The following is a 112,074-nucleotide window of genomic DNA, read 5'->3' as shown; positions in this document are numbered from 1 at the left end:
CGCGGACATCCACCTGACCGAAGGCTACGTGGAGGCCCGGGCGAAGCAGCTCAAGGGCGGCATGGTGAACTTCGACGTCATCACCGTCACCGGCACGGAGAACGTGATGATGGCGGCGGTGCTCGCCAAGGGCCGCACGGTGATGGAGAACTGCGCGCGCGAGCCGGAGGTGGAGGAGCTGGCGCGCGTGCTCAACAAGATGGGCGCGAAGGTGGAGGGGGCGGGCACGTCCGTCATCACCATCGAGGGCGTGGACGCTCTCAACCCGGTGGAGCACGCCATCCTCCCGGACCGCATCGAGGCGGGCACGCTGCTGGTGGCCGCGGCCATCAGCGGGGGCAACGTCCTGGTGAAGCACGCACGGCCCGAGCACCTGGACGCGGTCCTGGACAAGCTGAGGGAGGCCGGCTGCACCCTCACGGTGGAGGACGGCGGCATCCGCTGCAAGGCACCCAGGACGCTCAAGTCGGTGAACATCACCACCACGGAGCACCCGGGCTTCCCCACGGACATGCAGGCGCAGCTGATGGCGCTGATGACGGTGAGCCACGGCACGTCCGTCATCTCCGAGAACATCTTCGAGAACCGCTTCATGCACGTGCCGGAGCTGCACCGGCTGGGCGCGGACATCACCATCCAGGGGCACACGGCGGTGGTGAAGGGCGTGAAGGCGCTCAGCGGGGCGCCCGTGATGGCCACCGACCTGCGCGCCAGCGCGTCGCTCATCCTGGCTGGCCTGCGGGCCGACGGCCACACCGAGGTCAGCCGCGTCTACCACCTGGACCGCGGGTACGAGCGGCTGGAGCGCAAGCTGCGGGGCCTGGGAGCGGACATCCGCCGCGTGAAGGAGCGCGCCTGAGCGCCCGCCTGAGCCCAGGGGGCCGGTAGACGGCGCGTTGCCAACAGAAGCAGCGGCACGGGTTGCATCCCAATTTTTGTGCGACCTATCATTCTCCATTCACCGGGGAGCACCCAGTGCTCCCCCCTTCAGGAGAACGAGCCGCCCCATGAATTGCCCCGGTTGCAACGCCGAAATGACTGATCTCGAAGGGGATCACGAGACGTTGCGGGAATGTAGAGAGTGTGGCGGTTTGTGGGTCAACGTCGCGGATCTGAACCGGATCCTCCTCCACAACAATCTTCCCGGCCTGGAGGGACAGGGCGGCAAGATGGACGCCGACGCCCTGACGGGCCAGTGCCCCGACTGCCAGGTGGACCTCGTCCGCTACGTTGGCGGGGACCGGCATCACCCCCTGCAGTTCGACACCTGCGAGTCGTGCGGGGGCATCTTCCTGGAGTCGGAGTTCGCTGACGCGACCGACACCGCCGCGGCGGAGAAGAAGATCATCGAGTTCTTCCGCGCCTTCAGCGGCAAGCAGAAGGCCAAGGCCGCCATCTAGGCCACGGCCCGGGCCCTCACGTCGGCCCGGGCGCCTTCACGGTTGGCTGCGGAAGCTGCTCCCCCACTCCTCGGGGAGCGTCCCGTCCAGCGACAGCGCGGCGGCCGCCTTCGGCCCCTCGCCGGCCGGGGTGCGCTCGAAGCGGGCGGACACCTTGCCCTTCTTGGGGATGTCCAGCGTCACCCGGTTGCCGGACACGGTGTAGGTGCCGCTGACGACGGTGGTGGGCTCGGGCGTCTCCAGGGGCTCCAGGGAGAAGCGCCAGGTGCCGTCCACGAAGAAGGAGAGGAAGCGCTCCGGCGCGCCCTCGTGGCCGCCGAACCACGTGCCCACGAGCGGGGCCACGCGCGCGTCGTACTTGTAGCGGGTGGCGAGCGCGGGCCCGTTGAGGGGCTTGCCGCCCGAGTAGAGGACGACGTCCGTGAGGCACACCGGGGCGTCCTCCTTGGTGCCAGGGAAGCGGTCGGCCACCTCCAGGACGAAGCGCGCGCCGAAGAGCGGCTGGGACAGGGGCACGGCCTGCAGGCCGCGCTTGTCCTGCACGGTGACGCTGCGGGACGCGTCCACGCTGGTGAGGGTGAACTTGCGCACGCGGCCGTTGGCCTTGAAGGCGTCGCGGGACGTGCCGTCGCCCGTGTAGACGCGCACCTCGTCCAGGGTGACGGGCTCCTTGAAGCCGATGAAGACGTGGGCGGGCTTCTCCCCTTCCGCGCACCAGGCGGTGGTGTCCCGGCCGTCCAGCAGGTTGAGGGGCACGTAGTGGTCCGGGCGCGCCTCCTTCTCCGCCCAGGCCTCCGCCTGGGCATAGCCGGGCGCGGCGGGCACGGCGGCGAGGACGGACGGGGACACGAGCAGCAGGGAGGCCAGGGACAGGCGTCGCATGGGGCGCATCTTGGATCGTCCCTACCCCGAGGCTCCAGTCCGGGTGTGTCCCTTCCGTCACGGCCGGACAGGGCGTTCTCCAGGCGACGTCCGGAGGGCGCGGATGAAAGCGGCCCGCCGGGGGTTGGGGGTGCTTGACACCCGGACACGCCCAGGCCGACAAGGCGGACCGACCGAGGAGGAAGACGTGATGCGACGTTGGGGCTGGGTCTGTGTCTTGGGGCTGCTGGGGGTGGCCGCGTGCAAGAAGGACGTGCCGGCGGAAGCGCCGGACGCGGGCGCGGTGGAGACGGGCCCCTCCGCCCTCACGGAGAAGGAGCCCAACGAGCGGCCCGACCAGGCGCTGGCCATCACGCGCGACAGCGTGGTGACGGGAGGGCTGGCGGCGGAGCCCAACAAGCTGGATGAAGACTGGTACCGGCTGGCCCCCGGCACCCCGCGCATCGCGGACGTGACGGTGACGGGCCTGCCCGGCGGGGACGTGAAGCTGGACGTCTATGACCAGGACCGCAACCGGCTGGTGGGGGTCAACAGCGAGGGCGAGGGCAAGGGCGAGCGCCTTCCGAACCTCTACGTCGAGCAGGAGCGCTGGCTGGTGGTGTCGCCCGCGCGCAAGGGCATGGGCGGGGCGTACACGCTGGAGGTGAAGTACCGCCAGCCCAACGACGGCGAGGAGCGCGAGCCCAACGACCGCGCCGTGGACGCCGCCGCGCTGCCGCTGGGGCAGACGGTGACGGCGTTCCTGGGGCACTCGGGGGATGAGGACTGGTACCGGGTGGAGCTGGCCGGTCCCGGCACGCCCGAGGAGGTGCCAGCGGCCCAGGACAGCGGCGCGCCCGCTCCGGGCACGGCGCCCGCGGCCCCGGGTTCAACGCCCGCGGCCGTTCCGCCGCCGTCCGTGCCGGACGAGACGCCGGTCATCGACGACAACGGGGCGCCCTCCCCCACTCCGGAGGGCACGTTCGGGGGTGGAGAGCCGCCCGCGCATCCGCCGGAGAACGCGATGCCCACGGCGCCCGGGGAGCTGGGCGGGGCGGTGGCGGCCCAGGCGGTGGACGCGGGTCCGCCGCCCGAGCCCGAGGTGCCTTCGGTGGCGCTGAAGATCGAGCTGTCCGCCGTGGAGGGCGTGCGGCCGGAGGTGTCCGTGCTGTCCGCCGCGGAGGCGCCGCTGTTCACGCTGCAGGGCAAGGAGGGCGAGCCGCTCGCCCTGCGCAACATCGGCGTGAGGGCCACGGACCGGGTGGTCTACGTGGTGGTGAAGGGCGGCTGGACGGGGACGGGCAAGGCGCAGCGGCGCACCTACAACGCGCAGGTGCCGTACACGCTGACGGTGTCCCAGGAGGAGGCGGGGGCGCACGCGGAGCTGGAGCCCAACGACGAGCTGCTCAAGGCCACGCCGCTGACGGGCGCGGGCTATCGCGAGGGCTTCCTGTCGCCGAAGTCGGACGTGGACAACTACGTGCTGACGGCGCGCGAGCCGGTGCTGGCGAAGGTGGAGCTGTCGGGCGTGGAGCGGTTGGACCTGACGCTGTCGATGGTGGAGCCGCCGCAGGGAGACGGGCTGAAGGAGACAGTGCTGCTCAAGGCCAACGACGGGGCGCTGAAGGAGCCGGAGCGGCTCAACAACGTCGCGTGCAGCGGCACCTGCTACTTCCGGGTGGAGGGGTCGTTCCGCAAGGTGAACGGCAAGTTCGTGAAGGACTTCGAGAACGCGGACCAGCCCTACCGCATCAGCGTGACGACGGTGCCGGACGACGGCAGCCAGGAGCGCGAGCCCAACAACACGTCCGACCGCGCGCAGGACCTGACCCTGGGCAAGGCGGTGCGAGGCACGGTGTACCCGGCGAAGGACGTGGACTACTACCGGGTGGACCTGTCCGACCGGCCGGTGCGCACGGCCATCACCGCGACGCTGCTGGGCATCCTGAAGGTGGACGTGGGGCTGTACCTGCACCGGCTGCAGCCGGACGGGAAGCTGACGCTGGTGCAGACGTCCGACCGCGCGAAGGGTGACCAGCCGGAGACCATCCGCTACAGCGCCGAGCCCGGCGTCTACGTCTTCGAAGTCCGCGACGCGAAGAACCGCGAAGCGAACTTTCAGGACTCCTACCAGCTGACAGTCGAGGAGGGGGAGTAGCCGACTTCTGATTGACAAGGCAGGGCCCCGCCCCTACTTTGGGCCCTGCTTCGCACGTCGCACGCGGTGGTAGCTCAGTTGGTAGAGCACGAGCTTCCCAAGCTCGGGGTCGAGGGTTCGAATCCCTTCCGCCGCTCTGAAGAGACACAGGCCGCTGGTTCCTTCCCGGAACCAGCGGCCTTCGTGTTTCCGGGGCCCTGCGATTCTGGAAGACTCTCCGGGTCAAGCGAGAGGAGCCCCATGCGTGAGGCAGAAGCGTGGTCCCGCCGTGGCACACGTCGTCGCATCGCCCGCCCTCGTCCGTGGGCCGGGCTGCTCCTGACGCTGGTGCTGGCCGGGGTGCTCCTCCCCCTCCCCCGCGCGGAGGCCTTCCCCATCGCGCCGTGGACGCTCTGGGAGCTGACGGAGACGGCGGAGCTCGTGGTGTGGGCGGACGTGGAGAAGGTCATGGACCTGCTTCCGCCGAAGTCGCCCGAGGAGAAGCGGGAGCGCGACCGGTGGGATGACAGTGAGGTCGCGTACCTGCGCGTTCGCGAGGTGTGGCGCGGGCAGGCGCGCCCGGACGAGCAGCTCAAGGTGTACTTCAACGGAAGCTACCTCTGCCCGGCACCTCCCCATTACGAGCCCGGCCAGGCGGTCATTGCGTTCCTCAAGCGAGAAGGTGGGCTCTGGCGGACCGTCGCGCTGTCGTACGGGACGCGCTACCCGGAGAGCGATGACGAACTCGCGGCCTACCGGCGAGCGGTGACCCGCTTCCGGGTGACGCAGGAGCAAGCCATCGTGGCGCGAGCCGCGGGCCGCGGGGAGGCAGGAGTGCAGGCAGCGCTCACGGACTGGCAGGTGCTCGCGGCCGAGCATCCCGCGACACGGTGGGATGGCTTGTACGGCTTGGTGCCCGCGTCCGATGCGGACCTCTGGTTCTACGACCCCAGGAGCCATGCCCCACCGCACCTGTTCCCCGCGCATCGGGAGCAACTGGCCCGCGCGTTCGTGACCGCGCCGTCCCTGGACCGCACGTCGGTCATGATGCTGACGGTGCTCCACGGTCACATCAGCGCAGACGTGGATGACACGGCGGCACGTGTCCTGGAGACCGTCCTCGCCGAGGAGCGCCCACCGTATTGGGCCCTCAGCGCGTTCGACCTGCTGCGCGAGCGCTACGGAGAAAAGCCCGAGGCCCGGTCCGAGCAGACCCAGGATCCGCTGCTGCGCGCCCATGGCGATGCGACGGACGCCCTGCCCCTGCTCCAGCAATGGCAGCACTTCAAACAGCGCCACCACCTGGCGCCGGAGCGACTGCCCTTGCCCGCGGGGCCCGGAGTCCCTGGCACCGGTGCGAACACCACGCTCTGAGTTCTCAGACCGCGCGGCTACTTCGCGATCCACTTCGCGAAGCGCTGGTCGAGGAGCGGAGCCGCCTTGTCGACGGCGTCCCAGGTGTCGTCATCGAGCTTCGGCGCGTCATGGCCGAACGCTCCCGCGCGCTTTCCGAACGTCTTCTTGAGGTCGGTGGTGATCCACAGCCCGTTCATGTTGTGGAACCACCGATACGCCATCAGACGGAGGCCCGGCGCATCGCGCAGATGGTCGTCCCAGAGGCCGCGCGGAAGCGCCTGCTTCACGAACTCCGAGCCCTTCGCCTTGCGTGCCACGACCGCCTCGAGCAACGCGCGGTGCGCCGGGAAGCGCGAGCCGTCGAGCAGTCCCCGCGTCGCGGCATAGCCGATGAAGAGTCCGGTCGTGAGGTCGGGATGCCGCTCGAGCTCGCCTGCGCCCTTCACGGCGAGGGTGACGGAGAGCGACTCGTCGAACTCCAGCTCGAGCCAGACCTGCCCCGCGGTATCGAGCGCGAACTCCCACCAGGTGACGGTGAGCGCGTCCTCGTCCATGAAGCTGGCGCGGCGGCCGGAGGGCGGGCCGAGCAGCTTTGCGATCTCCGCCTCCGTCTTCACCTTCCACGGGACGCCGAGGACGTCCTCGCCCGTCTTCGACCTCACCCACGCGGAGGCGACGTAGGGGATGAACGTCTTCGCGGTCTTCGGGATGGGCGGGAAGGCGTCGTTCAGGATGTCGTGGGAGAAGACGATTTCGACGCCGTGCTTCGCTGCCTCGACGTTCACCGAATCAGTGTTCTCACTCGTGGACGCGGGCACCTTCTTGCCCAGCGCTTCGGTCACGTAGGCAATGACGTCGGGGTCGTCCGCGCGCCGCCCGAGGACCGACGCCAGCCGCTGCGTCTTCGGGCCGAGCTTCTTCATCACCTCGGTCGGCTTGAACGTGTGGACCGCCGCGAGTTGCGTGGACGCGGGCACGGCGTCCCCGTCCAGCCAGGCCGCGAAGTCGAAGTCCTTCGCCTTCGGAGCCTTGACCTTCTTCGCCTTCAGCCACGCGGCCAGCGCCTTCCGCTCGGAGGCCCCCTCTTCGTCGTCGAGGTCGTCGAGTTCCGTCTCGCCCTTGGACCACAGCATCAGGAACTCCTCGAGGCTGTTCGCGACCGTGCGCGCCTCGCCCTCCGAACCGAGCAACGCCACCGCCCACGGAGCGCCGGCCCCGGGGTTCACGAGCGCGAGCAGCGAACCATCCGGGAGATGGAGGAACGCGAAGGCGTCACGGCGAAGCCGCTCCGCCTCCTCGGGGAGCCACTCCTTCGGAATGGGCTCGGCTTCGAGCGCATCGAACCAGCCCAGCGTTCCATGGGACTGCTTGCCAACCCAGGCGCCGACCTCCGCGAGCAGCGGCGGAATCGCATGACCCTTGGGCGCCTTGGAGAGCTTGACCGTGTAGTTCGCCATTCAAGCCAGCTTTGGTCGCGGACCCGAGGCTGTAAAGGCACAAGCGGAGGTCTTGACTGAACGAAATTTCAGCATCACCCTGGTCCGGTGAAGGCCCGTCCTGTCGACAATCCGCCCAACCCCTGGGCGAGCACCGCGGTGGAGTACCTGGACGAGATTCCCCCCGCGCGCCTGGAAGTCTGGGAGGACCACAGCCGCTCCATCATCGCGAGCAACGACAGCCCCGACGTGTGCTTCTCCTGGAGCGTCAACCCGTACCGGGGCTGCCTCCACGCCTGCGCCTACTGCTACGCGCGCCCCACGCACCAGTACCTGGACTTCGGCGCTGGCACCGACTTCGAGACCCGCCTCGTCGTCAAACCCAACGCCCCGGAGCTCTTGCGCGAGGCCTTCGACCGTCCGTCGTGGAAGGGCGAGACGGTCGTCTTCAGCGGCGTCACCGACTGCTACCAGCCGCTGGAAGCCTCGCTTCGGCTCACCCGCCAGTGCCTGGAGGTCTGCGCCGAGTACCGCAACCCCGTGGGCATCGTCACCAAGGGTGTGCTGATTGAACGCGACCTGGACGTGCTCCAGCGGCTCGCGGCCGAGACGCGGCTCTTCGTCAGCATCAGCCTCCCCTTCCACAACGAGGAGCTGGCGCGCGCCATGGAGCCGCTCGTCGCCACGCCGAAGCGGCGCCTGGCCACCATCCGCAAGCTCACGGAGGCCGGCATCGACGTGGCCGTGTCCGTGGCCCCCATCATCCCCGGCCTCAACGACGAGGACATCGCGCGGGTGCTCGCCTCCGCTCGCGAGGCCGGCGCCACGCGCGCGCACTACACGCTCCTGCGGCTGCCCGGCCCCGTGCAAGCCGTGTTCGAGGAGCGCCTGCGCGCGAAGCTGCCCCTGAGAGCGGAGCGGGTGCTGCACCGCATCCGAGAGACGCGCGGCGGGGAGCTCACCGACAGCCGCTTCAAGCACCGCATGCGCGGCGAAGGGCTCTACGCGCAGACCATCCACCAGCTCTTCGCGACGGCGGCGCGTAAGGTGGGCATGCGCGCCTCCTCCGTCACGGAGGCCGCGCCGGACACCTTCCGGCGCCCCGCGCGGCCCTCCAACTCCCCCCAGCTGTCGCTCTTCTAGGCAGCGACGCGGGAGGGCCCTATTTGCGGATGATCTGTAGCAGCGACAGCAGGATGACGGCGCCCACCGTGGCCACCAGCAGCGAGTACAGGTTGAAGCCCGTCACGCCGCTGCCGCCGAAGAAGCTGAACACCCAGCCGCCCACCATCGCGCCGACGATGCCGGCGACGATGTTGGCGAACATCCCCATCCGGGCGTTGGTGCCCTTGATGATGCTGGCCAGCCAGCCCGCGATACCGCCCAACACCAGCCACGAGCAGATTCCCATGACGTCCTCCTCCAGGTAGTGCCCGAAGGCCTACCAGACCTCACAGCGGTTCGCAGCCGGGGCCACCATCTTCGCCCCCGCGGGGCAGGAGAAGGCCTGCTGGAACTGCGGCAGGTTCACGTCCGGCCCCATCACGCGCAGGAACGCCGGCGAGTGCGAATCCGTCAGCGCCCGCTGCCGCGCAGCCTCATTACGAATCTTCGAGCACCACGATTGCGCGTGCGCGAGGAAGAACTGCTGCCCCGGGGTGAACCGGTACGAATTCGCCTTCGCCGCCTGGTCCGGGTGCTTCGCCAGGTACGCCTCCATGGCCGCGTACGCCAGCTTGAGCCCGCCCAGGTCCGCGACGTTCTCCCCCAGGGTGAGCTTGCCGTTCACCTTCACGTCGTCCACGGCCGTGTACTGGTCGTACTGGTTCTTCACGCACGACACGCGCTCGCGGAAGGCCTTGTCCGACGCCGGGGTCCACCACGTGCGCAGGTTGCCGTCCGCGTCGAACTGGCGGCCCTCGTCGTCGAAGCCGTGGGTGATTTCGTGGCCCACCACCATGCCCATGGCGCCGAAGTTCACCGCCGCGGACGCGTCCCGCCCGAAGAACGGCGGCTGGAGGATGCCCGCCGGGAAGACGATCTCGTTGGTGGCCGCGTTGTAGTAGGCGTTCACCGTGGGCGGCGACATGAACCACTCCTGCCGGTCCACCGGCTGGCCCACCTTGCGCAACTGGCGCGCCTGCTCGAACGCGTCCGCCGCCAGCAGGTTGTCCAGGAACGAGTCGCGCTTCACGGTCAGCCCGTCGTAGCTGCGCCACTGGTCCGGGTAGCCGATCTTGTTGGTGATCTTCTTCACCTTCACCAGCGCCTGGGCCTTCGTCTGCGCGTCCATCCAGGAGAGCGTGTCCAGGTTGCGCTCGAAGGACTGCTCAATCTGCTGGACCATGTCCAGCGTGGTGGCCTTGCCGTCCGCGCCGAAGGTGCGCGCGATGAAGGGCTTGGCCAGCGCGTGCGGCAGCGCGTCGTCGGTGGCCTCCACGCACTTCTTCCAGCGCGCCAGGTCCGCCTTCGCGCCGGTGAGCACCGTGGACTCGAAGCGGAAGAACTCGTCGCGCAGTGCCTTGGGCAGCGCGTTCTGCGAGTGCTTCACCAGGTGGTAGGAGAGGTACGGCCCCATGTCGGAGGGCCGCTGCTGACGCACCAGCCCGGACACCTCCGAGAAGAACTTCGGCTGCGTCACGTTGAGCGCTTCACCGGCGGGCAGCCCCACCTCCGCGAAGTACGTGTCCCACTGGAAGGCGGGGGCCAGCTGCTTCAGGCCCTGGCGCTCCAGGCGGTGGTAGACCTTCTCCGGCTCGCGCGTCTCGTCCTTGGGCAGCCGCGCGTTGGCCAGGCGCGTCTCGATGGCGACGATGCCCGTGGCCTTGCGGCTGGCGACGAAGGGCGCGTCCCCCAAGAGCTCGAACACCTTCTGCACGTGCGCCTGGTAGGCGGCGCGCGCCTCGCGCATCTTCACGTCCGGCTTGAGGTAGTAGTCGCGGTCCGGCAGGCCCAGGCCGCCCGCGTCCACCACGGCGATGACCTGCGTGGCGTCCTTCTGGTCCTGATCCGACGTCACCCGGAACAGCGCGTTCACGTTGCGCGCGTGCAGCCACGCCACCGCCTGCGCCACCGCCTGCGGGCTCTTCAGGCCGTTGAGCTTCGCCAGGTAGGTGCGCAGCGTGGGCAGCGACTGCTCCAGCTTCGCCTCGTCCATGCAGGCGCCGTAGTAGTCCCCCAGCTTCTTCTCCTCCGGGGTGCCCTCGCCCTGCCCCTCCGCGGCCTTGGTGAGGATGTCGCGCAGCACGGTCTGGTTGCGCTCGGCCACCGTCTCGAAGCCGCGGCTCCAGCGCGCGCGCTCGGCGGGGATCTCCGTGGTCTTCAGCCAGCCGCCACAGGCGTAGGCGTAGAAGTCGTCACAGGGGTTCGCGGAAGGGTCCATCACCGCAGCGTCCAGGCCCGGGGGCATGGGGCGCTCGGCCATGGGCACGTTGGAGGCCTCCGGCGCGGGGGCGGGCGTGGACGGTGCGGCGGTGGCCACGGGGGCCGGGGTGGAGGCCTGGGACGGCTCGGGGGTGGGCTCCGCCGTCTTGCAGGCGGCGCCAAGGACACAGGTGGCGGCGAACAGGGCCAGTCGCTTCACAGCGTTCTCCAGCACGGACAGGGGTGGGATGCGATTCGGCGCGCATCAACGCCGGATGCGACAGGGCATTCCAGCGTCAACTCACCGGCGTGTGACAGGGGCGCCGCGCGCTGTCCACCATTGAAGCAATGGCGTCCTCCCGAAACAGCGACGCCCCGGGGAGCGCCCCTCCGTGTGAAGAAGGGACACGCCCGGGGCGCGCGTGAAGGCTTACAGCGGAGGCGGTGCGTCAGTCTTCCTTGCCGAGCATCCCGTCCTTGAGGCCGTCGTCCACGGGGTCCTTGCCCAGCCACACGGAGAAGAGCGCGTCCGCGAAGTCCTTGCCCTCCACGTCAATGGACTTGCCGTCGCTCGTGTGCACGTTGGTGCCCTTGCCGGGGACGTAGGTGAGGATGAGTTCCTGGCCCTCCTTCACCTCCGCGGGGATGGCGTTCTTGAAGGCGTTCAACCGGTCCTGGAGCTTGGGCAGGTTCGCGCCGGCGTTCTTCTTGAAGCCGTTCTCGATGGCCTCGGTGATCTGCTCCTTCTTGAGGTCGCGCTTCATGAACATGCGCACGCGCTTGATCTCATCCGCGTTGAGCAGCGCGGTGGCGTCCTGCGTGGGGGTCTCCACGTAGAGGCCCACCGTGTAGACCTTGAAGATGGCCTTCTTGCGCAGGCCGACGCCGTTGAGCTTCAGCTCCTTGCCGTTGACGGTGGCGGTGTCGGGGTACTTCACGCCGGCGATGTCCTTGGCCATGACAGGCGCGGCGAGGGTCAGCGACAGCAGCACGGCGGTCAGCGTCTTCTTCATGGAAAAACCCTCCGGGTGGTTTCTGCGCGATGTTGGACGCAAGCCTAGCCGTGCGTCTTCACGAAATGATCCATGAAGGACGTCAGCGTCTTGACGTCCTGCGGCGAAACCGCGTTGTACATCGACACGCGGATGCCGCCCGCCGTGCGGTGGCCCTTGAGCCCCACCATGTGGGCCTTCTTCGCCTCCGCGACAAAGGCCGCATCCAGCTCCTCTGTGGGGAGGTGGAAGACGACGTTCATCACTGAACGGGACTCGCGCTCCACCGGGGCCCGGTAGAAGCCCGCGTTGCGGTCGATGGCGCCGTACAGCGTGTCCGCCTTCTCGCGGTTGCGCTGCTCCAGCGCGGGGAGGCCGCCCAGCCCCTTGGCCCACTGGAGCACGTTGCGCACCAGGTAGATGGCCAGCGTGGGGGGCGTGTTGTAGAGCGAGTTGTTCTCCGCGTGCGTCGCGTAGCGGAAGTACTTGGGGATGTCCTTGCGCCCCTTCGCGATGAAGTCCTTCGCGGCGATGATGAGCGTGACGCCGGAGGGGCCCAGGTTCTTCTGCGCGCCCGCGTAGATGAGCGCGAAGCGGCTCACGTCCGTGGGCTTCCAGAGGAAGTCCGAGCTCATGTCCGCCACCAGCGGCACGCGGCCCACGTCCGGGAAGGTGTGCCATTGCGAGCCGAAGATGGTGTTGTTGCTCGTCAGGTGCACATAGGCGGCCTGGGGGTCGAGCTGGAGCTCTCCCTGCTTGGGCACGCGCAGGTAGCGCTTGTCCGGCAGCACGGTGGTGGCCGCGACGCGCGGCGAGCCGAAGTACTTCGCCTCGTCGAAGGCCTTCTCGCTCCAGACCCCGGTCATCAGGTAGTCGGCGGAGGCGCCCTGGGTGAGGAAGTTCATGGGCACCTGCGCGAACTGCTGGGACGCGCCGCCGGTGAGGAACAGCACCTGGTGCGTGGCGGGGATGCCCAGCAGCTCCGTCAGGAGCGCGACGGCCTCGTCGTGGACGCCCTCGTAGTCCTTGCCCCGGTGGCTGTGCTCCATGACGGACATGCCCGTGCCATGGAAGTCGAGCAGCTCATCCCGGGCCTGCTCGAGGGCCGGCAGGGGCAGACCGGCGGGGCCGGCGTTGAAGTTGATGACGCGCATGACGGGGACCTCACGGTGGGAAACGACGTCCCCCCATTCTTCCCCCCGACCGGCCCCTGGAGGCCAGCGCGAAGCGTCATGACCGCCTGCCTCCTGACGGAAGTCACTCCGCCGGGCGCAGCACCAGCCCGTCCCTCGCGAAGCGCACCACCTGCGCGTGGACGTCCGGGGCCGCCATGCCGGTGGCCTGGGCGACGGCCTCTTCGGACAGGCCCTCCACCGCCATCTTGAGCACCAGCAGCGCGGGCGGCGTGGCCTCCATGTAGAAGGTCACCAGCCGCTCCGGGTGGCGCCAGAGCAGCGCCAGCTCCTCCCCTTCCAGGGGAGCGCCGTCCGCGCCCCGGGCCCGCACGAACGCGCAGAGCTGGTAGGGCTGCTCCAGCACCGCGAGCGTGGGGTTGGGCGTCAGCCGCTCCACCGGCTCCGGGATGACCTCCTCGGAGGCGAACACCGCGAAGTCCGCCCACTCGAAGCGCGCCAGCGGGGGCAGGAACGGGGGCAGGCCCTTCGCGGCGGCGGCGTCCGCGACGAAGGGCGCGAAGCCCTCGCCCAGGCGGTTGAGCTCGTAGTGCCGCGCGGGGCGCGTGCGGGTGTAGCCCTCCACCAGCGCGTCCCACGCCTCCGGCGTCACCGCCTTGCGCGTCAGCGGGAAGAGCTTCTCCAGCGTGGAGCGCACGTGGCCGCGCACGAACTGGCCATAGAGGGCCATGCGCTCCGGATCCACGTCCCAGCCGGGGTGCGACGCGGACAGCTTGAGCAGGCCCTCCGCGCCCGGCGGGCCCGCGAGGTACGCATCCATGCTGTCGAAGAAGTGGCGCAGCGACTGTTTCATCGCGCACCCTCCGCGAGCACGCCGCGCGCCAGGTCCGCCTCGTCCAGCACGGCGTCCAGGGACGGGATGGCCTGGTCCCATTCAATCAGCGTGGACACGGGGCCGGTGCGCTCCAGGGTGTAGCGGTACAGCGCCCACACGTCGTCGCAGACGCGGTCGCCGTGCGTGTCGATGAGGACGGTCTCCCCCACGTCGTGGCCGGCCAGGTGCACCTGCACCACGCGCTCCAGGGGCAGCGCGTCCACGAAGGCGCGCGGGTCGTAGCCGTGGTTCCTCGCGTTGACCCAGACGTTGTTCACGTCCAGCAGCAGGCCGCAGTCCGCGGCCTCCACCACCTGGCGCAGGAAGTCCGCCTCCCCCAGCGTGCCGCCCGGCATGGCGGCGTAGTAGCTGGGGTTCTCCAGGAGGAAGGGGCGCTCCACGCGAGACATCACCTCGCGCACGCGCGGCACCACGTGCTCCACCGCGGCCTCCGTGAACGGCAGCGGCAACAGGTCATGCAGGTGCACGCCGCCCAGGCGCGAGTAGCACAGGTGGTCTGAGAAGAACGGCGCGTCCAGGCGCTTCACCAGCGCGGCCAGGCGGGTGACGTAGTCGTCATCCAGCGCGTCCGGCCCGCCGATGTTGAGCCCCACCCCGTGCGGCAGCAGCGTCCAGCGCTCGCGGCACGCGTCCAGGGCGCGCTGGGAGCGGCCGCCCAGCGTGAGGAAGTTCTCCGGGATGATCTCCACCCAGTCCAGCGCGCGCGGCGTGCGCGGCAAGGCTTCGTAGAAGTCTCGGCGCAGCCCGATGCCCGCCCCCAGCGGCTTCAACCCATGGCGGTCTGCATAGCGGGGGGACGGCATGCGGCGCTCCTTCGGGGAACGGAACTGCGGAGGCGAGGGTGGAAACAACACGGGCGGCAGGAAGAACCCTTCCCGCCGCCCGCGAGCCTGGGAGGAGACCTGACACGCAGGCCCTCTCCCGGGGAACGACTACTTCTTGCCGCTGCAGGAGCCGGAGCCGCAGGAGCCGGCGCCACAGCTGCCCTCGGCGCCCTTCTCCGGGGTCGCGGCGGGGGCGGCGGCGGGCTTGTTGCTGCAGCTGCCCTCGGCGCCCTTCGCGTCGGTCGCCTTCGCGTTGCTGCAGTTGGCCTCGGCGGCCTTCTCCGACGACGCGGAGTGCATGGTGCCCTCGGAGGCCTTGTTGGACGCACAGCCGGTGGCCAGCGCGCTGAGGGACAGGGTGCCGACGACCGCCGCAAGAGCCTTGACGTTCATGTGTTGCTTCCTTTCGTACCGCGTGGGGGTGTGACTACGGGGAACAGAGGACTACGGCTTGAACTGCGTGGAGCCCCAGGCGTCGACGGTGACGTCGGCCCGCTCGCCCACCTTCAGCACCAGCGCCTCGGTGCGCTTGATGCCGTAGGCCTCCAGGGGAATCTGGAACTTCGCGCGCACGCGCAACAGCTCGCCGGCGGCGCGGTTCTTCGTCTCGGCCGTCTCCTGGAGGTACGTGGCCGTCACCTCCACGGGCTCCTCGCGCGTGACGCCGTGAATCGTGAAGGTGCCCTTCGTCTTCAGCACCACGGGCTTCGCGTTGGCGAGCGGCGCGGGCAGGGCCACGTCCTTGAACTCGAAGACGATGTCCGGGAACTTCGCCGCGTCCAGCCAGCGGTCGTTCTGCAGGTGGCCGTCGCGCGTCTCGTTGCCCGTCTTGATGGAGCTGACCGGCACCTGGAACCGGCCGCTGGCCTTCTGCCCCTTCACCTCCACGCGGCCCGTCACCTTGTTGGACAGGCCGTTGATGACCTCCAGCGGCGCGTCCAGCACGAACATCACCGTGTCGCGGCTGTTCGGATCATTGAAGACGAAGCGCTTGTCGGAAGGCGCCGGCTCGGCGGCGGACGCGGACAGCGACAGGACGGCGGCGAGCATCAGGACGCTGCGGAACATGGCGGACCTCATCTACGGAAGCCGCGAACCTCGCGGATGCATGCGATACGCGACATCCGGAAGCCGGTTACAGCCCCTTCACTTTTCCGGGTGTTCACCCCGCGTCATCCGGAGTCCGCCCACCGTCCATGGCCTCACGCAACCCACTGTCCGGCGCAGCATGGAGCTTGACGCCACCCGGGTCAATTCGGACGCCCAGCGTTTCCAAGAGGGGCCCCAGCTCCGAGAACGCGGGCACCGGCAGGTGACGGGCGAGCAGCGCATCGAAGAGGGGCTGACCGGCGACCGTGTCCACGGCGGCACCGAAGCTCTCCAGCGACGACGTGGGCCCGCGCGTGGCGAGCAGCTCCAGCACGTCCTCCAGGCGGGCGCGGCCGTGCGTCACGCGCCGCAGCTCCACGTCCAGGTGGAGCGCGAAGAAGGCCCCGGACCAGTAGAGGCCCTGGAAGTTGTGCTCCTGCGCCACGACCTCCTTCATGGTGCGTGAGCCCGCGGCGGCCTGGCCGCGCGCGAAGCCCTTCGTCAGCTCCTGCCAGGCCTGCCGGGCCGTCTGGCGTCCGGAGCGGGCGCGGGCGAGCTCCGTGTAGTAGGTGGCCAGGCCCTCGGTGAGCCACGCCACCCGGGGCAGCAGCGTCGGGTGCGTGAGGTGCAGCATCTCGTGGATGGCGACCCAGTCCCTGGCGAAGGACGCGGCGGTGGCGTCCTGGCCCACGAGGATGGAGATGCTGGGCGGCGAGCTCCACTGGACCATGCCGAAGACCCCGGGCGTGTCCTCGCCGGGCACGGGCACGATGCGCACGGTGACGCGCGGGTACGGGAAGCGCTTGCGCACGGTGACCACCTCGCGTCCGGCCTGTTCGAGCCACGCGCAGATTTCCGCGTCGGAGAGGTGCGTGAAGCGGCCCAGCAGCGCGACCTCCAGCACGGAGGCGCCGACGTGCGCCTCGCAGCGCCTGCCGCCGAAGGCATGGAAGCCCGCGTCGATGAGGTCCTCGCCGCGCAGGTGGTAGACGCCGCTGGCGTCGGGCTTCCAGGGAAGGAGGGGCTCCGTGCCGGACACGGTGAGGTCCACGCGCAGGCCAGGCGTCACGCTGCTGGGGGTCAGCAGGTAGGCCTTGCCGGCCACGTGCCACGCGTCCCCTTCGCCCATGCCGCCGAACAGGTGCCGGCCACCCTGCTGAACCGAGGCGGCCAGCGGGTAGCGGTAGCGGAGGACACGCGCCCCCTCCGGCACCTGCAGCACTCCGTTGCTGGGGAAGAGTTCGAACCGGGTGCCGGCCTCGTCCACCGCCGTCAGCGACTCCACGCGCCCTGGCTGCCGGAAGAGGAATTCGCGCGGAAATTTCCGCGGCAGGAAGACCTCCACGTCCAGGCGCGGCGTGGGGTCATGCGTGTACGCGATGTTGTAGCGCAGGGGCGCGGCGTCCTTCCTGGGAGGCGCGAGAGGCACGGTGGCACATGCGCTCAGCGTGAGTGCGAGGCAGAGGAGCCATGCGCGCGCCACCCGCGTCTTCATTGCGTCCACCCTTGCCCCCACGGTTCGTCATCCGCGTGAAGGACTCCACGGCGAACCCCGTTCGTCCAGTCCGGAGTGTCGACGCACGCGGACGACTGCTCAGTGGGGCTTCTTCCGTGCGGAGCGGGCCCGGGGCACGCGGGGTGCCGCCGCCCCCTCGTCCACGGGAGCCCCCGCGAGCAGCAGCGCGCGCGCCGCGTCGAGGATCTCTCCCGCCAGCGGCTGGGACGCGGTGGCCCGCGCGAGCGTCATCGCGCCGAAGCACAGCGCCACCGTCGCCAGCATCTGCTGCCGGGGCGTCGCGCCCTCGCGCGCGGGGAGCTGCGCCTGGGCCTCGCCCACCAGGTCCTCCAGTCCCTGTCCGAACGCGGCCTGCACCTCCGGCGTCGCGCGCGTCAGGTCCGACAGGAGCGACGGCATCATGCAGGCCGTATCCCCCGTGGCCCGGTTGTACTGGTCCAGGTAGCGCCGCGCGAAGCGCTCCAGGAACTCCGGGCCTCGCGACGTCCGCAGCCCCGAGAGCCAGCGCGTCCTGTTCGCCGTCATGAAGGCGCGCAGCGACTCCGCGAGCAGCGCCTCCTTGGAGGCGAAGTGGGCGTAGAAGCCGCCCACCGTCAGGCCCGCGGCCCGCATCACCCGCTCCACGCTCGCACCGCTGAAGCCCTCCGCGCGGAACAGCTTCTCCGCCGCCGCGAGGATGCGCGCGTGCGTGGCCTGCTTGTGCTCAGCGGTGTAGCGCATGGCGCCTACTCCTTGCCGCCCGAGCCCGGCGGCCGGAACACCATGCACGTCGTGGTGCCGTGCGCGTAGAGGGTGCCCTTCTCATCCACCAACCGCCCCTGCGCCGTCGCCACGCGGCCGCCCAGGTGGATGACCTCGCCCCTGCACAACAGCTGCCCCGTGTCGTGCGCGATGCCCTTCACGTAGTTCACGTGCAGCTCCAGCGTCGTGTAGCCCGCGCCCACCGGCAGCATCGTGTGGATGGCGCACCCCATCGCGGAGTCCATCAGCGTCGCGGCCAGGCCGCCGTGCACCATGCCGATGGGGTTGTAGTGGTGCTCGCCCGGCTTCACCGCGAACACCACCCGGCCCTCCTCCACCTCCACCGGAGAGAAGCCCATCAGCTCCGCGATGGGCGGCCCCGGCAGCTCCCCGCGCTGGATGGCGCGCAGGTACTCCAGGCCCGACAGCGTCTTCGCCGCGGAGGCGCCCTCTCGGGGGTCCCTCCACGTCACCGTCCGCGTGCGCGGGTTCACGGGCTGCTCGCTCATCAGGACTCCCTCGGGCTTGAACTCATGGAAGGATGGTCATAATACCATCCCGTTCAATCAATGGGGTCAAGGAGTTCGCGATGGGACAGCGGCGCGTCGTCGTGACGGGAATGGGGCTCATCAGCCCGTGTGGCATCGGCGTGGAGCCAAGCTGGGACGCGCTGGTGAACGGCAGGAGCGGCGTGGGGCCCATCACCCTGTTCGACGCCAGCGGCCTGGACTGCCGCTTCGCCGGTGAGGTGAAGGGCTTCAACCCGGAGGCCTACATCGAGCGGCGCGAGGTGCGGCGCATGGACCGCTTCGCGCAGTTCGCGGTGGCCGCGTCGGACATGGCCATCGAGGACGCGGGGCTGGTCATCACGCCGGAGAACGCGGACCGCGTGGCGGTCATCGTCGGCTCCGGCATCGGCGGCATCAGCAGCCTGGAGGAGACCCACCGCAAGGCGCTGGAGAAGGGGCCGGACCGCATCAGCTCCTTCTTCATCCTCCAGATGATCATCAACATGGCGCCCGGCTACATCTCCATGCGCCACGGCATCAAGGGCCCGTCCTGGTCCACCAACTCCGCGTGCTCCACCAGCGCGCACGCCATCGGCGAAGCACTGCGCGGGCTCCAGCGCGGCGAGTTCGACGTGGCGGTGGCGGGCGGCGCGGAGGCCCCCATCTCCATGCTGGGCGTGGGCGGCTTCGCCGCGATGAAGGCCCTGTCCACCCGCAACGACGCGCCCCATGCGGCGAGCCGCCCGTTCGACAAGGACCGCGACGGCTTCGTGCTCGCCGAAGGCGCGGGCATCCTCATCCTGGAGGAGTACGAGCACGCGCGCGCCCGGGGGGCCCGCATCCTCGCGGAGCTCACGGGCTATGGCGCCAGCTCCGACGCCTACCACGTCACCTCACCCGCGCCCGCCCACGAGGGCGCCCAGCGCGCGATGCGGGCCGCGCTCAAGGACGCGCGACTGGCCCCCGCGGACATCGGCTACCTCAACGCCCACGGCACCTCGACGGACATCGGCGACCTCCTGGAGATGGAGGGGATCGCCCACGTGTTCGGTGACGCGGCGAAGACGCTCGCCATCTCCTCGACCAAGTCGATGACGGGCCACATGAACGGCGCGGCCGGCGCGGCCGAGGCCGTCATCAGCATCCTCGCCCTCACCCGCGGCGTGCTGCCCCCCACCATCAACCTGGAGCACCAGGACCCGCGCATCCCGCTGGACTGCGTGCCCAACACCGCCCGCGAGACGCGCGTGGACGCCGTGATGAGCAACTCCTTCGGCTTCGGCGGCACCAACGTCGCCCTCGTCTTCCAGCGGGCCCCGGAGGCGCGTTGATCCTTTGTAAATATTGTGGCCCCCGTTTACTGACTTTTCCCCAGTCCTGTCGCGCCGCGTCAGTCAAGGGTTGACAACGCGGTGTCCGGGCGCCGCCGCCGCACACCGGGACCACCTGAAAGCGGCGTGATTACATGGGATTACGTCCCGCTACGGCCAGGGTGGGGGCAGTCAACCCTTCGCGCGTCGCCTGCGGGACAGCGTTGCGGCGAACCGAAAACGTTGATTGCAAATCGGTAAATCGGTTTGCAGAGTGGATCCAGAGACCCGGTGCTGGAGCGCGCCTTGTGACGCGGCCCGCCGGGGGTTGGAGCCATGAACAACGACAACGCGCTGAACGCGAACGTGGGGCTGAAGCTTCGAGGCCTCCGCTTGCAACGCAACATCAAGCAGGCGGACGCCGCCAAGGACCTGGGCGTTTCGCCCGCGTACCTGAACCTCATCGAGAAGGGCAAGCGCGTGATGCCCTTCCCCCTGCTGTGGAAGGCGCTGCGTTACTTCGAGCAGGACCCCGAGCAGTTCATGTCCACGCTGGGCGAGGGCCGCGTGGACGAGGCCCTGGCGAAGCTGCTCGACGAACCGCTCCTCAAGAGCCTGGACATCGACTCGGAGTCGCTCCAGTCGCTGTCCGCGGAGCCGAAGCTGGCCGGCACCGTCGCCGCGCTGTTCAACCTCTACAAGAACACGCGCACGCAGCTGGAGAACGTGCTCGCGCAGCTCAACGTGGAGGAGCGAACGCGCACGCAGGGCTCCACCTCCGGGATGGGCAACACGCCGGGCGTGCGCTTCGACTACTCGCCCTTCGACGAGGTCAGCGACTTCCTGGAGAAGCACCGCAACTACTTCCCGGAGCTGGAGGAGCAGGCGGAAGGGCTGCGGCGCGACTTCCGCCTGGAGCAGCAGCTCACCAGCAGCCAGCTCATCCGCATGCTGGAGGAGCGCTTCGACTTCAAGGTGCAGATTGAGCGCGCGGCCAGCGGCTCCTCCGTGGTGCGCCGGCTGGACCTGGACGCGCGCACGCTGACGCTGTCGCCGGACCTCACGGAGCAGCCGCTGAAGTTCCAGGTGGCCGCGTCCATTGGCCTCATGGTGATGGACCGCGAGAAGCTGGTGGAGCGCATCCTGGGAGCGGGCCGCATGCGCCACGGGGAGACGGAGCGCCTCATCAAGGTGAACCTGGCGAACTACTTCGCCGGCGCGCTGATGCTGCCCTACGGCGAGTTCTTCAAGGAGGTGCAGCGCACGCGCTACGACGTGGAGCTGCTCTCCAACGTCTTCGGCACCACCTACGAGACGGTGGCCCACCGCATCTGCAACCTGTCCGACCCCAAGCGCCAGGGCCTGCCCTTCCACTTCCTGCGCGCGGACATCGCCGGGAACATCTCCAAGCGCTACAGCGGCACCGGCATCCGCTTCGCCTCCGGCGGCGGCTCCTGCGCGAAGTGGGCGGTGCACCTGGCGTTCCTCAACCCGTCTCAAATCACGCGCCAGTACTCCATCATGCCGGACGGCACGACGTACTTCTGCTTCGCGAAGGTGCAGCTGCAGCCCATTGAGGGCTCCATCGTGAAGGGCACGGCGTACTCCATCGGCCTGGGCACGCACGCGGAGAACGCGAAGTACCTGGCGTACGGCCTGCCCACCAACGACCTGCGCAAGGACGCCATCCCCAGCGGCATCTCCTGCCGCTTCTGCGAGCGCACGGACTGCAACCAGCGCGCGGCGGCCAGCTACCGCTTCGCGTTCGCCTTCGACGAGTACACGAAGAAGGACTGCTTCTTCTCCCCGCTCCTGGTCCACGAGAAGGAGAAGGCCGAGCGCAACGGGCACCCCGAGCCCGATGGCAACGGCGCTGAAGGGGGCGAGAAGCACGATTCGCTGGACAGGGGCGCCCGGCGCCGCAAGGTTCACGAGAACTGACATGCACCCGTCCGACAACGAACGCGCCCACATCACCGACGCCATCCAGAAGCAGCAGAACGCGCTCGCCCCGCTGCGCATCACCGGCTCACCCTCGGAGGTGGGCCAGGGGCTGGTCGCGCTGGCGGAGCTGTACGGGATGCTGGAGGACCACGCGGCGAGCCGCGAGCACTACGAGGAGGCCTACGGCTTCTTCAAGACCGCGGGCAACAAGCCCGGCCAGGCGCAGGCCCTCTTCGGCCTGGGCGTGGTGAAGGCCCACTTCGAGGACCACAAGGGCGCCATCGAGCACATGGCCACCGCCGCCCTGCTCTTCAACGAGGCGCGCGACCGCGAGGGCGAGGCGCTCACCCGCGCCTGCATCGGCGAGTCCCTGCGCGCCATGGGCGAGGTCGACGGCGCCGAGGAGAAGTACCAGGAGGCGCTCATCCTCTACCGCCAGACGCGCAACACGGAGCGCATGGCGCGGCTGCTGCTGGACATCGGCGACCTGCGCATGGCCAAGGGCGAGTACGAGCCCGCGCGCAAGCGCTTCCTGGAGGCCGTGCCGCTCCTGGAGCAGGGCGAGGACCCGGACGCGCTCGCGCTGGGGCACCTGCTCCTGGGCGAGGCGGAGGGCCTGCTGGGCCACCACGACAACGCGCGGCCGCACCTGCTGCGCGCGGTGGACGTGTACGGGGAGCTGCACGACCACGTCTACGAGGCCCGCGCGCGCTGGGACCTGGGGCTGTCCTGCTACTACCTCCAGGACTACGCCGCGGCCCGCGAGCAGTTCGAGGCGGTGCTGCCCATGTACGAGGACCTCCGGCAGCACGACGAGGTGGCGAAGGTGAAGAACGTGCTCGCGCACTTCGCCGCGCGCGGCGTGTAGCCCCGCGCGCGGCCTTCTCCGCGTCCGGCTTCGCGTCAGGCCTGGAAGCCCGCGCCCACCGCCAGCGCGAGCAACCCGATGACGCCCGCGGCGATGGCGGCGTAACGCCACTCGCCGCGCAGGCCCAGCACGGTGCCCGCCATCGCCAGCCGCGCCACCGGCGTCACCAGCAGCATGGACGCCGCGCCCTTGCGCAGCAGGTCGATGGCCACGTGCACGGACTCGTCGCGCGGCAGCAGCTCCAGCGCGAGCGACGCGACGAACATGCACCCGCTGGTGATGGCTCCGGTGCGCAGCACGCGGGCGATCCACCGCTCTCCGGCGGCGAGCCTCCTGGCCCCCCGGCGCTCGCGTGGGAGCGCCTCCGGCTGGGTGATGGGTTCCTGCTGGAGCTCCCGGGGGAACTCCGCGTCCAGCGCCACCGACCTCGCCCGTGCATTGCGCGTGGGCGGCCCCACGTCCTGCATCATCACCGACGGGTGGACACCGGGTATTTCAGGCTCTGCTTCACTCATTTCCATACGCTCGGCCACAACCCCTCCCCTCCCTTCCACAACATCTGTCCGGCCACGATGAACAGGACGGCCGCGAAGAGCTTCTTGAGCACCGCGGTCGGCGTCTTCAGCATCAGCTTGCTGCCCACGGAGGCTCCGGCCAGCACCCCTACGACCAACGGCGCCACGAGCCCCAGATTCAATTGGCCGCGCCAGGCGTAGGCCGCGACGCTCGCCGCGCCGGTGACGCCCACCATCAGGTTGCTGGTGGCGCTGGCGACCTTGAAGGGCACGCGCATGCCGTAGGTCATCAGCGGCACCTTCAGCGGGCCGCCGCCCACGCCCAGCAGCGCGGACAGGCCGCCCGCCACGAAGGAGCCGGAGATGCCCAGCGGGTAGTTGCCGGGGACGTAGTTGGCCGCCGTCGCGGGCTCCTGGCGCGGGGTGCGCAGGAGCATCATCTGGAGCGACACGAAGAGCGTGAAGAGGCCGAACACCACGGCCACCATCGCCTCCGCGACGAAGGCGGCGACGAGCCCCCCGACGATGGCGCCCAGCACCGTGGCGAGCTCCAGCGTGAGCCCCAGCCGCAGGTCACTCAGTTTGTTCTCCACGTAGCTGGCGGCGGCGGCGCAGGAGTTGGCCACCACGCACATCAGGCTCGCGGGGACGGCCTGCTCCAGCGGGATTCCGAATCCCAACACCAGCGCGGGCACCAGGACGATGCCGCCCCCGATGCCCAGGAGCGCCCCCAGACCACCCGCCAACACACCCGCCGCCATGAGGAGGAAGACCGTCATTCCCTATCGAGGATAGGAGGCACTCCCCGCTTCGGATAGCGCCACATCCCCGAGGGCAACCTGCTCGATCGGTTGGATGCCCTGCACGCGAACACGGCACCGGGACGCGGGCCGTGTGGATCCGTTCACTACGCGGCGGTGGCGCCCAGCGTGCCCTCTGGAAACTCCTCCATGAAGCGCGCGCGCGTGCGCGGCGTGTAGGTGCCGCGCGCCATGTAGCCGTGCAGCTTCTTGATCAGCCCGCGCGTCACCTCCAGCGCGGCGTCCAGCTCCACCGCGAAGTCAAAGTGATCATTGCGGTACAGCTCCTGGAAGGAGAGCTGCGAGTACGCCGGGAGCGCCCTCATGCGGCCGAGCGGGCTGGAGAGGAAGAGGCCGGAGACGTAGAGGCCGCGCACCCACCCGTCCAGCTGCGCCTTGGTGGGGGCCTGCCCCACGCGGTCCTGCGACGCCAGCCGGACCAGCTCGTAGATGCCCCGGCCGATGCCGCGCAGCGGGATGCCGGAGCTCTTCACCACCTGGAACTTCTCGCGGATGCGAGAGGTGCCCACGCCGTCCGTGCCGTCCTGTTCGCGCAGGAAGAAGAGCGTCTGGGCCCACTCCACCTGACGCCGTGCGTCCCAGGCCCGCTCGCCCTTGCGGCGGTGGCGCAACACCAGTGCGTCCACCAGCGGGTGGAGGCGCCGGTCCAGGCTCAGGTGGGTGAAGTAGCCGGCCAGGATGGCCAGGCCGGCCTCGGTGCCCACCAGGGCCCCGGAGGCCACGAGCTCCGCCATCTTCAGGCCCAGGCCCACCGGGGAGCGCTCGTGGTACAGCCGCGCGAAGGGGGGCCAGCCGGTCTCCGGCTGCATCAGCACGCCCAGGCCCCCGCGCACGCCCTCGCACAGGGGCAAATCCGGCAGCGCCGCGCCGAAGCGCGCGTAGGGCAGGTCCTCGGTCAGCGCTCGCACCCAGTCGGCGGGGAGCCCGTCCGGATGGGCTGCCAACCGTTCGATGGCCGTCAGATGAAGCAACAGGGTGGGCATTGGGACTGCACAGCTATCCAGCGCGCCGGGCCATTGCAATGCCCGAGTGGCAACCAGCGCTTTGCGAGCAACACGGCACGCGTCTACAGTCGCGCCCCTCGGATCACCCCCTTCCTCTCCAGGAGTCCAAGTCGCCATGCAATTCAGTCTCGTCTCCGGTGAAGCCGCGCCGGTGAGCGGTGAGCTGCTCGTCATCCCCCTCTTCGAGGGCGAGCTGGGTGATTCCGCCCCCGCGCCGCTGGCCGCCGCGGACTCGGCCCTGGAGGGCAAGCTTCGCGCCGCCGCCACCCAGGAGGGCTTCAAGGGGAAGGCGGACCAGTCCTTCCTGATGCACACCCTGGGGAAGCTGGGCTCCGACCGCGTCCTCTTGCTGGGCCTGGGCAACCGCGCGCGCTTCCAGCCGGAGGTGCTGCGGCTGGCCGCGGGCCGCGCGGCGAAGACGGCGCAGCGGTTGAAGTCCCCCGCCATCGGCTTCCGCGTGCCCGCCACGGACGACGCGGCGATGGCCGTGCGCGCGGTGGTGGAGGGCCTGGAGCTGGGCGTCTACCGCTTCGACAAGTACAAGTCCGCCGCGCGCGAGGACAAGGGCAGCCCCAAGCTCACCCGCGCCACGCTGTCCCTGCCGCAGGGCACGGAGAAGTCGCGCGCGCTGGACGACGCGCTGCACCTGGGCCTGAAGCTGGCGGAGGCCGTCAACTGGGCGCGCGACCTGGTCAACGAGCCCCCCAACGTCGTGACGCCCATCAAGCTCGCGCAGGCCGCGCAGCAGGCCGCCAAGGAGGGCGGGCTCACCGCGGAGATTGGCGGGCGCAAGGAGATTGAGCGCCTGAACATGGGCATGTTCCTGGGCGTCACCGCCGGCAGCGTGCAGGAGCCCCGCCTCATCCACCTGGTCTACACGCCGAAGAACGCGAAGGACGCGAAGCGCCCCCCGCTGGCGCTGGTGGGCAAGGCCATCACGTTCGACTCGGGCGGCCTGTCGCTCAAGCCCACCGAGGGCATGGTGGAGATGAAGACGGACATGGCCGGCTCCGCCGCGGTGCTGGCCGCGATGAAGGTCATCGGCTCCGTGGTGAAGCCGCCCTTCCCCGTGCACGCCTTCATCGGCGCGTGCGAGAACATGCCCTCCGGCACCGCGTACAAGCCGGGTGACATCCTCACGGCGCGCTCCGGCAAGACGGTGGAGATCACCAACACGGACGCGGAAGGCCGCCTGGTGCTGGGCGACATGCTCACCTGGGCCTGCGAGCACGAGCCGTCCGCCATCATCGACCTGGCGACGCTCACGGGCGCGTGCATGGTGGCGCTGGGCAACTACATCGTGGGCGCCTTCGGCGACGACGACGACACGGTGAACAGCGTGCTCACCGCCGCGCGCGCCGCGGGCGAGGAGATGTGGCGCCTGCCGGTCAGCGACCTGCAGAAGGACGCGCTGCGCTCCGAGGTCGCGGACATGAAGAACTCCGGCGAGCGCTGGGGCGGCGCCATCAACGCGGCCCTCTTCCTCAAGGAGTTCGTGGGCAACACGCCCTGGGTGCACCTGGATATCGCCGGTCCGTCCAACAGCCCCAAGGAGCGCGGCTACCTCAACAAGGGCGGCACGGGCGTCGGCGCGCGCACGCTGGTGGAGCTGGTGCGCCGCCGGGCCACGGAGGTCGCCTCGCAGCCGGAGCCCGTGAAGGCGGAGGCTCCCGCGAAGGCGCCCAAGGCCGCCAAGGCCCCGAAGGCCGCCAAGGGCAAGCCGGCCCGCGCGTAGTCCCCCCGGAGTCTCCGAGCCTCGGGGCCTCATGGCCCACGCGTGAGCCGCGTGGGCCTCTACGGAGTCCGGGGCGTGGCGCGCACCGCCACGCTCGGCTCCGGGAGCGGACGGACGCCGGCCATCAGGGCGTCCACGCTCTCCGTGATGTCGGCGGAGGCCTCCGTGGGCCAGGTGGCCAGCATCATCAGCACGCGGCCGGAGTTGCCCTCGCGCACGGCCACCTTGCCGCGCACGCCCTCCCCCACCTGGAAGTCGAAGCCCACGGCGTTGTCCGACAGCGCGATGGGCTGCGGATCCGTGGTGGTGAAGCCCGGCTGCTGGCGCAGCCCCTGCGTCAGCCGCTCCGCGAACTGGACGGGCGTGGCCACGCCGGGCGCCACCTGCAGCACCACCTGGGCCCCCGTCACACGGTGGCGCAGGATGACGGGGATCGCCAGCCCCTCCGGGGTGCGCTCGTTCGTCTCGTCCAGCTGCCACTCCGCCGTGGGCCGGACGATTTCGAAGCCCAGGTCCTCGTCCACGTAGCGCCGCGTGGTGGACGCGACGGCGGACTCGTCCGAGGCCCTGCCCGAACCGCCCGTGCCGGGCTCCGCCTTCGTCACGGCCGTCCGGGACGCGCCACACGCCGTGCTCAGCAGAAGCACTCCCCACCCCAACATCCGCATCGCGCCCATGTCGCTCGTCCCCCGCCAGCCACCAGCCGTGGCGAGGAACGTGGCCACCCACCCCGGGGCACGCCAGGGGCACATGGGGGCGGTGTACGCTGTCCGACGGAGGAAACTTCCCGCCCGGGGCCCGGGCTACGTCAGGCCGCCCTGGAGGGTCCGGTAGGTGTTGGCCAGTCGCTCCGCCACGTCCGCCGGCAGCACGTTGCGCGCGGAGAACAGCGCGTAGGACACGAACGCGTCCAGCGCCTCCAGCGCCATGGCCCGCCCCACCGCCTCGCCGCCGCTGGTGGACACGTTGGCGCGCAGCCGGGCCACGTCCACGCGCCCGTCCGGCCCCAGCGTGACGCCCTGGTAGGCGTTCTCCAGCCCCGGGGGCGGCGACTCCACGAAGCCGCGCAAGAGGTCCACGTCGCGGCCCGCCTCGCGCAGCGCGCGGTGCACCAGCGACAGCAGGAGGTTGTAGCGCTCCTCCGCGGACAAGAGCTCCCAGGCCATGCCCTCCACCGCGGGGCCCGGGGCCACGGGCGCCTCCGCGGCCCGGACGGCCAGGTGGCCGCCGCGCACCGCCTCCTCCACGCCGCTGTAGAAGGCGTACTGGCTGCCCGCGTAGGCGGCCTTCAGCGCGCCCAGCGTCGTGCCCTCGCCCAGCTTGGCGAACAGGGCCTCCTCGCCGGGCAGCGCGCCCTGGGGGCCGGGCGTCACGCGCATGTCGTCCGGGAAGCGGCGGCGCAGCCGGCCCGTCTCCTCCGCGCGCTTGATTCCGGTGAGCACCAGGTCGCGCGTGCGCTCCGGCAGCTTCACCGCGTCCACCGCCGGGGCCTTCGCCTCCAGGAAGAGGAAGCTGCCCTCCACCATCTCGAAGAGGTTGAGCACCACCTCGCGCACCACGAACGTCATGGCGCTGTAGAGGCTGGCCTCGGACACGAGCCCCTGCGACGTGAGCACCTGGCCAATCCGGCGCGCGGGCGTCACCTGCGCGAGCGCCTGGGTGAGCTTCGTTTCCGTCAACAGGCCCAGCCGCACCATCACCGCGCCCAGCCGCTCCCAGCGCTCGCTGGAGGTGGCGAACACCACCTGCCCGTCGCGGAAGGCCACCGTGCGGCGCACGCTGGCGTGCTGCACGACGAGCTGGCCGGTGCGGATGCCCGAGAGGATCTGGGCGAAGACCTCCTCGACCGAGAGCGTCCCCAGGCTGCCGGCGAAGAAGCCGGACGCGCCCTGGGACTCCGGGAGGAGCACCAGCCCCTCCGGCGCCAGGAAGTGCGCCGAAAGGGGCCGGGTGGGAGAGACGACGGCGGCGAGCGGCCGCTCCAGCTCGAGCGAAGCCGCCTCACCGCTCACGCGGGGCGTGGCCCTGGGTTTGGACGCCACCGCAGCCCTCCCTCACTGCGCTTACGGGACTACTTCGCGCCCTTGAGCTCCGCGTCGATGACGCTCTTGAACTCGTCGAAGGGCTGCGCGCCCGACAGCATGATGCCGTTGATGAAGAACGCCGGCGTGCCGCTGACGCCCACCTTGGAGCCGTCCGCCTGGTCCGCCTTCACCGTCGCGGCCTTCTCGCCGGAGTCGAGGCAGGCGTTGAACTTGGCGGTGTCCAGCTTCAGCTCGCCCGCGTACTTCTTCAGGTCATCCACGCCCAGCGCCTGCTGGCTGGCGAAGAGCTTGTCGTGCATCTCCCAGAACTTGCCCTGGTCGTTGGCGCACAGCGAGGCCTCGGCGGCCTTCTGCGCCTGCTTGTGGAAGTCCAGGGGGAACTGACGGAACACCAGGCGCACCTTGTCGCCGTAGGTCTTCGTCACCTGGTCCACCGTGCCGATGGCGCGGCTGCAGAACGGGCACTGGAAGTCGCTGAACTCCACGATGGTGACGGGCGCGCCCTCAGGACCCTTGGACGGGCCGGTGGCGGCCACCTGCTTGCGCTCCGCGGGCGGGCGCGGGGGCTCGGGCAGCTCGTACTTCACGTTGGCGCCCTGACGGAGCGAGTCGAAGAACTTCTGGGCCTGCTCCTGCTTCTGCTGGCCGGACAGGAAGTCCACGATCTGCGGCTTCATCTGCTCGTAGGTCGCGCCCGGGGGCAGCTGGCCCTTGGCGCCCTCGAACACTTCCTTGATCTTCTCTTCCGGAGGCGCGGGGATCTTGTCGTCGATCTCCGCCTTGAGCAGCTGGTCCTCGGTGATGCCGCGCTTCGTCGCCTCGGCCTTCACCAAGCGCTCGGTGACGAGCCCTTCCAGGCCGCGCTTGCGCAGCTGGAACTTCTGCTTGTCCAGGTTCGCCAGCGGCTCCTTGATGCGCTCGTTGAGCTCACCGAAGGTGACCTTCTCGTTGTTGCCGAAGGTGGCCACCACGGTATCCGGCGACGGCTCCGCGGCATTGGCGGCCTGGGCCTGCGCGGCGGGCGCCTGGGCATTGGCCGGCGCCTTCTCCTTGTTGCAGCCGGCGGTGAGGGATGCCGCGAGGAGGGCGGCCAGGGCGATGCGAGTAGAGCGCATGGACATAGGCCGCCGACTTAATAGAGGTCCTCGGGGCTGGCAAGGAATTGCCAGCCCGGCGTTCAGGCGACCAGGGGCTCCAGCTCCAACGCGCCCGCGAGGCTTCCACGGCCCGACTCACGGCCCTCCACGTCCCGGCGGCGCGCGGTGACGATGTCGAAGCTGGAGGGGTCCGCCAGCACCTTGCGCACCAGCTTGTGGTTGAGCGCGTGCCCCGTCTTGAACGCCGTCATGTGGCCAATCACGGGCCGGCCGAACAGCGACACGTCGCCGATGGCGTCCAAAATCTTGTGGCGCACGAACTCGTCCGGGAAGCGCAGCCCGTCCGGGTTGAGGATGGCGGCCTCGTCCACGACGACGGCGTTCTCCAGCGAGCCGCCGCGCGCCAGGCCCAGCGTCTTCAGCTTCTCCACGTCGCGCAGGAAGCCGAACGTGCGGGCGCGGGAGATTTCGCGCGAGAAGCCCCGGTCGTTCACGTCCACGTCGAAGGACTGGCCCTGGATGACGGGGTGCTCGAAGTCGATGGTGCAGCTGATGCGGAAGCGCCGCGCGGGGGTGAGCGAGGCCTGCTTGTCGCCGTCCTGCACCACCACGCTCTTCTTGATGACCAGGTACTCGCGAGGCGCGTCCAGCTCGTGCGACCCGGCCTCCATGATGGCGTGGGTGAAGGGCGCCGCGCTGCCGTCCATGATGGGCACTTCCGGCCCGTCCAGCTCCGCGCGCACGTTGTCGATGCCCAGCGCGGCGAGCGCGGACATCAGGTGCTCCACCGTGCCCACCTTCACGCCGTCGCGGCCCAGGGAAGTGGCCAGCGACGTGTCCACCACGTACTCCGCCAGCGCGGGGATGCTCACCGGGCGCGCCAGGTCCGTGCGGACGAAGACGATGCCATGCCCCGCGGGCGCGGGCTTCAGGGTCAGCGTCACGGGCAACCCGGAGTGGAGCCCCACGCCGCGGCAGATGGCCGGCTGGGAGAGGGTGCGCTGGAAGTCGGTGAACTGGAGCATGTCGGTGTCGCCTCTGGGGACTGCTTCTTGCTGACGCACGCGGGGTACGGCCCCGTCAGGCCGTTCCACCGCGGTCTGACGCGGTGCACATAGGAGCAATCAACATGCCACGGGGTCGTGACACAAGGATTGCGGTGACGGGTTCCCCTGCCCTTCCCAACCCCCTGGAACTGCTGGAGTTCCAGGGCCCGGGACGGGGTACGGCCTGGACCGGGGCGCGGACACCCCTCTTGGGAAACCCACCACTGCTCCTCCCACCGTGACAGCGATGTCCGGAATCCATCCTTCGGACTCCGGCACCCCCGGACGGTTTCGAGCCAACCGGGAGTGCGTGTCACCCACGCGACAGGGGCGCGTCTCTATCGCAGGCGAGTGCCCGGAAGCAAACGCAGTCCCTGGACTCACGGGGAGTCCGGGGCTTGACGGAATCCCTGTCCGGGAGGGTGGGTCAGCGTCCGCCAGGCGACAGGAAGCGATCTCTCAGGGCTTCCGCGTCCGGCCGGTCGAAGCCGCGGCCCTGGAGGAGGGAGCGGCGGCTGACGGCGTGGAAGGTGGTCTCCAGCGTCTGGGAGAAGCGGCGGAGGTCCTCCGCCAGGCGGCTGCGGATGCCGGGGCCCTCCGGGGGCCAGGGCAGCTCCACCAGCAGCGAGGTGAAGCGGTCGAAGGCGTCGTAGTCCGCGTAGCGCAACAACTGGTAGCCGCCGTCGTGGAAGTAGTCGAGGAACGACTTGAGGGCCTCCAGCACGCGCTCGGCGGACACCACGTCGTCGGAGCGCAGGTGGCTTTCGGCGGCGCGGCAGAGCTGGGCGTAGACCCACAGGTCCTTGCGCAGTCGCAGCGCTGCGTCCTGGGCGCTGGTGAGGTGGGCGAAGGCCTCCTCCCCCAGCGCGCCGTTGGGGGCCAGCGCGTCCAACAGCGCGACGATCTGCTGGCGCAGCAGCGTGGTGAAGGCCTCCGCGGCGCGCAGGGGGGCGGCGGGGTCGCGGTCCAGGTCCACCAGCACTTCCCGGGCGATGCGGTCCGTCTCGCGGGCCAGGTCGCGCGCGGCGCGCAGCGTGGCGGCCTGGAGGGGCCTGGTGCCCGCCTTGGGGGACAGCTCCGTGTGCAGGTAGCTGGCGACGGCGGACACCTCGCCGCGCACCAGGGACAGGAGCACGCGCACGCGCCGGGGCACGGGCGGCTGGGACTCCGGGTCCACGTGCGTCAGGTAGTGCAGCACGCGGAAGAGGCCCAGGAACGCGGTGGTGAAGAGGGGCCGCGTGTCCGCGGGCAGCGTGCCCAGGACGTCCAGCAGGCGCACGGAGCGCAGCCGGTCGTACTCGACGCGGAACTCCAGCGGGCGGAAGGGGCGGAAGTAGCGGTTGAGGACAATTTCCCGCAGCGTCAGCTTGCCCACGTCCTGGAACAGCGACAGGCCGATGAGCGGCAGCTGGAGCAGGTTGTCGAGCAGGTTCTTCAGCGCGTCGAAGGCCTCGCGCACGACGAAGAGGCTCTCCGGCGGGGTCTCCTGGTCCAGCTCCTCTTCAATCAACAGCCGGCGCACGCGGTCGTCCGCGAGCTGGGTCTCCACGTACTTGCGGAAGACCATCTTCGGGTCGCTGTCCGGGTCCTGCAGGTGCCGGGCGACGCGCACCGCGCGCTCCATGGCGTCGCGCACGTCCACCAGCTCCTCGTGGAAGTCGCGCGTGACCAGCGGACGGGCGCGGGCGTCCACCACGGAGTTGTGGAGGTTCAGGTAGCGCTCCACGGCGCGCAGCCACATCTCGAACTCGAAGAGCAGCTCCTCGCGGCCCTCCACCGGAACGCCGCGCAGCCAGCGCTCCCGCTCCGCGAGGAAGCCCGCGCGCGTGGCCTGCGAGGCGCGCATCAGGTCGCCGTAGTAGTCGCGGGAACCGGGGAGGACCGTGGGCACGGCGGGCGCGGAGGCTTGGCTCATGGCGGAGGAGGTGGGGCTAGAAGAGGGTCCCCTGTGGGGTGGGGGGCGGCGTCTTCTTGAAGTACTGGTAGGTGCGCAGCGTGGCGGTGCGGCCGCGGGGCGTGCGCATGAGGAAGCCCTCCTGCATGAGGAAGGGTTCGTAGACGTCCTCGAGGGTGTCGCGCTGCTCGCCCACGCTCGCGGCGATGGTCTCCACGCCCACCGGGCCGCCGCCGAACTTCTCCAGGATGGTCAGCAGGATCTTCCGGTCCATCGCGTCCAGGCCGCTGGCGTCCACGCCCAGGCGGCTCAGCGAGTCGTGCGCCAGGTCGTAGGTGATGCGGCCGTTGCCCTCCACCTGGGCGAAGTCGCGCAGCCGGCGCAGCAGGCGGTTCGCGATGCGGGGCGTGCCGCGCGAGCGGGTGGAGATTTCACGGCTGGCGGCGCGGTCCATGGGCACGCCGAGGATGCGCGCGGAGCGGTCGAGGATCTGCTCCAGGAACTTCGGCTCGTAGTACTCCAGGCGCTCCTGAATCTGGAAGCGGTCGCGCAGGGGGGACGTGAGCAGGCCCGTGCGCGTGGTGGCGCCCACCAGGGTGAAGGGCGGCAGATCGATCTTCATCGCGCGGGCGGCGGGCCCGGTGTCGATGGTGATGTCCAGCCGGAAGTCCTCCATCGCCGGGTAGAGGTATTCCTCCACGGCGGCGTTGAGGCGGTGGATTTCGTCGATGAAGAGGATGTCCCGCTCGTTGAGGTTGGTGAGCAGGCCCGCCAGGTCGCCCTTGCGCTCCAGCGCGGGGCCGCTGGTGACGTGGATGCCCACGCCCAGCTCGTTCGCGATGAGGTGCGCGAGCGACGTCTTGCCCAGGCCGGGGGGACCGGAGAACAGACAGTGGTCCAGCGCGTCACCCCGGCTCTTGGCCGCGGCCACGTACACCTTGAGCTTCTCGACGACCGCCCCCTGCCCCACGTACTCGTCGAAGGTGCGCGGGCGCAGGGAGGCCTCCAGCCGGATGTCTTCCGGCTGAACATCTCCCGAGAGGGTGTCGTCGGACTTCCTCGCCATCGCCATTGCGACCCTATACAGCGAAGGGGCCACATGTCGCTGCCCTTCTGGCGGCGCTAGACTCGGAGTGGCACGCCGACCGGCCAGCCAGGGGGCCTGTCCCCCTGCCCGAAGGGAGTCGCGTCATGATTTCCGCTTCCGCCCCGTTCCGTCCCCTGCCCCTGTTGCCCGAGGCCCGCGCCGAGCGTTCGCCCGGTCCCCGGTTGCAGAAGCTGCGCCGCGCCGCGCTGGAGGCCCGCGAGGCCTTCGTCCGGGAGGGCCCGGTGGCGGCGGTGGCCACCCGCGACCTCATCACGTTCCCCTACCCCACCCTGTTCGCCTTCAGTGGCGCGGCGCTTTCCCCGGCGCCGTACGTGATGATGACCAACCGCATGCAGGTGGTGCAGTTCGCGGAAGGAGGCACCGGCCAGCGGCGCACCCTGCTCTTCAACCCCACCGACTACGAGCGGGGCCACGCGGCGCCCTTCTACCGCGCGCTGCGCGAGCGCTACGGCGCGTTCCTCTCCGACAAGGTGATGTCCACCCGCCACGGCACGGTGCAGGGCCACCTGGAGCAACTGGGGCTGACGCCGTCGGACGTGGACTACCTGGCCTTCGACCACCTGCACATCCAGGACCTGCGCGGCTGGCTGGGCGGTGAGGGGAAGCCGGGCGTCTTCCCCCGGGCGAAGCTGCTGGTGCAGCGCGCCGAGTGGACCATGGTGAAGCACCTGCACCCCATGCAGCACGTGTGGTTCGTGCCCGGCGGCACGGACGTCCCCGAGGAGCGCGTGGTGCTGCTGGACGGGGACACGTGGCTGGGCCAGGGCGCGGCGCTGCTCAGCACGCCCGGCCACACGCAGGGGAACATGTCCCTGGCGGTGGCCACCGCGAATGAAGTCTTCGTGGTGAGCGAGAACGGCGTGAGCACGGAGAGCTTCACGCCGCTGTTGTCGCGCATCCCCGGCGTGCGCCGCTTCGCGGAGCAGATGGGCTGGGAGGTGGTGCTCAACGGCAACACGCGCGAGGACTCGCTGGAGCAGTACGCGTCCATGGTGGTGGAGAAGCTCTTCGCCGGCCCGTCCGCGTATGACGCGTCGTTCGTGAACTTCCACCCGTCGTCGCTGCTCACCGCGCACCTGCTGGCCCCGGGCCTGGGCCCCACCGTGGTGCTGCCCGCGCCGAACACGGGCGGGCTGCACCCCACGCCCGCCATGCGGCGCGCGGCCTGAGCGGCTACGGACGGCCGCAGCGGGCCGCGGGGAGGAACGGCAGCGCCCAGGGCTCCTCGCCCTGGATCGGATCCGTGGCCAGGAAGAAGACGTGGCTGCCCGCGCGCACGAACCCGCGCGGATTCGCGCTGAGCCCCGCGGGCGCGATGTCGCGCATCGGGTCCACGTGGCCCGGGGCGCCGTTGGAGTACCAGGCCTCGCGGCCCCGGCCGGCCGTCGTCGCGGAGAAGAAGAGCCACCCGTCCGCCTGCGCGAAGGCCATGGGGGTGCTGCCCACGGGGCCCGGCTCCAGGTCCTGCACGAGCACCGTGCCCTGCGCCGTGCCGTCCGTGCTCCACAGCTCGCGGCCGTGCACGCCGTCCTCCGCCGCGAAGTACAGCCGCCCGCCCATCACCGTCAGGCCGGAGGGCTGCGAGCCCAGGGGCCCCGGCCGCACGTCCTTCACCAGGCGGGTGCCCTTGCGCGTGCCGTCGCTCTTCCACAGCTCGCCGCCGTGGAGCAGGTCGCCGGGCTCGCCGAAGAAGCCCTCCGCGCCGGCCATGAAGTACACGCTGGTGCCCAGCGGCGTGAGCTCCGACGGGTAGTCCCCCGGGACGTGCACCAGCGGGAACGTGGTGAGGGGCTGGCCCCGCGTCACCCAGAGGTCCGCCTCGCCCAGGCCCGGGTCCACGAGGAAGAAGAGGCGATCGCTCCCCGCGGGCGTCAGCGCGAAGAGCACCGTCCAGGCCGGGCCCCGGAAGAGCACCCGCGAGGCGCCGGTGCGCGCTTCATGCACCCACAGCGTCACCGAGTCGTCGCCGTACGCCACCAGCGCCAGCCTCCCGTTCCACTCCGTCAGGTCGTCCAGGAACAGCGAGTTCGGCCCGGGCGCGAACTCCTGCGTGAGCTGCGTGCCCTTCGCCGTGCCGTCGGTGCTCCACAGCTCGCGGCCGTGCACGCCGTCATCCGCGGTGAAGTACAGCCGCGCGCCCACCACCGTCAGCCCGTCCGGCGCGCTGCCCTGCGCCCCGGGCCGCAGGTCCGCCACCAGCACCGTGCCCGCTTCCGTGCCGTCCGTGCTCCACAGCTCCGGCCCGTTCACCCCGTCGTCCGCGACGAAGAACAGCCGCCCGCCCATCCGCGTGAGGAAGCGCGGCGTGCTGCCATACGCCCCGGGCCGCAGGTCCTTCACCCGGCGCGAGTCCGTGCTGCTCCCGTCCGTCACCCACAGCTCGTTGCCAGCCACGCCGTCATCCGCGCCGTAGAAGACGCGCCCGTCCACCTCCACCAGCTTCTCCGGCGCCGAGCCCTCCGCGCCGGGGCGCAGGTCCCCCACGGGCCGCGCCGACGGGCCACACGGCTGCGCCCCTCCGGAAGCCGCCGCGTCCACCCCCTCCTCCATCGCCGCCGCCGCCTCGCCCCACGCCGCCCCAGCCTCGCCGTCCGCCGCGCCACAGCCCACCCCGATGACGCCGGAGAGCAGCAGCACGAGGACCGGAACACCACGCCACGCCGCCATCGCACATGCCTCCTCGGGGCGGCGCGGTCCTGTCCGGACCGCCGCACCAGTGCTGGAAATTGATGTTTGCAGCGGAATGGGCCAGCTCATGGCCGGCCAGGATGGCTCAAGGGTGTCGAACGGTGAGCGCCGTGGATCGCCAGATGACGTCGGACAAACGGAGGAGCCGTTCGTGGGGAGACGTCAGCGGATTCCTACGGGAAAAAGACTTGCGCGTATTTTCCGAGGATTTCCAAGCCCCTGGAGCACCGCGTCTTGCCCCATGGGGCGGGCGCGGTGTCCGGAAGTCAGGGGCTGGAGCGCAGGGACTTGAGGGCTTCGCGGAAGAGGGCCTGGAAGGTGGCGTCCGGGCCCAGCCGCTCGATGACGACGTCCGCGGCCTTCTCCGCCTGGGGCTGCTTGTAGCCCAGGTTGAGCAGCGCGGAGACGAGGTCGGCCTTGTTGCCGGAGGTGACGGGCGCGCGGGGCGTGGTGCCGCGCGCGATGCCCTCCGAGTGCAGGTTGCGCACCTTCTCCTTGAGCTCCAGCACGAGCCGCTCCGCGGTCTTCTTGCCCACGCCGTGGATCTTCGCGAGCCGGGCCGTCTCCCCGCGCGACAGCGCCGCGATGAGCTCGCCCACCTCCATGCCGGACATCACGCCCAGGGCCATGCGCGGGCCGACGCGGGACACGGTGTTGAGCAGCTGGAAGAGCTCCTCCTCCTGGGGGGAGAGGAAGCCGAAGAGCTCGAAGGCGTCCTCGCGCACCACGGTGCGGATGCGCAGGTCCACCGGCTGGCCGTCCGCGGGCAGCTTGCCCAGGGAGACCATGGAGAGGTTCACGCGGTAGCCCACGCCGTTCACGTCGATGACGGCGTCCTCGGGGCCCTTCTCCAACACGTTTCCACGCAGCCGGGCGATCATCGACGGGCCTCCGGGCGCTGGTAGGCGGACGACAGGCGGTCCGCGAGCACCGACGCGGCCCCCTTGCGCTTGCCGTTGCCGGGCGCGCTGGCGCGGGGCATGCCCACGCGGAACTGGTTCAAGTGGCACAGCGCGACGGCGAGCGCGTCGCTGGCATCCGCGCGCTCCAGCGTCGCTTCGTCCACGCCGAGCAGCGTGCGCACCATGCGCGCCACCGCGTCCTTGTTGCCCGCGCCGCTGGCGCCCACGGACTTCTTCACGCTCGCGGGGGCGTACTCGTGCACGGTCAGGCCCGCCTGCGCCGCGGCCAGCAGCGCCACGCCGCGCGCGTGGCCCAGCACCAGGGCGCTGCGGGCGTTGCGGAAGGTGAAGAGGCCTTCCACGGCCACGGCCTCCGGCTGGTAGCGCTGGAGCGCGGCGCTCAAGGCGGCGTGCAGATCCTTCAGGCGCTCGGCGAGGGGCGCGGACTCCACCACCTTGATGACGCCATGGCCCAGGTGCACCAGGCGGCCCTTCTTCTCCTCCACCACCCCGAAGCCCATGAAGCGGCTGCCAGGGTCCACGCCGAGCACGCGCACCGGCCGTTCCTTTCCCACGCGCCCCTCAGGGGCTCACGTGGACAGCGACTCCATCAGGGACTCGTCGATTTCGAAGTTGGCGTGCACGTGCTGCACGTCGTCGTTGTCGTCGAGCGCGTCCATCAGCTTCAACAGCCGCTTCGCGTTGTCGCCTTCCACCTTCACGGTGTTCTGCGGCACGAAGGTCCACTTCTGTTCGCCCAGGGGCAGGCCCGCGGCCTCCAGCTTCGCGCCCACCGCGTGCAGGTCCGCCGGGGCGGTGCGCACCTCGAAGCCGTCCGGCCCCTGGTCCACGACGTCCTCCGCGCCCGCGTCCAGGGCCTGCTCCATCACCTGGTCCTCGGTGGGGCCGGGCTTCACGGTGATGACGCCCTTCTTGTGGAACATCCAGCCCACGGCGCCTTCCGCGCCCATGTTGCCGCCGTAGTTGCCCAGGAGGTTGCGCACGTCGCTGGCGGAGCGGTTCCGGTTGTCGGTGAGGCACTCGATGATGAGCGCGACGCCGCCGGGGCCGTAGCCCTCGTACGTCACCTCTTCGTAGGACTCGCCGGCCAGCTCGCCCGTGCCCTTCTTGATGGCGCGTTCGATGGTGTCGCGAGGGATGTTGGACTCGCGCGCCTGGGCCACGGCCACGCGCAGGCGGGCGTTGCTGGCCGGGTCACCACCGCCCAGCCGCGCGGCGACGGTCATCTCCTTGATGGCCTTGGAGTAGAGCTTGCCCTTGGCCACGCCCAGGACGGCGTTGCGGCGCTTGAGTTTCGACCATCGGTTGTGACCGGACATGGCGGCGGCTTCGGCGAGGGGTGGACGGGCGTTCAGCCCGTGGCGCTCCCGGCCTTGTGCCCCGAGCAGGCCGCCCGAGTCAAACCCCTACGACGCGTCCGGCTCCGTGTCAGGCGCCAGGACGGGCTCGAACAGGCGGGGCGGTCCCGCGCACTCCCGGGCGCGCTCGCGCTCCTCCACCAGGATGGCGGGCACCAGCACGCCCAGCATGAACAGCCGGGTGGCGGCCTCGTAGGCCAGCGCCTCCGGGAAGCGGCACTCCAGCAGCATCGCGCGCACGGTGCGCCGGCCGTCGAAGAGGCGCACCACCTGCTCCACGTCCTCGGGGAGCGAGGGCAGCTCCTGCGCCAGCCGGCTGAAGTCCACCGTGAGCCGCGCCGCCAGGGGCAGGCCCCGGACGCGCAGCTGTTCGAAGCGCTCCAGGCCGGGCACCACCTGGTCGCACAGGAACGGGCGGTCCAGGGTGAGAGTGCCCCGGTGCAGCTCCGGGCCGAACGTCACCGTGTACGCGCCCGCGCCGAAGCACAGCAGGCGCCGGAACGCGAGGCTGCCGCGCTCGCCGTGGAAGCTGGCGTCCACCACCAGGCCGTGGCGGAAGACGAAGGCGCCGGTGTCCTCGGCCAGCACCACCCGTCCGGAGCGCACGCCGGACAGGAGCGCGCGCACCAGCCCCACCAGGGGCAGCGTCGCGGTGTGCGCGTCGTAGACGTCCTCCTCGCCGCGCCGTCCCGTCTTGAGCCGGGCGAGCACCGCGACGTCGCGCGCGTCCACCGGCTCCACCAGGTACTCATCCGCGCCCACGCCCGCGGCCAGGTCGCGGTGGAACTCCTCCGGTTGCCGCGCCACCAGCAGCACCGGCAGGTGCGCGGACCTCGCGTCCGCCCGGAGCACGCCGCAGAGGCTGAAGCCGTCGCCGTCCGGCAGGTCCGCGTCGATGATGACCAGCCGGGGCAGCGTCAGCGACGGACCGGACCGCACCGGGTCCGCTTCCCGCTCCGGGTCCGGCCGCGACACCCCCGCCTCCACGCCCAGCAGGGCCAGCGCCGCGCGAGCCCCCTCCACCTGCACGGGCTCGAAGCCCTCCGCGATGAGCGCCTCCGTCACCGCCGGCCGCGCCGTCTCGCCCACCAGCAACACCGAGCCCGACCCCTCACCCGGCAGGGCGAGTGTGTCGCGACCTCCCAGCGGCGTGGAGGTTCCAGGGGGAGGTGCGACGTGCAGGTAGGCAACCATGGATTCCCCATTCTTCCAGGGAACCCGAGCGAATGCACAACCCCCCTCCAAGTCCCTGGATTCGTTGGGTTTTGGCCAGGCCGTATCCCACGCTAGGGTGCGCGCCCATGACGCGCCTCGGACCGCTGCTTGCCCTCCTCGTCGTGCCCGCCCTGGCCCTGGCCCAGGACGCCGAAGTCTCCTTCTCGCAGGAGGACCCGCTGGGCTCCGTGGTGGCGCCGGTGATGCTGCCCGCGGGGGCGACGGCGCTCTATGGCTACACGGGCGCGCCGGAAGTGGGGCTGGGCTTCCGGCAGGGGCTGGGCGCGCTGGAGGTGGAGGCGCGGGCGCGCTTCGACTGGTTCAAGCTGGGCGCGTCGTTGGAGCTCGTGGGCCGCAAGGAGGTGGTGCGGCGCGGGTCGTTCGGGCTGGCGCCGACGCTGGGCGTGGGCCTGGTGCTCAACTCCGGCTCCACGTACATGGACGACGACAACTTCTCCGGCGTGCTGGTGCGCATCCTGCCGGGGCTGGTGGCGGGCTACCGGGTGGCGGACACCGTGGAGCTGCTGGGGCTGGTGGACCTGCCCATCGACCTGGGGCTCACCGGCGACAAGCAGCGGCGCTTCCAGGCGCTGGGGGGCCTGGGCGTGGAGGTGTACCTGGGCGGCAACCTGTCGCTGCTCGCGGCGGGACAGGTGGGCGTGGAGACCTTCCAGGAGCGCACGGGCGCGGGCCACACGCGGCTGGGCCTCACCGGGCGCGTGGGCCTGGGCACGCGGCTGTTCTAGAAGTCCCTAGAAGTCCGGCGGAGGGCTCTGGCGCGGCGTGCCCATCAGCTCCAGCGTGCGCAGCGCGACGCGGATGAGCGTCTGGGCGCACGGCTCGCAGCCTCCGCCGCAGCAGTGCGGCCAGCGCCCTTCTGGGTTGCGCAGGAGCGGGCGCACGCTGGACTGGTAGTAGCTGGGGAGCTGGTGCTCCGCGCTCGCGCGCGAGAGCGCGTCTTCGAGGGCCAGGGGCGAGGGGGCGGGAACGTCGGACACGCGCCCGTTCATACCAGCCACCGGGGGCCTTGTCAGAGCAGAGAGGTCTGCGCCGGGGCCTCGGGCGCGGCGCCGTCCGCGGGCTGGCAGTGCGCGCACCAGTGCGTGTTGCGGCCCCCGATTCTCAGGTGCGACACGGGCGTGGCGCAGCGGGGACAGGGCGCTCCCGTCTTGCCGAAGATGTTGCGCCGGTGCTTCGCCTGCCCCTGCACGCCGAACAGGTCGCGCTGCGTGCCGCGCAGCCGCAGCCCCTCCTCCAGCACGTCGCGGATGCCCCGGTGCAGCCGCACGATTTCGGAGGGGGACAGCGACGACGCCAGCCGCCGGGGGTCGATGCCCGCCGCCCACATGCTCTCGTCCGCGTCGCGGTTGCCCAGGCCCGCGAGCACGCGCTGGTTCAGGAGCACCGTCTTGAGCGCGCTGCGCCTGCGCCGGAGCAGCTTCGCCAGCATCTCCGCCGTGAAGGCCTCGTCGAGCGCCTCCGGCCCCAGCTCCTCCAGCTTGAGCTGCGTGGCCAGCATCGCCGTGGGCCCCAGCGCCACGCGCGCATAGCCCAGCGTGTCGGTGAGCTGGAGTTCCTCGTTGCCCTCCAGCGTGAGGACCACGAGCGTCGCGGGAGGCCGCTCGCTGCCGGAGGGCCGCAGCTGCAACTCCCCCCACAGCATGAAGTGCAGCGCGAGCGTCTGTCCGTCATCCAGCGTCAGCAGCATGAACTTCGCGCGCCGCTCCGCGTTGAGCACCTTGCGGCCCCGGAGGTTCTGGATGAAGTCCGGCGGCGAGGCGAAGCGCACCGCCGCGGGCACCAGTACCTCCGCGTCCACGAAGCGGCGGCCCACGACGGCCTGCTTCAGGTCCCGGACGATGATCTCCACTTCAGGAACTTCGGCCACGCGCAGCCTCCCCCACGGGTCACAACGTAGGAAGGATGCGAGGTAACGCCACGGGTTGCCTCCCGCTGGCGGAGGTACCTCGTCCGTCCGCCGGGCATCCGGGCGGACGAGGCACCGTCCGTGCCCTGCCCCGTCTCAGGCGCGCACGGTCACTTCGTGCACGTCGTGCTCCACCTCGTGCACGTCCATCTTCACGTCCAGGAAGTGCGCCATCGTGTCGCGCTGCGTGAGCGCGTGGCTGTCCAGCGCCAGCGTGCGGAAGCTCCCGCCCTTCGCCAGGGCACACAGCAGGAGGAGCTGATCACACAGGTGCTCGCCCACGGGCACACCGGCGTCCAGGTAGCGCTTCACCTTCGCGGCCACCTCCTCGCCCACGACCTCCGCGCGCTTGCCGCGCTCACCGAAGCCGGTGAAGACCTCCGTCACGTGCTCGCTCTCCACCTCGACGCGCAGCACGTTGCCCGGGCCGAAGGCGCGCTTGAGCTCCTCCGGCCGCTGCTGATCCGGCCGCAGCTTCAGCACGGCGGCCACGGTCTCCAACTCGCGCTTCGCCACGTCGAAGGGGATGGCCGCCACCTGGGCCACGGCCTCCGTGCGCAGCACCCGGCCGCGCTCCATCAACTGGAGCGGCTGGAGCTTCGCGGGATGGATGTCCACGCGGAAGCGGCCACCGCCGGCCGGGTAGAAGCCGGGCCGCTCCAGCGTCACGTCCACGCGCGGACCCATGCGGCGCAACAGCGGCAGGTACGCCTTCTCCAGGAAGTCGAACGGCGGCGCCGCCGGGTTGTGCGTCCCTCCCTCCAGCATCAGCGTGGAGACCCCTTCCGCGTGCAGCAGCGCGGGCAACACCGTCTGGAACACCAGCGTCGCGCTGCCCGCCGTGCCCACCGCGAAGTGGTAGTTGCCCGCCGTCAGCGCGCGCGGGTGGAAGGACAGCTGCCTGGAGCCCAGCTCCGCGCCCGTCACCTCCGCGGCGCCCACGGCCTCCGCGGCCTTGAGCGCGGTGAGGTGCTGGCGCAGCAGGCCCGGCTTGGCGCGGCCCGCGCGCACGTTGACCATCTCGAACGGCGTGCCCGTCACCAGCGACAGCGCCAGCGCGGTGCGCAGCACCTGGCCGCCCCCCTCCCCCTGTGAACCATCGATGCGAACCATGTGCGTGGTGCTCCTTTGCGCGCTCGCGGACGGATGCAGCATCCCATCCCTGATGACAAAAAATAGCGGCGCCCGCTCCCCCACCTTAACGGCCGCTCGCGCGGACCTCTTCGGGGGAACGGGCGCCTCGGTGGCTTCATCCCGGCATGTGCACCTCCGCGGGGCGGCGGGTGGGTTGTGCTTCGGCTATCCCTTCACGCACACCACCTGCTTGAGCGTGTGGACGACCTCCACCAGGTCCGCCTGCGCGGCCATCACGGCGTCGATGGGCTTGTACGCGGCCGGCGTCTCGTCAATCACGTCCACGTCCTTGCGGCACTCCACGCCCTCGGTCGCCTTCGCGTGGTCCTCCAGCGTGAAGCGCTTCTTCGCCGCTTCCCGCGACATCACGCGGCCCGCGCCGTGGCTGCACGAGTGGAACGCATCCTCGTTTCCCTTCCCGCGGACGATGTAGGAACGGGCCCCCATGCTGCCGGGGATGATTCCCATGTCGCCCTCGCGCGCCCGCACCGCGCCCTTGCGGGTCACGAAGCAGTTCTTTCCGAAGTGGTGCTCGCGCGAGATGTAGTTGTGGTGGCAGTTCACCGCGGACTCGGACAGCTCGAACGGGGGCAGCTCACCGCTCGCCTTCAGGGCCTCCACCGCCGAGTGCAGCATGAGCTCGCGGTTCATCGCCGCGAAGTCCTGCGCCCAGCTCACCGCGAACACGTAGTCATCGAAGTGCTCCGTCCCCTCCGGCAGGTACGCCAGGTCCGCGTCCGGAAGGCGGACGAAGAAGCGCTGCATGTCCTCCTTCGCCAGCTCGATGAAGTGGCTTCCGATGCGGTTACCCACCCCGCGCGACCCCGAGTGCAGCATCAGCCACACACCGTCCGCCTCATCGACGCACAGCTCGATGAAGTGGTTACCCGTTCCCAGCGTTCCCAGGTGCGCCAGCTCCGGCCCACGGCCGATGCGCGGGTGCTTCGCGACGATGCGCGCGTACCCTTCCGCCAGGCGGGCCCAGGCAGCGGTATGCGTCACGGGCGAGTCCTTCCACGCGCCACGGTCATTCCGGCCGCCGTTGTCCGTACGGCCGTGCGGCACCGCCGCCTCGATGGCCGAGCGCACCCCGCGCAGCGAGTCCGGCAGCTGCCCGGCGCGCAGCGTCGTGCGCACGGCGATCATCCCGCATCCGATGTCCACGCCCACCGCCGCCGGCACCACCGCGCCCACCGTGGGCACCACGCTCCCGACCGTCGCGCCGTAACCGCGGTGCACGTCCGGCATCACCGCGACCCACTTGTGGATAAAGGGCAGGCCGCGGAGGTTGCGGAGCTGCTTCTTCGCCTCGTCCTCGAACGGCACCCCCACCGTCCACGCCTTGATGGGGCGGCCCGCTTCGTCCGACAGCACTTCGTAGTTCGTGTTCACGCGGTCCATGGCTCTGCACCTTTCGGTCGTTCGACTCGGGCGCTGTGTCCCGGTCACGTGGGGGAGCTAGAGCAGCCGGCGTGCCAACACCGTTTCCGAGGGAAGCCCACCAGGCAGGCTGGAAATCCATATCCCATGGGATAAATATCTATCCTGATGGCTCAAAAGGCGAAGACGCGGCGCACGGTCGTCATCGGGATGCTGGGGACGACGCTGGACACGGGGATGGGGTCGCAGCGCTGGACGCGGTGGCGGCCCACGGTGTCGCTGTGTCAGCAGGAGGACCTGCTGGTGCACCGGCTGGAGCTGCTGCACCCGCCCCAGGCGACGTCGCTGGCGGCGGTCATCCAGGCGGACATCGCGCAGGTGTCACCGGAGACGCAGGTGCGGCTGACGTCGCTGCCCATCCGGGACCCGTGGAACCTGGAGGAGACGTATGGCGCGCTGCTGGACCACGTGCGTGCGCAGTCCTTCCACCCGGAGGAAGAGGACTACCTGGTGCACATCACCACGGGCACGCACATCGCGCAGATCTGCATGTTCCTCCTGGTGGAGAGCCGGCTGATTCCGGGCCGGCTGGTGCAGACGTCCCCGGGCAAGGGGAAGGAACACGGGGCGGTGGGCACGCACGCCATCATCGACCTGGACCTGTCGAACTACGACACGCTGGCGGCGCGCTTCCGGCGGCAGCAGCGCGAGGGCCTGTCGTTCCTCAAGTCCGGCATCGACACGCACAACGCCGCGTTCAACCGGCTCATCGAGCGGATTGAACAGGTGGCGGTGCAATCCCGCGCGCCGCTGCTGCTGACGGGGCCCACGGGCGCGGGCAAGTCACAGCTCGCCAAGCGCATCTACGCGCTGAAGAAGGCGCGCAACCAGGTGGCGGGGCCGTTCGTGGACTTGAACTGCGCCACGCTGCGCGGCGACGGAGCCATGTCCACGCTCTTTGGCCACGTGAAGGGCGCGTTCACGGGCGCGGTGGGTGACCGGCCCGGACTGATGCGGCAAGCGAACGGCGGCGTGCTGTTCCTGGACGAGATTGGCGAGCTGGGTGCGGACGAGCAGGCCATGTTGCTGCGCGCGCTGGAGGACAAGCGGTTCCTGCCCGTGGGCGCGGACAAGGAGGCGGAGAGCGACTTCCAGCTCATCGCGGGGACGAACCGCGACCTCCAACTGGACGTGGAGAGGGGACGGTTCCGCGAGGACCTGCTCGCGCGCATCAACCTGTGGACCTTCCGGCTGCCCGCGCTGCGCGAGCGTCCAGAGGACATCGCGCCCAACCTGCAATACGAGCTGGATCAGGCCTCACAGGCGCTGGGCACCCGGGTGACGATGAGCAAGGAGGCCCAGGAGTACTTCCTGCGCTTCGCCACGTCCCCGGAGGCCCGGTGGAGCGGCAACTTCCGAGACCTCAACGCGGCGGTGCTGCGCATGTCCACGCTGGCCGCGGGCGGACGGATGACCCGCGAGGTGGTGGACGAGGAGCTGGAGCGGCTGCGCGCGCAGTGGCGGCCGGCGGGCACGGCGGCGACGTCCGGGAGCGAGGACGTGCTGGCGGAGGTGATGGGCCCGGCGCGCGCGGCGGAGCTGGATCGGTTCGACCGGGTGCAGCTCGCGGATGTGGTCTCTGTGTGCCGCTCCGCGCGCTCGTTGTCGGACGCGGGCCGGACGCTGTTCGCGCAGTCGCGTGCGCAGAAGAAGAGCGTCAATGACGCGGACCGGCTCCGGAAGTACCTGGCCCGCTTCGGGCTGGCCTGGTCCGACGTGAGTGGCCGTGACGCGGAGTGACGCGGTCCCCCGTGGCCCCAGTGGATGAGAAGGCGAGAACCCCGCGATGGCGCCCCCGTCGGCGGCGCACCCGATGAACTGGTCCGACTGTCGGACCAGTTGGGAGGGCGTCGGCCGGGAGAGGTGCGGCTTGGTGGCTGGGGCCTGGGGTCGGTGCGGCCTCAGCGGAAGGCGTCCGCCACGGACCGGCATTGCGGCGTAACCCGCGCCTCGTCGGGCACCCGGACCGTCCCATCCGTGGGAGAGGACGGGACGGGCGCATTCGCTCCACTCAGCCACGCGGGTGGCACGGTGCATTCGACGGTGAGCGGCCCTTCGAACGTCGCGCGCACGCGTCCGTCCTTTGCTCGCACTTCGCCCCTCGCCTGTGTTCCGGTGACGGTCAGCTCCAGGGTGCCTTCGTCCATCGCCATCGAGGACCCATTGGCCTGCTGGGAGTCCACCACCGCGAGGCCCGGGCCCAACGCCGTCTGCGGGAGGATCCGCGCGGTGGCGTGTTTCGACTTCACGAACTTCTCATCCACCGCCATGCGGAAGCGCCAGGTCCCTCCGTCCTCCGACTGCGCGCTCAGCGCGACGCGCATCAGCGTCACCGGCGGCCCGCCAGGGAAGTCGGCGATGAACCGCACGGCCGGGGCCGAGTAGGTACCTTTGTCCGTGCGCACCGTGGCCGCGCCGCGCGGCTGGGGACGCTCGGAGCCTTCGGAGGACGCCGACGCCGCGGGAGCGCCCTTGAGCGCTCCTCGCGACACCATCGGCTCCTCCTTCGGCTTCGCGCAGGCGCCCAGGAGCAGCGCTGCCACCAGGGCGCCGTACCGCATGTTCAGCAGCCCACCCGTAGGGTCATCGCGCTGACGGTGGTGTTGTCGTTCTCACGCAGCTCGGACACCACGCCCTCTGGATCCATGTCCAGGTAGACGTAGTACGTGTTGAACGGCAGCGATGCCGGTACCGTGAATCCCAGCGAGTAGGTGCCCTCCGAGAACGCCCCCAGCGCGTGGTTGTACGTGGCCACCACGGTGGTGGACTCGCTGTAGCCATTGGGCGGCGCCGTCGGGCTCAAGCGCACGCGCAGCGTGTAGGACGACACGGCCGCGTTGCCCATGTTGCCCACGTAGAACTTCACGCTCTGCGCCGTGCCTCGGCACACCGTCACGGTGCCCGAGGGATCCAGCGTCTGCGCCACGTCCCTCACCACGCCCATCGACGACGGCAGCAGGTTGGGCTTCGTCTGCGAATAGCCGTACAGCGTGTTCATGCCCTGCGCGTTCGTGGGCCACAGCGTGGAGGACTCGTAGCCGCCCGTCACCAGGTGCGGCGGCGAGGTGCGCAGGATGCTGTGCCCTCCCTCGTGCTTGAAGCCGAAGAAGTGCCCCGCCTCGTGCACGAACGTGCTGCGGCCCGACGTGCCGAAGGCGCTCCCGGTGCGCGGCGTGAAGTCCAGGTCGCTGGCGATGCAGACGTCCGCCTCGTCGATGCCGTTGCTCCCGATGAAGCACAGCCCCACCGTGGAGTACGTCACGCCGTTGTTCCCGTCGATGGCCGCCCGGTCGCACAGGCCGATCTCGTTCTGCCCGTCGCTGTGATCCAACGAGCAGTCCGTCGCCGCGTTCACGTTGAAGCCACTGACGAGATGGGACAGGTCGTCCCACTGCCGCAAGCCGTTCCAGTACGCCGTGTTGACGTTGCCGGAGTCCGGGATGCTGCACCGGTTCCGGTACACGACCGGCCCGCTGTACCACTTCACCGGCGTCCCGTTGCACGTGTCCCAGGCGGCGGCGCCCGCCTCCGTGCCGCCCAGCACCAGCGCCGCGACGGCGCCCACGAATGTCGTTGTCTTCATGGCGGACCTCATCACGGCTGGCCGGGCGGGACGTCCCGCTCGGGCTGGAGGGGAACGGCACGCGGCGCCGCCGGGTTCGCCACGGCGGGCGTCACCGGCACGGCCAGGGACGACGCGGTGGCGACGGGCTCCTCGCGGAACGCCCCTGTCACGGTGAGCCCCCGCGCGCGCAGGTGGTTCTGGAGCAGCGAGAGAAACGACTCCCGCTCCAGCGCCTCCGGAGCGGCCCCCAGGGACTGGGCCTCCGCGCGCATCGCCGGACGCGCGCCCATCAGGTCCACCGACTCGAACACCGGCGCCGTCTGCCGCACGCCCGCCGAACCCAGGCCGGACACGAGCCCGCCCTCGGCCCCCACGAGCACCTCGCGGCCACCCACCGACTCCACGCGGAACGCGTGCTCGTCCAGCACCGGCGACAGGCTCCACCCGGTGTTGCGCAGGAACACCACGTAGCGCGCGCCCCGGACGAAGCGGGGCACGTGGCTCACCACGAGCTGCCGCCCATCCGGCAGCAGCCCTCCAGCCTGCTTGAGACGCAGTTCTCGGGTCGCCGCGCCCAGGTGCGCGCGCACGTTCCCCAGCGTCACCACCGTCCACGGGCCGGTGCGCGGTGAGTACTCGGAGCGCACGTCCAGCACTTCGCCCTCCACCACGGAGGCCGTCTGGTCGAACAGGCTGAGCAGGCTGTCCACCGCGCGCGGCGGCCGGAGCGACGCGTCCGCGACCAGCGGGCGCTCCTGTCGCGCGGGGGCTTCGTCCCCGCTCGCGGCACTGCACCCCGTGAGTCCCAGTCCCAGGGCGAGCAGCGCGACCCGCGCGCGGCCCTCCCTCCCGAACGTCGTCCATGGCCTGCCCACGCGCATCACGTCCGCTCCCTTCGTGTCGTCAGTGGATGAGATAGAAGGCGTCCTGGCGCGGCACGAAGAAGCGCCAGCCCTCGTCCGTCAGGTACGCCGGATCTTCCTGCATCACCGCCACCTGCTGCCCGCCCCACTCCGGCACGGCGGTGGTGGTGCTGAGCTCGACGGCGAGGTACGAGCCCTTGCGCAGCACCCGGGGCGCCTCCTGCCGCGACGCCGCGCGGAAGTCGATGGCGGCGCCCAGCGCATGGCCCTGCGCGCCCAGCGGATGGCTGTAGACCTTCGCTTCGATGCCCCGCTCCTTCATCTCCGCCATCGTCGCGTCATAGACGTCCGCGGACGAGCGTCCCGGCCGCGACGCCCGCAGCATCAGCGCGTCCTGCAGCGTCTGCGTGTTCGCCAGCGCGCGCTTCAGCCCCTCCGGCGCGTCCTTCTCGCCGTCCTTCAGCACGTAGGCCATCTTCTGCCAGTCCGTGTTCAGCCCCAGCGCCGTGACGCCGAAGTCCACGTGCAGGAGGTCCCCACGCTGGATGACCACCGCCTCGTCCGCGACCGCCAGGAAGCCTCGGGAGAAGCCGTCCTTCATGCCCTGCCGTTGCACGCGCAGGTCCGGCTGGAACCACGTGCCCACGCGCGCCTCGAACAGCGCGTCGTAGAGCCAGCGGCGCACCTCCCCCACCGTCGTCTTGCCGGGCACCACCACCTCGTTGGAGAGCGCCCGCTTCACCAGCGACTCCGTCAGCACCACCAGGTCGCGGTAGGGCGCGAACTCGCCGGGCAGCCGCGTGTCCAGGTACTCCTCGATGAGCGGCGCCGCGCTCACGAAGCGCGCCTCCGCCGTGGGCCCGAGCGCCTCCACCAGCCACTTGTAGCTGTCGTGGGTCAGGCCGCGCGTCACGCCGCGCCGGCCGTCCATGGCGAGCGCGATGGTGCGCGGGTGGTAGCGCGCGTCCAGCTCCGCGAGCGCCTCCGCCTGCTTGCGCTCCACCGCGGGCGAGGTGAAGAAGCGCGTCACGGCCTCCGTGGCGTAGCCCGTCAAGGCGACCTTCTGGAGCCCCGCGTCGCCCGCGTCCACGAAGACGAACACGTCGCGGTTGCCCGCGTAGGGCAGGGGCGGCGCGACCCAGGCCGTCAGCGGATCATCGTGGAACTCCTCGTTGACCACCACCCACATGCCCACGCCGTGCCGGCGCATCATGTCCAGCAGCAGGCCGTGCCGCTCCTTCAGCCAGGACTCGCGCAGGGCCCGCTCCCGGGACGGCGGAGGCACGGGCGAGGACGCGGGGACGGCGGTGTCGCGCACGGGCGCGGTGGCACACGCCACCAGGCAGCCCAGGCTCAGGGCGGGCAGAAGGACTCCACGCCAACGCTTCATGTCGGGAACTCCAGGTCGGGAAGAAGGCGGAGCAGCGTAGCGCGCCCGGAAAACCGAAGCCCCCCGCCCCGGAACCTCTTGGGTTCCGGGCGCGGAGGGCCTGGGGCGCATCCCACCTGCTCACCCGCTCGGATGGCCTCGCTCCAGCACGCTTCCGGGTCCCGTCCCCCCCGGTCCGGGACACCTGGAATCCGTCAGGCCTCTCGGCCGGCGGATCCACTGGAAGCGGCGGCCCTCCCCCGAAGGCCGCGTGGAGCGCGGACATCCAACCGCGCGCGCCGTAACGTCAGTAGCTAGCGACCCCGTCCAGGCCGCTTTCATCGAAATCGAAGAGCGATTCCTCCCCTTCGTGCCGGGAGGCCTCTTCCCCGTCCCCCTCTTCCTCGTCGACCCGGTATCCCCTGGGCTCCCGGGCCTCGTCCTCCGGCCGCACGACCGCGCCCCCGTTGGAACCGGGCGCCCACATCGCGCCGTCCCCCTGGCTCCACGCTTCGATGCGGTACATCGCTTCCCCCCGGGTTGCGGTGTCTCCTGTCCATCCACGCCGCCGCCACGCCGCGTCCCGATAATTAGACGCCGACCGCGAAAAACCTTGGGTCGCGCCGGCTTCATTTATTTCAGGAAGTGTCCCCCCTGCCGCAGCGCGCGGGCCCGGATTCCGGCCTCCTCGCTCCACCCCGGCTCCCCCCGGCGGGCCACCGCCTCGAAGGCTTCCGCAGCCTGGAGCGGGAGCCCCATGGCCCGGAGCGCCAGCGCCCGGTTCCACAGGGCCTGGGGATGGTCCGGGGCCTGACGCAGCACGCCTTCGAGCAGGTCCAGGGCGCCCCGGAAGTCCCCCGCCGCCATCGCCACCACGGCCCGGTCGTTGTCCCGGTCCACGGAGGGCGCGCTGCGCGACAGGAAGTCCGAGGCCTGACGCAATTCGCCACGCACGAGGTAGGCCGCCGCGATGCCGTGCAGGTCCCCCCGCTCCTCCAGCGCGGCCAGGGTCCGCAGGGGCACCGGAGGCTCGGCCGCGAGCTCCGCCGGGTCCCCCGCGCCCGTCCGGACGGGAACGTAGGGGAGGTAGCGGTCCGCGGCCGGGTACGCGATGCGCGCTTCCAGCCCCCGCGCGGACGCATCCGCCCGCCACGCGTCCTTCGGCCGGAAGCCGTCCCCCGTCATGAACGCGGCGAACGCCCCCAGCCCCATGGCCAGCACCGCCCCCAGCGCCTGCCGCCACCGGCCGCGCGGGAGGGTGAGGCGGAACGGCGCGCGGACGGAGGACGGCGGGGGCGGCGCGTCGTTGTGGGCCACCGCTCCACACAGGGCCTGGACGCTGAGCATCTCCAGTTGCATGGCATCATGCAGCCCGCTGGCGCACGCGCGGCAGAGGGCCAGATGGAGCCGGAAGTGCTCCTCGTCCCCCGACTCCAGTTCCCCATCCAGGAACCGGTAGAGCTTCTTGCACCAGAGATCCATCAAGCGTCAGGGCCCGGAGTCACGCGGCCGCCTCCCGTCCCTTGCGAAACGCGAGCGGAAGCAATCCTTGGTGGATTCCGCTCCCAGCGTCCCGGCGCCAGCTCCCCTGCCTGCCCCCCAGGGAGGAGCAGGCGGCCGGAGCCCTTCCTCAGCGCCGCGAGCGGGGGCGCAGCAGCGTCCCACCGGAGCGGCTGGAGCGCGGGCACGGGAGACGCGGCGCGCTGACGGCCTCCACGGCCTCCGTCTTCGAGAACCAGGGGCAGCAGTTGGCGCACCCCGGGCAGCGGCGGCGGAAGCGGCGCGCGCCCTGGTGCCACGCGCGGCCCTCTCGCTCGGGCGGAGGGGGCACCTCCGTGGCGAGCACGTCCCCCGGCCAGCGCTCCGGCACGGCGTCGTCCCAGGACCCGGGCAGCGTCTCGCGGGCCTGACGGGCGGACACCCAGCGCTCGCTCTCCGCCGCGTCCTCCAGCGCCAGCCGCGCGAGCATCTCCAGCTGCAGGAGGTCGTGGAAGCGCCGGGCGCAGACGTCACAGCCGGCCAGGTGGCCGCGGACGCGGCGCTGGTCGTCGGCGGACAGGCTTCCATCCAGGAAGGGCTGGAGGTCCTCACACGCGGTGCTCATCGTTCCCTCTCCTGGCGGCGGCGTTCCGCGGTGTCGTGGAGCATGGCCTTGAGGCGGCGGCGGGCGTGGAAGAGCCACGTGCCCACCGTTCCCGCGCTGGGGGTGTTCATCCGCCGGGCGATCTCCGCGTGGCGCAGGCCCCGCGCATGCAGTTCGAACGCCTGGCGCAGCTTCTCGTTGAGCCGCGCCACGGCCTGGCGCAGCTCGTCCTCCGTGACGCATTCCCACTGCTCGGGCTCCGGCGCGTCCTCCGGATCCTCGAAGAGCATGTGCACGTTGTGCAGGTCCACCCGGCGGTCCGTCTCCGCGCCCTGGCGGCGGCACTGGTCCAGGAACCGGTTGTGCAGCACGCGCACCAGCCACGCGCGGCGCGCGGGCTCCGGCCACCGCTTGAGCCGCTCCCATTGCAGCAGCGCGCGCAAGAGCACGTCCTGCACCAGGTCGTCGCAATCACTGGCACTCCTGCCACAGACATTGCGCGCGATGGCGACCAGCACCGGCTGATGGCGGATCGCGAATGCGGCGAACTCCCCTCCAGAGCCCTCCCGGACTGGCGGCTCCTCCCTCCCTGGCACCATGCGACCGCCTCCCTTCCCTCCAGAGAACGCCAAGGGCCGGATTCTTTTTTTCTCACGGATGCGACAAACGCTGTCGCGATTCTTCCCGCAGCACGGCGACCAGTGCGGCTGGAACACTTCAAGCAGACGCCAATTCCTTGCATGGAATAGACAGACATCCCGGCACTCCCCGTTTCAATTCCTCTCCATGGGTGTGTCGTGCCTCCGGGTGGGGCGTGCCCCGCCCAGGCGGGGAAAAGGCGTGGAAAATGGGGCGCAGCATGCCCCAGCGGTGGGAGGCGGCCGGGGCGTTTTCGTGAACACGGGGATGCGTCATGAGGGCACGGGGCAGGCGTCGCGAGGCGGGCCCTCCTGGTGCGTCAGGTGGGGGGATACCGGCCGCCGGGTCGCGTTCCGGGCCCGGAGGAGGCCTCCCGGGCGCCCGGGGAAGCGTCCCGGAGCGAAACTCCCCCCTTGCATGCCTGGGGAGTCCTTTGGTCCTCTTGGGCCACGCCGTATGCCCATGGAAACCGCCGCCGACAGCCGAGAGTACCGCGTGGTCTTCTTCTGCCCCGCGTCCAACGCCCGGCTCGAGCGGCTGGAGGTGCCCGTGCGCCGGCTGTTGTCGCGCATCCAGGCGCCTCCGGCGGAGCTGGCCCCGCTGAGCGAGGCCGGGGCGCTCACGGAGGCCGGGTGGCAGGTCTACCTGGTGCGTTCGCTGACGGAGCGCTCCGCGGCGCAGGCCATGGCGGCCTACGTCAGCGAGGCCACCTGCGCCCTGGCGGCGGAGGTGGACGCGGAGGTGCTGGGGCTCTACGTGGACGTGTCCGGGGACTCCGCGCGCATCTGCCGCTGCGGCCCGGAGGACGGGCCGGAGACCTTCGCCGGGCGCCGGCAGGCCGCGCTCACCCGCACGTCCGAGTGGCTGGAGGTCGCCCCCGCGAGCCTGTCCGCCCTCTTCCAGTTGGATCCGCCGGACGCCGAATACGAGCCGGACGCGGATGACCGCTTCGTCGAGGAGAAGCTGCGCGAGGCGCGGACCCTGATGGAGCGCTACCGCACCGCGGCGAAATGAGGTCCAGCACCCCGGAGGACCTGTCCGGCCGCTGCGAGCGGTGCTACCTGCCCACGGCCCTGTGCCTGTGCGCGGACGTGCCCGTCATCCCCACGCGCACGGAGCTGCTGATCATCCGGCACAACAAGGAGTCGCAGAAGAGCACCAACACGGCGCGCATCGCGGCGCTGGCGCTGCCCCGCTGCCACATCGTCTCCTATGGCGCGCCCGGGGCGCCCTTCGACGCGTCGGTGCTGGACACGCCGGACACGTGGCTCCTGTTCCCCGACGCGCCGGAGGCGGAAGGGCCACCGCCGAAGCGGCTGGTCGTCATCGACGGGAGCTGGGCGCAGGCGCGGCGCATGGTGCAGCGCGTCCCCGCCCTGCGCCGGCTGCCGGGCCTGAGGCTGCCGCCGCCCGCGCCGGACACGCGCCGGCTGCGCAAGCCGCCGCACCCGGACGGGATGTCCACGCTGGAGGCCATGGCCGGCGCGCTCGCGCGGCTGGAGGGAGAGGACCTGGCGAAGCCGCTCCTCACGCTGCACGAGCTGATGATCGAGCGGGTGCTCGCGAGCCGGGGCCGGCTGGGCTGGGAGAACTACCTCTAGCGGGCGGTGGCCCCTACTGGAGGACCACCTTCTGCATCTCCGCCGCGAAGGGCACGGGCTCCAGGAAGCCCGTCACGCGCGGCTTCGTCAGCACCGTGCCGTCCGGGTTCACGAAGGCCACCGTGGGCAGGCCCTCCACGCCCAGCTTCTCCATCAGCGCGTCCAGGTGGTCCTCGCTGTTCGTCGCGTCGATCTTGATGGTGAGGAAGCGGCTGTCCTGCGCCTGGGAGATGACCTCCGAGGACGGGTACGTCAGCCGGTCCAGCTCCTTGCAGGCCGCGCACCAGTCCGCGAAGAAGTCGATGAGCACCGGACGGCCCTCCTTCTTCGCCGCCGCGAGCACCTGCTCGAACTGGCTCGCGTCGAACGTCGCCGTCTTCGCCGGCATCACGTGGTGCCACTGCCAGGACGGCGCCACCGGGTGCTCCTGCAGCCCCAGGCGCACCCACAGCTCACCCGTGGGCCGTGCGTCCAGCGCGCCGCCGCGCACCACCAGCGCGCCCACCACCAGCGCCACACCCAGCGCCTTGAAGCCGAACTCGCGCGGCCCCTCCTTGAACGAGCGGTGCACCGCGCCCACCAGGACGCCCACCGTCACCAGCACCGCGGCCACCACCGCGCCGGGCACCTGCCCCACCTGCGCGCCCAGCGCCTTCACGGTGTCGCGCGCCCAGGGGAACGCGTCCTTCAGGTACGAGAACGCGAGCGCCACCAGCATGATGCCCAGCACGCTCTTCACCCACTCCATCCACACGCCGCCGCGTGGCAGGCGCACGGTGAACACGCCGATGAGGAAGAACGGCACGCCGATGCCCAGCGCGTAGATGAACAGCAGCGTCGCGCCCAGCGTCGTGTTGGCGGACTTCGCCACGAAGGCCAGGAGGCCCGTGAGCACCGGCCCCGTGCACGGCGCCGCCAGGAACCCGGACACGCTGCCCATCACGAACGCGCCCGCCAGGCCCGCGCCGCCCACGTTGCTCAACTTCGTCTGCATGGATGACGGCAGCGCCAATTCGAACGCGCCGAACATCGACGAGGCCAGCAGCAGCAGGAACAGCGCCAGCCCCATCACCACGGGGGGGCTGCCCAGCATGGAGCCGAAGGCCTGGCCCGTCTTCGCCGCCAGGATGCCCAGCGCGCTGAACACCACGCCCATGCCCACGATGTACGACGACGTCAGCGCCAGCGAGCGGCCCCGCCCCTCCGCCTTCCGCGCGCCGAACACCGACACGGTGATGGGGATGAGCGGGTACACGCACGGCGTCATCGCGGTGAGCAGGCCGCCGGCGAACACCACCAGCGCGCCCCACGCGAGGCTGCCGGACTCCAGGAACCGGGCCGCGTCCAGCCCGGCGCTCGGCCCCGTGGGCAACAGCCACGGCACCACCGCCACCGCCACTCCCGCCACCACCGCCGCCAGCGTCAGCTTCTTCGTGTCCATGCGTGCCTTCCGCCTCCGCGCGTCCGGCTCCGGAAGGCTCCGGAGCGGGTCCTTCTATATGCGGAGGCCGGGGACGCGGCTACCCCACCGGCACCTGAGCAGGGGAGGCAGGCACCTTCAGGCCCGCGGAGCGCGCCAGCCCCATCACGCCCTCCACGGCGGCGGCGATGTAGCCAAAGGGGTTCGCTCCATCCACCGCCGTCACGTGCACCTCGCCCATCTGCTGCTGGAAGGCCGCCGCCACCTGCGGCAGCTGCCGCGCCAACGTCAGCTGGATGACCTCCGGGCTCACCGAGTTCTCGATGTCGCGCAGCGCCTTCGCGCGCTCCATCTCCAGCCCCTGCTGCGCCCGGGTGCGCCGCAGCTCCAGCTCCGCGATGCCGGTCTCCGCCTCCGCGATGGACTGCTTCGCCAGCAGCACCTGGAGCCGGGCGGACAGCTGCTCGGCCTCCTGCCGGGCCTCGGCGAGCTGCACCTCGTGACGCGCGGCCTCCGCCTCCTGCTGACGGCGCAGCCGCTCCAGCTCCACCTGCGCCTTGGCGGCCTCCGCCTCCTGCTCCCAGCGCAGCTGCTCCAATTCCCCCTGGGCGCGGTTGTACGCGAGCTGCCGTTCGCTGGTGAGCCGCGCCTCCTCCAGCCGCGCGTCCGTGGCCAGCGCCTCCAGGCGGGCCTGCTCCTTCAGGACCTGGGTCCGCGTGCGGACCTCCTCCTGCGCGGTCAGCTTCGCGAGCGCCACCTCGCGCTCCACGGACGTGCGCTCCGCCTGTTGCTGGCGCACCTGCTCCATCTTCGCCTGCGCGAGCCGCGCCTCCACCGCGAGCTGCTCCAGCCGCGCCTGCTCGTCCGTGGCCTGGGTGCGCTGGCGGACCTCCTCGCGCGCGGCGAGCTTCTGTAGGTTGAGCACGCGCTCGGCCTCCGTCTCCTCGCGCCGCACGAAGCGCTCCTTGGCCAGCTCCGCCTCGCGCGCCTGCCGCTCCTGTTCGCGGCGGAAGCGGGCCTGCATGTGCTCGAAGACGGCCGAGGACAGGACGCGCACGTCCTGGATTTCAATCGTGTCCAGCAGCACGCCCCAGCCGGAGTCCGTGCGGTCCTCCAGCCTGCCCCGCCCGGAGAGCACGGGGGCGATCTCGCGCATCAGCTCCTCCGCGATGCCCTCCTTGCGCCGGCTGAGGCACTCCTCCACGGAGAGGTTCGCCACCAGGCGCCGGGCCGCGCCCACGAACATCTCCCCGAGCAGCTCCGCCAGCTTCTCCTGCGCGCGCTCCGGGTAGCTGAAGTTGAGCATCCGGAAGGCAATCAGCGGATCCGCGATGCGGTACACCGCCAGGCCCGTCACCGCGACGCCCACCTTCTCACTGGTCACCTGATCTGCGGTGAACTGGAGCCGCTGGATGCTGGTGGGCACGATGGCCACCGAGTCCCCCGGCAGCTTGAAGCAGCTGGCGCCCTGGCCGCTCACCTCGCGCACGCGCCCGCGGCGCATGTGGATGAGGAACTCGCTGGGCCGCGCGGTGATGAGCCCCCACTTCTTCACCTTGTCCGGGTCCTCCGCGGGCTTGCCCGCCCGCCACCCGTCCGAGTAGCGGGAGCGCTCCAGGCCCCCCTCCAGGCGGATCAGCGACGGCCGCCCCATGTCCTGCTGCGTGTCCTGGGCGTGGTTCCGGGCCTGCGACTTCGCGTTGGCGCTCATGCGTTGGCACCCTCCGCGTCCGCTCCAGTGCAGGCGCCCGGCCACCTCCCCCGGGGCCACGAAACGGGCACTTATGGGCGCGCGAAGCGCCGTTTCGGACCACCCCGCTCCAACCCGGCGCGGCCGGAGTGCTCCACTCCGGAGGAGGGTTGAACCGGGCCGGCCCACCCGCGACCCGGTGCGTCGGACATAGGGGCCTCGCGCCTTATGTTCCCTTGACCCGAGGGGGGTCGATTTTATAATTGACCAGTCCGGTCCACATTCGTGTGGGCCCATGTAGACCCTGCCGCTGCGCGCGGACCCACCGCGTCGCCGGGGAGCGGAGGGACGTTCCACCCTCCCGCGTCACTTCTTTCAGAGGACTTCATGCTGAGCCTGCCCATCTACATGGACAACCACGCGACCACCCCGATGGACCCTCGGGTGCTGGAAGCGATGTTGCCCTACCTCCGCGAGGACTTCGGCAACGCGGCCAGCCGCAACCACGCGTTCGGCTGGAAGGCCGAGGCCGCGGTGGAGAAGGCGCGCCGGCAGGTGGCGGACCTCATCGGCGCGTCGGAGAAGGAGATCGTCTTCACCTCCGGCGCGACGGAGTCCGACAACCTGGCCATCAAGGGCGTCATCGAGTTCTACAAGTCCAAGGGCGACCACATCATCACCCTGAAGACCGAGCACAAGGCCGTGCTGGACACCTGCAAGCGCCTGGAGCGCGTGCGCCAGGAGCGGCTGGATGAGCTCAAGCTCTTGCGCCTGGGCCAGCTGGCCGAGCGCGACGTCTCCGCCGAGGAGCTTCCGGAGCTGTCCGCGAAGTTCAACATCGACGCGGACGAGACGTACAAGAAGTGGGCGGAGCTGCCCACGGGCGGCGCGCGCGTCACCTACCTGGACGTGGAGAAGGACGGCCGCGTGAGCCTGGAGAAGCTGGCCGCGGCGATGACGCCCAAGACGGTGCTCGTCTCCATCATGTTCGCCAACAACGAGATCGGCGTGGTCCAGCCGGTGGCGGAGATCGGCAAGCTGTGCCGTGAGAAGGGCGTCCTCTTCCACTGCGACGCGGTGCAGGGCGTGGGCAAGGTGCCCTTCGACGTGGAGAAGATGAACGTCGACCTGGCCTCCATCAGCGCGCACAAGATGTACGGCCCCAAGGGCGTGGGCGCCCTCTACGTGCGCCGCAAGCCGCGCGTGCGCATCGCGCCCATGGTGGACGGCGGCGGCCACGAGCGCGGCATGCGCAGCGGCACCCTGAACGTGGCGTCCATCGTCGGCTTCGGCGCGGCGGCGGAGGTCGCGAAGAAGGACCTGCCGGAGGAGGCCGCGCGCCTGCTGCGCCTGCGCGAGCGCCTGCGCACCGGCATCATGGAGCAGCTGGACATGGTGACGGTGAACGGCAGCCTGGAGCACCGCATGCCGGGCAGCCTCAACATCTCCTTCTCCTACGTGGAGGGCGAGGCCCTGATGATGTCCATCAAGGACGTCGCGGTGTCCTCCGGCTCCGCGTGCACCTCCGCGTCGCTGGAGCCCTCCTACGTGCTGCGCGCCCTGGGGGTCGAGGAGGACATGGCGCACAGCTCCATCCGCTTCGGCCTGGGCCGCTTCAACACGGAGGAGGAGGTCGACTTCGTCATCCGCCTCGTGGTGGACAAAGTCCGCAAGTTGCGAGACATGAGCCCCCTGTACGAGATGGCCAAGGAAGGCATCGACCTCAAGAGCATCGAGTGGACCGCCCACTAGGCGCTCCCCTCCCCTCAAGACTTCCCGCCGGGCACGGGAGCCCCCGCCCGCCCGGCCGCGCATCGGTTGTCCCCGGTGCGCATCCGTTCAAGCGTTGTGCAGAAGGAGCGTGAGACGCATGGCTTACAGCGAGAAGGTCATCGAGCACTACGAGAACCCCCGCAACGTGGGGACGCTCGACAAGAACGACCCGAACGTCGGCACCGGCCTGGTGGGCGCGCCCGCTTGCGGTGACGTGATGCGGCTCCAGCTGAAGATCAGCGACGCGGGCGTCATCGAGGACGCGCGGTTCAAGACCTTCGGCTGCGGCTCCGCCATCGCGTCCAGCTCGCTCGTCACCGAGTGGGTGAAGGGCAAGACGGTGGATCAGGCCATGACCATCTCCAACAAGGACGTGGCCCGGGAACTGGCGCTGCCCCCGGTGAAGATCCACTGCTCCGTGCTGGCCGAGGACGCCATCAAGGCGGCCATCGAAGACTTCAAGAAGAAGCGCGCGTCGCGGCAGGCGTAGGCAGCAGGCAGCTGGCGGCACTTCTTCCAGGAACCGAGGACGACCCATGAACGAGCAGGCCCAGACGACCCAGGCCCCTCAGACGCCCCCCAAGCCGGCCCCCAAGGGCATTGGCCTGGCGGACAGCGCGGTGGCGCGCCTCAAGCAGCTCCTGGCGGAGCGGCAGACGCCGGACGCCGGGCTGCGCATCGCGGTGAAGGGCGGCGGGTGCTCCGGCCTCCAGTACTCCATGGAGTGGTCGGAGAAGTCCCGCGAGCGCGACAAGGTCTTCGAGCGCGACGGCGTGCGCGTCTTCGTGGACCCGAAGAGCTACCTGTACCTCATCGGCACGGAGCTGGTGTTCGAGCAGACGCTGATGGCGTCCGGCTTCAAGCTGAACAACCCCAACGTCAAGGCCGCCTGCGGCTGCGGAGAGAGCTTCTCCGTCTAAAGCCTGCACGGCCTTCCCGCCCGCCCTGTCGGTCAGGGAGCGGGCACCAGGGGTCCGGCCCGGCGCCGGGCCCCTTTTTCGTTTTCACCCCCTGATTCCCCCGAGGACTCCCCCACCGTGAGGACCCACTTCGACGTGTTCGGGCTGCCCCGCTCCCACGCCGTGGACGTGCCGGCCCTGGAGAAGCAGTACCGGGAGCTGTCGCTCCAGGTGCACCCGGACCGCGTCGCCCCCGGCAACCCGAAGGAGCGCCTGGCCGCCGTGGAGGGCACCACCGCCCTCAACGAGGCCTTCAAGACGCTGAAGGACCCGGTGCGCCGCGCCTTCTACCTGCTCAAGCTCCACGGCGTGGACCTGGACCGCGAGGACGCGGGGGCCCAGAAGGACATGCCCCTGGCGTTCCTGGAGGAGGTCATGGAGCTGCGCGAGGCCCTGGACGAGGCCATGGCGGCCAAGGACCTGCCGAAGGCCCAGGCCATGGCGAAGGACGTGGCGGGCCGCAAGGCGGCGGCGCTCCAGGAGGCCGTCGCGGCGCTCGGCGCGCTGGAGGGCGCGGGGGATTCGCCGGACGGGGTGAGAAAGGCATCGCACGCGCTGGGGCGGGTGCGCTACTTCACGCGCTTCCTCGAGCAGGTGGACGCGTTCGAGGAGGAGGTGCTCGCGTGAGCAACAACGGCTATCTGCAGATCCACGACCCGCTCAAGCCGAAGGGCCACGTGGTGGGCATCGACCTGGGCACCACGCACTCGCTGGTGGCGTCCGTGACGCAGGGCAAGCCCCGCTGCGTCCCCGTGGACGAGGGCGACTCGCTGCTCTTGCCCTCCGTCGTGCACTACGGCAAGGACGGCGGCGTGGTGGTGGGCGCCCGCGCTCGCAAGCTCGCGGCCGAGGCCCCCACGGACACCATCGTGTCGGTGAAGCGCTTCATGGGCCGCAGCCCCGACGACCCGGAGACGCGCAAGCTGGGCCACTACGCCTTCGCGCCCGGCGCCAACGTGGTGCGCTTCGACGTGGCGGGTGGCCAGCCCGTGACGCCCATCGAGGTCTCCGGTGAAATCCTTCGCGCGCTGAAGCGCCGCGCGGAGGCGCACTTCTCCGGCAAGGTGGAGCAGGCCGTCATCACCGTGCCCGCGTACTTCGACGACGCCCAGCGCCAGGCCACCCGCGACGCGGGGAAGCTGGCGGGCCTGGAGGTGCTGCGGCTGCTCAACGAGCCCACCGCCGCCGCGCTGGCGTACGGCCTGGACAAGGGCAGCCAGGGCATGTTCGCCGTCTACGACCTGGGCGGCGGCACGTTCGACATCTCCATCCTCAAGCTGGAGGACGGCGTCTTCGAGGTGAAGTCCACCGGCGGCGATTCGGCCCTGGGCGGCGACGACTTCGACCGCGCCATCGCGCAGCACGTGCTCCAGAAGCGGGGCGTGCAGACCCCCTCCCCCGCGCAGGTGGCGGAGCTGATGGCAGCCGCTCGCAAGGCGAAGGAGGCGCTCACGGACGCGGCGGAGGTGACGCTCAGCGTGGAGGGCCATTCCCAGCCGGTGTCCCGCGCGGACTTCGAGGCGTGGATCCAGCCGCTGGTGGCGAAGACGGGCGCGGTGTGCCGGCGGGCCCTGAAGGACGCGGGCGTGGCGGCGGGCGAGCTGGACGGCGTCATCCTGGTGGGCGGCTCCACGCGCGTGCCCGCGGTGCGCCGCTTCGTGGCGGAGCTGTTCGGCCGCGAGCCCCTGGGCGACATCGACCCGGATCAGGTCGTGGCGCTGGGCGCCGCGGTGCAGGCGAGCCTGCTCACCGACACCGGCCGCGAGGACGAGGTGCTGCTGCTGGACGTCATCCCCCTGTCGCTGGGCCTGGAGACGATGGGCGGCATCACGGAGAAGCTCATCCCCCGCAACTCCACCATCCCCACGGCGGCGGCGCAGGTGTTCACCACGTTCAAGGACGGCCAGACGGGCCTGGACGTGCACGTGGTGCAGGGCGAGCGGGAGCTGGTGCAGGACAACCGCAGCCTCGCGCGCTTCACGCTCTCCGGCATCCCCTCCATGACGGCCGGCATGGCCCGGGTGGAGGTCCGCTTCCAGGTGGACGCGGACGGCATCCTGTCCGTCACCGCGAAGGAGCAGACCACCGGTGCCGCGCAGGCCATCACCGTGAAGCCCAGCCACGGCCTGACGGAGGAGGAGATTGAGAAGATGCTCCTCGACTCCATCGACTTCGCGGAGGACGACATCCAGGCCCGCCAGCTGCGCGAGCAGCAGGTGGAGGCCGAGCGCGTCCTCTCCGAGGCCGACCGCCAGCTGCGCGAGAACGCGGCCCTGCTGGAGGCCGGCGAGCTGGAGGCCATCCAGGCCGCCATGTCGCGCGTGCGCGAGACGGCCGCCGGCAAGGACTACCTGGCCGTGAAGGAGGCCCTGCACGCGCTGGACGAGGCGTCCCGGGGCTTCATCGAACGGGTCATGAACCGCGCCATCACCCAGGTGGTGTCCGGCCATTCCGTGGAGGAGTACTGAGCCGTGCCCAAGGTCACCTTCAAGAGCCCCCTGGCCGAGGTCGCCGTGGACGTGCCCCCGGGCACCACCCTGCTGGACGCCGCGGAGAAGGGCGAGGCCCAGGTGGGCCACAGCTGCGGCGGCGTGTGCGGGTGCTCCACCTGCCACGTCTGGGTCCGCAAGGGCCTGGACTCGCTGAGCGAGCAGCGGGACGACGAGATGGACCGCCTGGACATGGGCTTCGACGTCCGGCCCTATTCCCGCCTGTCCTGCCAGACGGAAGTGGGCGCCGAGGACGTCACGGTGGAGATCACCGAGGAGTCCCTGGTCGCCTTCATGGACGAGAACCCGGCCATCCGCCGGCAGCTCGAGTCCGAGGGCCGCTGGCCCCTGAAGAAGTAGGCTGAAAAAGGGTGCTTGACCGGGCGGAGGAGGTTCTTTATACGTCTCGCCCATCGCGGCGCCGCAAGGCACCGCGAGCCACCTGCCCAGGTGGTGGAATTGGTAGACACACTAGATTCAGGGTCTAGCGCCTGCAAGGGCATGGAGGTTCGAGTCCTCTCCTGGGCATGAAGTAAAAAGAAGGGCCCCGACCACAAGTCGGGGCCCTTTTTGTTTTGCGGCCCTGCCCTCTTCGCGGGCTTCAGGGCGGCGCGGGCTCCACCGCTTCATGCGCCACGTGGTGCGCGGCGGCGTTGGCCAGCCGGCCGCCCTTGCGCAGGTCGCGGATCCGCAGCTTGGAGCGGTGCACGGACCACGCGCCCACGGCCACCTGGCTGATGACGGTGCCCAGGTGGGTGAGCGTGGCGAAGGCCGCCGCGTCCTCCGGGCTGGAGCCCAGCGAGCGCGCCGCCCAGCTCGTCACGAAGTAGTAGATGCCCATGCCCGCCGGGACGCCCGGCAGCGCCTGCCCCAGGGAGATGGCGCCCAGCACGACGGCGCCCGCGAAGAGGCCCCCGGGGATGCGCACGCCGTGCAGCGCCAGGCCGTACGCCAGCGCGGAGGCGAACACGGGGAAGATGGAGAAGAAGAACACCCTCGCCATGCCCTTGAAGGAGCGCGCGGTGCCCAGGCCCTCGCCCACGTGGCTGAGGAAGCTGTCCACGCGGGGCAGGCTGTGGCGCTGGTGCAGCCAGCGGCCCAGCGGCGCCGCCCAGTGGGCCAGCAGCACCACCAGGGCCACCAGGCCGATGCACAGCGACACCGCCACCTCCATCTCCGTGCGGAAGTGGGCCATGGTCTCACCGAAGGGGCCCAGGAAGGACAGGGCCACCAGCAGCATCAGGCAGGCGAACTCCATCAGCTTGCACACGCCCACGGAGCCCAGGCACCGGATGAAGGGCAGCTTGTGTGTGCGCGACAGGAGGAAGGAGCGCGTCACCTCCCCCAGCTTCCCCGGCAGCGCGTTGTGCACGAAGACGCCAATGCCCACCAGGTGGAAGCGGTCGCGGAACGGGATGGGCTTGCGCAGCGTGGCCTGCCACTGCACCGCCCTCAGCGGCACGAGCGACGCCTGCAGCAGCATGAACGGCACCAGCCACACCAGGTGCCCCGGCAGGTCCCGGACGAACTTCCCCAGCGGGAAGCGCGGAATCAGCAGGGACCCCGGCCCGTGCAGGTTCCACTTGAAGAACGCGGTGGAGAGCAGGAGCACGGACAGGACAAGTCCCACCACCCCGCCCAGCACCTTGAGCCACGTGCGTCCACCGGCGTTGGGAAGCCGCATGGTCCTCCCCTTCGTCATGGTCAATGCAGGATCCGCGGTGAGCCGGTGTCCAGGTACGCCTCCGCCAGCCGCTCGTGCAGCCGCGCGCAGTGGCTGAGGCCGGACAGGTCCACCGGGCCGTGGGCGGGCCACATCACCAGGCTGTCGGACTCCACGCGCGTGAGGCCGCCGTGCGAGCCGAACTCCCACGCGAAGCCCACCGTGCCGCCCTTCTGGACGGCCTCACCAAAGAGGACCAGGTCCCCCGCGGTGTCCATGCGCGGCAGCCCGTGGAGGAAGTCCGCCACGGCGCGCCGGCTGTACTCGGTGGTGAGCGGCGCGCGGTCCAGGTCCGCCGCGCCGTAGACGCCCCCGCCCATCACCACCACCGCCTCCGCGCCCCGGCGCATCGCCACCATGCCGATGTCCGGGTTGTTCGTCACTCGCGCCAGCACCTCCGGGTGCCGCGCCAGCAGCTCGCGCGCCTCCAGCGGCGCGGGCCGTCCGCTCAGGTACACGTGGGCGAAGTTGCCGGCCTCCACCACCACGGGGATGAAGGGCTCGCGCGCGGCGGTGTCCGCAGCCGGGGGCGCGCGGCCATCCAGCAGGCCCCGGCGCACGTCGTCGCGCAGCGGCGGCACTTCGCCCTGGAAGAGGACGGCCTCCAGGCGCCGGCCCTGGCGCTGCTCCAGGGGCAGGCTGTCCACGTGGCCGTGGTCGGACAGGAGGATGACGTCGTAGGGCTCCGGCGCGGCGCGGGCCACGGCGAACAGCTCCGCCAGCGACGCGTCGACCCGGTAGAGCTCCTGCAGCGCCAGCTCCGAGCGCGGGCCCCGGCGGTGCGCCACCTCATCGTAGTTGCCGTAGACCAGGTAGATGAGCGGCACGCCGCGCACCATGTCCACCAGGGACTTGGTGTGCGCGAAGCTCCAGCCCAACCGCTGGAGGAGGATGCGGCTCACGAGGAAGCCCTGCTCGTGGCGCCAGTCGTTGAGGGCGCGCGCCCACTGACGCACCTCGCGCACGGCGTGCCAGGACTCCATGCCGAAGGAACGCAGGAAGTCCCATGCGCCCTTCGTGCGGGCGGACCCCAGGCCCTGCATCTCGTACGCGAACGAGCGCGCCATGAGCTTGAAGCTGGACAGCGTGCTCATGCACATGCGGTTCATGGCGCCCGCGTGGAAGAGCGAGAAGTAGGTGTGCCCGCCGTGATCCAACAGGCTCGTGCGGCCGTGGCCGCGCAGGCGCGCGTCGATGGCCATCGCGTCGCCCGGCGTGTTCATCTGCACCTTGCGGCCGAGCGCGCGGTCGTACCAGCTGTAGCCCGGCAGGTTGGGGTGTTGCAGCCCGTAGAGCAGCCCCGCCTGGAAGAAGGGCGTGGACGTGGGCGCGCCCCAGAACGCGTTCTCCAGGTGATACGCGCCAGAGCGGACGAGCTGTGCGACAAAGGGCATCCGCCCCGTCACAATGGCTTCGTCGAGCAGCGCCTTGGGCACCCCGTCCAGGTGGACGAGCAGAGCGTTCCGGGGCCGACGCGCCGCCACGGGCGGAACTTTCGATCCAATCCTCCGGACGAGGGTATTCGCCCAATTTCGTGAATTCTCGCTGACAAGCTCGTTGAGACTTTCGCGCACGTTGACGGCTCCCCCATCCCCCAAGGCAAAATGGGCATTCAGGGGGACAGGAGCTTCCGAGGCCGCGCTGCTCTCTTGGAGAGCAGGCGGGCGGAATGGGTTCCTGTCCCGGGCTGGAATCGATGCGCCCCCTCGGGGCTTCACGGGGTTTCGATGCTGGCTCCAGTCCTCTTCCTGTTCTTCATGCTGCTGTCGCTGAGCGCCATGGCGACGGGCCGCACCGCGCCCGGCCTCTCGCCGGTGAAGCACACGCCGACGATGGACGGCATCGCCCTGCCGTTGCTGTCCTTCAGCTCGGACCAGGGCTTCGGCTACGGCGCCGTGGGCGGCATGTACCTGTACGGCGACGGCACCAAGGCGCCCTATGCGCATGCCCTGTCCGCGCAGGTGTTCTTCACCGCGCGCGGCGCCATGAATCATTACCTCCGCTACGACGGGCCGCAGTTGCTGGGGCCCCTGCGGCTGGAGGGACGGCTGGAGTACCGGCAGGAGAAGAGCAGCCCCTTCTTCGGAGCGGGCAATCTGTCCGCCCCCGACTTCCGGGGCGACGTGGACGACCAGAAGTACAACTACGACAAGGGCTCGCCGGGCCTCTGGGTGCGGCTGCGCGGGCGGCCCTTCGGTGAGAAGCACCCGTTCCAGTCGTACGTGGGCTACGGCTGGCGCTACACCCGCGTGTCACCCTACGAGACGTCCATCCTGGCGCAGGAGCGGCCCATCGGCATCGAGGGCGGGCCCAGCGGGCAGCTGCTCGCGGGCGCGCTCTGGGACACGCGCGACGACGAGTCCGACCCGACGTCCGGTGGCGTGGAGGAGGTGGCGCTGCGCGTGTCGGGCCTGGCCACCTTCAGCCGCTACCAGTACGCGGGCGTGACGCTGAGCGAGCGCCGATACATCCGGATTACGCCGCGGCTCGTCTTCGCGCAGCGGCTCACCCTGGACATGCTGTTCGGCGAGGTGCCGTTCTTCGAGTGGATGACGACGGGCGGCGTCAACGTGACCGAGGGCATTGGCGGCATGGGCAGCGTGCGCGGCATCGAGCGCAACCGCTTCGCCGGCAACGTGAAGGCCTTCAGCAACTCCGAGTTGCGCTTCCAGGCGGCGCGGATGGCCTTCTTCGGGCAGCCGCTGGCGCTGGGCGCGGTGGTGTTCCTGGACCTGGGCCGCGTGTGGCATCCGGGCGTGACGGACGGCAAGTGGCATGAGTGGCACCCGGGCATCGGCGGCGGCCTGCGCTTCTCGCGCCGCGCGGCCGTGGTGCGCATGGACTACGCGCGCTCCACCGAGACGGGCCGTCAGCGCTTCTACATCACGTTCGGTCACATGTTTTAACGGCGGGCCCGGACGCGCGCCGCGCTGTTTTCAGGTGAGCGCGTCCACCCAGCCGCGAAGCCGCGCGTCCGCCTGCGCTTCGCCGCGCACGCCGGGCTCCACGTCCAGCGTCAGCGTGAGGAAGCCGCGCGACTCCAGCCCCTGGCGCAGGGCTTCACGTGCCTCCGCGTCCGGGGCGAAGAGGATGCAGCCGTCGCCGCCGCCCGCGCCGGAGAGCTTGCCCGCGCAGTGGTAGGACGCGGCGATGGCCAGCACGCGGCGCATGCCTTCGGTCTCCAGCGGGCCCAGCTCCAGGAGCAGCGCGTGCTGGGCCTTCACGGCCTCGGAGAACGCGCGGAAGTCGCCGCCGCCCAGGCCGTCTTCAATCGCATGGCCCAGCGCATCCGAGCGCTCCACGAAGGTCTTGCGACCGGCCTCCGCGAGCCGGGCCTCCACCTGGTCGATGAGGAGCTTCGTGGACGCGCTCTCGCCGGTGAAGGCGTAGAGCATGGACACGCGCGGCACGGGCATGCGCCAGAGGTCCACGGGAGGAGATTCAGCGAGCGCGGCGTTGAAGCGGCCGGTGTTGGCGGCGCTCGCGAGCGCGGTGATGTCGTAGCGCCGGTAGCGCACGGCACCGCCCGCGAAGCTCGTGGCCACGTCGCCGCCGCTGCCCTTGCCGCCCTGCCCCAGCGTGTGCGCGGTGAGCGCGAGCTTGAGCACGTCGAACTTCTCTTCGAGCACGTAGCGCGCGGCCTCCGCGGCGAGCACCGTCGCGGAGGCACTGCCGCCGATGCCCAGCTTGTGGCCGCCCGGGCCCAGCGCGCCCGGCGCCACCGCGACGTCGAAGCCCACGCTCGCGCGGCCGTGAGCGCGCAGGGCCTCATCCAGCGTGCGGGCGACGAAGGAGAAGCCGGCGGGCACGTCGCGGTCCCACTTCACGCCCCGAGGCGTGGTGAGCCCCTGGAGGGTCCCCTCCTCCAGGCAGATGTGCACGCGCGAGTCCTGACGCCTGCGCACGTAGGCGGCCGTGCGCGGTGCGACGGCGGCGAGGCGCGATACGCCGCCCCACAGCACGGCGTACTCGCCGGAGATGAACAGCTTGCCCGGGGCGGAGAGCGCTCGGTCCATCCGTGTGTCACCTCGTGCATGCGCGGCGGGCCGTGCTCCGGCCCGGCACATGCGTTGGAATCACTCCACCAGGAGCAGCGAGCGAAACGCCGTCAGAACAGGTGCTCGGAGAGCAGCGTCGCGTCCCCGCCGGGCACGCAGCGCACCACGTCCACGGCGCCGCAGGCGCGGGCCAGGGCCTCGGCCGCGACCTCGTGGGCCGCGTCCGTCAGCAGCACCGGGTTCGGGCCCGCGTCGAGCGTGAACCACACCGGCACGCCCTTCTTGCGCTGCTCGCGCAGGTGCTGGATGAGTCCCAGCGTCGAGGAGTTCAGGTAGCAGAGCGGCGGATCCGCCGCGAGCGAGGTGCTGTGCATCCGCCACGCGTTGCGCTCGCACAGCTCGCCCAGCGCCTCCAGGTCCTTCCTCGCGATGAGCTCGCGGGCGCGGGGCACCTCCGCCTCCGCGTCCTTCACCCACGCCGGGTAGTAGGGGCTGGTCTCCACCGTGTTCTTCATCCCGTCCCGCGACTTCACCTCCTTCTCGCCGCGGTCGAGGATGGCCACCACCATGCGCAGGTCCGCCCAGTGCCCCGCGTCGAAGCGCTGGAGGGCGTAGCTGTCCTCGCCGTCCGCGCGCTCGCCGCGCTGCCACTCGCAGAAGCCGCCCTGCACGCTGCGGCACGCGGAGCCGCTGCCCCGCCGCGCCAGGATGCTGGACGCCCGCGTGTCCTGCGGCAGCCCCGCCGCCGCGCGCCCCGCCACCGCCAGCGCCGCGAAGCCCGCCGCGCTGCTCGCCAGGCCCGCCGCCATCGGGAAGTCCCCGCGCGAGACCACCTTCGCGGGCCCCAGGTCGCGCCCCGCCTGCACGCGCACCGCGTCCAGCAGGCGCAGCACGCGGTCGCGCTCGCTGCCCTTCGCCGCGTGGCCGTGCAGTTCCACCGTGTCAGACTGCGCGCCGAACTCCACCGTCGTCGTCACGTGGATGGGCGCCAGCGTCAGCGACAGGCTGGACTGATGCGGGAGGATGAGCGCGTCGTCCCGCTTCCCCCAGTACTTCACGAGCGCGATGTTGGGATGCGCCCGGACCGTTGCCTTCATGGAATGTCTCCCTGGGCCCGCGGCCCCGCGAGCTGGCTCGCGAAGCAGCGCACGCCATCGCGCGTCAGTCGCGCGACCACGGGCTCCGGTTCGGAGAAGAGGCCGATGACCGCGCCACCGTCACCTCCCGCTCCCGTGAATTTGGCGCCCAGCGCGCCCAGCGAGCGCAGCCGGAACACCATGTCCTCCAACGCTGGCGACGAAAGTCCCAGCGCGTTCAGGAGGCCCTGGTTGACGTTCATCGCGTCCCCCAGCCCCTCCAGGTCGCCCGCCTCCACCGCCTTCGCCGCGTCGGTGACGAGCCTCCCCACCTGACCGAAGAGCCGCTTGTAGCGCTCCGGCCACCGCGCCTGCCGCTCGCGCAGCGCCCCCACCGTCAGCTTCGTGGGACTGCGCGCGCCCGCCAGCGCCACCACCACCGACACCGGCCGCGGGCTCTTCAGTTCGCGCGCCCGCCCGGTGACGCCCGCCGGCGCCTGCACCCGCCGGTAGAGGATGAGCTTCTCCTCCGCGCTGGTGGTGTGGTCCACGCCCGACGGCGTGCCATGGAACTCCTGCTCCATCTCCCACGCCAGCCGCGCCGTCGCCTTCGCCGTGGGCGCCTGCCCCGCCGCCTGGAGCAGCACGCGGGAGGTGGCCACCGCCAGCGCCGCGGAGCTGCCCAGCCCCGCGGACAGCGGCAGCTGCGGCTCCAGCGTCACCTTCACCTTCGGCTCGCCCACCAGCTTCGCCGCCCGCGCGAAGGCCTTGCGCATCATCCGCTTCTGCGCCGCGTCCGCCGTCACCGGCACGTCCAGCACGCACGAGCGGGACGGCATGCCGCGCGCCACCACTCCGATGGTGAGGGGGCCGGCGATGGCCGGGTAGCCGTACACCACGCTGTGCTCACCCAGCAGGATGACCTTGCCGGCACCGAAGGCGACCAGGGGATTCTTTGCGGGAGTCATGGCACCAGGCAGGCGAAGGGACGGGCGCTTTCTTTCCGCGCCACGCCCCACTGCGTCAAGCGCTCCCGCGAAAGGAGCGCTCCGGGGGCGGACGTCAGCCGTTGGTGAGGGTGGCGATGGCGGGCGTCTCCGGGGGCAGGCTCGCGAGGATTTCGCGCGCCTTCTCCACCTTCACGTGCCCCGCCTTCACCAGCAGGTTGGCCACCTTCTCCACGTCCCCGCCGCGCGCGCCCGCCGTGACGGCGACGCTGCGCGCGTGCATGGCCATGTGGCCCTTCTGGATGCCCACGGACCCCAGGGCCCGCAGCGCCGCGAAGTTCTGCGCCAGGCCCACCGCCGCGAACACCATGGACAGCTCACGCACGCTGGTCGCGCGCATCAGCTTGAGCGCCACCTGCGCGCCGGGGTGGATCTTGATGGGGCCGCCCACCATGCCCAGCGCCAGCGGCAGCTCGATGCGGCCGACGAGGTGCCCTTCCTCCAGGTACCAGGTGGACAGCGGCCGGTACTGCCCGCCCCGGCACGCGAACGCGTGCGCGCCCGCTTCGATGGAGCGCCAGTCCTGCCCCGTGGCGATGGCCACCGCGTCGATGCCGTTCATCACGCCCTTGTTGTGCGTGGCGGCGCGGTACGGGTCGGCTTCCGCGAAGCGGCTCGCCTGGGCGATGCCCTCGGCGATCTCCTCGCCCGGCAGGCCGAAGTCCGCCAGGAGCGGCAGCGGGATGCGGCACGTGGCGCGCGCCAGCCGCTTGTCCGCCAGGTTCGACAGGATGCGCAGGTAGACCCGGCCGCCCGTGACCTGTTCAATCAGCGGCGCCACGCCCTCCGCCATGGTGTTGATGAGGTTCGCCCCCATCGCCTCCTGCGCGTCGATGAGCAGGTGGACGATGAGCAGCGGCTCCCCGCGCGGCCCCTCCGGCGCGGGCAAGAGGCGCACCTCCACGTCCTTCGCGCCGCCGCCGCGGGCCACCATGGCCGGGTGGAAGCTGTTGGCCAGGGCGAGGATCTGCTCCTTCGCGTCCAAAATCCGCTCGCGCGCGATGCCGGCGTCCCCGTAGTTGGAGACCTGCACCTGGCCGATCATCATCGACTCGTCGGCCTCCGCGACGAAGCCGCCCGCCTCGCGGACGATCTTCGACGCGAACGACACCGCCGCGACGACGGAGGGCTCCTCCACCGCCATGGGCACCAGGTAGTCGCGCCCGTTGACGTTGAGGTTCAAGCCCAGGCCCAGCGGCAGGGAGAACGTACCCACCGCGTTTTCGATCATCTGGTTGGCGGTCGACAGGTCCAGGCCGCTCTCGCCGCGCAGCTGCTCCAGCTCCGCCTCGGTCAGCCGGAACATCTGGCCGATGCGCGCCAGACGCTCCTCCAGGGGCAGCTTGTGGAATCCGGCGAGCCGGGACGTCACGGTGTCAGACATGTTCTTCCTTCCCAACCTGGGATCCACCCTGCATCACAACGCCGCCAACCAATCCTTCAATGCGCCGGTCAACACGCGGGGCCGCTGCCGCAATTGCGCGACGGAGCGGCTGCCCGTCAGGACCAGCGCCTGCCGCAGGCCGGTGAGGATGACCTTGAGCGCCTCCTCCGCGGCCGGCAGTCCGCCCTGCTGCTGGGCCCGGAACAGCGGCAGCGCCATGCCCGCCAGGTCCGCGCCCAGCGCGAGCACCTTCGCGGACTCCAGCCCGCCGCGTACCCCGCCGCTGGCCACCAGCCGTACCTCCGGCCCCACCGCCTTGCGCACGCTGGCGATGGCCGCCGCGGTGGGGATGCCCCAGCCGCTGAACTCCGCGCCCACCTGGGCCTGCGGGCCCGCCGCGCGAAGCTGCTCCACGCGCACCCACGACGTGCCGCCCAGCCCGGAGACGTCCACGTTGCGCACGCCCAGCTCCACCAGCCGCCGCGCCACGTCCGGGCCGATGCCGCACCCGGTCTCCTTCACCAGCAGCCGGTCGCCGAAGGCCCGCGACAGCTCCTCCACCACGCGGTAGCCGCCCCGGAAGTCGCGGTCGCCCTCAGGCTGCGTCAGCTCCTGGCCCGCGTTCAAGTGCAGCGCCATGCCGTCCGCGCCGATGGCGTCCATCAGCCGCCGCACGCCGTCCACGCCCAGGCCAATGGCCTGGTACAGCCCGATGTTGCCCAGCAGCGCCACCGTGGGCGCCACGTCGCGCACCGCGTAGGACGCCGCGCGAGCGCTGTCCTCCGACATCGCGCGCTGGCTGCCCACGCCGAAGGCCAGGCCGTGCCGCTCGGCGAGCAGCGCCAGGTCCCGGTTCACGGCGCCCGCACGGTCGGTGCCGCCCGTCATCCCGGTGACGAGCAGCGGCGCCTGGAGCCGCTTGCCCAGGAACGGCGTGGACAGGTCCACGTCCTCCACGGCCATCTCCGGCATGGCGCAGTGGATGAGGTGCACGTGCTCCAGCAACGTGGAGTTCTGTGCCGGCTCCACGTCGCCGGTCGCGCACAGGTCGAGGTGGGCATCCTTCCGCCTGGCTGTCGTCTCGTCGCCCATGTCCCTCAGTGCCGCCCGCGCTGTCGTTGCAAAAAACGTGTAAGCCTGGAAGGTCCCTGGGTTCCTAGCAAGTGCCCGGGCCGAGGTGCAAGCCAAAGGGCCCCAGCGGTCGCCCCCGGGGCGCGGATGGACGCGGTGGCTTCTGGACGGTATGAGCCACCGCGTGAGCACGCCGGAGAACAGGGTCGTCGTCTTCCTGCACAGTGGCGAATACGACCGGGTGCACCAGGGGCTCTCCATCGCGGCGGCGGCGACCGCGGCCGGACGGCGCGTGGAGGTGTACCTGTTCTGGTGGGCCCTGGAACGCTTCCTGATGGACAGGCTGGACGAGCCGGACTTCAACGGCCGCGAGGACGTGGCGGACCGCTTCGAGGCGCGCGGCATGCCCACCGCGCGCGCGCTCCTGGAGCACGTGCGCGAGTCCGGGCTGGGCACGGTGGCGGGCTGCACGGGCTCGCTCGGTGCCCTGGGGAGCGAGTCGAAGGCGGGCGACAGTGGCATTGATGTCTGGCTCGGTTGGAGCGCCATCCTCCAGCGTACGGCGGGCGTGACGGATCGTTTCTACCTTTGAGACGAGCGGCCCCAGGGGCCATGGGCCTCCGGGGTAGCCTGGACCCGTTACGTTGACGCCCCCTCCCGCCTGCTTACGTTTCGTGTGGCCCCCTTGACGGGGCGAAAGGCACGGAACGAGGACCATGGCGCGGCGTGACCCCCACATGACATCCCGAGGACCGGCGGCTCCGGCGCTCAAGGGCGGCGGGTGGCACCGGCTGGGCAACGCATTGAAGACGACCGTGCTGCTGGCGGGCTTGACGGCGCTGGTGCTCGTCATCGGCCAGCGGCTGGGCGGCGCGCAGGGCCTGGCGATGGCGGGCCTCTTCGCGGTGGTGATGAACTTCGGCTCGTACTGGTTCAGCGACCGCATCGCGCTGGCCATCCACGGCGCACAGCCGCTGGCGTACGAGCAGGCGCCGTGGCTGCACGAGATGGTGGAGCGGCTGGCCGCGAGAGCGGGCATGCCGAAGCCGAAGGTGTACCTGCTGCCTACCGCGCAGCCCAACGCGTTCGCCACGGGCCGCAACCCGAGCCACGCGGCTGTCGCGGTGACGGCGGGCATCGTGGACATCCTGGACCGGCGTGAGCTGGAGGGCGTGCTCGCGCACGAGATTGGCCACGTGCGCAACCGGGACACGCTCATCGGCACGGTGGCGGCGACGCTCGCGGGCATCATCAGCTACGCGGCGCAGATGCTCTTCTGGTTCGGCGGCAGCATGCTCAGCCGCGGCGACGACCGCGAAGACGGCCTCGCGGGGGCGCTGTCCAACCTGGGCCTCTTGCTGGTGGCGCCCATCGCGGCCACGCTGCTGCAATTGGCGGTGAGCCGCTCGCGCGAGTACGGCGCCGACGCCACGGGCGCGGAGCTGTGCGGCGACCCGGAGGCGCTGGCGAGCGCGCTCCTGAAGATGGAGCGGAGCGCGGAGGCCATCCCGTACGACCGGGCGCCCGCGACGTCGCACCTGTTCATCGTCAACCCACTGCATCGTGGCGGGGTGATGTCGCTGTTCTCCACGCACCCGCCCATCCCGGAGCGCGTGCGCCGGCTGCGCGACATGAGCGCGCGCATGGGCCAGGGCGCGCGCGGCCGGGGCGGCTGGGAGTACGCGTACTGATCCTCGATGCCCTGGGCCCGCTCAGGCCGAGCGGGCCAGGGACACCGCGTCGGGGCCGGCGGGGAAGCGGAGCGTCCCTGACGTGTCGTTCGCGGCACGCCAGATCGCCTCGGCCACGTCGGACTCGCGCGTCACCTCGGAGGGCTGTCCGAGCGAGGCGAAGATGCGCTGGGCGAAGGGCGCGTACGCTTCGGGGAACAGCCCCTCCATCCGGGGGGTGCCGTTGCTCGTGAAGCGGGTGCCCGGGCAATAGCCCGGCTCGACGAGCTTCACGCGCAGGTTGAAGGTCTCAAGCTCGAAGGCGAGCGACTCCGTGAACCCTTCGATGGCCACCTTGCTCGCGGTGTAGACGGCCACCAGTGGCATGGGGGCCAGGGTCGCGCTGGAGGTCACGTTCACGATGACTCCCGACTTGCGTGCGCGAAGCCGCGGCAGCACCGCCTGCGTCATCGCCATGACGCCGAAGACGTTGGTCTCGAATACCTCGCGCACCGTGGCCATCGGAGTGGCCTCGAAGGCGCCCATGAGCCCGATGCCCGCGTTGTTCACGAGCACGTCGATGGGCCCGCTCGCCTCCAGCGCGGCGGCGATGCTCTCGGGCTTCGTCACGTCGAGCGGCACCACGCGCAGCCGGTCCGAGGCAGGGAGCACATCCTCACGCGGCGTTCGCATGGTGGCGACCACGTTCCAGCCCTGGGCGTGGAAATGGCGCGCCGTCTCGAGTCCGTAACCAGAAGAGCATCCCGTGATGAGCACCGTCTTCATATCGACTCCTTTTGCCGCGATGCGTGCGGCGTCGATGTCCTCAAGGTACGCGCGGCATCCAGGACGCTCCACCACGCGGAGTCCGCATTTCTTTTGCTAGAGTCCAGCCATGACCGACCCGCTGTCGGAAGTCATTGCGCTGCTCCAGCCCAGGGCCGTCTTCTCGAAGGGCATCAGCGGAGCTGGCGCGTGGGGTGTCCGCTACTCCGACTTCGGCCAACCGAGCTTCTGTGCCGTGCTCGAAGGGCGCTGCCGGCTGGCCGTCGACGGTCAGCCGGCCGTCACGCTCGAGGCAGGCGATTTCGTGCTCCTGCCGGCGACGCCGGGCTTCACCATCTCGGGCTTCGAACCGGTGAGGCCCGAGCGCGTCGACCCCAAGGTGGCCCCCTCTCCCAGGGGCGAGGTCCGTCACGGCAGGCGCGGCGGTCGCCCCGACGTGCGCCTGCTCGGCGGTTACTTCGTCTTCGACTCGCCGGACGCGGCCCTGATGGTGTCGTTGCTCCCAGCCCTGGTGCATGTCCGCGGCGTGGAGCGGCTCTCCTCGCTGGTTCAGCTCGTCAGCGGCGAAACGAGCGAGCAGCGCTCGGGGCGCGACCTCGTGCTGACGCGGCTCGTGGAGTTGCTGCTCATCGAGGCGCTGCGGTCGACGTCGAGCGGCGAGACACCTCCAGGGCTCCTGCGCGGACTGGCTGACGCGCGGCTCGCGCCCGCGATCCGGCAGATGCACCGCCACCTCACGCGTCCGTGGACCGTGGCGCAGCTCGCGAAGAGCGCGGCGTTCTCACGCTCGGCCTTCTTCGAGCACTTCACGCGCACCGTGGGCCTGCCCCCCATGGAGTACCTCCTGGGCTGGCGGATGGCCGTCGCGAGGAGACTGCTCCGCGGCCGGGAGCTGACCATCACCGAAGTGGCGGAGCACGTCGGCTACAGCTCGGCGAGCACCTTCACCGCGGCGTTCAGCAAGCACGTGGGCCAGCCTCCCGGACGCTTCGCGCGTGGTAGCTGACACGGGCCCGGGCGTTACCCGTCACCCGGTCAGAAGGGCTGGAAGCAGTCGTAGTTGCGCTGGGAGGCGATGCGCCCGTCGCGGAAGGTGAAGAACATGCCCAGCGATGCTCGCATCGTCCCGCCCGCCGGCAGGCTCCCCAGGGGCACCCGCAGCGTCGCGCTCCACTCCGCCTCCAAGGCCACGGCGTCCCCCACGCAGAGCGCGGACGTCACCTCGTAGCGCTGGGCCGACACGGCCCTCTGGCCCCGCTCGGCGGAGACCAGCAGCGCCGCCAGGTCTCGCGTCGTCCCCTGGGGCGTCAGGCGGTTCGGGTACTCGTGCTGGCGCACCTCCGGGTGGAAGAAGGCGGCGAGCGCCTCCCCGGTCGCCCCCGCCTCGAGGGCCTGGAGATAGCGCCGGGTGAGCTCCAGGTTCGACGACGGCTGGGACATGGCGGGCTCCTGGACCGGGCGCGAGGAGGAAATTCCACAACCCCGGTTTCACAACCGTCATTGCACAACCGAAGTTGTGGATGCAAGACGGGGGACCATGGCACGTCGAGCGCGTGGGGGAAGTGCGGAGCTGGAGGCGTTGGACCTGGGACATCTGGCCCTCTTCGTGGGCATGCGGGTGAACGCGCTGGTGCTGGAGCAGGTGCACGCGGCGGGCTTCCCGGGGCTGCGGCAGGGGCATGGCTACGTGGTGCAGCACCTCTTGGAGGGGGCGCGCACCATCAGCGAGCTGGCGGAGCTGCTGGGCGTGACGCAGCAGGCGGCGTCCAAGACGGTCGCGGAGCTGCGGACGCTCGGCATCGTGGAGGCGGCGCCTTCCGAGGACGCGCGCACGCGGCGGATCCGCCTGTCCGAGCGGGGCCATGCCGCCGTGGACACGACGCGGGCCATCCGGGCGGAGCTCGAGACCCGCTTCCGCCGTTCGCAGGGGGCGCGGGTGATTGACGAGACGCGCCGGGTGCTCGCGGCGGTGCTGGAGTCGCTGGGCGGTGCGGAGACGGTGCGGCGCCGGCGGGTGCGCGAGCCCCGCTGACCGAGGGCTATCCGGGCAGCGGGCCGAAGGACTCCTCCGGGTGCTCCAGCATCTCGCGCAGCGTGCTGGCGATGACACCCGCGTGGTAGCCGTCAAGGAAGCGGTGGTCGAAGGACGCGTTGATGTTCATGACGTGGCCGGGCACCACCCTCCCCTCCTCCACCACCGCCACCTCCCGCACCGCGCCGGGCGCGAGGAAGACGGGCACGCGGGTGAACGGCGCCAGCGGCAGGTACGCCGTCTCCAATCCCAGCGCGCCCACGTCCACCACCACCGCCGAACCGAACGGATCCCTCGGCAGTCCCAGCCATGACGGCTCCACGTTCAGCGTGTACGTGAGGAACGACACCAGTCCGGTGAAGCGGTGCAGCAGCAGGTGCGGCACGCGCGCCAGGAGACGCCGGCCCTGTTCCACCTGCGGGTCCCGGCCCTCGCGCACGCGCGCCGCGGTGGTTTCCACCTCCAGCGCCAGCTCGTGCACGGACTTCTGATCCACGGCCTCGATGCGTACGGGCGTGAGGCCCTGCTGATCCGCGCCGGGGAGCACCGCGCACACGGTGATGCGCTGGCGCAGGTAGATGCGCTGGTAGCGCAGCAGCGCGTTGGCGTCCGGGCAGCGGCGCAGGGCTTCCCCCACGGCCTTGAGGACCAGGTGCGTCGCGGTGAGCCGCACGCCGGTGCGCTGGTGGAAGGCATCCAGCCAGGCGAGCGCCGCGTCCATGCGCACCGTCAGCGTGCCGTAGACCGTCGGGTCATACGCGGTCGTCCAGCTCCCGATGGCGAGCTTGCGGAAGCTCGACACGTCCCGCTTCGGCTTCAGCTCCAGGTGCGCCATGGACGGGAGCGTGCCCCAGGACGGCGCTCATGGGGGAGCCGGAATACGGGCGGACGGCGCGGCCCGGCCGGCGCGGTGGGCGGGGCCCGCCGGGTTGCCTGCCAGTGAAGCCTTGACGCGCCATGTCCCAGCGGTAGGCTGCCCCGCTTTTTGCATCCTTCTGTGGAGGTCGTTCCCTTGCTGGTTGCACTCATCCTCGTATCGGTCGGGTTCGCGGTGACGCTCGGCCTGCTGCTCTTCGGAGACAAGAGCGGCGCTGGTGCCAACGCGGGCCGTTCCTCGCTCTCTTCTTCCTCTTCCGCGCCGTCGTTCCGGGGCGAGCTGGAGTCCGAGAGCAAGGCGCGCGCGAAGGCGGAATCGGAGGTCCAGCGCAAGCAGAAGGAGCTGGACGAGCAGCGCGCGCAGCTCCAGGAGGTCAAGGAGCAGCTCAAGCAGACCAAGCGCAAGCTCTTCGAGCAGAAGGAAGGCGACAAGGGTTCGAACGACCTGGCCAAGGCCCGCGCAGAGGTGGAGCGCAACGCCAGCATCCAGCTGGAGCAGACCCGTTCGGAGCTGGCGCAGGCCCTGACGGAGAACGCCCGGCTGCGCGCGGAGACCGAGTCGCGCAACAGCCCCCGCCGCCGTGAAGTCCCCGCCGCCGCCGTCCCCGCGCAGACGTCCGCGCCCGTGGCCGTCGCCCCCGCGACGACGGAGCAGATCGCCGCGCCCGCGAGCGAGCCCGTGGTGAGCGCGGCGGTGTCCGTGACGCCCGTGCCCGTGGCCCCGGCGGAGCCCGTGCGCCGATACCGCGAGCTGAACGACGCGGACCGCGAGAAGATGGACCGGCTGGAGCAGGCGGCGAGCAAGGACCGCGCGCGCGCCGCGGAGCTGGAGAAGGAAGTGCGCCGGCTCAAGGGCCGCGCCGACACGCAGGCGCGCATCCTGTCCGTGACGAAGTCCGAGGCCGACCTGGGCAAGGACAAGTACAAGGCGCTGGAGAAGCGCCTCAACCGCACGCTGCTGGAGCGCGACCTGCTTCGCCGGGCCATCAAGGACCTGGAGAAGAAGACGGGCATGCTCGCGGACCGCACGGAGCTGACGCCGGACGAGGTCGCCGCCAGCGACCAGCGCAGCGACGAGCAGGCCCGCGCCCGCGCCGAAGCGGAGGCCCGCGCCGCCGCCCCGGCCACGCCGACGGAGGCCCCCGCCGCCGCCCCGGCGTCCACCGAGGGCGAGGCGAAGCCCACCGAGGCCCCGCCGACCAACGCCTGATCCGCGTCCCTGCCTGAAGCACCCAGGCCCCGCCGTCCCCTCACCGGGACGCGGGGCCTTCGTGTTTCCGGGGGCCCGCCGTTCAGTCGCGCGGCGGCGGCATCATCACCAGGGCTTCGGTGTTGGGGCGGGTCTCCCCGGTGCTGTCGTCCACGCCGCCCACCACGAGCACGGAGCCGTCCGGCAGCGCGGAGCACGTGTGCCACACGCGCGGCTGCGGCATCAGCGGCAGGCCCAGCACGGTGGGCTGCGAGCCCGCGTGCGGGGTGATCAGCTCCACCCACGGGACGGCGTACGTCGTGCCGATGCCCGTGCCCCGTCCTCCCAGCACCATCACCCGGCCGTCCGGCAGCGACACCACGCACGGGTTGCTCCGGGGCATCAGCGTGGGGCCGTCGCGAACGGTCGTCTCGCTCTCCAGCACCTCGGAGGCTCCCACTGCCTGCGCTCCCTGGGAGGGATCCACGCCGTCGAAGCCGCCCATCAACAACGGGCGGGGGGATTCGTCCGGCCGTCCCAGCACCGCCACGGCGGCGCCCACGCGGGGCACGCGCAGCCGGGGCGGCACGTTCGCCAGGCGCTCCAGGTCCGTCCCGTTGAAGCCGAGGGCCAGGACCTTCGGATCAGGCCCCGTGGTGTCCGCGCCGCCCGCCAGCAGGAAGGTCTTTCCGTCATCCCTCACCGTCAGCGTCGTGTCGACACGGCGCACCTCACCGACCACGTCGACGAAGCGGCCGGAGGCACTGTCGAAGGCTTCCGCCGTGAACACCCCGCTTCCGTCCGCCGCACGCCCGCCCACCAGCAGCACGTGCCCTGCCGCGTCCACCGCCGCCGCGTGCTGGTAGCGCGCGACCTTCGGCGTCAGGTCACTCCTCGCGCCCGTCATCGGGTCCAGGAGCTGCGCCGTGGGCTGCAACTTCACAGGAGCGAAGGACTCAGCGCCCCCTGTCAGCAGCACCTTCCCGTCCGGAAGCAGCGACGCCGTGTGGAAGGCCCGCGCGCCCACGTCCCGACCGGGGATGAACGTGCCTTCCCTCGGGTCGAACACCTCCGTGGTCGCGGACACCGGCCGCGTCCCGTCCGCGCGGGGCGCATAGCCTCCGACGATGAGCACCCGTCCATCAGGCAGCGTCGTGGCCGTGTGCGCCGCGCGCGCCTCCATCGGCAACGAGCAGCTGCTCGGATCCGACACCCGGTTCACCGGCACGAACTCGCCCAGCCGCCGCAGGAGCACTCGCACCTGGGGGTTCGGCTCATCCTCCCCCTCGAACACGCTGAACGGCAGCGAGCGGCCCAGCGACACCAGCTGGCCGCCCTGATCCGGTACCCCCACGTAGGCCCGCACCTCCAGCACCCGGTCGGCGCCAGGCGGAACGGTGGGCACGTCCCGCGCCCAGGTCCAGTTCACCGTCGACACCCGCTCCCGGGGCGTGTCGAGGCCCGGGCCCGTCACGCGGAAGCGCAGGTGCGACACCCCGGCCAGGGGCTGGGTGCCGGCACAGGACGCGGAGAGGAGGATCAGGCCGGGCCGGACCTCCTTCTCCCCGCAGGCAGGGGTGAGGGCCACGAGGCCGGCGAGGAGCGTGGAGCGGACGAAGCGCGGAGCCATGCGGTGGACGCTACCAGCCCCCCTCCCCGGAGGGGTGGAGTCCAGACGGCCGGAAGCAGGCGGCGCGGCGGGGATTGCGCTGTAATGCGCCCGCCCCAGGACGTATGTCCTGTCCCCTCCTCCATGAAGCTCTCGCTCGCCACCCGCATCTTCCTGGGCTACGCGCTGGTGCTGCTGACGTTCGGGGCGGTGTCCCTGTTCAGCGTGGCGGAGCTGCACCGCAACCGGCTGGAGATACGGCTGGTCAGCCAGGGCTACCTCCAGCTGTCCCAGGACGCCGCCGCGCTGGAGACCTTCCAGACCAGCCAGGAGAAGGACACCGAGCGCGTGCTGGAGCAGAACAGCGTGGAGACGCGCCGCGCGCTCATCCGCCTGGCGAGCCTCTACTACGCGCCCCAGATGGCCCAGCGCCTGGAGGCCGCCCGCGCCAAGGCCCGCGAGGTGCTCACCTTCGCCCCCGAGGGCGAGGTGCCCTTCGTGAAGGAGCTGGACGCGCGCTTCGCGGAGCTGGCGCGCAACTCCCAGGCCTACGGCCACGCGGTGGAGGCCGTGTTCAAAGCGCTCGCGGCCGAGTCCCCCGAGAGCCAGGAGGTGGCGCGCGCCACCGCCGAGCTGCGCCAGTTGGAGAGCGCCATTGGCCGGGAGCTGCGCGTGCTGCGCGCGACGCTGGGCAACCGCATCCGCGAGCGCGTGGACGGCGCGGAGGAGCGCGAGCGCCGCACCGGCCTCACCATCATCGCGCTGTCCATCATGGCCATTGGCGTGGGCGTGGGCGTCACCGCGTGGTCCGCCCGCACGCTGCGCCCGGTGCGAACCCTGATTGAAGGCGTGTCCCGCATCGGCCGCGGTGACTACTCCGCCCAGCTGGGCGTGCGCGGCGAGGACGAGGTCGCGCTGCTCGCGCGCGAGTTCGACCAGATGGCCCGCTCGCTCCAGGCGCGTGAAGCCCAGCTCAAGTCCCAGGCCGAGGCGCTGATGCGCGCGGAGCAGCTTGCCGCGGTGGGCCGCATCTCCGCTCAAATCGTCCACGAGGTGCGAAACCCCCTGTCCTCCATCGGCCTCAACGTGGAGCTGCTCCAGGACGCGGTGGACAGCGCGAAGTTCGACTCGCAGGACACCGCCACGGAGGCGCGCGAGCTGCTCTCCGCCGTCACCCACGAGGTGGACCGCCTCACCGACGTCACCGAGCAGTACCTGCGCATGGCCCGCCCCGCCCGGCCGGACCTGGAGCCGGAGGACATCATCGCGGTGCTCGACGGCGTGCTCGACTTCACCCGCGAGGAGCTGGTGCGCGCGGGCGTGGAGGTGGTGCGCGACTTCGCGCCGGACACGCCCCGCGTGCTCGCGGACCAGGGGCAGCTGCGGCAGGTGTTCCTCAACCTGCTGCGCAACAGCCGCGAGGCCATGCCCACCGGAGGGACCCTCACCGTGGCCACCGCCCCGCGCGACGGCGACGTGGAGGTGACCGTGCGCGACACCGGCAACGGCATGACGGAGGAGGTCCGCCGCCACCTCTTCGAGCCCTTCTTCACCACCAAGGAGGGCGGCACGGGCCTGGGGCTCGCGGTGAGCCAACAGATCCTCCAGGCCCACGGGGGCTCGCTCTCCTGCCAGAGTATTCCCGGCCAGGGAACGACCTTCGTGTTAAGGCTTCCCTGCGCATGAGCTTTACACCGTACCGGGACGTGCTGCCCTCGGGGCTGCGCGTCGTCACCGTCGAAACGCCCCACCTGCACACCGCCCTGCTGGCCGTCTACATCCGGACCGGCAGCCGTCATGAGACGGTGGAGAACAACGGCGTCAGCCACTTCCTGGAGCACCTCTTCTTCCGGGGGAGCGAGGGCTGGCCGGACACGGTGAAGATGAACGCCGCCGTGGAGGAGGTGGGCGGCAACCTCAACGGCGCCACCACCCGCGACCACGGCTACTACTACACCCCGCTGCACCCGGCGCACCTGCGGGTGGGGCTGGACGTCATCGGCGACATGCTCACCCGCCCCCGCCTCACCGACATGGAGGTGGAGCGGCAGATCATCCTGGAGGAGATGCTCGACGAGGTGGACGAGAAGGGCCGCGACATCGACCTGGACAACCTGTCCAAGCGGCTGCTGTTCCCCGGCCACCCGCTGTCCCTCAAGATCGCCGGCACCCCCGAGTCCGTGAAGGCCCTCACCCACGCCCAGGTGCTGGAGCACTTCGCCCGGCACTACGTGGCCGGCAACCTGGTGGTGTCCGCGGCGGGCAGCGTGAAGCACTCGGAGGTGCTGGAGCTGGCGGAGCGCGCCTTCGCCCACCTGCCCAAGGGCAGCGCCACCACGGAGAGCGCGCCGCCCCTGCTGGGCCCCGGCCCGCACTTCCACTTCGTCACCCACGACGAGTCGCAGACGGAGTTCAAGCTCACCTTCCGCGCCGTGCCGGAGCAGCACGAGGACTTCCCCGCGCTGCAAATCCTCCGGCGCCTGCTGGACGACGGGCTGTCGTCGCGGCTGCCCTTCGAAATCGTGGAGAAGCGCGGCCTCGCGTACTCGGTGCAGGCCGGGCTGGACACGTACCACGACCTCAGCCTCTTCGAGATTGAAGCGGCCAGCGCGCCGGAGAAGGCGTCGCTCGTGGTGGCCGAAGCGCTGCGCGTGCTCGCGGAGCTCTGCGACAAGGACGCGAGCGAGGAGGAGCTGAACCGCGCCAAGCGCCGCCACCGCATGCTGTTGGAGTTCTCCCAGGACTCGCCGGGGGAGCTGGCCGGGTGGTTCGGCGGCGTGGAGCTGTTCCGCCCACCGGAGACGTTCGGCCACCGCGCGGATCAGGTGGACCGCCAGACGGCCGCGCGGGTGCGCGAGGTGGCCCGGCGCTACTTCACGCGGGAGAACCTGCTCGTCGTGGCGGTGGGCCAGCGCAAGGGGCTCAAGGCGCTGGAGAAGGTCGTCGCGGACGCGGAGGGGCTGCCCTCCTCCGCCGCCGCGGTCAGCGCCGCCCGCGGATGATGACGGGCCCCGACGGGGCCTTCTTCTTCTTGGGCGTCGCCTTGTCGATGGCCTTCTGGATGCGCAGGTACTCGGGGTTCTGCGGCTCGCGCTTCAGGACCTCTTCGATGAGCTTCTTGCCGCGCGGCAGCTGCGTCTCGAACTGGGCGTAGAGGTTCGCGAGCGCGGCCTTCTCCTCCGCGGTTCCCTCGCCCAGGCCCATCAGCCGCTCCAGGACCTCCTGCGCCTCCGGCTTGCGGCCGGCCTTCAGGTGCAGCCGCCACAGGCGCGACAGCGCGGGCGCGAACGCGGGCTCCGTCTTGAGGGCGAAGCGGTAGCTGTCCTCCGCCGCGCGCGCGTCCCCCTGCTCCTCCAGCACGCGTCCGCGCACGTACAGCGCGCGGGCGAAGCGCGGGCGCAGGTGCAGCGCGCGGTCCACCAGCTGCTGGGCCTCCGACGCGCGGCCCTGGGCGCAGACGATTTCCGCGAGCCACGCGATGGCCTCCGCGTTGTCCGCGTCGTCCTCCACCAGCTTCTTGAGCGCGCCCTCGGCCTCCGCCGGGCGCTTCATCTCCATGAGCACGCGGGCCTTCATCGCCACCACGTCCGTGGTGTCCGCGTCCTCGGGCGGCACGGCCTGCAGGTCCGCCTCCGCCATGTCGTAGACGCCGCTCATCAGGAAGTAGCGTGCGCGCAACAGCCGCGCGGGCGTGAAGCTGGGAGAGGCCTGGAGCACGCGGTCCATCAGGTTGGCCGCGAGCAGCTCCTCGCCCTTCATGAGGAGGATTTCCGCCTCCACCGTCTTCGTCGCGGCGTCGTCCGGGTTCTCCCGGAGGATGCGCTCCAGCGTGGTGAAGCCCTCGTCCGGGTGCCCCTGCCGCGCCTGGAGGCGGGCCAGAGACAGGATGTCCTCGTTGGACAGCTTGCCCTCGTCCCGCAGCGACACGAGCGTGGAGATGGCCGGAGCAATCTGCCCTTCCCCCAGGTAGAGGTCCGCGAGCTGCTTCTGGATGACGGGGTCGGTGCCGGGCAGGAGGCCTTCCGCCTGCTTGAGCGTCAGGATGGCGGCGCCCGGGTTGCCCGCGCCCTGGTGGGCCCTGGCCAGCAGGAGGAGCGGCTCCACGCTCTCCGGCGCGGCGTTGGCGGCCTTCCGCAGCGCGGCGATGGCGCGGACGTACTGGCCCTGCGTGAGCGCGTCACGGCCCTCGGAGAGGGAGTTCTGGACCTGGACGGCCTGCTTCTGCGCGGCCGCCGTCTCCGGGTCCTTGCAGGCGAGCGGCAGGAGCAGGACGAGCGTCCAAGGACGGGGGAAAAATCGAGGGGGCATCGCTGAGGCAGAGGGTACCGGATGTTATCCTTCCCCGTCGATGGACCCTTTCGTGCGCCGCCTCGTGGAGAGGCTTCATGATCCCAGCCGGCCGCTGTCGCGGAACCGGCACTTCCACACGTTCGACACCCCCGAGGGTCGAATGGCGCTGAAGGTGTTCCGCCGTCTGCGCAGCCTCCAGCAGGACATCCTCGCCTGCCAGAAGGAGGGCCGCCGCGCGCGCATCAGCCGCCGGGTCAACCCGGAGGGCGACCACCGCATCGAGCTGTGGATGGAGCGCGTCGCCGGACGCCGCGTGTCCATGCTCCAGCCCGCGGAGTACGAGTTGCTCGCCCGGCTGCCGGGAGTGAGGGACGCGCTGGAAGTCCTGGACGAAGCGGCCTGAGGCCCGGCGCGCGTCAGAACACCCAGGGCCCCAGCCCCGTGGGCGCCCCGTCACACGCCGCCCGCAGCCGCGCCTGGGCGTCCTCGTAGGACAGCCGGGCCGCGTCCGCCTGGAGCGTCACGGAGGCCCAGTCCCGCCACGAGCGCAGCACCGCGACGTGGCGCCCGTCCTCGTCCTGCGCCTCGGAGAAGTGGACCAGCAGGCGTTCCTCCAGGGCCTCTCGGGCCTTGGTCCACGGCCCTTCCTTGTCCAGCCGGACGCGCTTGTCCCGCTCCACGGTGGACAGCAGCGCGCGGGCCTCCGCGGACAGCCCCTGGAGGGACGGGCGGCGGCGCGCGGGCTCCATGGCGACGCGGTAGACGGCGGGCCACAGCGTGGGGTCCACGAAGGCGACCTTGCCTTCCACGAGCCGCACCGCGAGCACGTCCTTCGACGCGCGCAACATGCGCCCCAGCCGGTACGCGAGGCGCCCCTTCGCGTGGTCCCGCCAGCTGCCGGTGGGCCGGCCGCCCATGACCTGTTCGACGAGGGACGTGGGCCCGTGGGTGGGCACCTCGGTGATGACGTGGCGCGTGCGCACCAGCTCTTCCGCGTCCCTCAGCGTCTTGATCATCCGTGTTCCCCTCTCCGGCGCGACCGGTGCCGCGCCCATGGGGAAAACATTCCGCGAGAGGGACGGATTCCGGCGGCTGCCCCCTTCACGGCTTCGGGGATTGGGCCTGTTGCCACTGGCCCGGCGTCGTCCCGCTCCAGCGGCGGAAGGCCCGGGTGAAGGCGCTGGCGTCGCTGAAGCCCAGGAGGAAGGCGATTTCAAAGTGGGGCAGCTGTCCGTCGCGCAAGAGCTGGAAGGCGCGGTCGCGGCGCACGGTGTCCTCCAGGCCCGCGAACGTGACGCCCTCCTCCCGCAGGCGGCGCTGGAGCGTGCGCTCACTCACCGCGAGCCGCGTCGCGACGTCCGCGGGGACCAGGTCCCCCGTGCGGGGCTGGGCCGCGAGCACCTCCTCCACGCGCTCGCGCCAGGAGCGGACCGTGTGGGCCGCCATTTGCGCCAACTCCGCCTCCGCGCGGGCGTGGAGCAGGTTGCCCAGCTCGATGTCCGCGTGGCGGATGGGGAGCTTCGCGGCGGCCTCGTCGCCCTGCACGAGGTTGGTGCTCGCGTCGTATTCGATGCCGACGCCAAGAAACGCCTCCACCTCCGCGGAGGCCGCGTGGCGCGGGTGCGTGACGCAGACGCGCGTGGGGCGCCAGTCCTCGCCGCTGAGCGCGCGGCCACTGGCCACCAGCGCCACGAGCAGCCCCTCCACCGGGTGCTTCAGGCGCGAGGCCCATTCATCCTGCGGATCCAGCTCCAGCTCCACGCGCATCACTCCGGGCAGATGGAGGACGCGCCACATCGTGCGCGGGTCCAGCAGCGCGTGGATGCGGCAATAGCGCTGGAGGGACGTGCGCAGGTCGGGGCTGTTGACCAGCACGTAGCCCACGAGCCCCACGTGGGTGGGCTCCAGGGCCTGCGCGAGCCGCACGGCCAGCGGCTCGGAGCCTCCCACCTCGACGAGCAGGGTCCACACGCGCTGGAGCGCCGCGTAGGGCAGCCGCACGTCCGGCCGCGCGAGCAGGGCTTCGTCCACGCCCACGGCTTCAAGCAGCCGCGCCCGGGGGATGCCCAGCGACATGCCCACCTGGAACAGGGGGCGGAACAGCGAGGACTGGAGCGTCTGGGGACGCATCGCGGGCCAGCATGGCCTGACGCCCCCTGCCCTCGCAATGCGCCGTGGCGTCCGCGGACAATGCGTTGGCGCCCCGGGACCATGCGCGCCGGGCGGTGGGGCGCGATACCTCCCTCCAGGAGGAAGCGCCCGATGACCACCGCCGCCGCCGTCACCCGCCAGCCCCCCGGCCCCCGGGGCCACCTGCTCATGGGCATCCTGCCCGACGTGCGCCGCGACGTCCTGGGCTGCCTGGGAAGCCTCCATCGCCAGTACGGCGACGTGGTGCGCTACCGGCTGGGCCCCATGCGCTCGCACCTGGTCGCGCATCCGGACGCGGTGAAGCACGTGTTGCAGGACCACGTGAAGAACTACACGAAGGACCACCTCACGTACCGCATGGGGCGGTGGATCACCGGCAACGGCCTGCTCACGAGCACGGGGGACTTCTGGCTCCGGCAGCGGCGGCTGGCCCAGCCCGCCTTCCACCGACAGCGCATCGCGGGCATGGCCGCAGGCATGGTGCGCCAGGCGGAAGCACTGCTCCAGCGCTGGGAGCCGGCCGCCGCGAACGGCACGCCCGTGGGCATCAACGAGGAGATGATGCGCCTGACGCTCGCCATCGTCGGGGAGGCCCTGTTCGGCACCTCCGTGGAGGCCCAGGCCGAACAGGTCGGCGCGGCCTTCACCGAGCTGAGCCAGCAGATCGCCGAGCGATTCCGCACCTTCCGCATGCTGCCGCCCGTGCTGCCTACCCGCTACGACCGGGCCTTCCGGGACGCGCGCGCCATGCTGCTGGGCACGGTGCGGGGCATCATCGCCACGCGGCGCCAGAGCGGCGATGACACGGGCGACCTGCTGTCCATGTTGATGCTCGCGCGCGACGAGGACACGGGCGAGGGCATGACGGACGAGCAGTTGGGCAGCGAGGTGATGACGATGCTCCTCGCGGGCCACGAGACGACGGCCACGTCGCTGAGCTGGGTGTGGGGCCTGCTGTCGAAGCACCCGGAGGTGGAGGCCCGGCTGCACGCGGAGCTGGACGCGGTGCTGGGGGGCCGCACGCCCACGGCGGAGGACGTGCCGAGGCTCGGGTACACGAAGCAGGTGGTGGAGGAGACGATGCGGCTGTACCCCGCGGCGGTCATCTTCAGCCGCAGCGTGCAGGAGGACGACGTCATCGGCGGCTTCCGCATCCCGAAGGGGACCTCGGTGGACGTGAGCCCCTACGTCACGCAGCGCCACCCGGACTTCTGGGAGGAGCCGGAGGCCTTCCGTCCGGAGCGCTTCGCGCCAGAGGCCGCCGCGAAGCGCCACCGCTTCGCGTACTTCCCCTTCAGCGGCGGGCCCAGGCAGTGCATCGGCAACAGCTTCGCGATGATGGAGGCGCAGCTCGTGCTGGCCACCGTGGCCCAGCGCTACCGCCTGCGCGAAGCGCCCGGCTTCACGCTGGAGCCGGACTCGCACCTGACGCTGAGGCCGAAGGGGGCGCTCCCCATGTACCTGGAGCGCCGGGCCTGAGCCTCTGGCTCAGGGAGGCGTCACGGAGGCGCGCTGCACCTGCGTGACGCCGGGCAGCGTGGGCGCGGGGTTGAGCGCCTGGACCAGCATGGCGCGCAGGGCCTCCGTGAGGTCCTCACCCGGGGCGCTCACGCCCGCTGGAGCGCCCTGCAACGGCGCCGGGATCTCCGAGCCCACGACGACGAGCGGGATGCGGACCTCCCACGCCAGATAGTGCGCCAGCCGCACCGCGGGCTCCGAGTTGTCCATCAACAGCGCGCCAATGGCCCCCGCGCTGAATGGACGCCACAGGGGGCGCGCGGCCTCCGCGGGCGGCAGCACGCAGAAGTCCACGTTCAGCACGTCGCTCAACTCCAGACGCCCCAGCGTCCCGAAGCCGCTCTTCACCGCGGTGGGGTCCGCCGACATCGCCTCCAGCCCCGGCACCCGCGCCAGGATGCGCCGCGCCGCGGACGAACCACTGCCGCAGACGAACACCTTCGCCGTCGCCACCTTCGCCAGCGTCCGCGTGCGCAAGAGGCGTCCGCGCAGCGCGTGCACCTCCGCCGCGCCGATGAGATCGCCACCGCCCAGGTTCTGGCCTTCGCTCTCCGTGGGCCGCGCCACGCCCTTCTGGAGCAGCGTGGACAGCACGCCCAGCACCTCCATGTCCGTGGCGGGCGCCAGGTCCAGCACCTCGCCCAGCGCGCGCGGCTGGCGCAGCAGCTCCATCACCTGCGCCGTCACCGGGTGCTGCTCCTCGGAGAGGTCCACCTCCGGAGCCAGCATCAGCCGCGTGTGGCGTGGCGGCAGGCCCGGCAGCAGGCGGTTCACCTCGTCCGACTGCCGCATGCCCTCCAGGAGCGCGTCGTCCATCGCGCGGTTGATGCGCGGCCGCGCGGCGCTGGTGCCCGGGGTGAACGTGAAGTTGCCCTCCGTCCACGACAGGAGCCGGAACAGCGCCTTCTCCCCCTCCACCCTCCCCAGCCGCGCGTTCACCGTGCGGCCGTCGGAGACGGTGATCTCCCCGCGCTCCGCGCCGCGCTCCAGCGACAGGCGCCCGTTGCGCTTGTTCATGCCCAGGATCTGCATGAGGTCCGGGATGCTCAGCTGGCTGAGCGAGCCTTCGATCTCCTGCTGCTCGCTCTTGAGGTCCTTGGCCGCTTCGTTGCGCCGGAAGATGTGCTCGATGCGGCTGAGCACCTCGTCCAGGTTGAACGGCTTGCGCAGCGTGCCGTCCCGCATGCCCCGCGCCCGGTCCGTGTCCAGGCTGGACGTGGTGAGCACCACCGGGATGTCTTCCGTGCGCGGGTTGGTGCGGAGAATCTGCACGAACGTGCGCGCGTCCAAGAGCCGGCACGCCTCGTCGAAGAGCGTCAGGTCCGGGTGCCGGAGCACCGCGACCTCCAGGGCCCGCGAGCCATCCGGCGCGTAATGCACCTGATAGCCCTTCGTGCGCAGCGCCCGCGACAGGGCGCGCACGGAGTCGAGGTCGGGGTCGGCGATGAGGATCTTCCGCACCTGGGCCAAGGTCGCTTGCTCCGCTTCGTGACGTCAGTAGGGCTGCAGGTCGTATTCAGCCTGCAGCTTGGAGATGAGCCCGTCCACCACCGCGGTGTCCGAGGTGTGGAAGCCCCACGTCGCGCCCCGCCCCCGCCGCTGGATGAGCGCGTACGACGCGCTCTCCGACAGCCAGAGGATGAACTCGTGGCGCGCCACCCGTTCGTCGCCTTCCAGGAACACCGGCGTGAGCGCCGCGTGCGACTCCAGGTCCACGCGCCGGCCCAGCAGGTAGATGCGCGACGACAGGTCCGGCGGCGCCTGCTCCAGCCCCACCGCCAGCGGCAGGTCCGCGCGGATCTCCGGGCCGCCCACGTAGAGCAGTCCGCGCGAGCCCGGATCGCGCACCAGCTCCCGGGCGATCTCCACCTGGAGCTCGTCGAAGAGCACGTCCGCCACCTTGCCCCGGCGGCTGGGTTCGGCGCGGTCGTCCGTGGGCAGGCGCGGGCTGTTGGGCGTGCCCAGCAGCAGGTCCACCTCGTCCCAGAACGGCAGGCCGTCCAGCATCAGCCGGCGCTGGAGCGACGCGCGGCGCTCGTCCATGCGGCGGCGGCAGCGGTGCACCAGCTCGTCGAAGTCCTCGCCGTCCTTGGGGAACGTGCTGGCGCCGCCCACGAGCGCGAGCGGCAGGCGCTGCTCCACGTCCTGCACGTCCGGCTCATCGCGCACGGCGGCCACGGCGCGGCGCACGAACATCATCGCGCCGAAGAAGTCCGTCTCCGGCAGCAGGAGGTAGAACTCCTGGTCGCTCGCCTTCGCGATGACGTCCGAGTCGCGGATGATCTTGCTCAGCGCCTTGATGATGCCGCGCACCGCCTTCTTCGCGTCCTGCGCCCCCAGCCGCACGCGCACCAGCGGCAGGTTGTCGATGCTGAAGGTGAGCAGCGAGAAGGTGCGGCCGTACCTGCGCGCCTTGTAGATCTCCTTGGACGCGTAGTCGGTGAAGTAGCTGAGGTTGTACGCGGCGGTGTCGCGGTCGCGCAGGCCCAGGCGCTGGAGCGCCATCAGCTTGCGGCCGTTCTTCACGCCCACCGCGGCGAAGTCCGCCAGCACCTTCGCATCGCGCGTGTGCTCCGTGCGGAAGTCGCCGGTGAGCGGATCCGACAGCTGCGCCAGCCCCATCACCTCGCCCGCGGCCACCAGCGGCACGTACAGCACCGGGGAGCGCTCGTCGCGCGCGAGCCACGGGGCGGCCTCGCGCAGGCGCAGGGCCAGCGGCCCCTCCGGGCTCATCTTCTCCGGCAGGAACTGCTTGTCGAGCAGGCCCCGGTACGAGCGCAGCGCCAGGTCTCCCCGGTCGTCCACCACCCACAGCGCGGCGCTCTGCGCGTCGCACACCGCGCCCAGGTCCGCGATGACGCGCTCCTGGAGCCACTCCAAATCCGGATGGGAGAGCAGCTCCAGGCAGCGCTGCTGGAGGTTGTGGAAGCGGGCGAACTCCAGGTTCTCGTCCTGGAGCCGCGCGCGCTCGTGGCGCAGCTGGGCGCGCTCCATGGCGCGGTCCACCGCGAGCAGCAGGTCCGCCTCTTCGATGGGCTTGACGAGGCAGTCCGCCACGCCCAGGCGCAGCGCGACCTCCGAGCCCTGCACGTCGTCGCGGGTGCTGACGAGGATGACCTCCTGCTCGGGGTCGCGCTCACGCAGGCGCGCGGTGAGCGCGAAACCGTCCACGCCGGGCATCACCACGTCGGTGAGGACCAGGTCGAACGTCGCCCGGGCCACCTCTTCGAGGGCGAGGGTGGCGTTCTCCACCGCCACCACGCGGTGCCCGCGGCGTGACAGCAGGTCCGTGGCGAGTTGTCGGAAGAACAGGTCGTCGTCGACGACGAGGATGGGACCGGCCACGGCGCTCGGGGGAGAAGAGAGGAAAACCGAAGGTTATCGGGCCCTTGGAAGCGCTACAACGCCTTCGAAGACGAAGGCCACGGGCCCCCGGAGCCGGATGTCGGACAGGTCGCCCGGAACGCGGATGCGCAGGTCGCCGCCCGGCAGGGTGACGCGCAGCCAGGCGTTCGAGGGCAGGCGCTTCGCCAGCACGGCCGCCACCGCGGACGCGCACGCGCCCGTGCCGCACGCCTGGGTGAGGCCGCAGCCGCGCTCCCAGACAACGACGGTGAGGCCGTCCTCGTCCACGCGGACGAACTCCACGTTGGTTCGGTCCGGGAAGGCCGGGTGGCGTTCCAGGGCGGGGCCCAGGCGCTCGGCGGCCTCCAGGGGTTGATCCAGGAGCACCAGGTGCGGGTTGCCCATGTTCACCGCGGTGCCGAGCAGGCCTTCGTGGCCGGGCACCGGAGCGTTCACGAAAGGCTGTCCCGTCGTCCCGGAGGGCAGGTTCGCGGCCACCAGCCGGGCCGGGCCCATGGAGATGTCCACGCCCACCACGCCACCGTCGCCGTAGCCGGGCTCGCAGGTGAGCACGCCCGCCCCGGTCTCCACGTCGATGAGCGCGGGGTGCTGGCCGGACTGGTCCACCAGATACTTCACCGCACAGCGCAGGCCGTTGCCGCACATCTCCGCGATGCTGCCGTCGGCGTTGTGGACGACCATGCGGGCAAGGCCCCGGGACGACGGGAGGATGGCGAGCACCCCGTCCGCGCCGATGCCCCGGCGCCGGTCGCACAGCCAGCGGGACTGCTCCGCGTCGATGTCCACGCCCGTGCGGCGGCGGTCCAGGACGACGAAGTCGTTGCCCAGCCCGTGGTACTTGAAGATGCGTTCGCTTGCGTCCACGGGGGGAAGTGTAGACGGCGGCGTTTATTCGCGCTCGCCGACCTTCTTGGGCGGGGACGGAACGTCCAGTGCTGGCATCGCGCGGCGCGAGGCCCCGGGGGCGCTGGAGCGGCGCAGCTCGGCCAGTTCGGCCTCCCGGGCGGCGAGCTGGTCCTGCATCTTCTCCACGTGGGCCTGGAGGACCTCCATCTCCGCGGCCATCTCCAGGACGTCCTCCGGGGGCGGGGCGGCGGAGGACTTCGCTTCCTCCAGGGCCTGGACCAGCGTCTCGCGTTCGGTTTCGAGCGCTTCCAGCCGGGCCTGCTGTTCGCGGATCCGCGCGGCGAGCTGGTCGCGTTCGGCGCGCTCGGCGTCCAGGATGCGCACGGCATCCGCGGCGGCGGTCTCCAGGGAGTTGGCGCGGCCTTCCAGGCGGACGCGGGCGGCCCGGGCGACCGTGAGGTCCGACTGGAGGCGCTCGCGTTCGGAGGCCATGGCGGTGCGCTCGGAGTCCGCGCGGCGGGCCTGGGCCTCGGCGTCGGCGGCGGCCTGGGTCAGGGCGGCGACGCGGGACTCCAGCGCGGCCTGCTCGGTCCGAGCGTCCTCGAGTGCCGTGGCGAGGCGGGCCTCCAGGGCGGCGAGGGATTCGCGGGTCTGTTCGGCGGACTGGTGGAGGCGGGCTTCGAGCTCGGCCTTCTCCGTCCCGGCGTTGGCGAGCAGTTCGTTGAGGCGCGTCTCCAGTTCGGCCTTCTCCAGGCTGGCCCTCGCGAGCGCTTCGTTGAGCCGCAGCTCCAGCGTCGCCTTGTCCGTGCCGGCGCTCGTGAGCGCTTCGGTGAGGCGCAGCTCCAGCTCCGCCTGCTCCGTCCCGGCCTGCGAGGACACTTCCGAGAGGCGCACCTGCAGCTCGGCCTTCTCGGTGGTGACGCTCGTGAGCCGGGCTTCCAGTTCGGCCCGCTCCTGCTCCGCGCGCGCGGTGAGGTCCGCGAGCTGTCCTTCCAAAATAGCCGTGCGCTCGTTCCCGGTCTCCGTGAGCCGGGCCGTCTCCGCGCGCGCGGCTTCCAGTTCGGCGCGCAGGCCCTCCAGCGACGCCTCCAGGTTCGTGGCCTTGCCCGCGAAGCGGCGCGCGGTTTCGAGCTGCACCACGAGCACCTCCGCGTGTTCGCGCGTCGCGGCGAGCCGGTCGCTGGCGTCCACCAACTCCGCTTCCAGCCGGCCGACCTGCTGGCTCCGCTCATGCAACGCGGCGTGCGCCCGTTGCAGCTCAGCCCCCAAGCGCATCAACTCCTGGTGCGCCGCGCCCAACCGGGCCGTCTCCGCGCGCAGGGCCGTCAGCTCCTGCTCCTTCAGGCCCAGCTGCTCGCGCAGCTCGTCCAGGTCCTGCTGCTGACGCTCGGTCCGCGAGAGCGCGCCTTCCAGCTGCGCCTCCATGGAGACCCGCAGGGCACTGGCCTCGCGCAGCTCCTGCTCGCGCGCCGTCAGGGACTCCGTGAGACGCGCCGCCCGTGCTTCGGCCTCGCGCGCGGCATCCTGAGACTGAGACCCCGCCGCGAGCCGGGCCTCCGCCTGCGCGAGCGAATCCTCCAGCGCGCTGAGGTTCGAGGTCTCGGCGGCGAGCCGGAACTCGACCTCCGTCAGCGAGGCTTCGAGTCCGACACGGCGTGACGTCTCGGAGGCAGAGCGCTTCTCTGCTTCCGCGAGGGCCTGCTCCAACGTGGAGAGCCGGGACTCCGCTTCCTTCAGCGAGGCCTCCAGTTCGGAGCGACGCGCGGACTCGGAGGCAATCGTGGCCTCCGCCGTGGCGATGGACGCCTCCAGTTCGGAGCGGCGCGCGGACTCCGCGGCCTGCCGGGATTCGACCTCCGCGAGCGACGCTTCGAGTGCGACACGGCGTGTGGACTCGGTGGCCTGCCGGGACTCCGCCTCCGCGAGAGCGGCTTCCAATTCGGAGCGCCGCGAGGACTCCGCCGCAAGCCGGGCCTCGGCCTCCGCGGTCTCCGTGGACTGCCGGGACTCCGCCTCCGCCACCTTCACGGCGAAGCGTTCCGTCTCCGTGGCAAGCCGGGCCTCGGCCTCCGCCAGGGCCTGTTCCAGCGAAGCCAGCCGCGTGGACTCGGCGACACGTCGGGTGTCCGCCTCCGCCAGGGCCTGCTCCAGCGAAGCCAGGCGCGCGGATTCGGTGGCACGCCGGGCGTCCGCCTCCGCCAGGGCCTGCTCCAGAGAGAGCACTCGCGTGGTCTCGGTCGCGAGGCGGGCCTCGGCCTCCGCGAGGGCCTGCTGCATCGCGGGGAGGCGTGCGGCCTCCTCGGTGTAGCGGGACTCGGTGTCCGACAGCGACGCTTCCAGCGCGGCACGGCGGGCTTCGACTTCCGCGAGCCGGGCCTGCTGCTCGCGCGCCGTGGCCTCCCACTGGAGCCGCTCGGATTCCAGCCGGGCCTGGACTGCGGCCTGTGCCTGCTCCGCTTCGGACAGCCGCTCCCGCTGCGCCGTGGACTCCGCGCGAAGGGTCTCCAGCTCCGAGCGGAGCGCGGCCTCGTCCTTCGCGCGCGACTCGCGGTCGCGAGCCTCCTGCGTGCGGGCGTCATCCAACGAGGACAGCGCCTCCACCTCCGAACGCCGCGCCTCGGTGAGTTCCGCGCGCAGCTCGCGCACCGTCGCGTCCTGGGCCGCCTGCGCCTGCTTCGCGTCCGCCAGCGCGGCGCGGGCCTCTTCCAGCTCCCGAGCGTACGCACGCGCCTCTTCCAGCGCCGTCGCCTGCGCCTGTCGCAGTTCCAGCAACGCGGCTTCGTTCGTGCGCTGCGCCTCGGTGAAGGCGGCCTGGACCTCCGAAAGGGTCTGGCGCGTGTGCTCGAACGCGGCCTCGGTGGACAGCCGCGCGGCGCGCGCCGTGGACAGCTCCGCTTCGAGCTGGGTCCGAGCCTCCTGTGCCGCAGCCCGCGACGCTTCCAGCGCCGAGGCAGAGTCCTTCTGGAGCTGGGCGAACGACGCCTCCAGCCGGGTCCGTTGCGCGCGCTCCTCCTCCAGGACCGTGCGAGCCACGCCCAGCGCGGCATCCAGCCGCAGCCGGTCCGACTCCAGCGCGCTCTGGGCCTCGTTCCACGAGGACTCGGACCCTTCCAGCCGGGCGCGCAGGGCCCGCTCGGCGTCGAGCGACTCTTGCAGGTTCGCGAGCGCCACCTGCGCGCGGGCCTGCTGCTCGCGCTCCGACAGCAGCTGCGCCTGGGTGTCGGCGAGCAACGCCTCCCAGCGAGCCCCCCGCTCCTGTTCGGTGATCAGCGACTCGCGAGCCGCGTCGAGTTCCGCCTGAACCGAGGCCCGCGCCTTCTGCTCCCGCGCCAGGTCCTCCTGGATGAGCGCCGCCAGGGCTTCCGAGTCGGTCAGCTCCTGCCGCAGCGTGCGGAGCGTTGCCTCCAGCTCCACGCTGCGTCCCTCGGCGGCCTCGCGGGCCTGGTTCGACTCCGCGAGCCGGGCCCCGTGTTCCCACACCTCACGGGCCAGGGTGTCCCGGGCCTCCGAACGCGCGAGTTCGACCGCGGCCTCCAGGGCTTCCGAGGCACGCACCTCCGCCGCCGCGAGCCGGGCCTCCGCCTCGGCGCGGACATCGGAGAGCACCTGTTCCGTCTGGCCGCTCGACTCCGCGCGGGCTTCCGCGAGCGCACGAGCCGCGCGGGCTTCGGCTTCCTCCAACCGTCGGGCAAGAACCGCGTCGGCTTCGGCACGAACCTCGGCGAGCATCCGCGCCGCGCGGAGTTCGGCTTCCTCCAGTTGCCGGACCCGCTCGGCCTCGGCTTCGGCGCGGGCATCCTCGAGGGCCTGGATCCGCTGGGCCTCCGCCTCCGCACGCACTTCCGCGAGCGCTTGCGCCGCACGGGCCTCGACGTCCGCCAGGTGTCGGCTCCGTTGAGCGGAGGCGCTGGCACGCACCTCGGCAAGAGCCTGCTCCCGCCGGCTCTCCGCTTCCGCCAGGGCCGCATCCCGCTCGGCCGCCGCGTCCGCCAGCGCCTTCGCCAGCAGCGCGTCCGCATTGGCTCGGGTTTCAGTCAGGGCCTGCGCCGCTTCCGCCATCGCGCGTTCGACACGGGCATCCGCGTCGGCCCGGACTTCGGTCAGCGCCTGCGCGGCTTCCGCCATCGCACGTTCGACACGCGCATCCGCGTCGGCCCGGACAGCATCCAGCGCCTGCGCCGCCTCCGCCGTCGCACGCTCGACACGCACATCCGCGTCGGCCCGGACAGCATCCAGCGCCTGCGCCGCCTCCGCCGTCGCACGTTCGACACGGGCATCCGCATCAACCCGGGCTGCCTCCAGCGCCAGCGCCGCCTCACGCGCATCCGCCAACGCACGCTCGACACGCGAATCCGTGTCGGACCGGCTCGCCTCCAGGGCCTGCGCGGCCTCTCGAGCCGCAACCAACGCGCGCTCGACACTCGCATCCGCGTCAGCCCGAGCCGCCTCCAGCGCCTGCGCGGCCCGCGCCTCCTCCTGCTCACGGGCCTCCGCCAGTGCACGCTCGGCAAGGCCCCGCGCCTCTTCCAGCGCCTGCACGAGCCGGGCCTCTTCCTGCTCACGGGCCTCCGCCAGCGTACGCTCGAAGCGCGCACGCGCCTCCTCCAGCCGCGCCTCCCCCTGCTCGCGGGCCTCCGCCAGCGCACGCTCCTGGCGCGAATCCGCGTCGGAGTGCGCGGCGGCCAGCGCGTTCGTCACCCGCTCATCCGCTTCCGCGCGGGCCTGGGCCAGCGCCTCCTCCAGCCGTGCCTGCGCCTGGGCCCGCTCCGCGTCGATGGCCTGGACGAGCGCGGCCTCCACCCGGACGCGCTCCGTCTCCGCCGCCGCCAGCCGCTGCCCCGCCACGTGCTGCGCGGACTCGACGCGCTGCTGCTCCGCCTCCAGCTTCTCCAGGCGCAGCCCGGCCGCGTGGAGCTCCTCCTCCAGCCGCGCCGCCAGCGCCCGCGCCGCCGACTCGGACTGCGCGCGCCCTTCCAGCTCCTGCCGCAGCCGGCCTTCCGCCTCGCGCGCCGCGGTGAGCTCCGTCTCCAGGCCGCGCAGCAGCGCCTCGCGCTCCGAAAGCCGCGCCTCCGCGTCCTTGCGCGCCCCTTCCGCGGAGTGCATCCGCTGCTGGGCCTCGGCGAGCTCCCGGCGAGCGCGCGCCAGCTCCGCCTCCTTCACCGGCACCGCGTCGCCCGCCGTCCGCGCGGAATCCTGCGCGCGCGCCAGCTCCGCCTTCAGGTGCTCCACCGCCGCGAGCGCCGTCGAATACTGCTCCGCGATGCGCAGCTCCCGCTCGCGAGCCGCCTCCGCCTGCCGGCGCCGGTCCTCGGCCCCGTCCTGCGCGCGCTCCGCAGCCAGCCGGTCCCGCTCTCGGTCGATGCGCAGCGCGCCCAACTCGTCCTGCAGCGTGCGCAGCTCCGTGTACGCCTGCGTCAGCCGCTCGCGCGCCTCGTCCAGCGTCGCCGCCGTCTCCTCGCGCCGCGCCCGCTCCAGCCGCACCGACTCCTGCGCGGCCAGCACCTGCACGCCCGCCTCCGCCTGCGCGCGCTGCGCCGCCTCCACCTCCAGGCGCTGCGCCGTCAGCCGCCGGTCCGCGTCCGCGATCCGCTCCGTCGCGACCTGCAACTCCAGCTCGCGCCGCCGCAGCCGGCTGCTCAGGTCGTCCCGCTCGCGCGCGGACTCCACCGTGCCCCGCGCCTGCTCCAGCTGCGCGGTCAGCCGCGCCATGTCCTGCCGCGCGCCCTCCAGCGCCGGCTTGAGCGCGACCACCTCCGCCTCGCGGTCACCAATCTCCGCGCGAAGCTTCGACACCGCCTCCTTCAGCCGCCCCGCCCGCTCCTCCCACGTCTTCGCCCGGGCCGCGACCTCGTCCAGCTTGCCGCGCGTGAAGGCCAGCGGCTCCGGCGGCAGCTGCACCCACGTCGGGTCCACCACCCGCGCCGGCTCCAGGCCCGCCATCACCACGAAGTACGCCGCCTCGCTGTGCCGCACGAGCGAGCCGTCCACCTGCAAGCCCTCGCCCCGCTCGAACGCGAGCTGGTAGCCCAGCACCGGCGACTGCGTGGCCACCTCCACATGCGGGAAGTGCGCGCTCAGCGCGTCCAGCAGCTGCCCGTACGTGGGCGGCACCGCCTCTTCCGGCTCCAGCAGCTGCGGCAGCGCCAGCCCCGCGATGTTGCGCAGGCCGCCCACCAGGAAGCCCTGCCGGGCCACCAGCCGCGCCAGCTCCGCCAGCAGCTCCGGCGCGCGCACGTAGGGCGCCAGGTCCGTCACCAGCACCAGGTCGAAGCTGCCCGCCTCCAGGTCGTCATAGACGTTGGCGCGGAAGCGCAGCTGCGGGTGCGCATGGGCCTTCTGCGCCGCCTCCACCGCCGCCACGTCCGCGTCGCACGCCACCACGGTGCGAGCACCCCGCTCCACGAGAAAGCGCGCGCTCTCGCCGCCCGTGGAGGCCACGGCGTCGACCTCCAGCACGCGACGGCGCGCGAACAGGCTCTCCGCGAAGATGTAGCGGGGCAGCAGCTCGCTGGGCCCCATGCGACGAAAGGTGGGTTGCAAATGATGTTCCCGAGGGGGCGAGAACTGTAGCGTTGGAGTCCCAGAAGACCCAATTTCAGGGCCAGACCCTCACGGGCCCACGCCCGACCGACCGGAGAGCAGGCGACATGACCACCCATTCACCGCAGGGTTTCGGCTACCGGGCCCGTCGCACCTTCACCCGGCTGCTCGTCTTCCTCGTCATCCTGGGCCTGGGTGGCGGCGTCGTCTTCCTCCTGGGCCAGCTCAACGCCCGCACCTTCACCGTCGTGCAGGAGAACGGCGAGCTGGTGGTGATGAAGGGCCGCGCCCTGCCCACGGGCGCCGCCGCCTACCGCCCCGGTGACCCGCGCCTCGCGGACGCCTACGCCCCGCTCCCCCTGGAGGGCCAGGACGTCACCCTGCTGACGCAGCAGAAGTTCACCGACCGGGACGACCTGGACCGCGCCCTCTTCCCCCTCCTGGAGACCCTGGCCCGCCCGCGCATCGCGTCCGGCGAGCCCGCCAAGGTGGAGCGCGGCCTCTACTACCTGCGCCGCGCGGAGAAGCTCGCCGGCATCACGGAGGAGCAGCGCCGCAGCCTCCAGTCCATGCTCACCGACGTCGCCTTCTACCAGGCGCGCCAGAAGCTGGAGGACGCCCGCCGCCTCGTGTCGGAAGGGCTGGCCCAGCTCAAGCTCGCCGCGGAGACGGAGAACCGCCACGCCCGCGCCGCCAACCAGATGCTCACCACCGTGGGCCCCACCGCCCGCAACCTGGAGGAGGCCCTGCGCCGCGCCGTCCACACGGAGAGCGCCCCGGACAACAGCCCTGTAGCACCGGCGCCCCAGCAGCCCGCTCCGTCACCTTCCGGTGACGCCGCCCAGCAGCCCCCGGCCGCCGCCCCAACCCCCGACGCGGGCCGCGCGCCCTGATCTTGGGGGGTTGGGTGACCCCATGAAAAAGACGGTCCCGGGCGCGCTTTTCCGGCCCTGTAAATGTCGGCCGGAAGACGCCCGGAAAAGTGTCGGTGAGTGATCATAGATTGCAATGATCGATCCGACCCCGAGGGCTGCTTTACACAGGATCTAGCGTTGACACACCAGGGGACCCCCCATAGCTTGGGTTGGCTCTGTTGCTCGCCCGCCACCCAGGGGGCACGCCCGCGGAACCCGGAGGCTGGTGTGGTTTTCTTGATCGACACACACAGCTACCCCACAATTCGCTACATGTCGGGCCGCTGTCGCCAAGCCCTCGGGTCCTGATCGGAAGTCAGTTCCTCCCTGCCATCTCCGAAGCCGTCACCCACAGGGTCAGTCCGCCCTGATGGCTACGCCATTGCCTTGCCCGGAAGTGAGACGCCCGTGACCGTCCAGACGCCCTTCAAGCCGAACGCCGTCGCCTCGCCGCCCCCCGACTCCGCCACCGTGGCGCCCGCCACGCAGGCCACGTCGGCGCCCGGCGACTTCGCCACCACCATGCGGGTGAAGAAGCGCAACGGCACGGCGGAGCCGGTGGACCTCAACAAGATCGTCCGCGCGGTGGGCAAGTCCTGCGTGGGCCTGTCGCGCGTGGACGTGATGCGCGTGGCCACCAAGACCATCAGCGGCCTGTACGACGGCGCCACCACGCGGGAACTGGACAGCCTGTCCATCCAGACCGCCGCGGCGCTCATCGTGGAAGAGCCCGAGTACGCCCGGCTCTCCGCGCGCCTGCTGTCCACCTTCATCCAGAAGGAGGTCAGCAACCAGGACATCCAGTCCTTCAGCCAGTCCGTCGCCGCCGGCCACAAGCACGGCCTCATCGCGGACCGCCTGCTCACCTTCGTCCAGGCCAACGCGCGCAAGCTCAACGCCGCCATCGACCCGGTCCGCAACGACCTCTTCGAGTACTTCGGCCTGCGCACCGTTTACGACCGCTACCTGCTCAAGAACCCGCAGACGCGCGAAGTGATTGAGACGCCGCAGGACTTCTTCCTGCGCGTGGCGTGCGCCCTGTCCGGCGACAACGCGCGAGAGGCCATCGAGCTCTACCGCCTGTTCAGCTCGCTGGAGTACCTGCCCAGCTCCCCCACCCTGTTCAACTCCGGCACGCGCCACGAGCAGCTCTCCAGCTGCTTCCTCTTGGACTCGCCGGCGGACGAGCTGGACGCCATCTACAAGAAGTACTCGGACATCGCGATGCTGTCGAAGTTCTCCGGCGGCATCGGCGTGGCGTACCACCGCGTGCGCGCGCGCGGTTCGCTCATCAAGTCCACCAACGGCCACTCCAACGGCATCGTCCCGTGGCTCAAGACGCTGGACGCGTCCGTGGCGGCGGTGAACCAGGGCGGCAAGCGCAAGGGCGCGTGCTGCGTGTACCTGGAGACGTGGCACGCGGACATCGAGGACTTCCTCGAGCTGCGTGACAACACCGGCGACGAGGCCCGCCGCGCGCACAACCTGAACCTGGCCAACTGGGTGCCGGACCTCTTCATGCGCCGCGTGGAGGCCGACCAGGAGTGGAGCCTCTTCGACCCGAAGGCGACGCCCCACCTCACCGACCTCTTCGGCGAGGCCTTCGAGAAGGCCTACGTGGAGGCGGAGGCGCAGGGCCAGGCCGTGCGCAAGGTGAAGGCGCGCGACCTGTACGCCCGGATGATGAAGGTGCTGGCCCAGACGGGCAACGGCTGGATGACCTTCAAGGACATCTGCAACCGCAAGAGCAACCAGACGGGTCAGCCGGGCAACGTCATCCACCTGTCCAACCTCTGCACCGAAATCCTGGAGGTCACGAGCCAGGGTGAGACGGCGGTGTGCAACCTGGGGTCGCTCAACCTGGGCCGCATGGTGAAGGACGGGAAGTTCGACTTCGACCTGCTGCGCTCCAACGCGATGCTCGCGCTCAAGCAGTTGGACCGCGTCATCGACCTCAACTACTACCCCATCCCCACCGCCGCGGACTCCAACCGCCGCTGGCGCCCGGTGGGCCTGGGCCTGATGGGCCTCCAGGACGTCTTCTTCCAGCTGCGCCTGCCCTTCGACTCCGTGGAGGCGCGCAACCTGTCCAAGAAGATTTCGGAGGAGATCTACTACGCGGCGCTCGTCACCTCCTCGGACCTGGCGGAGCAGTTCGGCGCGCACCCCTCCTTCCCGGAGACGCGCGCGGCCAAGGGCGAGCTCCAGTTCGACAGCTGGGGCATCGTCCCGGAGGACACGCTGCGCTGGGACGCGCTGCGCTCGCGCATCATGAAGGTGGGCCTGCGCAACTCGCTGATGATCGCCATCGCGCCCACGGCCACCATCGCGTCCATCGCCGGCTGCTACGAGTGCATCGAGCCGCAGGTCTCCAACCTCTTCAAGCGCGAGACGCTGTCCGGTGACTTCCTCCAGGTGAACCGCTACCTGGTGCGCGACCTGCAGCAGCTGGGCCTGTGGAACGAGGCCACGCGCAACCGCATCAAGCTGGCCGAAGGCAGCGTGCAGGACCTCACGGAGCTGCCGGAGGAGCTGCGCGCCATCTACCGCACCGCGTGGGAGGTCCCCATGCGCTCACTGCTGGACATGGGCGCGGACCGCGGCGCCTTCATCGACCAGAGCCAGTCGCTCAACCTCTTCGTGGAGACGCCCAACATCGGGAAGCTGTCCTCGATGTACTTCTACGCGTGGCAGAAGGGGCTGAAGACCACCTACTACCTGCGCTCACGCCCGGCGACCCGCATCGCCAAGGCCACCGTGGGCCAGGGCGGCCCGACGATTACCGCCACGCCCACGCCCGCGCCGGTGTCGCAGGTCGTGACCGCGGAGGCCGAAGCGGTGGCGTGCTCGCTGGAGAACCCCGAGGCGTGCGAGGCCTGCCAGTAGTCACCCTGGTGGGCGCCGTACCCCTGCTGTCCCCTGTCGTCGTGCGTAAGGGAGTGCCGAAGCAATGCTGCTCGATCCGGGAATGAACCTGACGCTGCGCCCCATGGCGTATCCCGTCTTCTTCGAGATGTACCGCAACGCCATCAAGAACACCTGGACGGTGGAGGAGATCGACTTCTCCACGGACCTGGTGGACCTGCGCTCGAAGATGACGGACGCGGAGCGTCACCTCATCCACCGGCTGGTGGCCTTCTTCGCCACGGGCGACTCCATCGTCGGCAACAACCTGGTGCTCAACCTCTACAAGCACCTGAACGCGCCCGAAGCGCGCATGTACCTGTCGCGCCAGCTCTACGAGGAGGCGCTGCACGTCCAGTTCTACCTGACGCTGCTGGACAGCTACGTGCCGGACCCGGCGGAGCGCGCCAAGGCCTTCGCGGCGGTGGACAACATCCCGTCCATCCAGCGCAAGGCGCGCTTCTGCATGAAGTGGATGGACAGCATCCAGGCGCTGGATCAGGTCCGCACGAAGTCGGACCGCCGCCAGTTCCTGCTGAACCTCATCTGCTTCGCGGGCTGCATCGAGGGCCTCTTCTTCTTCGCGGCCTTCGCGTACGTGTACTTCCTGCGCAGCAAGGGGCTGCTCAACGGCCTGGCCGCGGGCACCAACTGGGTGTTCCGCGACGAGTCCGCCCACATGACCTTCGCCTTCGAGGCCATCAACACGGCGCGCAAGGAGGAGCCGGACCTCTTCGACGCGAGCCTGGAGAAGGACGTCGTGCAGATGATGCGCGACGCGGTGGAGTGCGAGACGCAGTTCGCCCAGGACCTGCTGAGCGGCGGCGTGATGGGCCTGTCGGTGCAGGAGATGCGCGGCTACCTGGAGTACGTGGCCGACCAGCGCCTCCAGATGCTGGGCATGTCCCCCATCTTCCACACGAAGAACCCGCTGCACTTCATGGACCTGCAGGACGTGCAGGAGCTCACCAACTTCTTCGAGCGCCGCGTGTCGTCCTACCAGGTGGGCGTGGGCGTGGGCGCCGCCAACGACGTCGTCTTCGACGCCGCCTTCTAGGCCCCTCTCCTGCTTCACCCACCCAGGCCGTGCCCCGCGACAGCAAGCGAGGCACGGCCTTCGTGCTTCAGACGGGGTGCTCCACGTCGCGCCGGCCCGCCAGGCGCTCGCGGCGCTCCTCCTCCGTCGCCTGCTCCGCGCGCGTGGCGGAGATCTGCACCGCCGGCCGGTGCACCAGCCGGTACACCGCGGACGCGAAGGCCGCGCCCAGCAGCGGCGCGATGATGAACATCCACAGCTGCTTCAAGGCGTCGGCTCCCGCGAACAGCGCCGGCCCCAGGCTGCGCGCCGGGTTCACCGACGTGTTGGTGATGGGGATGCCCACCAGGTGGATGAGCGTCAGCACCAGGCCGATGGCCAGCCCCGCGAAGCCCACCGGCGCGCGCGAGTCCGTGGCCCCCAGCACCGTCAGCACCAGCACGAAGGTCAGGAACACCTCCGCGAGGAAGGCCGCCCCGCCGCCGTAGCCCTCCGGGGACGCCGCCCCGTAGCCGTTGCTCCCCAGCCCCTCCGCGCTCGCGGAGTAGCCGCCCGGCATCCCCTTCGCGATGAGCAGCACCACGCCCGCCGCGACGATGGCGCCCACGCACTGCGCGATGACGTAGCCAGCCACGTGGCGCTTGTCGAACTTGCCCGCCATCAACAGGCCCACCGTCACCGCCGGGTTCACGTGGCAGCCGGAGATGGGGCCCACCGTGTAGACCATGGCCAGCAGCGACAGGCCGAAGGCGAACGCCACCCCCAGGAAGCCGATGCGGTCGCCCGCCAGCACCGCCGCCCCCACGCCGCCGAGCACCAGCACGAACGTGCCGACGGCCTCCGCCAGGTACTTCTGCATCGCCTCCCCGCCCGCGGTCGTCATCGTCCGGGGGGTCCTCGCGCTTCCGTCTCGCATGCCCACGCCTCCTTCCGTGTCCAGAAGGAGAGGCTGTGCATGCACGCACCGCTCGACGCACGAAGGCCCTGCACACGGCCGCCTCGCGGCGCGTGGACAGGGCCCTCGTCATCTCAAAGCTCCCACCCCGCGGGGTGGGACGGTCAGGCGTGCTTCCAGATGCCGATGAACGGCAGGTTCCGGTACTTCTCGCCGTAGTCCAGGCCGTACCCGACGACGAACTTGTCGTCGATGACGAAGCCCTTGTAGTCGATGTTCACCTTCGTCTTGGCCCGCGCGGGCTTCTCCAGCAGCGAGCAGATCTTCACCGACGCCGGGTGGCGCGCCTGGAGGTTCTCCAGCAGGAAGCTCATGGTGAGCCCCGTGTCGATGATGTCCTCGATGATGAGCAGGTGCTTGCCCGCCATCGGCTTGGACACGTCCGTGGTGATGCGCACCTCGCCCGTGGACTCCGTGCCGCCGTGGTAGCTGGCCACGCCCAGGAACTCGAGCGTGAGCGGCAGGTCAATGGCGCGCGCCAGGTCGATGGCGAAGAACGCGGAGCCCTTGAGCACACAGACGAGCGTCAGCTCCTTGCCCTGGTAGTCGCGGGTGATCTGCGCGCCCAGCTCCTTCACGCGCGCCTGCACGGCCTCCTCGGAGATGAGGACGCCGACATCCTTCTCGTGGAACGTCGTCACCGGGTGCTCCCTCTACACGTAGGCGTTGTTCATGATCTCCCCGAAGCCGCCGCCACCGGGGACGATGTACTGCCGGTCATCCAGCCCCCGCTCCTTCTCCCAGAGCAGGCCCGGCGCGGTGCCGAACACCTCCGGCGGGGACAGGCCGCGGTCCAGCCGGAGCGCGTAGATGATGACGTCCGGGTGCTCCGTCGTCATCCGGCGCAGGTACTCCGGCGTGACGATGAGGTTGAGCGTGATGATGCGCCGGGCCTTGCCGGGCACCTTCGTCTTGTACAGGGTGATGGCCGTGGACAGGCTGCCGCCCGTGGCCCCCATGGGGTCCGGGAACAGCACGAACGCGTCGTCCACGTCCCCGCCAATCTTCGCGCCGCCAATCTCCGAGCCCACCACCGCCTGGGCCGCGTCGATCATCCGGCTCATGATGATGTGGTCCTGGCGCACCAGGGACGGGTCCACCGTGAAGTTGAGCAGGTCGTACGTCACCTGTGACGGCAGCGTGCCCGCCCGCGCGATGTTCACCGTCACCACGCGCAGCTGCGGGTCCACCACCTCGCCCTGGTAGATGCCCAGGGGCGTGGAGTCGATCATCCGCGTGGGGAGGGTCACCATCTTGCGCGGGAACTCCGCGTTGATGACCGTCTTCACCAGGTCCGCGTAGAGCTGCTCCACCAACCGGTTGATTTGAGGCTGGAGCGTGCCCTTGGCGCAGAGCGTGGCCAGCTGGGAGAGGAGAAACGGATTGCCCACCAGATGGACGTTGGGCCCATAGTGGTGGGTCATCTCGTTCAACTTGAAGGGCACGTTCGCGTACAGGGTGTCGCGCATCGGATGGGGCTCCCGCGCCGGCCTTCGGCGGCCTGGCTCTCAGTCGAACAGCTTCAGCGTCTGCGGAGGGCTGGCCTCCGCGGGTTCCGCCACGTGACACTTGCGGCAGCGCGGCTCGTAGGCACCGGCCGCGCCCACCACCACCCGCTCCTCGCTGCCAATGATGCGCTGCGAACGGTTGGCCGGGTTTCCGCACACCGCGCAGATGGCCAGCTCCTTCGTCACGTACTCCGCCACCGCCATCAGCTGCGGCATCGGTTCGAAGGGGCGCCCCTGGTAGTCCTGGTCCAGCCCCGCGCAGATGACGCGCATGCCCCGCTGGGCGAGCGCCTCGCACACCTGCACCACCTCACCGCCCAGGAACTGCACCTCGTCGATGCCCACCACCTGCGTGTCGGGGGACAGGTGCCGGAAAATTTCTTCAGCCCTCTCGATGGGGAGGGACGTCAATTTCAACTGGGAATGGCTGACCACCTGCGTGTCGTCGTAGCGGGTGTCGATGCGCGGCTTGAACACCCGCACCTTCTGCCGGCCGTACAGCGCGCGCTTGACGCGGCGGATCAACTCCTCCGTCTTGCCGGAGAACATCGAACCGCAGATGACCTCTATCCACCCGATATCTTTGGGGAATTGATGCAAGGGACGCTCGTCGGGAAGGGCGGAAGCGGGGCCAATCTCGGCGACCCACCCCGTTCCGTCAATTTCGTTTCCGGTGGCGCAAGCCCCCGCCCGCCCAGCCTGCCCGCCTGCTTCCGGAAAGCCCCGTGAAACCCTGGCAAGGGATTTGAATAGCCCTGCCCCCGGGTAGCACGGACGAGACCTTGGGGGTGGCGAGTGGCGGCGACGGCGAACGAGGTGCAGGGCGGGGGTTGGGCGCAGCAGGCTTCTTTCTACATGTCACCGGCGTCGGTGGCGCTGCTGATGCTGAACCTGATGGACGGCCTGTTCACCCTGCTCTTCCTCCAGCTGGGGGTGGCGGAGGAGCTCAACCCGGTGATGCGCGTGGCGTACGAGCAGTCACCGCTGCTCTTCATGTTCTCCAAGCTGCTCATCGTGAACGCGGGCCTGTGCCTGCTGTGCCTGCACCGCCGGCTCAAGGCCAGCCGCTTCGCCATCCGCGCGGGCGCCGTCGTCTACGCCGTCATCGTCGTCTACCACCTGGCGTTCCTCGCCCACCTGGTGAGTCACTGGCCCTTCGGGGCATAGGGGCTGCGGGGGCAGTGAACGGTCCCCAGCGCGACAGGTAGGGGGTGCTTGCTTTTCACCTCCAGTCTGTCCCAGGCTTCCCCGTAGCTCCGATCTTCCAGTGTTCGGGGGGGACATGAACATCACCGACGTCCGGGTGTTTCCGGTCGAAGAGGACAAACTCAAGGCATACGTCACCATCACCCTGGATCACTGCTTCGTCGTCCGCGACCTGAAGGTGATCCATGGCTCCACCGGGCTCTTCATCGCGATGCCCGCGAAAAAACGGAAGGACGGGACCTACAAGGACATCGCCCATCCGTTGAACGCGGACACGCGCAGCCAGATGGAGCGGGTCATCCTCATCGAGTACGAGAAACACCTTCACCAGACGCAGAACGGGACGCTCGGTCCCGTGGCTGCGGAACTCGACTAACGAACTTCCCTTCCAGGCTCGCACGGGTTAGTCAGCGCCCCCATGCAGCCGTCGCGTGACTTCAAGGTGTTCGCCGGGAACTCGAACCCGGCGTTGGCGCAGCGCATCTGCGAGTACCTCCAGCGTCCCCTGGGCCAGGCGACGGTGGACACGTTCTCCGACGGGGAGATCCACGTCGAGATCGGCGAGAACGTGCGTGGACAGGACGTGTTCATCGTCCAGTCCACGTGCCCTCCGACGAACCACCACCTGATGGAGCTGCTCATCATGTGCGACGCCCTCAAGCGGGCGAGCGCCGGCTCCATCACGGCCGTGATGCCGTACTACGGCTACGCGCGGCAGGACCGGAAGGTGGCGGCCCGCACGCCCATCACCGCCAAGCTGGTGGCGGACATGCTGGAGGTCGCGGGGGTCAACCGGGTGGTGTCCATGGACATGCACGCCGGGCAGATCCAGGGCTTCTTCAACATGCCCTCGGACCACCTCTACGGCTCGCCGGTGTTCCTGGAGGACATCCGCAAGCGCTTCCCGGAGTCGGGCGAGCTGGTCATCGTCAGCCCGGACGCCGGCGGCGTGGAGCGCGCGCGCGCCTACTCCAAGCGGCTGAACACGGGGCTGGCCATCATCGACAAGCGCCGCCCGCGCCCCAACGCCTCGGAGGTGATGAACCTCATTGGCGACGTGAAGGGCAAGGACGCCATCCTGGTGGACGACATGGTGGACACCGCGGGCACGCTCGCGCAGGCCGCCCTGGCGCTGAAGGACAAGGGCGCGCGCCGGGTGGTCGCGTACGCGGTGCACCCCATCCTGTCCGGCCCCGCCATCCAGCGCATCACCGACTCCGTCCTGGAGGAGGTCGTCTTCACGGACACGGTGCCCCTGGCGCCCAACGCCAGGGCGTGCCCGAAGATCCGCGCCCTGCATACGGACGCCCTCTTCGGTGAGGCCATCGCGCGCATCCACCGCGCGGACTCGCTGAGCTCGCTGTTCGTCTGAAGTTCGTCCAGGCCCGAGTGAGCCTGGGGCCGCCTGGAAGCCGGGCGGCTTGACGAAGGACCCCGGGGGCTGGCATGTCCGGCCCCCTCCACCGGTTCAACGGGCCTCAGCACGGCCCGGGCGCCGTCTTCGGGGCCCACCATGGGGGTGGGATGCCGAGGGCGCCCGACGGACCGGTGACATTCGCGGTACCCCACCGAAAAGAGAGATTTCCATGGCCACCGACAAGAGCACCCTCGAAGCGCAGGCCCGTGAAGGTTCCGGCAAGGGCGTTGCCCGCCGCCTGCGCTCCTCCGGCCAGGTCCCCGCCGTCGTCTACGGCAAGCACCTGAAGGCGCCGCTGCACATCTCCGTGGACCCGAAGGCCATCCGCACGGCCATCAACACCCCGCACAAGCTGAACACGCTCATCCAGCTGAAGCTGGCGGGCAATGATCAGCAGGTCCTGCTGAAGGACTACCAGATGGACCCGCTCACCCGGGACATCCTGCACGCGGACTTCATCGCCGTGCGCGACAACGACCAGGTGAAGGTGAACCTGCCCGTCGTGCTCACCGGCAAGGCCGCGGGCGTGGCGGACGGCGGTCTGCTCACGCAGATCCGCCGCAACCTGGAGGTCTGGGCGCTCCCCGGCGCCATCCCGCTCCAGATCGAGGTGGACGTCACCAACCTGAAGATCGCGGAAGCCATCCACGTGAACGACGTGAAGCTCCCCGAGGGCGTGTCCGTGAAGACGCACGTCAACTACACCATCGCCGTCCTCTCCGCGCCGGAAGCGGCGGAAGCGGCTCCGGCGGCGGCGGCTGCGGCCGCGGCGGCTCCCGCGGCGGCGAAGGCGGGCGACGCGAAGGCGGCCGACGCCAAGGCCCCCGCGGCGGCCGCGGCCAAGGCCCCGGCGAAGAAGTAGTCCTCTTCCGCCGTTCGGTGTCTCTTCGCGGGGCGGGCCTCTTCCAGGGCCTGCCCCGCTGTCTTTTTCCCGGGCGCGGGCCCCTGCACGCCCCGCCCTCCTCCGGAGCCGTCCATGAAGCTCATCTGCGGGCTGGGCAACCCCGGGCGCGAGTACGAGCGCCACCGCCACAACGTCGGGTTCATGGTGGTGGACGCACTGCTCGCGCGCGCCCGCGCGGAGCTCACCCAGGACAAGTTCCAGGCGCGGGTGGGCCAGGGGACGCTGGGCGGCGAGCGCATCCTCTTCGTGGAGCCGCAGACGTACATGAACCTGTCCGGCCGCTCCGTGGCGGAGGCCGCGCGCTTCTACAAGGTCGCGGTCCAGGACGTGCTCGTGGTGCACGACGAGCTGGACCTGCCCTTCGGCCGGCTGCAGCTCAAGGCGGGCGGCGGCGCGGGCGGGCACAACGGCCTCAAGAGCATGGTGCAGTGCCTGGGCGAGGACGCCTTCATCCGCGTGCGGGTGGGCATTGGCAAGCCGGAGGGCCCCAACGCCAAGGAGCGCGTGGCGGGCTACGTGCTGTCCAACTTCGACGACGGCGAGCGCCGCCAGCTGGAGGAGCTCATCGGCAAGGCGGCGGACATGGCGGAGAGCTGGGTGCGCGACGGGCTGGCCACGGCGATGAACCGCCACAACCGCAAGGCCTGAAACGGCGGGACGGCTGCCTGCTCCCTCGGCTCCGCTTGACTTTCCAGGAGGGGTCCTCTTAGAAGCCCCTTCCCCCGGAGTGTGTCCCACGCGTGCTGGGGGATGTTCTTTCAAAGCTTCCCGTGTTCAGGCACGGGCCAAGGCGCGATGGTGACGGGCGCGCGAGAGGATTTCCCGTCCCCGGTGGTGGCCTTCGAGGGTCACCGGCCGTTTCCCCGCTCCCCGGATGGTCCGGGGGGCACTCGACCCCAAGGGGAGAGAAACATGGCAGAGACGCAGGCCGCCAAGCGGCTTCGTGAGTACGAGACCATCTTCCTGGTCAAGCCGGACCTCACCGACGACAACGTGGACAAGCTGAAGGAGCGCGTCCGCGGCATCGTTTCGCGCGAGGGCGGCAAGGTCCTCCGCTTCACGGTGTGGGGGAAGAAGAAGACGCTGTTCCCCGTGGCCAAGCAGCCGCGCGCCATCTACGTCCACACGAGCTTCCTGGGTGACGGCAAGCTGGTGGCGGAGATCGAGCGCAACCTGCGCAACCTCGACGAGGTCACCCGCTACATCTCCGTGAAGATCGCGGACGAGGTGGACCCCGAGTCGCGTCCGGTCCTCGAGGACCTGAAGCTGGCCGGCGACGTCGAGGAGACCCGTCCGGGCGCTCCCGCCGAGCGCGAGGGTGGC

102 protein-coding genes and 2 tRNA genes (2 of these 104 only partly in view) are annotated in these 112,074 nt (G+C 70.9%); 41 read left to right on the top strand and 63 right to left on the bottom strand.

Annotated elements, in window-relative coordinates:
- Both murA and AABA78_RS21030 read left to right on the top strand, forming a co-directional pair.
- Positions 1 to 859, top strand: partial view of a UDP-N-acetylglucosamine 1-carboxyvinyltransferase gene (gene murA, locus AABA78_RS21035; RefSeq protein ID WP_338265031.1) — the 3' portion only. Its footprint begins 413 nt before the window's first position; only the last 859 of its 1,272 coding nucleotides appear in the window; its start codon lies off the left edge, out of view; the stop codon is at positions 857 to 859.
- Positions 860 to 1,007: 148 nt separating this feature from the next.
- On the top strand, positions 1,008 to 1,400 hold the full coding sequence (locus tag AABA78_RS21030) for a zf-TFIIB domain-containing protein (protein ID WP_120528646.1): 393 nt from the start codon (positions 1,008 to 1,010) through the stop codon (positions 1,398 to 1,400).
- A gap of 36 nt (positions 1,401 to 1,436) precedes the next feature.
- On the opposite strand, the gene AABA78_RS21025 is transcribed toward AABA78_RS21030, so the two are convergent.
- Positions 1,437 to 2,282 carry a discoidin domain-containing protein gene (locus AABA78_RS21025; protein ID WP_338265027.1) on the bottom strand — a complete coding sequence of 282 codons (846 nt, stop codon included), beginning with the start codon at positions 2,280 to 2,282 and terminating at the stop codon, positions 1,437 to 1,439.
- A 190-nt stretch (positions 2,283 to 2,472) separates the two neighbouring features.
- Between AABA78_RS21025 and AABA78_RS21020 the strand changes: the two genes are divergently transcribed.
- The 3 genes from AABA78_RS21020 to AABA78_RS21010 all read left to right on the top strand — a co-directional run bounded on the left by AABA78_RS21020 (position 2,473) and on the right by AABA78_RS21010 (position 5,772).
- The gene (locus AABA78_RS21020) at positions 2,473 to 4,419 is read left to right on the top strand and encodes an ABC transporter substrate-binding protein (RefSeq protein WP_338265025.1); all 1,947 of its coding nucleotides are present in this window, start codon (positions 2,473 to 2,475) and stop codon (positions 4,417 to 4,419) included.
- 63 nt (positions 4,420 to 4,482) lie between these two features.
- A tRNA-Gly gene (locus AABA78_RS21015) sits at positions 4,483 to 4,555 on the top strand.
- Between the two features lie 104 nt (positions 4,556 to 4,659).
- Positions 4,660 to 5,772 (top strand): hypothetical protein, encoded by a 1,113-nt coding sequence (locus AABA78_RS21010; RefSeq protein WP_338265023.1) that lies wholly within the window; start codon positions 4,660 to 4,662, stop codon positions 5,770 to 5,772.
- Between the two features lie 17 nt (positions 5,773 to 5,789).
- On the opposite strand, the gene AABA78_RS21005 is transcribed toward AABA78_RS21010, so the two are convergent.
- Complete coding sequence (locus tag AABA78_RS21005; RefSeq protein ID WP_338265021.1) at positions 5,790 to 7,211, bottom strand: hypothetical protein; 1,422 nt, start codon at positions 7,209 to 7,211, stop codon at positions 5,790 to 5,792.
- A gap of 87 nt (positions 7,212 to 7,298) precedes the next feature.
- Between AABA78_RS21005 and AABA78_RS21000 the strand changes: the two genes are divergently transcribed.
- Complete coding sequence (locus AABA78_RS21000) at positions 7,299 to 8,333, top strand: PA0069 family radical SAM protein (protein ID WP_338265019.1); 1,035 nt, start codon at positions 7,299 to 7,301, stop codon at positions 8,331 to 8,333.
- Between the two features lie 19 nt (positions 8,334 to 8,352).
- Here AABA78_RS21000 and AABA78_RS20995 read toward each other — a convergent pair whose 3' ends face one another.
- The 11 genes from AABA78_RS20995 to AABA78_RS20945 all read right to left on the bottom strand — a co-directional run bounded on the left by AABA78_RS20995 (position 8,353) and on the right by AABA78_RS20945 (position 18,252).
- Positions 8,353 to 8,601: a GlsB/YeaQ/YmgE family stress response membrane protein gene (locus AABA78_RS20995; RefSeq protein WP_171420082.1), complete on the bottom strand. Its 249-nt coding sequence runs from the start codon at positions 8,599 to 8,601 to the stop codon at positions 8,353 to 8,355.
- Between the two features lie 30 nt (positions 8,602 to 8,631).
- Positions 8,632 to 10,773, bottom strand: a complete 2,142-nt coding sequence (locus AABA78_RS20990; RefSeq protein WP_338265015.1) for a M13 family metallopeptidase — start codon at positions 10,771 to 10,773, stop codon at positions 8,632 to 8,634.
- A gap of 229 nt (positions 10,774 to 11,002) precedes the next feature.
- Positions 11,003 to 11,566 carry a chalcone isomerase family protein gene (locus AABA78_RS20985; RefSeq protein ID WP_338265013.1) on the bottom strand — a complete coding sequence of 188 codons (564 nt, stop codon included), beginning with the start codon at positions 11,564 to 11,566 and terminating at the stop codon, positions 11,003 to 11,005.
- Between the two features lie 44 nt (positions 11,567 to 11,610).
- A complete protein-coding gene (gene serC / locus AABA78_RS20980) occupies positions 11,611 to 12,699 on the bottom strand; it encodes a 3-phosphoserine/phosphohydroxythreonine transaminase (RefSeq protein ID WP_338265011.1) in 1,089 nt (362 codons plus the stop codon).
- 103 nt (positions 12,700 to 12,802) lie between these two features.
- Entirely contained in the window at positions 12,803 to 13,531 is a 729-nt protein-coding gene (locus AABA78_RS20975; protein WP_338265009.1) for an HvfC/BufC N-terminal domain-containing protein, read from the bottom strand.
- Complete coding sequence (gene bufB, locus AABA78_RS20970; protein WP_338265007.1) at positions 13,528 to 14,376, bottom strand: MNIO family bufferin maturase; 849 nt, start codon at positions 14,374 to 14,376, stop codon at positions 13,528 to 13,530. The genes AABA78_RS20975 and bufB overlap by 4 nt, the downstream gene beginning before the upstream one ends.
- A 129-nt stretch (positions 14,377 to 14,505) precedes the next feature.
- Positions 14,506 to 14,790 carry a hypothetical protein gene (locus AABA78_RS20965; RefSeq protein ID WP_171415104.1) on the bottom strand — a complete coding sequence of 95 codons (285 nt, stop codon included), beginning with the start codon at positions 14,788 to 14,790 and terminating at the stop codon, positions 14,506 to 14,508.
- Between the two features lie 51 nt (positions 14,791 to 14,841).
- Positions 14,842 to 15,465, bottom strand: coding sequence for a YceI family protein (locus tag AABA78_RS20960; protein WP_171415102.1), 624 nt, complete (start codon positions 15,463 to 15,465; stop codon positions 14,842 to 14,844).
- A gap of 94 nt (positions 15,466 to 15,559) precedes the next feature.
- Positions 15,560 to 16,981 (bottom strand): M61 metallopeptidase family protein, encoded by a 1,422-nt coding sequence (locus AABA78_RS20955; protein ID WP_338265003.1) that lies wholly within the window; start codon positions 16,979 to 16,981, stop codon positions 15,560 to 15,562.
- Between the two features lie 99 nt (positions 16,982 to 17,080).
- On the bottom strand, positions 17,081 to 17,722 hold the full coding sequence (locus tag AABA78_RS20950) for a TetR/AcrR family transcriptional regulator (RefSeq protein ID WP_338265002.1): 642 nt from the start codon (positions 17,720 to 17,722) through the stop codon (positions 17,081 to 17,083).
- A gap of 5 nt (positions 17,723 to 17,727) precedes the next feature.
- A complete protein-coding gene (locus AABA78_RS20945) occupies positions 17,728 to 18,252 on the bottom strand; it encodes a PaaI family thioesterase (RefSeq protein ID WP_338265000.1) in 525 nt (174 codons plus the stop codon).
- Positions 18,253 to 18,332: 80 nt separating this feature from the next.
- On the opposite strand from AABA78_RS20945, the gene fabF reads away from it, so the two are divergent.
- From fabF to AABA78_RS20930, 3 genes are all read left to right on the top strand, one after another.
- Entirely contained in the window at positions 18,333 to 19,583 is a 1,251-nt protein-coding gene (gene fabF / locus AABA78_RS20940; RefSeq protein WP_338264999.1) for a beta-ketoacyl-ACP synthase II, read from the top strand.
- 315 nt (positions 19,584 to 19,898) lie between these two features.
- Complete coding sequence (locus AABA78_RS20935) at positions 19,899 to 21,503, top strand: helix-turn-helix domain-containing protein (protein ID WP_338264998.1); 1,605 nt, start codon at positions 19,899 to 19,901, stop codon at positions 21,501 to 21,503.
- Position 21,504: 1 nt separating this feature from the next.
- A complete protein-coding gene (locus AABA78_RS20930) occupies positions 21,505 to 22,374 on the top strand; it encodes a tetratricopeptide repeat protein (RefSeq protein WP_171415092.1) in 870 nt (289 codons plus the stop codon).
- Between the two features lie 35 nt (positions 22,375 to 22,409).
- On the opposite strand, the gene AABA78_RS20925 is transcribed toward AABA78_RS20930, so the two are convergent.
- From AABA78_RS20925 to AABA78_RS20915, 3 genes are all read right to left on the bottom strand, one after another.
- A complete protein-coding gene (locus AABA78_RS20925) occupies positions 22,410 to 22,889 on the bottom strand; it encodes a hypothetical protein (protein ID WP_338264995.1) in 480 nt (159 codons plus the stop codon).
- Positions 22,886 to 23,668 (bottom strand): sulfite exporter TauE/SafE family protein, encoded by a 783-nt coding sequence (locus AABA78_RS20920; protein ID WP_338264992.1) that lies wholly within the window; start codon positions 23,666 to 23,668, stop codon positions 22,886 to 22,888. Before AABA78_RS20920 ends, AABA78_RS20925 begins: the two co-directional genes overlap by 4 nt.
- A gap of 128 nt (positions 23,669 to 23,796) precedes the next feature.
- Complete coding sequence (locus tag AABA78_RS20915) at positions 23,797 to 24,693, bottom strand: hypothetical protein (RefSeq protein ID WP_338264990.1); 897 nt, start codon at positions 24,691 to 24,693, stop codon at positions 23,797 to 23,799.
- 136 nt (positions 24,694 to 24,829) lie between these two features.
- Here AABA78_RS20915 and AABA78_RS20910 point away from each other — a divergent pair, with 136 nt between their 5' ends.
- Positions 24,830 to 26,449, top strand: a complete 1,620-nt coding sequence (locus tag AABA78_RS20910; RefSeq protein WP_338264989.1) for a leucyl aminopeptidase — start codon at positions 24,830 to 24,832, stop codon at positions 26,447 to 26,449.
- A gap of 59 nt (positions 26,450 to 26,508) precedes the next feature.
- Here AABA78_RS20910 and AABA78_RS20905 read toward each other — a convergent pair whose 3' ends face one another.
- The 6 genes from AABA78_RS20905 to ruvB all read right to left on the bottom strand — a co-directional run bounded on the left by AABA78_RS20905 (position 26,509) and on the right by ruvB (position 33,603).
- Positions 26,509 to 27,126 (bottom strand): hypothetical protein, encoded by a 618-nt coding sequence (locus tag AABA78_RS20905; protein ID WP_338265147.1) that lies wholly within the window; start codon positions 27,124 to 27,126, stop codon positions 26,509 to 26,511.
- Positions 27,127 to 27,252: 126 nt separating this feature from the next.
- Positions 27,253 to 28,491: a DUF4388 domain-containing protein gene (locus AABA78_RS20900; RefSeq protein WP_338264986.1), complete on the bottom strand. Its 1,239-nt coding sequence runs from the start codon at positions 28,489 to 28,491 to the stop codon at positions 27,253 to 27,255.
- A gap of 29 nt (positions 28,492 to 28,520) precedes the next feature.
- Entirely contained in the window at positions 28,521 to 29,615 is a 1,095-nt protein-coding gene (locus tag AABA78_RS20895; RefSeq protein ID WP_338264982.1) for a thioredoxin domain-containing protein, read from the bottom strand.
- Between the two features lie 56 nt (positions 29,616 to 29,671).
- Positions 29,672 to 30,616: a UDP-3-O-acyl-N-acetylglucosamine deacetylase gene (lpxC, locus tag AABA78_RS20890; RefSeq protein WP_338264981.1), complete on the bottom strand. Its 945-nt coding sequence runs from the start codon at positions 30,614 to 30,616 to the stop codon at positions 29,672 to 29,674.
- Between the two features lie 448 nt (positions 30,617 to 31,064).
- Positions 31,065 to 32,552 (bottom strand): hypothetical protein, encoded by a 1,488-nt coding sequence (locus tag AABA78_RS20885; RefSeq protein WP_338264979.1) that lies wholly within the window; start codon positions 32,550 to 32,552, stop codon positions 31,065 to 31,067.
- Between the two features lie 16 nt (positions 32,553 to 32,568).
- The gene (gene ruvB / locus AABA78_RS20880; RefSeq protein WP_338264976.1) at positions 32,569 to 33,603 is read right to left on the bottom strand and encodes a Holliday junction branch migration DNA helicase RuvB; all 1,035 of its coding nucleotides are present in this window, start codon (positions 33,601 to 33,603) and stop codon (positions 32,569 to 32,571) included.
- Between the two features lie 119 nt (positions 33,604 to 33,722).
- Here ruvB and AABA78_RS20875 point away from each other — a divergent pair, with 119 nt between their 5' ends.
- Positions 33,723 to 34,808: an MBL fold metallo-hydrolase gene (locus AABA78_RS20875; protein WP_338264974.1), complete on the top strand. Its 1,086-nt coding sequence runs from the start codon at positions 33,723 to 33,725 to the stop codon at positions 34,806 to 34,808.
- 4 nt (positions 34,809 to 34,812) lie between these two features.
- On the opposite strand, the gene AABA78_RS20870 is transcribed toward AABA78_RS20875, so the two are convergent.
- From AABA78_RS20870 to AABA78_RS20850, 5 genes are all read right to left on the bottom strand, one after another.
- The gene (locus AABA78_RS20870) at positions 34,813 to 36,306 is read right to left on the bottom strand and encodes an ELWxxDGT repeat protein (protein WP_338264972.1); all 1,494 of its coding nucleotides are present in this window, start codon (positions 36,304 to 36,306) and stop codon (positions 34,813 to 34,815) included.
- Positions 36,307 to 36,593: 287 nt separating this feature from the next.
- The gene (gene ruvA, locus AABA78_RS20865) at positions 36,594 to 37,208 is read right to left on the bottom strand and encodes a Holliday junction branch migration protein RuvA (protein WP_171412968.1); all 615 of its coding nucleotides are present in this window, start codon (positions 37,206 to 37,208) and stop codon (positions 36,594 to 36,596) included.
- On the bottom strand, positions 37,205 to 37,786 hold the full coding sequence (gene ruvC, locus AABA78_RS20860; protein ID WP_171412967.1) for a crossover junction endodeoxyribonuclease RuvC: 582 nt from the start codon (positions 37,784 to 37,786) through the stop codon (positions 37,205 to 37,207). Before ruvC ends, ruvA begins: the two co-directional genes overlap by 4 nt.
- A 33-nt stretch (positions 37,787 to 37,819) precedes the next feature.
- Entirely contained in the window at positions 37,820 to 38,569 is a 750-nt protein-coding gene (locus AABA78_RS20855) for a YebC/PmpR family DNA-binding transcriptional regulator (RefSeq protein WP_120524253.1), read from the bottom strand.
- 87 nt (positions 38,570 to 38,656) lie between these two features.
- Complete coding sequence (locus tag AABA78_RS20850; protein ID WP_338264969.1) at positions 38,657 to 39,802, bottom strand: response regulator; 1,146 nt, start codon at positions 39,800 to 39,802, stop codon at positions 38,657 to 38,659.
- 107 nt (positions 39,803 to 39,909) lie between these two features.
- Here AABA78_RS20850 and AABA78_RS20845 point away from each other — a divergent pair, with 107 nt between their 5' ends.
- A complete protein-coding gene (locus AABA78_RS20845) occupies positions 39,910 to 40,569 on the top strand; it encodes a hypothetical protein (protein WP_338264967.1) in 660 nt (219 codons plus the stop codon).
- A 6-nt stretch (positions 40,570 to 40,575) separates the two neighbouring features.
- On the opposite strand, the gene AABA78_RS20840 is transcribed toward AABA78_RS20845, so the two are convergent.
- The 4 genes from AABA78_RS20840 to AABA78_RS20825 form a co-directional block, all read right to left on the bottom strand.
- Positions 40,576 to 40,833 carry a hypothetical protein gene (locus AABA78_RS20840; RefSeq protein ID WP_338265144.1) on the bottom strand — a complete coding sequence of 86 codons (258 nt, stop codon included), beginning with the start codon at positions 40,831 to 40,833 and terminating at the stop codon, positions 40,576 to 40,578.
- Positions 40,834 to 40,853: 20 nt separating this feature from the next.
- The gene (gene mutM, locus AABA78_RS20835) at positions 40,854 to 41,711 is read right to left on the bottom strand and encodes a DNA-formamidopyrimidine glycosylase (RefSeq protein WP_338264965.1); all 858 of its coding nucleotides are present in this window, start codon (positions 41,709 to 41,711) and stop codon (positions 40,854 to 40,856) included.
- Positions 41,712 to 41,846: 135 nt separating this feature from the next.
- On the bottom strand, positions 41,847 to 42,863 hold the full coding sequence (rtcA, locus tag AABA78_RS20830) for an RNA 3'-terminal phosphate cyclase (protein ID WP_338264963.1): 1,017 nt from the start codon (positions 42,861 to 42,863) through the stop codon (positions 41,847 to 41,849).
- Between the two features lie 186 nt (positions 42,864 to 43,049).
- Entirely contained in the window at positions 43,050 to 44,285 is a 1,236-nt protein-coding gene (locus AABA78_RS20825; RefSeq protein ID WP_338264962.1) for an RtcB family protein, read from the bottom strand.
- Positions 44,286 to 44,432: 147 nt separating this feature from the next.
- Here AABA78_RS20825 and rtcR point away from each other — a divergent pair, with 147 nt between their 5' ends.
- On the top strand, positions 44,433 to 46,064 hold the full coding sequence (rtcR, locus tag AABA78_RS20820) for an RNA repair transcriptional activator RtcR (protein ID WP_338264960.1): 1,632 nt from the start codon (positions 44,433 to 44,435) through the stop codon (positions 46,062 to 46,064).
- Positions 46,065 to 46,225: 161 nt separating this feature from the next.
- Here the strand turns inward: rtcR and AABA78_RS20815 are convergent, their stop codons facing one another.
- The 8 genes from AABA78_RS20815 to AABA78_RS20780 all read right to left on the bottom strand — a co-directional run bounded on the left by AABA78_RS20815 (position 46,226) and on the right by AABA78_RS20780 (position 52,803).
- Positions 46,226 to 46,885 (bottom strand): hypothetical protein, encoded by a 660-nt coding sequence (locus AABA78_RS20815; RefSeq protein WP_338264958.1) that lies wholly within the window; start codon positions 46,883 to 46,885, stop codon positions 46,226 to 46,228.
- Positions 46,886 to 46,887: 2 nt separating this feature from the next.
- Positions 46,888 to 47,907 carry a hypothetical protein gene (locus AABA78_RS20810; RefSeq protein ID WP_338264956.1) on the bottom strand — a complete coding sequence of 340 codons (1,020 nt, stop codon included), beginning with the start codon at positions 47,905 to 47,907 and terminating at the stop codon, positions 46,888 to 46,890.
- A gap of 11 nt (positions 47,908 to 47,918) precedes the next feature.
- Complete coding sequence (locus tag AABA78_RS20805; RefSeq protein WP_338264954.1) at positions 47,919 to 48,770, bottom strand: hypothetical protein; 852 nt, start codon at positions 48,768 to 48,770, stop codon at positions 47,919 to 47,921.
- Between the two features lie 22 nt (positions 48,771 to 48,792).
- Complete coding sequence (locus AABA78_RS20800) at positions 48,793 to 50,142, bottom strand: M24 family metallopeptidase (RefSeq protein WP_338264951.1); 1,350 nt, start codon at positions 50,140 to 50,142, stop codon at positions 48,793 to 48,795.
- A gap of 286 nt (positions 50,143 to 50,428) precedes the next feature.
- On the bottom strand, positions 50,429 to 50,647 hold the full coding sequence (locus AABA78_RS20795) for a hypothetical protein (RefSeq protein WP_171412956.1): 219 nt from the start codon (positions 50,645 to 50,647) through the stop codon (positions 50,429 to 50,431).
- A gap of 107 nt (positions 50,648 to 50,754) precedes the next feature.
- Positions 50,755 to 51,603: a tetratricopeptide repeat protein gene (locus tag AABA78_RS20790; RefSeq protein ID WP_338264948.1), complete on the bottom strand. Its 849-nt coding sequence runs from the start codon at positions 51,601 to 51,603 to the stop codon at positions 50,755 to 50,757.
- Positions 51,604 to 51,751: 148 nt separating this feature from the next.
- Entirely contained in the window at positions 51,752 to 52,225 is a 474-nt protein-coding gene (locus AABA78_RS20785) for an anti-sigma factor family protein (protein ID WP_338264946.1), read from the bottom strand.
- On the bottom strand, positions 52,222 to 52,803 hold the full coding sequence (locus AABA78_RS20780; protein ID WP_120524267.1) for an RNA polymerase sigma factor: 582 nt from the start codon (positions 52,801 to 52,803) through the stop codon (positions 52,222 to 52,224). Before AABA78_RS20780 ends, AABA78_RS20785 begins: the two co-directional genes overlap by 4 nt.
- Before the next feature lie 502 nt (positions 52,804 to 53,305).
- Here AABA78_RS20780 and AABA78_RS20775 point away from each other — a divergent pair.
- Together AABA78_RS20775 and AABA78_RS20770 are read left to right on the top strand one after the other, a co-directional pair.
- Entirely contained in the window at positions 53,306 to 53,857 is a 552-nt protein-coding gene (locus AABA78_RS20775) for a hypothetical protein (protein WP_171412953.1), read from the top strand.
- On the top strand, positions 53,854 to 54,444 hold the full coding sequence (locus tag AABA78_RS20770) for a tRNA-uridine aminocarboxypropyltransferase (RefSeq protein WP_338264942.1): 591 nt from the start codon (positions 53,854 to 53,856) through the stop codon (positions 54,442 to 54,444). Before AABA78_RS20775 ends, AABA78_RS20770 begins: the two co-directional genes overlap by 4 nt.
- 13 nt (positions 54,445 to 54,457) lie before the next feature.
- Here AABA78_RS20770 and AABA78_RS20765 read toward each other — a convergent pair whose 3' ends face one another.
- Positions 54,458 to 55,885: a protein-disulfide reductase DsbD family protein gene (locus tag AABA78_RS20765; RefSeq protein WP_338264940.1), complete on the bottom strand. Its 1,428-nt coding sequence runs from the start codon at positions 55,883 to 55,885 to the stop codon at positions 54,458 to 54,460.
- 79 nt (positions 55,886 to 55,964) lie between these two features.
- Complete coding sequence (locus tag AABA78_RS20760; protein ID WP_338264939.1) at positions 55,965 to 57,575, bottom strand: SPFH domain-containing protein; 1,611 nt, start codon at positions 57,573 to 57,575, stop codon at positions 55,965 to 55,967.
- Positions 57,576 to 57,944: 369 nt separating this feature from the next.
- On the opposite strand from AABA78_RS20760, the gene AABA78_RS20755 reads away from it, so the two are divergent.
- The 7 genes from AABA78_RS20755 to AABA78_RS20725 all read left to right on the top strand — a co-directional run bounded on the left by AABA78_RS20755 (position 57,945) and on the right by AABA78_RS20725 (position 63,303).
- Positions 57,945 to 59,306 (top strand): IscS subfamily cysteine desulfurase, encoded by a 1,362-nt coding sequence (locus AABA78_RS20755; protein WP_338265142.1) that lies wholly within the window; start codon positions 57,945 to 57,947, stop codon positions 59,304 to 59,306.
- 118 nt (positions 59,307 to 59,424) lie between these two features.
- Positions 59,425 to 59,817, top strand: a complete 393-nt coding sequence (iscU, locus tag AABA78_RS20750) for a Fe-S cluster assembly scaffold IscU (protein WP_120524272.1) — start codon at positions 59,425 to 59,427, stop codon at positions 59,815 to 59,817.
- 46 nt (positions 59,818 to 59,863) lie between these two features.
- On the top strand, positions 59,864 to 60,247 hold the full coding sequence (locus AABA78_RS20745; protein ID WP_120524273.1) for a HesB/IscA family protein: 384 nt from the start codon (positions 59,864 to 59,866) through the stop codon (positions 60,245 to 60,247).
- Between the two features lie 117 nt (positions 60,248 to 60,364).
- A complete protein-coding gene (hscB, locus tag AABA78_RS20740; protein ID WP_338264936.1) occupies positions 60,365 to 60,913 on the top strand; it encodes a Fe-S protein assembly co-chaperone HscB in 549 nt (182 codons plus the stop codon).
- Entirely contained in the window at positions 60,910 to 62,754 is a 1,845-nt protein-coding gene (gene hscA / locus AABA78_RS20735; protein WP_338264934.1) for a Fe-S protein assembly chaperone HscA, read from the top strand. The genes hscB and hscA overlap by 4 nt, the downstream gene beginning before the upstream one ends.
- Before the next feature lie 3 nt (positions 62,755 to 62,757).
- The gene (locus tag AABA78_RS20730) at positions 62,758 to 63,135 is read left to right on the top strand and encodes a 2Fe-2S iron-sulfur cluster-binding protein (RefSeq protein ID WP_171412945.1); all 378 of its coding nucleotides are present in this window, start codon (positions 62,758 to 62,760) and stop codon (positions 63,133 to 63,135) included.
- Positions 63,136 to 63,219: 84 nt separating this feature from the next.
- Positions 63,220 to 63,303, top strand: a tRNA-Leu gene (locus tag AABA78_RS20725).
- A gap of 73 nt (positions 63,304 to 63,376) precedes the next feature.
- Here the strand turns inward: AABA78_RS20725 and AABA78_RS20720 are convergent.
- Both AABA78_RS20720 and AABA78_RS20715 read right to left on the bottom strand, forming a co-directional pair.
- Complete coding sequence (locus AABA78_RS20720) at positions 63,377 to 64,459, bottom strand: lysylphosphatidylglycerol synthase transmembrane domain-containing protein (RefSeq protein ID WP_338264930.1); 1,083 nt, start codon at positions 64,457 to 64,459, stop codon at positions 63,377 to 63,379.
- 20 nt (positions 64,460 to 64,479) lie between these two features.
- Complete coding sequence (locus AABA78_RS20715; protein ID WP_338264929.1) at positions 64,480 to 66,072, bottom strand: alkaline phosphatase family protein; 1,593 nt, start codon at positions 66,070 to 66,072, stop codon at positions 64,480 to 64,482.
- Positions 66,073 to 66,225: 153 nt separating this feature from the next.
- Between AABA78_RS20715 and omp85 the strand changes: the two genes are divergently transcribed.
- Positions 66,226 to 67,404: an Omp85 family outer membrane protein gene (omp85, locus tag AABA78_RS20710; protein ID WP_171412942.1), complete on the top strand. Its 1,179-nt coding sequence runs from the start codon at positions 66,226 to 66,228 to the stop codon at positions 67,402 to 67,404.
- Positions 67,405 to 67,434: 30 nt separating this feature from the next.
- Here the strand turns inward: omp85 and AABA78_RS20705 are convergent, their stop codons facing one another.
- From AABA78_RS20705 to fni, 5 genes are all read right to left on the bottom strand, one after another.
- Positions 67,435 to 68,514, bottom strand: coding sequence for a mevalonate kinase family protein (locus tag AABA78_RS20705; RefSeq protein ID WP_338264928.1), 1,080 nt, complete (start codon positions 68,512 to 68,514; stop codon positions 67,435 to 67,437).
- A 92-nt stretch (positions 68,515 to 68,606) separates the two neighbouring features.
- Positions 68,607 to 69,593, bottom strand: a complete 987-nt coding sequence (gene mvaD, locus AABA78_RS20700) for a diphosphomevalonate decarboxylase (RefSeq protein ID WP_338264926.1) — start codon at positions 69,591 to 69,593, stop codon at positions 68,607 to 68,609.
- Positions 69,590 to 70,540 carry a mevalonate kinase gene (gene mvk / locus AABA78_RS20695; RefSeq protein ID WP_120524279.1) on the bottom strand — a complete coding sequence of 317 codons (951 nt, stop codon included), beginning with the start codon at positions 70,538 to 70,540 and terminating at the stop codon, positions 69,590 to 69,592. The genes mvaD and mvk overlap by 4 nt, the downstream gene beginning before the upstream one ends.
- A 94-nt stretch (positions 70,541 to 70,634) precedes the next feature.
- On the bottom strand, positions 70,635 to 71,963 hold the full coding sequence (locus tag AABA78_RS20690; RefSeq protein WP_171412938.1) for a hydroxymethylglutaryl-CoA reductase, degradative: 1,329 nt from the start codon (positions 71,961 to 71,963) through the stop codon (positions 70,635 to 70,637).
- Positions 71,964 to 71,996: 33 nt separating this feature from the next.
- Positions 71,997 to 73,055 (bottom strand): type 2 isopentenyl-diphosphate Delta-isomerase, encoded by a 1,059-nt coding sequence (gene fni / locus AABA78_RS20685; RefSeq protein WP_338264924.1) that lies wholly within the window; start codon positions 73,053 to 73,055, stop codon positions 71,997 to 71,999.
- Positions 73,056 to 73,206: 151 nt separating this feature from the next.
- Between fni and AABA78_RS20680 the strand changes: the two genes are divergently transcribed.
- Both AABA78_RS20680 and AABA78_RS20675 read left to right on the top strand, forming a co-directional pair.
- Complete coding sequence (locus AABA78_RS20680) at positions 73,207 to 73,626, top strand: hypothetical protein (protein ID WP_338264923.1); 420 nt, start codon at positions 73,207 to 73,209, stop codon at positions 73,624 to 73,626.
- Positions 73,627 to 73,771: 145 nt separating this feature from the next.
- Positions 73,772 to 74,725: a zinc metalloprotease HtpX gene (locus tag AABA78_RS20675; protein WP_338264922.1), complete on the top strand. Its 954-nt coding sequence runs from the start codon at positions 73,772 to 73,774 to the stop codon at positions 74,723 to 74,725.
- A gap of 21 nt (positions 74,726 to 74,746) precedes the next feature.
- Here AABA78_RS20675 and AABA78_RS20670 read toward each other — a convergent pair whose 3' ends face one another.
- Entirely contained in the window at positions 74,747 to 75,490 is a 744-nt protein-coding gene (locus tag AABA78_RS20670; RefSeq protein ID WP_338264921.1) for an SDR family oxidoreductase, read from the bottom strand.
- 109 nt (positions 75,491 to 75,599) lie between these two features.
- On the opposite strand from AABA78_RS20670, the gene AABA78_RS20665 reads away from it, so the two are divergent.
- Positions 75,600 to 76,496, top strand: coding sequence for an AraC family transcriptional regulator (locus tag AABA78_RS20665; RefSeq protein ID WP_338264920.1), 897 nt, complete (start codon positions 75,600 to 75,602; stop codon positions 76,494 to 76,496).
- A gap of 29 nt (positions 76,497 to 76,525) precedes the next feature.
- Here AABA78_RS20665 and AABA78_RS20660 read toward each other — a convergent pair whose 3' ends face one another.
- Positions 76,526 to 76,930: a nuclear transport factor 2 family protein gene (locus AABA78_RS20660; protein WP_338264918.1), complete on the bottom strand. Its 405-nt coding sequence runs from the start codon at positions 76,928 to 76,930 to the stop codon at positions 76,526 to 76,528.
- A gap of 97 nt (positions 76,931 to 77,027) precedes the next feature.
- Here AABA78_RS20660 and AABA78_RS20655 point away from each other — a divergent pair, with 97 nt between their 5' ends.
- Positions 77,028 to 77,522 (top strand): MarR family winged helix-turn-helix transcriptional regulator, encoded by a 495-nt coding sequence (locus tag AABA78_RS20655; protein WP_338264916.1) that lies wholly within the window; start codon positions 77,028 to 77,030, stop codon positions 77,520 to 77,522.
- A gap of 7 nt (positions 77,523 to 77,529) precedes the next feature.
- Here AABA78_RS20655 and AABA78_RS20650 read toward each other — a convergent pair whose 3' ends face one another.
- Complete coding sequence (locus AABA78_RS20650; RefSeq protein WP_338264915.1) at positions 77,530 to 78,357, bottom strand: 2-oxo acid dehydrogenase subunit E2; 828 nt, start codon at positions 78,355 to 78,357, stop codon at positions 77,530 to 77,532.
- Positions 78,358 to 78,534: 177 nt separating this feature from the next.
- On the opposite strand from AABA78_RS20650, the gene AABA78_RS20645 reads away from it, so the two are divergent.
- Positions 78,535 to 79,608: a cell envelope biogenesis protein TolA gene (locus AABA78_RS20645; protein WP_338264914.1), complete on the top strand. Its 1,074-nt coding sequence runs from the start codon at positions 78,535 to 78,537 to the stop codon at positions 79,606 to 79,608.
- Positions 79,609 to 79,690: 82 nt separating this feature from the next.
- On the opposite strand, the gene AABA78_RS20640 is transcribed toward AABA78_RS20645, so the two are convergent.
- Positions 79,691 to 81,217, bottom strand: a complete 1,527-nt coding sequence (locus AABA78_RS20640) for a Kelch repeat-containing protein (RefSeq protein ID WP_338264913.1) — start codon at positions 81,215 to 81,217, stop codon at positions 79,691 to 79,693.
- 123 nt (positions 81,218 to 81,340) lie between these two features.
- On the opposite strand from AABA78_RS20640, the gene AABA78_RS20635 reads away from it, so the two are divergent.
- Entirely contained in the window at positions 81,341 to 82,882 is a 1,542-nt protein-coding gene (locus AABA78_RS20635; RefSeq protein WP_338264911.1) for a sensor histidine kinase, read from the top strand.
- Positions 82,879 to 84,198: a M16 family metallopeptidase gene (locus AABA78_RS20630; RefSeq protein WP_338264910.1), complete on the top strand. Its 1,320-nt coding sequence runs from the start codon at positions 82,879 to 82,881 to the stop codon at positions 84,196 to 84,198. Before AABA78_RS20635 ends, AABA78_RS20630 begins: the two co-directional genes overlap by 4 nt.
- Here the strand turns inward: AABA78_RS20630 and AABA78_RS20625 are convergent.
- Complete coding sequence (locus AABA78_RS20625; RefSeq protein WP_338264908.1) at positions 84,179 to 85,504, bottom strand: tetratricopeptide repeat protein; 1,326 nt, start codon at positions 85,502 to 85,504, stop codon at positions 84,179 to 84,181. The two genes, AABA78_RS20630 and AABA78_RS20625, sit on opposite strands and share 20 nt — an antisense overlap.
- 142 nt (positions 85,505 to 85,646) lie before the next feature.
- Here AABA78_RS20625 and AABA78_RS20620 point away from each other — a divergent pair, with 142 nt between their 5' ends.
- Positions 85,647 to 85,889: a hypothetical protein gene (locus AABA78_RS20620; RefSeq protein ID WP_244239325.1), complete on the top strand. Its 243-nt coding sequence runs from the start codon at positions 85,647 to 85,649 to the stop codon at positions 85,887 to 85,889.
- Between the two features lie 13 nt (positions 85,890 to 85,902).
- Here AABA78_RS20620 and AABA78_RS20615 read toward each other — a convergent pair whose 3' ends face one another.
- Both AABA78_RS20615 and AABA78_RS20610 read right to left on the bottom strand, forming a co-directional pair.
- Positions 85,903 to 86,502, bottom strand: coding sequence for an RNA methyltransferase (locus tag AABA78_RS20615; protein ID WP_338264905.1), 600 nt, complete (start codon positions 86,500 to 86,502; stop codon positions 85,903 to 85,905).
- A gap of 85 nt (positions 86,503 to 86,587) precedes the next feature.
- A complete protein-coding gene (locus tag AABA78_RS20610; protein WP_338264903.1) occupies positions 86,588 to 87,616 on the bottom strand; it encodes an AraC family transcriptional regulator in 1,029 nt (342 codons plus the stop codon).
- A gap of 132 nt (positions 87,617 to 87,748) precedes the next feature.
- On the opposite strand from AABA78_RS20610, the gene AABA78_RS20605 reads away from it, so the two are divergent.
- Positions 87,749 to 89,116 carry a cytochrome P450 gene (locus tag AABA78_RS20605; RefSeq protein ID WP_338264902.1) on the top strand — a complete coding sequence of 456 codons (1,368 nt, stop codon included), beginning with the start codon at positions 87,749 to 87,751 and terminating at the stop codon, positions 89,114 to 89,116.
- A gap of 9 nt (positions 89,117 to 89,125) precedes the next feature.
- Here the strand turns inward: AABA78_RS20605 and AABA78_RS20600 are convergent, their stop codons facing one another.
- The 4 genes from AABA78_RS20600 to AABA78_RS20585 are packed head-to-tail and all read right to left on the bottom strand — an operon-like array spanning position 89,126 to position 99,886.
- Entirely contained in the window at positions 89,126 to 90,625 is a 1,500-nt protein-coding gene (locus AABA78_RS20600; RefSeq protein WP_338264900.1) for a DUF4388 domain-containing protein, read from the bottom strand.
- 24 nt (positions 90,626 to 90,649) lie between these two features.
- On the bottom strand, positions 90,650 to 92,500 hold the full coding sequence (locus AABA78_RS20595) for a GGDEF domain-containing response regulator (protein ID WP_338264898.1): 1,851 nt from the start codon (positions 92,498 to 92,500) through the stop codon (positions 90,650 to 90,652).
- Between the two features lie 33 nt (positions 92,501 to 92,533).
- Positions 92,534 to 93,385 (bottom strand): diaminopimelate epimerase, encoded by an 852-nt coding sequence (gene dapF, locus AABA78_RS20590; protein ID WP_338264897.1) that lies wholly within the window; start codon positions 93,383 to 93,385, stop codon positions 92,534 to 92,536.
- A 24-nt stretch (positions 93,386 to 93,409) separates the two neighbouring features.
- Positions 93,410 to 99,886: a methyltransferase domain-containing protein gene (locus tag AABA78_RS20585; protein WP_338264895.1), complete on the bottom strand. Its 6,477-nt coding sequence runs from the start codon at positions 99,884 to 99,886 to the stop codon at positions 93,410 to 93,412.
- 128 nt (positions 99,887 to 100,014) lie between these two features.
- Here AABA78_RS20585 and AABA78_RS20580 point away from each other — a divergent pair, with 128 nt between their 5' ends.
- From AABA78_RS20580 to AABA78_RS20570, 3 genes are all read left to right on the top strand, one after another.
- Complete coding sequence (locus tag AABA78_RS20580; RefSeq protein ID WP_338264892.1) at positions 100,015 to 100,800, top strand: IF-2 protein; 786 nt, start codon at positions 100,015 to 100,017, stop codon at positions 100,798 to 100,800.
- Between the two features lie 543 nt (positions 100,801 to 101,343).
- On the top strand, positions 101,344 to 103,707 hold the full coding sequence (locus AABA78_RS20575) for a ribonucleoside-diphosphate reductase subunit alpha (RefSeq protein WP_338265141.1): 2,364 nt from the start codon (positions 101,344 to 101,346) through the stop codon (positions 103,705 to 103,707).
- A 64-nt stretch (positions 103,708 to 103,771) separates the two neighbouring features.
- Positions 103,772 to 104,782: a ribonucleotide-diphosphate reductase subunit beta gene (locus AABA78_RS20570; protein ID WP_338264891.1), complete on the top strand. Its 1,011-nt coding sequence runs from the start codon at positions 103,772 to 103,774 to the stop codon at positions 104,780 to 104,782.
- A 67-nt stretch (positions 104,783 to 104,849) separates the two neighbouring features.
- Here AABA78_RS20570 and aqpZ read toward each other — a convergent pair whose 3' ends face one another.
- The 4 genes from aqpZ to AABA78_RS20550 all read right to left on the bottom strand — a co-directional run bounded on the left by aqpZ (position 104,850) and on the right by AABA78_RS20550 (position 107,824).
- Entirely contained in the window at positions 104,850 to 105,677 is an 828-nt protein-coding gene (gene aqpZ / locus AABA78_RS20565) for an aquaporin Z (protein WP_338264889.1), read from the bottom strand.
- Between the two features lie 143 nt (positions 105,678 to 105,820).
- Positions 105,821 to 106,357 (bottom strand): hypoxanthine phosphoribosyltransferase, encoded by a 537-nt coding sequence (hpt, locus tag AABA78_RS20560; RefSeq protein WP_171414228.1) that lies wholly within the window; start codon positions 106,355 to 106,357, stop codon positions 105,821 to 105,823.
- A gap of 12 nt (positions 106,358 to 106,369) precedes the next feature.
- Positions 106,370 to 107,185 carry a uracil phosphoribosyltransferase gene (locus tag AABA78_RS20555; RefSeq protein ID WP_171414227.1) on the bottom strand — a complete coding sequence of 272 codons (816 nt, stop codon included), beginning with the start codon at positions 107,183 to 107,185 and terminating at the stop codon, positions 106,370 to 106,372.
- A gap of 39 nt (positions 107,186 to 107,224) precedes the next feature.
- Positions 107,225 to 107,824, bottom strand: coding sequence for a thymidine kinase (locus AABA78_RS20550; RefSeq protein WP_043321219.1), 600 nt, complete (start codon positions 107,822 to 107,824; stop codon positions 107,225 to 107,227).
- A 195-nt stretch (positions 107,825 to 108,019) separates the two neighbouring features.
- Between AABA78_RS20550 and AABA78_RS20545 the strand changes: the two genes are divergently transcribed.
- From AABA78_RS20545 to rpsF, 6 genes are all read left to right on the top strand, one after another.
- Complete coding sequence (locus AABA78_RS20545; protein WP_370469475.1) at positions 108,020 to 108,391, top strand: DUF5658 family protein; 372 nt, start codon at positions 108,020 to 108,022, stop codon at positions 108,389 to 108,391.
- A 115-nt stretch (positions 108,392 to 108,506) separates the two neighbouring features.
- Positions 108,507 to 108,806 carry a septation regulator SpoVG gene (gene spoVG / locus AABA78_RS20540; protein ID WP_171420857.1) on the top strand — a complete coding sequence of 100 codons (300 nt, stop codon included), beginning with the start codon at positions 108,507 to 108,509 and terminating at the stop codon, positions 108,804 to 108,806.
- 42 nt (positions 108,807 to 108,848) lie between these two features.
- Entirely contained in the window at positions 108,849 to 109,802 is a 954-nt protein-coding gene (locus AABA78_RS20535) for a ribose-phosphate pyrophosphokinase (RefSeq protein ID WP_338264886.1), read from the top strand.
- Between the two features lie 214 nt (positions 109,803 to 110,016).
- A complete protein-coding gene (locus AABA78_RS20530) occupies positions 110,017 to 110,709 on the top strand; it encodes a 50S ribosomal protein L25/general stress protein Ctc (protein WP_171420859.1) in 693 nt (230 codons plus the stop codon).
- A 114-nt stretch (positions 110,710 to 110,823) separates the two neighbouring features.
- On the top strand, positions 110,824 to 111,399 hold the full coding sequence (gene pth / locus AABA78_RS20525) for an aminoacyl-tRNA hydrolase (protein ID WP_338264884.1): 576 nt from the start codon (positions 110,824 to 110,826) through the stop codon (positions 111,397 to 111,399).
- 264 nt (positions 111,400 to 111,663) lie between these two features.
- Positions 111,664 to 112,074, top strand: partial view of a 30S ribosomal protein S6 gene (gene rpsF, locus AABA78_RS20520; protein WP_120524745.1) — the 5' portion only. Its footprint extends 69 nt past the window's final position; only the first 411 of its 480 coding nucleotides appear in the window; the start codon lies at positions 111,664 to 111,666; its stop codon lies beyond the right edge, outside the window.

This window comes from Corallococcus caeni, from assembly GCF_036245865.1.
GTDB classification, from domain to species: Bacteria; Myxococcota; Myxococcia; order Myxococcales; family Myxococcaceae; genus Corallococcus; species Corallococcus caeni.
Note: the sequence above shows the minus strand (reverse complement) of the source record. Positions and strands in the feature narration are given on the sequence as shown.

Coding starts and splice junctions, on each gene's coding strand:
- AABA78_RS21030 (WP_120528646.1), top strand. CDS start 1,008: ATGAATTGCCCCGGTTGCAACGCCGAAATGACTGATCTCGAAGGGGAT.
- AABA78_RS21025 (WP_338265027.1), bottom strand. CDS start 2,282: ATGCGACGCCTGTCCCTGGCCTCCCTGCTGCTCGTGTCCCCGTCCGTC.
- AABA78_RS21020 (WP_338265025.1), top strand. CDS start 2,473: ATGCGACGTTGGGGCTGGGTCTGTGTCTTGGGGCTGCTGGGGGTGGCC.
- AABA78_RS21010 (WP_338265023.1), top strand. CDS start 4,660: ATGCGTGAGGCAGAAGCGTGGTCCCGCCGTGGCACACGTCGTCGCATC.
- AABA78_RS21005 (WP_338265021.1), bottom strand. CDS start 7,211: ATGGCGAACTACACGGTCAAGCTCTCCAAGGCGCCCAAGGGTCATGCG.
- AABA78_RS20995 (WP_171420082.1), bottom strand. CDS start 8,601: ATGGGAATCTGCTCGTGGCTGGTGTTGGGCGGTATCGCGGGCTGGCTG.
- AABA78_RS20985 (WP_338265013.1), bottom strand. CDS start 11,566: ATGAAGAAGACGCTGACCGCCGTGCTGCTGTCGCTGACCCTCGCCGCG.
- serC (WP_338265011.1), bottom strand. CDS start 12,699: ATGCGCGTCATCAACTTCAACGCCGGCCCCGCCGGTCTGCCCCTGCCG.
- AABA78_RS20975 (WP_338265009.1), bottom strand. CDS start 13,531: ATGAAACAGTCGCTGCGCCACTTCTTCGACAGCATGGATGCGTACCTC.
- bufB (WP_338265007.1), bottom strand. CDS start 14,376: ATGCCGTCCCCCCGCTATGCAGACCGCCATGGGTTGAAGCCGCTGGGG.
- AABA78_RS20965 (WP_171415104.1), bottom strand. CDS start 14,790: ATGAACGTCAAGGCTCTTGCGGCGGTCGTCGGCACCCTGTCCCTCAGC.
- AABA78_RS20960 (WP_171415102.1), bottom strand. CDS start 15,465: ATGTTCCGCAGCGTCCTGATGCTCGCCGCCGTCCTGTCGCTGTCCGCG.
- AABA78_RS20955 (WP_338265003.1), bottom strand. CDS start 16,981: ATGAAGACGCGGGTGGCGCGCGCATGGCTCCTCTGCCTCGCACTCACG.
- AABA78_RS20950 (WP_338265002.1), bottom strand. CDS start 17,722: ATGCGCTACACCGCTGAGCACAAGCAGGCCACGCACGCGCGCATCCTC.
- AABA78_RS20945 (WP_338265000.1), bottom strand. CDS start 18,252: ATGAGCGAGCAGCCCGTGAACCCGCGCACGCGGACGGTGACGTGGAGG.
- fabF (WP_338264999.1), top strand. CDS start 18,333: ATGGGACAGCGGCGCGTCGTCGTGACGGGAATGGGGCTCATCAGCCCG.
- AABA78_RS20935 (WP_338264998.1), top strand. CDS start 19,899: ATGAACAACGACAACGCGCTGAACGCGAACGTGGGGCTGAAGCTTCGA.
- AABA78_RS20930 (WP_171415092.1), top strand. CDS start 21,505: ATGCACCCGTCCGACAACGAACGCGCCCACATCACCGACGCCATCCAG.
- AABA78_RS20925 (WP_338264995.1), bottom strand. CDS start 22,889: ATGAGTGAAGCAGAGCCTGAAATACCCGGTGTCCACCCGTCGGTGATG.
- AABA78_RS20920 (WP_338264992.1), bottom strand. CDS start 23,668: ATGACGGTCTTCCTCCTCATGGCGGCGGGTGTGTTGGCGGGTGGTCTG.
- AABA78_RS20915 (WP_338264990.1), bottom strand. CDS start 24,693: ATGCCCACCCTGTTGCTTCATCTGACGGCCATCGAACGGTTGGCAGCC.
- AABA78_RS20910 (WP_338264989.1), top strand. CDS start 24,830: ATGCAATTCAGTCTCGTCTCCGGTGAAGCCGCGCCGGTGAGCGGTGAG.
- AABA78_RS20905 (WP_338265147.1), bottom strand. CDS start 27,126: ATGGGCGCGATGCGGATGTTGGGGTGGGGAGTGCTTCTGCTGAGCACG.
- AABA78_RS20895 (WP_338264982.1), bottom strand. CDS start 29,615: ATGTCCATGCGCTCTACTCGCATCGCCCTGGCCGCCCTCCTCGCGGCA.
- lpxC (WP_338264981.1), bottom strand. CDS start 30,616: ATGCTCCAGTTCACCGACTTCCAGCGCACCCTCTCCCAGCCGGCCATC.
- AABA78_RS20885 (WP_338264979.1), bottom strand. CDS start 32,552: ATGAGCCAAGCCTCCGCGCCCGCCGTGCCCACGGTCCTCCCCGGTTCC.
- ruvB (WP_338264976.1), bottom strand. CDS start 33,603: ATGGCGATGGCGAGGAAGTCCGACGACACCCTCTCGGGAGATGTTCAG.
- AABA78_RS20875 (WP_338264974.1), top strand. CDS start 33,723: ATGATTTCCGCTTCCGCCCCGTTCCGTCCCCTGCCCCTGTTGCCCGAG.
- AABA78_RS20870 (WP_338264972.1), bottom strand. CDS start 36,306: ATGGCGGCGTGGCGTGGTGTTCCGGTCCTCGTGCTGCTGCTCTCCGGC.
- ruvA (WP_171412968.1), bottom strand. CDS start 37,208: ATGATCGCCCGGCTGCGTGGAAACGTGTTGGAGAAGGGCCCCGAGGAC.
- AABA78_RS20855 (WP_120524253.1), bottom strand. CDS start 38,569: ATGTCCGGTCACAACCGATGGTCGAAACTCAAGCGCCGCAACGCCGTC.
- AABA78_RS20850 (WP_338264969.1), bottom strand. CDS start 39,802: ATGGTTGCCTACCTGCACGTCGCACCTCCCCCTGGAACCTCCACGCCG.
- AABA78_RS20845 (WP_338264967.1), top strand. CDS start 39,910: ATGACGCGCCTCGGACCGCTGCTTGCCCTCCTCGTCGTGCCCGCCCTG.
- AABA78_RS20840 (WP_338265144.1), bottom strand. CDS start 40,833: ATGAACGGGCGCGTGTCCGACGTTCCCGCCCCCTCGCCCCTGGCCCTC.
- rtcA (WP_338264963.1), bottom strand. CDS start 42,863: ATGGTTCGCATCGATGGTTCACAGGGGGAGGGGGGCGGCCAGGTGCTG.
- AABA78_RS20825 (WP_338264962.1), bottom strand. CDS start 44,285: ATGGACCGCGTGAACACGAACTACGAAGTGCTGTCGGACGAAGCGGGC.
- rtcR (WP_338264960.1), top strand. CDS start 44,433: ATGGCTCAAAAGGCGAAGACGCGGCGCACGGTCGTCATCGGGATGCTG.
- AABA78_RS20815 (WP_338264958.1), bottom strand. CDS start 46,885: ATGCGGTACGGCGCCCTGGTGGCAGCGCTGCTCCTGGGCGCCTGCGCG.
- AABA78_RS20810 (WP_338264956.1), bottom strand. CDS start 47,907: ATGAAGACAACGACATTCGTGGGCGCCGTCGCGGCGCTGGTGCTGGGC.
- AABA78_RS20805 (WP_338264954.1), bottom strand. CDS start 48,770: ATGCGCGTGGGCAGGCCATGGACGACGTTCGGGAGGGAGGGCCGCGCG.
- AABA78_RS20800 (WP_338264951.1), bottom strand. CDS start 50,142: ATGAAGCGTTGGCGTGGAGTCCTTCTGCCCGCCCTGAGCCTGGGCTGC.
- AABA78_RS20795 (WP_171412956.1), bottom strand. CDS start 50,647: ATGTACCGCATCGAAGCGTGGAGCCAGGGGGACGGCGCGATGTGGGCG.
- AABA78_RS20790 (WP_338264948.1), bottom strand. CDS start 51,603: ATGGATCTCTGGTGCAAGAAGCTCTACCGGTTCCTGGATGGGGAACTG.
- AABA78_RS20785 (WP_338264946.1), bottom strand. CDS start 52,225: ATGAGCACCGCGTGTGAGGACCTCCAGCCCTTCCTGGATGGAAGCCTG.
- AABA78_RS20780 (WP_120524267.1), bottom strand. CDS start 52,803: ATGGTGCCAGGGAGGGAGGAGCCGCCAGTCCGGGAGGGCTCTGGAGGG.
- AABA78_RS20775 (WP_171412953.1), top strand. CDS start 53,306: ATGGAAACCGCCGCCGACAGCCGAGAGTACCGCGTGGTCTTCTTCTGC.
- AABA78_RS20770 (WP_338264942.1), top strand. CDS start 53,854: ATGAGGTCCAGCACCCCGGAGGACCTGTCCGGCCGCTGCGAGCGGTGC.
- AABA78_RS20765 (WP_338264940.1), bottom strand. CDS start 55,885: ATGGACACGAAGAAGCTGACGCTGGCGGCGGTGGTGGCGGGAGTGGCG.
- AABA78_RS20760 (WP_338264939.1), bottom strand. CDS start 57,575: ATGAGCGCCAACGCGAAGTCGCAGGCCCGGAACCACGCCCAGGACACG.
- iscU (WP_120524272.1), top strand. CDS start 59,425: ATGGCTTACAGCGAGAAGGTCATCGAGCACTACGAGAACCCCCGCAAC.
- AABA78_RS20745 (WP_120524273.1), top strand. CDS start 59,864: ATGAACGAGCAGGCCCAGACGACCCAGGCCCCTCAGACGCCCCCCAAG.
- AABA78_RS20720 (WP_338264930.1), bottom strand. CDS start 64,459: ATGCGGCTTCCCAACGCCGGTGGACGCACGTGGCTCAAGGTGCTGGGC.
- omp85 (WP_171412942.1), top strand. CDS start 66,226: ATGCTGGCTCCAGTCCTCTTCCTGTTCTTCATGCTGCTGTCGCTGAGC.
- AABA78_RS20705 (WP_338264928.1), bottom strand. CDS start 68,514: ATGGACCGAGCGCTCTCCGCCCCGGGCAAGCTGTTCATCTCCGGCGAG.
- mvaD (WP_338264926.1), bottom strand. CDS start 69,593: ATGAAGGCAACGGTCCGGGCGCATCCCAACATCGCGCTCGTGAAGTAC.
- mvk (WP_120524279.1), bottom strand. CDS start 70,540: ATGACTCCCGCAAAGAATCCCCTGGTCGCCTTCGGTGCCGGCAAGGTC.
- AABA78_RS20690 (WP_171412938.1), bottom strand. CDS start 71,963: ATGTCTGACACCGTGACGTCCCGGCTCGCCGGATTCCACAAGCTGCCC.
- fni (WP_338264924.1), bottom strand. CDS start 73,055: ATGGGCGACGAGACGACAGCCAGGCGGAAGGATGCCCACCTCGACCTG.
- AABA78_RS20680 (WP_338264923.1), top strand. CDS start 73,207: ATGAGCCACCGCGTGAGCACGCCGGAGAACAGGGTCGTCGTCTTCCTG.
- AABA78_RS20675 (WP_338264922.1), top strand. CDS start 73,772: ATGACATCCCGAGGACCGGCGGCTCCGGCGCTCAAGGGCGGCGGGTGG.
- AABA78_RS20670 (WP_338264921.1), bottom strand. CDS start 75,490: ATGAAGACGGTGCTCATCACGGGATGCTCTTCTGGTTACGGACTCGAG.
- AABA78_RS20665 (WP_338264920.1), top strand. CDS start 75,600: ATGACCGACCCGCTGTCGGAAGTCATTGCGCTGCTCCAGCCCAGGGCC.
- AABA78_RS20660 (WP_338264918.1), bottom strand. CDS start 76,930: ATGTCCCAGCCGTCGTCGAACCTGGAGCTCACCCGGCGCTATCTCCAG.
- AABA78_RS20655 (WP_338264916.1), top strand. CDS start 77,028: ATGGCACGTCGAGCGCGTGGGGGAAGTGCGGAGCTGGAGGCGTTGGAC.
- AABA78_RS20650 (WP_338264915.1), bottom strand. CDS start 78,357: ATGGCGCACCTGGAGCTGAAGCCGAAGCGGGACGTGTCGAGCTTCCGC.
- AABA78_RS20640 (WP_338264913.1), bottom strand. CDS start 81,217: ATGGCTCCGCGCTTCGTCCGCTCCACGCTCCTCGCCGGCCTCGTGGCC.
- AABA78_RS20635 (WP_338264911.1), top strand. CDS start 81,341: ATGAAGCTCTCGCTCGCCACCCGCATCTTCCTGGGCTACGCGCTGGTG.
- AABA78_RS20630 (WP_338264910.1), top strand. CDS start 82,879: ATGAGCTTTACACCGTACCGGGACGTGCTGCCCTCGGGGCTGCGCGTC.
- AABA78_RS20625 (WP_338264908.1), bottom strand. CDS start 85,504: ATGCCCCCTCGATTTTTCCCCCGTCCTTGGACGCTCGTCCTGCTCCTG.
- AABA78_RS20620 (WP_244239325.1), top strand. CDS start 85,647: ATGGCGCTGAAGGTGTTCCGCCGTCTGCGCAGCCTCCAGCAGGACATC.
- AABA78_RS20615 (WP_338264905.1), bottom strand. CDS start 86,502: ATGATCAAGACGCTGAGGGACGCGGAAGAGCTGGTGCGCACGCGCCAC.
- AABA78_RS20610 (WP_338264903.1), bottom strand. CDS start 87,616: ATGCGTCCCCAGACGCTCCAGTCCTCGCTGTTCCGCCCCCTGTTCCAG.
- AABA78_RS20605 (WP_338264902.1), top strand. CDS start 87,749: ATGACCACCGCCGCCGCCGTCACCCGCCAGCCCCCCGGCCCCCGGGGC.
- AABA78_RS20585 (WP_338264895.1), bottom strand. CDS start 99,886: ATGGGGCCCAGCGAGCTGCTGCCCCGCTACATCTTCGCGGAGAGCCTG.
- AABA78_RS20580 (WP_338264892.1), top strand. CDS start 100,015: ATGACCACCCATTCACCGCAGGGTTTCGGCTACCGGGCCCGTCGCACC.
- AABA78_RS20575 (WP_338265141.1), top strand. CDS start 101,344: ATGCGGGTGAAGAAGCGCAACGGCACGGCGGAGCCGGTGGACCTCAAC.
- AABA78_RS20570 (WP_338264891.1), top strand. CDS start 103,772: ATGCTGCTCGATCCGGGAATGAACCTGACGCTGCGCCCCATGGCGTAT.
- aqpZ (WP_338264889.1), bottom strand. CDS start 105,677: ATGCGAGACGGAAGCGCGAGGACCCCCCGGACGATGACGACCGCGGGC.
- AABA78_RS20555 (WP_171414227.1), bottom strand. CDS start 107,185: ATGCGCGACACCCTGTACGCGAACGTGCCCTTCAAGTTGAACGAGATG.
- spoVG (WP_171420857.1), top strand. CDS start 108,507: ATGAACATCACCGACGTCCGGGTGTTTCCGGTCGAAGAGGACAAACTC.
- AABA78_RS20535 (WP_338264886.1), top strand. CDS start 108,849: ATGCAGCCGTCGCGTGACTTCAAGGTGTTCGCCGGGAACTCGAACCCG.
- AABA78_RS20530 (WP_171420859.1), top strand. CDS start 110,017: ATGGCCACCGACAAGAGCACCCTCGAAGCGCAGGCCCGTGAAGGTTCC.
- pth (WP_338264884.1), top strand. CDS start 110,824: ATGAAGCTCATCTGCGGGCTGGGCAACCCCGGGCGCGAGTACGAGCGC.